Raw genomic sequence first — 114650 nt, 5'->3', positions numbered from 1 at the left:
AAAACCCCTACCTGCATACGCAGATAGGGGTTTCGGAATTTAATCTTGACGATGACCTACTCTCACATGGGGAAACCCCACACTACCATCGGCGATGCATCGTTTCACTGCTGAGTTCGGGATGGGATCAGGTGGTTCCAATGCTCTATGGTCGTCAAGAAATTCGGTAGCCAGCTCGTTTGCCTTTTCAGGTTCACGCTCCAGCGAATGGGTATGCGATAGATTTGTGTGTTTTTTTGCTGCGAACTTTCGGTTCGTTTCGTCTTCACACACCGCAATCTGGTCTCTCTCGAGTTCACAAATTGCTTGGGTGTTATATGGTCAAGCCTCACGGGCAATTAGTATTGGTTAGCTCAACGCCTCACAGCGCTTACACACCCAACCTATCAACGTCGTAGTCTTCGACGGCCCTTCAGGGGACTCAAGGTCCCAGTGAGATCTCATCTTGAGGCTAGTTTCCCGCTTAGATGCTTTCAGCGGTTATCTATTCCGAACATAGCTACCCGGCAATGCCACTGGCGTGACAACCGGAACACCAGAGGTTCGTCCACTCCGGTCCTCTCGTACTAGGAGCAGCCCCTCTCAAATCTCAAACGTCCACGGCAGATAGGGACCGAACTGTCTCACGACGTTCTAAACCCAGCTCGCGTACCACTTTAAATGGCGAACAGCCATACCCTTGGGACCGGCTTCAGCCCCAGGATGTGATGAGCCGACATCGAGGTGCCAAACACCGCCGTCGATATGAACTCTTGGGCGGTATCAGCCTGTTATCCCCGGAGTACCTTTTATCCGTTGAGCGATGGCCCTTCCATACAGAACCACCGGATCACTAAGACCTACTTTCGTACCTGCTCGACGTGTCTGTCTCGCAGTCAAGCGCGCTTTTGCCTTTATACTCTACGACCGATTTCCGACCGGTCTGAGCGCACCTTCGTACTCCTCCGTTACTCTTTAGGAGGAGACCGCCCCAGTCAAACTACCCACCATACACTGTCCTCGATCCGGATAACGGACCTGAGTTAGAACCTCAAAGTTGCCAGGGTGGTATTTCAAGGTTGGCTCCACGCGAACTGGCGTCCACGCTTCAAAGCCTCCCACCTATCCTACACAAGCAAATTCAAAGTCCAGTGCAAAGCTATAGTAAAGGTTCACGGGGTCTTTCCGTCTAGCCGCGGATACACTGCATCTTCACAGCGATTTCAATTTCACTGAGTCTCGGGTGGAGACAGCGCCGCCATCGTTACGCCATTCGTGCAGGTCGGAACTTACCCGACAAGGAATTTCGCTACCTTAGGACCGTTATAGTTACGGCCGCCGTTTACCGGGGCTTCGATCAAGAGCTTCGCGTTAGCTAACCCCATCAATTAACCTTCCGGCACCGGGCAGGCGTCACACCCTATACGTCCACTTTCGTGTTTGCAGAGTGCTGTGTTTTTAATAAACAGTCGCAGCGGCCTGGTATCTTCGACCGGCATGGGCTTACGCAGTAAATGCTTCACCCTCACCGGCGCACCTTCTCCCGAAGTTACGGTGCCATTTTGCCTAGTTCCTTCACCCGAGTTCTCTCAAGCGCCTTGGTATTCTCTACCCAACCACCTGTGTCGGTTTGGGGTACGGTTCCTGGTTACCTGAAGCTTAGAAGCTTTTCTTGGAAGCATGGCATCAACCACTTCGTGTTCTAAAAGAACACTCGTCATCAGCTCTCGGCCTTAGAATCCCGGATTTACCTAAGATTCCAGCCTACCACCTTAAACTTGGACAACCAACGCCAAGCTGGCCTAGCCTTCTCCGTCCCTCCATCGCAATAACCAGAAGTACAGGAATATTAACCTGTTTTCCATCGACTACGCTTTTCAGCCTCGCCTTAGGGACCGACTAACCCTGCGTCGATTAACGTTGCGCAGGAAACCTTGGTCTTTCGGCGTGGGTGTTTTTCACACCCATTGTCGTTACTCATGTCAGCATTCGCACTTCTGATACCTCCAGCAAGCTTCTCAACTCACCTTCACAGGCTTACAGAACGCTCCTCTACCGCATCACCTAAGTGATACCCGTAGCTTCGGTGTATGGTTTGAGCCCCGTTACATCTTCCGCGCAGGCCGACTCGACTAGTGAGCTATTACGCTTTCTTTAAAGGGTGGCTGCTTCTAAGCCAACCTCCTAGCTGTCTAAGCCTTCCCACATCGTTTCCCACTTAACCATAACTTTGGGACCTTAGCTGACGGTCTGGGTTGTTTCCCTTTTCACGACGGACGTTAGCACCCGCCGTGTGTCTCCCATGCTCGGCACTTGTAGGTATTCGGAGTTTGCATCGGTTTGGTAAGTCGGGATGACCCCTAGCCGAAACAGTGCTCTACCCCCTACAGTGATACATGAGGCGCTACCTAAATAGCTTTCGAGGAGAACCAGCTATCTCCGAGCTTGATTAGCCTTTCACTCCGATCCACAGGTCATCCGCTAACTTTTCAACGGTAGTCGGTTCGGTCCTCCAGTTAGTGTTACCCAACCTTCAACCTGCCCATGGATAGATCGCCCGGTTTCGGGTCTATTCCCAGCGACTAGACGCCCTATTAAGACTCGCTTTCGCTACGCCTCCCCTATTCGGTTAAGCTCGCCACTGAAAATAAGTCGCTGACCCATTATACAAAAGGTACGCAGTCACCCAACAAAGTGGGCTCCCACTGCTTGTACGCATACGGTTTCAGGATCTATTTCACTCCCTCTCCGGGGTTCTTTTCGCCTTTCCCTCACGGTACTAGTTCACTATCGGTCAGTCAGTAGTATTTAGCCTTGGAGGATGGTCCCCCCATATTCAGACAAAGTTTCTCGTGCTCCGTCCTACTCGATTTCATGACTAAGAGATTTTCGCGTACAGGGCTATCACCCACTATGGCCGCACTTTCCAGAGCGTTCCGCTAATCTCAAAGCCACTTAAGGGCTAGTCCCCGTTCGCTCGCCACTACTAAGGGAATCTCGGTTGATTTCTTTTCCTCAGGGTACTTAGATGTTTCAGTTCCCCTGGTTCGCTTCTTAAGCCTATGTATTCAGCTTAAGATACCTAACTTATGTTAGGTGGGTTCCCCCATTCAGACATCTCCGGATCAAAGTCTGTTTGCCGACTCCCCGAAGCTTTTCGCAGGCTACCACGTCTTTCATCGCCTCTGACTGCCAAGGCATCCACCGTATGCGCTTCTTCACTTGACCATATAACCCCAAGCAATCTGGTTATACTGTGAAGACGACATTCGCCGAAAATTCGCAATTACTCACAAATTTTACCTTAGCCTGATCCGTTACCAGTGAAAGTAACGTTCAGTCTATCTTTCTATCACATACCCAAATTTTTAAAGAACGATCTAATCAAAGACTAGAAATCAACATTCATCACCGTCTTGGTGGAATGCTCATTTCTAAGCTTTCAACAAACAGAAGCAGTAGTGGTGGAGCCAAACGGGATCGAACCGTTGACCTCCTGCGTGCAAGGCAGGCGCTCTCCCAGCTGAGCTATGGCCCCGTATTTCTACAGGCGTTTCCCACACAAGCAAAATTGGTGGGTCTGGGCAGATTCGAACTGCCGACCTCACCCTTATCAGGGGTGCGCTCTAACCAACTGAGCTACAGACCCAATTTCGAGCTATTCAGGCCGACCTCACCCTGCTCTTTACCACAAAGCACGGGGTGCGCTCTAACCAACCAAGCTACAACCTGATACAGGCTGCTTCTTTATCGTCTTCTTCAATGAATCAAGCAATTCGTGTGGGAACTTATGGAGCAGCTGATGTCGTCGATTAAGGAGGTGATCCAGCCGCAGGTTCCCCTACGGCTACCTTGTTACGACTTCACCCCAGTCATGAATCACACCGTGGTAACCGTCCTCCCGAAGGTTAGACTAGCTACTTCTGGTGCAACCCACTCCCATGGTGTGACGGGCGGTGTGTACAAGGCCCGGGAACGTATTCACCGCGACATTCTGATTCGCGATTACTAGCGATTCCGACTTCACGCAGTCGAGTTGCAGACTGCGATCCGGACTACGATCGGTTTTCTGGGATTAGCTCCACCTCGCGGCTTGGCAACCCTCTGTACCGACCATTGTAGCACGTGTGTAGCCCAGGCCGTAAGGGCCATGATGACTTGACGTCATCCCCACCTTCCTCCGGTTTGTCACCGGCAGTCTCCTTAGAGTGCCCACCATAACGTGCTGGTAACTAAGGACAAGGGTTGCGCTCGTTACGGGACTTAACCCAACATCTCACGACACGAGCTGACGACAGCCATGCAGCACCTGTCTCAATGTTCCCGAAGGCACCAATCCATCTCTGGAAAGTTCATTGGATGTCAAGGCCTGGTAAGGTTCTTCGCGTTGCTTCGAATTAAACCACATGCTCCACCGCTTGTGCGGGCCCCCGTCAATTCATTTGAGTTTTAACCTTGCGGCCGTACTCCCCAGGCGGTCAACTTAATGCGTTAGCTGCGCCACTAAGAGCTCAAGGCTCCCAACGGCTAGTTGACATCGTTTACGGCGTGGACTACCAGGGTATCTAATCCTGTTTGCTCCCCACGCTTTCGCACCTCAGTGTCAGTATCAGTCCAGGTGGTCGCCTTCGCCACTGGTGTTCCTTCCTATATCTACGCATTTCACCGCTACACAGGAAATTCCACCACCCTCTACCATACTCTAGCTCGACAGTTTTGAATGCAGTTCCCAGGTTGAGCCCGGGGATTTCACATCCAACTTAACGAACCACCTACGCGCGCTTTACGCCCAGTAATTCCGATTAACGCTTGCACCCTCTGTATTACCGCGGCTGCTGGCACAGAGTTAGCCGGTGCTTATTCTGTCGGTAACGTCAAAACACTTACGTATTAGGTAAATGCCCTTCCTCCCAACTTAAAGTGCTTTACAATCCGAAGACCTTCTTCACACACGCGGCATGGCTGGATCAGGCTTTCGCCCATTGTCCAATATTCCCCACTGCTGCCTCCCGTAGGAGTCTGGACCGTGTCTCAGTTCCAGTGTGACTGATCATCCTCTCAGACCAGTTACGGATCGTCGCCTTGGTGAGCCATTACCTCACCAACTAGCTAATCCGACCTAGGCTCATCTGATAGCGCAAGGCCCGAAGGTCCCCTGCTTTCTCCCGTAGGACGTATGCGGTATTAGCGTCCGTTTCCGAGCGTTATCCCCCACTACCAGGCAGATTCCTAGGCATTACTCACCCGTCCGCCGCTCGCCACCAGGTACAAGTACCCGTGCTGCCGCTCGACTTGCATGTGTTAGGCCTGCCGCCAGCGTTCAATCTGAGCCATGATCAAACTCTTCAGTTCAAACATCTTTGGGTTTTTAAGAAACCCTAAACTTGGCTCAGCAATCGTTGGTTACATCTTTGATTTCTCGCGGAGTAACTTGTGATGCTGATAATCTTGTTGACTATCAGTCTGACTCCACAAGCACCCACACGAATTGCTTGATTCAGTTGTTAAAGAGCGGTGGGTTAAGATCTTTCGTCTCAACCGAGGCGCGCATTCTACAGCAGCGCCAGTTACTGTCAAGCGGTTATTTTCAGAAGTTTTCAAAGTTTCCTTTGCAACTTCAACCACTTGCGCTTCCGATCTCTCGTTAGCGGGAGGCGAATTCTACAGCGTTACTCGCTGCTGTCAACACCTCTTTTGTTCCGCTTTCGACCGAGAAGATCGAACCGTCAATCGAGCCAAACAACGCCGCTCGACCAACTCCTTCCGGGCTTCGATAACCTGAAGCAACTCGCTGTCGAAAACTGCGTAACTCTTTGTTTACCAAGGAGTTTTCCGTTTCGACTGCGCCGGAAGTGGGGCGAATTATAGACTTCCAGAATCTGCCGTCAACCTTTAATTACGCCTTTCTTGCAGAAGGTGCCTTTTTAGCGGTTAAACGTGGAATTCGACGCGCTACAGGCGGCAGGCGCAGTGCTATCAGCAACGCACCTATAGAAGCATAGATAGCCCACTCTTTTAGATCGGCGCGAACAATCCACAACATATGCAGCAACCCAAGCCCGAGAATCACATAGACCAGTCGATGCAGTTTCTTCCAACGCGAACCCAAACGCCGCTGACTATAACGATTGGACGTCACGGCCAGCGCCAATAAACAGAGAAACCCCAACGTCCCGACAATAATGTAAGGCCGCTTGCGCAATTCAACGCCCAGTTGCGACCAGTCAAACCCGAGAATGAACGCCGTATACCCACTCAAATGCAGCACTACATAGGCAAAGCACCACAAACCCAGCTGTCGGCGGACAGCAATCCACCCCGCCCAACCGCTCAGCTTCTGCAAAGGCGTCATGCTTAACGTAATTAGCAGCAGGACAAGCGTGCCCAGACCCAAGCGATCTACCAGGACTTTGCCCGGATCAGGCCCGAGCACATCCGCCCAGGCTTGATACAACCAAAGAAGTGGCCAGATCGCGATAGCGATAAAGACAAAAACCCGCCAAACCGCAAAACGCATCAGTAGTTCTTCCGCAAATCGAGCCCGGTATATAAAGAAGCGACTTCATCCGAGTAACCATTGAACATCTGCGTGTCCCGCACATTGGGCTTGAACAGGCCGCTCGGTAAACGCCGTTCCCGTGCCTGAGTCCAGCGCGGATGATCGACCGTGGGATTCACGTTCGCATAGAAACCATACTCATCGGACGCAATGCTCTGCCAAGTCGTCTTCGGCTGCTCACTCACCAGGCTGATCCGCACAATGGATTTGACGCTCTTGAAGCCATACTTCCACGGCACCACCAACCGCAGCGGCGCGCCATTCTGATTCGGCAACTCCCGCCCATACATGCCCACCGCAAGAATCGCCAACGGGTTCATCGCCTCGTCCAGACGCAGCCCTTCGACATAAGGCCATTCAATCAAGGCGAAACCGGAGCGCTGTCCGGGCATGCTCTTGGGATCCTGCAGGGTTTCGAAGCGAATGTATTTGGCGTTGGCGGTGGGCTCGACTTGGTTGAGCAACGCAGAGAGGGGAAAGCCAATCCAGGGAATCACCATCGACCACGCCTCTACGCAGCGAAGACGATAGATCCGCTCCTCTAACTGATAAGGCTTCATGAAGTCTTCCAGGGCATAGCGCCCCGGCTTACCCACCTCCCCGTCCACCACCACGCTCCACGGCTCGGTCTTCAGCGCACCAGCATTTGCCGCCGGATCACCTTTATCAGTGCCGAACTCATAGAAGTTGTTGTAATGGGTCGCATCCTTGAACGGCGTGATCGCCTCATCCTTGACGTTGACCGCCCCCCATTTAGTAGAAGGCAGCTTTTCGGCAAACCAGGAAGGCGCCTTGCCAGGCTCGACATCGGCATAACGCGCCGCCTCGTCGGCATTGGCCCAACGAGGCAGACTGCTCACTGCCAAACCGGCCACGGCAGCACCCAGCACATTGCGACGAGATAGATAGAAGGATTCAGGCGTAACGTCCGACTCATGACAGTCAGACGCTTTGGGGACTTTGATCAGCATGGCTACTCCGCAGCATTGGAGAACAGATGCACCAATAGACTGCGGAGTATGAGGGAAATTACATCATTCGGCGTTTTTGTGCCGACGAAGACGCAACAGGTATTGAACCGGACCAGAGGCCGCATACCCGAGGAACACCAACAGCAGAATGCGCGGTGGATCACTGAACACAACGGCAAACACCAGCACCACTGCCAGGATCGCCACGAAAGGCACGCGCCCTTTCAAGTCCAGCTCCTTGAAGCTGTTGTACTTGATGTTGCTGACCATCAGCATGCCAGCCGCCGCCACCATCAATGCCACCAGGAACGACATCTTGGAACCCTGGATGCCGTAATCACTGAATGCCCAGACAATCCCCGCCACCACACCGGCAGCAGCCGGGCTGGCCAAACCAATGAAGTAACGCTTGTCTGCCGTGCCGACCTGGGTATTGAACCGCGCCAGCCGCAACGCCGCACCCGCCACATAGATGAAGGCAACCATCCAGCCGACCTTGCCCATGTCGCCCAAGGCCCAGCCGAATGCCAGCAACGCCGGCGCCACGCCAAAGGCGACCATGTCCGACAGCGAGTCGTACTCGGCACCGAAGGCACTCTGGGTATTGGTCATGCGCGCAACGCGGCCATCAAGGCCGTCAAGCACCATGGCGACGAAAATCGCGATGGCGGCAAACGCAAAATACTTGCTCGCTCCAACCGAGTCACCAGCGCTCAAGGCGGCCTGGGCACTCATCGAGTTGATGATGGAGTAGAACCCTGCGAACAGGTTCGCAGTGGTGAACAGATTCGGCAGAAGATAGATACCACGATGCCGGACTTTACGACCTTCAGCGTCATGCCCTTCTTCGATGTGTTCATCGATGGGCAGCAGACTTTCGGCGTCAGGAGCCTGGTTTGGCTCTTCGGGACGTTCGCTCATGGACATTACCTTGCAACAGGGTGGAAAGTTTCGACAGGTGTCTGGGACGACGGTTCGGCCACAAACGATGCAGCTTTATACCAGAACCGGCGATCCAAACGAAAAAACGCGGCCTAGGCCGCGTTTTCCGTACAAGACAGCGACTTAGTTTTTGGCTTTGTCGACGATCTTGTTGGCACCGATCCACGGCATCATGGAGCGCAGTTGCTCGCCGATGATTTCGATACCGTGAGCGGCGTTGTTACGACGCTTGGCGGTCATCGAAGGATAGCCGGTCGCGCCTTCGCTGATGAACATCTTGGCGTATTCGCCGTCCTGAATACGTTTCAGGGCGTTGCGCATGGCCTGACGGGATTCGGCGTTGATCACTTCCGGGCCGGTCACGTACTCGCCGTACTCGGCGTTGTTGGAGATCGAGTAGTTCATGTTGGCGATACCGCCTTCGTACATGAGGTCAACGATCAGCTTCAGTTCGTGCAGGCATTCGAAGTAGGCCATTTCCGGCGCATAGCCAGCTTCAACCAGGGTTTCGAAACCGGCTTTGACCAGCTCAACGGTACCGCCACACAGAACGGCTTGCTCGCCGAACAGGTCGGTTTCGGTCTCGTCCTTGAAGGTGGTTTCGATGATGCCGGTACGGCCGCCACCAACGCCAGCAGCGTAGGACAGTGCAACGTTCTTGGCGTTGCCGGAAGCATCCTGGTAGATAGCGATCAGGTCAGGGATACCGCCGCCTTTGACGAACTCGGAACGCACGGTGTGGCCCGGTGCTTTCGGCGCGATCATGATCACGTCGAGGTCAGCGCGCGGAACAACCTGGTTGTAGTGGATCGCGAAGCCGTGGGAGAAGGCCAGGGTGGCGCCTTTCTTGATGTTCGGCTCGATTTCGTTCTTGTACAAAGCAGACTGGAACTCGTCCGGGGTCAGGATCATGACCAGGTCGGCAGCAGCAACAGCGGAAGCAACGTCAGTCACTTTCAGGCCGTGAGCTTCGGCCTTGGCAACAGTGGCCGAACCTTTACGCAGGCCAACAGTAACGTCAACGCCGGAGTCTTTCAGGTTGCACGCTTGAGCGTGGCCCTGGGAACCGTAACCGATGATGGCAACTTTCTTGCCCTGGATGATCGACAGGTCGCAGTCTTTTTCGTAATAAACTTTCATGAAATTCCCCTATATATCCAGGCCGTTCAGGCCATTCGCTAATTTGGTTTAGATGCTGAGTACTTTGTCGCCGCGGGCGATACCGGTTACGCCGCTACGGACGGTTTCCAGAATCGATGCGGTGCCGATGGACTGAATGAAGCTGTCGAGCTTGTCGCTGGTACCGGTCAATTGAACGGTATACACGCTGGCGCTGACATCAACGATCTGCCCACGGTAAATATCGGTAGTGCGCTTGATCTCGGCGCGCTGGGCGCCGGTAGCCTTGACCTTGACCAGCATCAGTTCGCGCTCGATGTGAGCACTCTCCGACAGGTCGACCAATTTGACCACTTCGATCAGCTTGTTCAGGTTCTTGGTGATCTGCTCAATCACTTCGTCATGACCAACCGTGGTCAACGTCAGACGCGACAAGGTCGGGTCTTCGGTCGGTGCCACGGTCAGGCTTTCGATGTTGTAGTTGCGCTGCGAGAACAGGCCGACTACACGAGACAGAGCGCCTGGTTCGTTTTCCAGAAGCAAGGAAATAATATGTCGCATGATTAAGTACGCTCCGTCTTGCTCAGCCACATATCGCGCATGGAGCCGTCTTTGATCTGCATCGGGTAGACGTGCTCGCTGGTGTCGACCGAAACATCGATGATCACCAGGCGATCCTTCATGGCGAACGCCTCTTCCATCTTCGTCTTCAAATCTTTCGATTCGGTGATGCGCACGCCGACGTGACCATAGGCCTCCGCCAACTTGACGAAATCAGGCAACGATTCCATGTAGGAATGCGAGTGACGGCTGCCGTAGCTCATGTCTTGCCACTGGCGAACCATACCCAGAACACCGTTGTTCAGGATGACGATTTTCACCGGCAAGCCATATTGCAGACAGGTGGACAGTTCCTGGATGTTCATCTGGATGCTGCCCTCGCCCGTCACGCAAACGACGTCGGCATCCGGGAAGCTCAACTTGATACCCATGGCCGCCGGGAAACCGAAGCCCATGGTGCCCAGGCCACCGGAGTTGATCCAGCGGTTGGGCTTGTTGAACCGATAGTACTGCGCGGCGAACATCTGGTGCTGGCCCACGTCCGAAGCAACATAGGCATCGCCCTTGGTCACTTCGCACAGGGTTTCGATCACGGTCTGCGGCTTGATGACGCTGCCGTCGCCCTTGTCGTAAGGGAACAGGCCGCGATCACCGCGCCACTCATCCACCTGCTTCCACCAACTGGCCACGGACTCCTTGTTCGGGGTCTCGCCGATTTCCTTGAGGATCGCGACCATTTCGGTCAGGACACTTTCCACCGGACCAACGATAGGCACGTCGGCCTTGATGGTCTTGGAGATCGAAGCCGGGTCGATGTCGATGTGAATGATCTTGGCGTTCGGGCAGAACTTCGCCGGGCCGTTGATCACGCGGTCATCGAAACGCGCACCGACGGCGAGGATCACATCCGCATGGTGCATCGCCAGGTTGGCGGTGTAGCTGCCGTGCATGCCGAGCATGCCGATGAACTGACGGTCGGTGCCAGGGTAGGCACCCAGCCCCATCAGGGTATTGGTCACTGGCAGGTTGAGCATCTTCGCCAATTCGGTCAGCGGCGCGGAGCCACCACCGAGAATCACGCCGCCGCCGGCGTACATCACCGGACGCTTGGCCGCCAGGAGCATTTCTGCAGCCTTGCGGATTTGCCCGGAGTGACCGCGAACGGCCGGGCTGTAGGAACGCAGCTTGGCTTTTTTCGGGAAGATGTATTCGAACTTCTCGGCCGGGTTGGTCATGTCTTTCGGGATATCGACCACGACCGGGCCCGGACGACCGGATTGCGCCAGGTAGAACGCCTTCTTCATGACTTCCGGGATTTCCGAAGCGTGCTTGATCATGAAGCTGTGCTTCACGATCGGCCGGGAGATACCGATCATGTCGGTTTCCTGGAACGCGTCGGTGCCTACCATGGTGCTAGGCACCTGGCCGGAAATGACCACCATTGGAATGGAGTCCATATAAGCAGTGGCGATCCCGGTGATGGCGTTTGTTGCGCCAGGACCGGAAGTCACCAGTACCACGCCGGCTTTACCGGTGGCACGGGCATAGCCGTCAGCCATATGGGTAGCCGCTTGTTCGTGACGAACCAGGATGTGAGTCACTTCCGGTTCTTTGAACAGGGCATCGTAGACATGAAGAAGAGCACCACCGGGGTACCCGTAGATATATTTGACGCCTTCGTCACGCAAAAAGCGGACGAGCATCTCACCGCCAGATAAAAGCTCCACGTTGTTCACCTCTAAAACGCCAGAATACCGTCCACTCACAAGAGGACGGGTCTTAATAGGTTTACTTCTCGGCAGAGCATGAGCGACGGTGGTCGCCGACTACGTCAGCACTGACTGAGCAAGTATTGGGATCGTCCCAAGTGTTGCGGGCCTTTCCCACCCAGCGCGAGGTAACGCGTTGCGGGTGTAACAGGTCGGCGCGGGTATGCGCCTCATGATCTACCGAGTGGGTCTGCTTCTGGCAGTCCCTCTACAGCGGACTTTGGATTCTTCTGTTTCGTCCTCTGCAAGTCAAGCCGTCTATGTGCTTTATTGTGAGTAAGCACATGAGAACGCAAGAAAAAACCCGTAAACGGCATGTGTGTTAGCTTCAATTGCGCAACTTATGACAAGGAAACGGCATGCGTACCTTCTTCCTCACCGCCAGTCTGCTGATCACCCTGAGCCCCATGTGCATGGCCGGTCAGATTTACAAATGGGTCGATGCCCAAGGCGTGACTCACTTTGATGCCCAGCCACCCCAGGGTCAGCAAGCCACCACCGTGGTCACGCCCTCCCCGCCCGCCGGCAAACCACCCGCGCCTGAACGCAGCAATGTGCTGGGCGACCAACAGGCCATCGATAAGACGGTGAAAAAGCAGGTTGCCGAGCAGCAGGCCCAGCTCAAGGCGTTCTGTGAACAGGCGCGGACCAACCTTGCTCAACTGCAGAACAATCCACGACTACGGGAAGAGGTTGATGGCGAGATGCGCCGCCTGACTGACCAGACACGTCAGGAGCGCATGACCGAAGCACAGAAACAGATCGCGGATAATTGCCAATAAACTCCCTTGTAGGAGCGAAGCTTGCTCGCGAAGGCGGCATAACGTTCAACAAATGTGCTGAATGTTATGCCGCCTTCGCGAGCAAGCTTCGCTCCTACAGGGGATAGGTGTCAGCGGGAGGCGGTGATCAGCAGGTCGAACTCTTTGAGCAGGAGCTGAAGCTGTCGATCCTTGCCCTGGACATTGCGCGCAGCGAAGACCATCTCGGCCATTTCCTGAATACCCGACGCATTGGGCAAAGGCAGATCCTGTTCGAGGATCGCCTTCATGCGCGGCAGGAAAATCCATTGCAGCCATTGCTCGAAGTCCAAGGTGTCGACCGAGAACGGCTCGACACTGGACAGCGCTTCAACGCTTGGTGAAACCTCGTCCCACCAGCCCTGAATCCGCAGCTCACGCTCGATCAGCAGCAGTTGCTCGGCAATCTTTGGGAAACGAGCATCCATCACAGCGAAACCTTGGCCTTCTGACGGGCCAGTGCGGCGCCGGCGGAATCGCCCTGTTTCTCGCGAGCCTGAGCGATCAGCTCCCACAGGCTGGCCTGTAGATCCGGACGGCCATTGGCGAACGTCAGGCCACGACGGGCAAACTGTTCGGCCTGCGGTGCATCACCCTGAGCCATGCGCACCTGCGCCAAGCGATAAAGCACTTGCGGTTCACGCGGGGCAACGCGCTGGGCACGCTCCAGGCTGGAAGACGCACCGTTGAGGTCGCCACCGGCCTGTTGCTGTTGCGCAGTAGTCAGCAATGCCAACACTGGACCGTCCAGTTGTTCGTCGGCAGACAGGCCACCACCGGTGCTCGCTGAAGGAATCCCGGTCGGCGCCGACGGCATGCTGTAGCTGCCTTGATTGATCGGTGCGGACTGAACCGGCGACGTATCAATCGGACCCGGCGTAATCGGCCCAGGCGTGATCGGCGAAGTGCTGATCGGCGCCGAGCTCACGGCACCACCACCCGGCACCATCACCACCACACCGGTATCACCTTGCGGGATCGCCTGAGGCTGGCCTTGTACTGGACGTTTCACGGTCGTCTGGCGGAAACCGCCATTCGCCTGAATCCGTTCACTGTTCGATACCGCGCTGCCGGAATCCACGACCGGGATCGAACCGCGCTGTACGGAGGAACAACCGCTGAGCAAAGCCACGGCGGTAACCGCTGGAATCAACCACTTGTTCACTTGAAACCCTCTTTGCTTAATTCATCCAGCCCTTGACCCAATCCATCACCGTTTCGCCAGAAGCAGGGGTTTCCCCACCGCAAGCGGCGCCGGGAGGCGGTTCGCTGCCGCGAATATACGGCATCTGCACCGCGCCTGGGCAGTTGGCATCAGAGCCTTGCCCTGTGCGCGAATCGACCCAGGCCTGGACAATATTGTCCGGCTGCGGCATGTCCAGTGGAAGTGGATCGGCCTTGCGCATGAAACTGGTCCAGACCTGCAACGCGCCGGTCGCACCGGTGAACGGGGTCTTGCCGTTATCGTCGCGGCCCAGCCACACCACTGCCAGCAGATCCTGACTGAAACCGGCGAACCAGCTGTCACGAGAATCGTTACTGGTACCGGTCTTGCCCGCCAGCGTCAGGGTTTTCGGCAGCACGTTGTAGACCGAGCTGCCGGTGCCTTCACGCATGACCCGCTGCATGGCGCTCTGGATCAGGAAAATCGACGCCGGATCGAAACGCTGCTGAATCTGGAATGGATAACGCTTGAGCGGCTCGCCTTCGGCAGTCAGCACGCTGCGAATCCCGCGCATCGGCGTATTGAAACCGCCGTTGGCCAAGGTCTGGTACATGGTCGCCACTTCCATCGGCGTCAGGCCACCCGCACCCAACAGCATCGACGGGAATGCCGGGAACTCACGAGTCACACCCAACCGCGCCAGGGTCTTGAGGACATTCGGCACGCCCAGTTCCAACCCGAGACGCGCAGTCGACAGGTTGTACGAATGCGCCAGCCCCTGATACAGGAACACCGTGCCGTGGGAGCGGCGATCATAGTTCTGCGGCTTCCAGACCTGGCCGTCCGCGCCCTTCACCGAGAAGGCATCGTCCGACAGCCAACTGGTCAAGCTGTACTGGCTTGGTTTCTCAAGCGCCGTCAGATAAACCGCCGGCTTGATCAACGAGCCGATCGGTCGCACCGCATCCAGCGCGCGGTTGAAACCGGCAAAACTCGCCTGGCGACTGCCGATCATGGCCTGGACTTCGCCGGTTTCCGGGTTGGTCACGACCATCGCCGCTTCGACGTCATCCGAACCCTTGCGCCCGGCCAGGCGCTTAAAGGTGTCGTTGACCGAGGCTTCGGCTTTCATCTGCAGGATCGGGTCGAAACTGGTGAAGATCCGCAGGCCTTCCTCGGTCAAGTCTTCGTCACGATAGTCTTCGCGAAGTTGACGTTTAACCAGATCGATAAAGCCCGGGAACGAGCTGTCGGCCAGCTTGCCGCGAGTGGTCACACCCAATGGCATGGCTTTCGCCGCAGCGACTTGTTCGGCAGTAGCAACACCCTGCTGCTCAAGCACATCAAGCACCAGGTTGCGTCGCTCCAGCGCCCGCTCAGGATTGCGACGCGGGTTGTAATAGGACGGGCCCTTGACCATGCCCACCAACAAAGCGACTTGATGCAGTTTCAGTTCGGACAACGGCTGGCCGAAGAAGAACTGGCTGGCCAACCCGAAACCGTGCACTGCACGCTGACCGTCCTGACCGACAAACACTTCATTGAGGTAAGCCTCAAGAATTTCCTGTTTGTCGTAATGCAGTTCCAGCAGCATCGCCATCATCGCTTCGGTGAGCTTGCGGGTCAGGCTGCGTTCGCTGGTCAGGTAGAAGTTCTTGACCAATTGTTGCGTCAGCGTACTGCCGCCCTGGGTCATCTTGCCGCCAGAGGTGTTGACGTAGACGGCCCGCGCAATCGATTTCGGCGACACGCCCCAGTGGTGATAGAAGTCCCGGTCTTCCACGGCGACCAGGGTCTCCAGCAGATACGGCGGCACCTGATCGATCTTGATCAGGATGCGGTCTTCGAGGTTCTTCGGGTAAATCCCGCCAATCATCAGCGGCTCAAGGCGCACCACCGACAGCTTCGAACCGTTGGTCGCCGAGAGTTCGGCCACGTAGTCGCCGGAGAACCGCACGCGCACGGGCTGGGCTTTCTCCATGCCTTCATAGAACTGGAAGCCGCGAGTATTCAAGTCGACGGTATTGCCGTTGACCGCCGCCGCACCGGGGCCGTTGCTCACGGCTTCGCGTCGATAGCCCAGGGCATCGAGTTCGGTGAGGAAGTCTTCCTTGCTCAGCTTCTGGCCGGTGAACAGCTCAAGCGGGCGGGCATACACCTTGGCCGGAATGGTCCAGCGCTTGCCGGAGAACTTCTCCTGGACGATCGCGTCGAGGTAAACCGCGAACCCGGCGAGCACGACGAGGCCGACCAGGCTGAGTTTAATGGCCCAGCTCAGCCAGGGGCTCATGCCCTTGGAAGGTGGTTTTTTTTTGCTGCGAGGGGATCGAGTACGAGTCATGGCGGCGGATTATACGCACTTTATTCATACTCAACAGGAGCCTGCCGAGGTTTGCGTCAGCCGGACTTGCGGCCATAATGACGGCCGTGAATTTTCCCCAGACTCTGAAGGATCGCCTGTGAGCCAGTCCCTGATCGCCGCCCTGCAAAACCCGGCCCTCTACCCGCATCCCGTCGAAGGGTTCCAGGTTATCGAGACCCATATCTCCTGGGTCATCCTCACGGGTCCCTTTGCTTATAAAGTGAAGAAACCGGTGAATTTCGGCTTCCTCGACTTCACCAACCTCGATGCCCGTGAACATTTCTGCGGCGAAGAGCTGCGCCTGAACCAGCGCCTGACCAACGATTTGTATCTGGAAGTGTTGCCGATTACCGGCAGCGTCGAAGCACCACAACTGGGCGGCGATGGTCCGGTCGTCGATTTCGCCCTGAAAATGCGCCAGTTCCCGCAAAGCCAATTGCTCAGCACCCTGCAAGCCAATGGCGAACTGACCACCGCACACATCGACGAGATGGCCGCACAAATCGCGCAATTCCACCTCACCGCGCCGAAAGTACCGGCCGAACACGACGCCGGGACCCCGGATAGCGTGATGGCACCGGTGCGCCAGAACTTCGAGCAGATTCGTCCGTTCCTCAGTGACAAGGCCGATCTGCTGCAACTCGACGCCCTGCAAGCCTGGGCCGAAAGCAGCTTCGAACGCCTCAAGCCACTGTTTGCCCAACGCAAGGCTGACGGTTTCACCCGCGAATGCCACGGTGACATTCACTTGGGCAACGCTACCGTGATCGACGGCAAGGTCGTGATCTTCGACTGCATCGAATTCAACGAGCCGTTCCGCTTCACCGACGTCTATGCCGACACTGGCTTCCTGGCGATGGACCTGGAAGACCGTGGCCTCAAGAGCATGGCGCGCCGTTTCATCAGCCAGTATCTGGAACTGACCGGCGACTACCAGGGCCTTGAGGTGCTGAACTTCTATAAAGCCTATCGTGCACTGGTTCGCGCCAAGGTCAGCCTGTTCAGCATGCCAGCCGAAGCCGATCCGGTGCAGCGCGCCACCACCCTGCGCCAGTACCGCAACTACGCCAACCTGGCCGAAAGCTACAGCACAATTCCTTCGCGTTTCCTGGCGATTACCCACGGCGTTTCCGCTGTTGGCAAAAGCCGTGTGGCGATGCGTCTGGTCGAGGCACTGGGCGCCGTTCGCCTGCGCTCGGATGTGGAGCGCAAGCGCCTGTTCGGTGAGCAGACCGTGCCGAACGATCCACAGGCCGGCATCTATAGTGCCGACGCCAGTGCGGCGACCTACACCCGCCTGCATGACATCGCCGCGGTGATCCTGCGCGCCGGTTTCCCGGTGGTGATCGATGCCACCTACCTCAAGCGCGACCAACGTGACGGCGCGGCCAAAATTGCCGAAGCCACCGGCGCACCGTTCCTGATTCTGGACTGCAATGCGCCGCAAGCTGTGATCGAGAGCTGGCTGGCCCTGCGTCAGGCAGACAAAACCGATCCGTCCGACGCCAACCTGGCCGTTATCGCCGACCAGCAAGCCAGCCGCGAAGCGCTGACGCCAGCCGAGATTCTGTGCAGCAAACGCGTTCAAACCAATGAAAGCGGGACCCTCGACACGGTTGTGGCGCAGATTCGCCAACGCATGCCAGGCCTGTAAGAAACTATTTCAGCCGTGGAGCCTTCGCCGGCTTCACGGCAGTCAAATAGTGGCACTATACTGGCGTCATAAAACCAACAGGTGATGTGACATGAGCCAGCCGAAACTTCTCGACACCCCGCTTTATGCCTTGCTGCACAAAGACGACATCGCAGGTTTCAACAAGGAACGCCCGACGGACGGCCCCATCGACATGGTCGGTGGCGATTTCCGGGGTCTTGACCTGCGTGAGCTGAACGCCGATGGCGTCGACTTTACCGATGCGTACTTCCGCTCCGCCGACCTGCGCGGCATCGACTTTCGCAATGCGTCCCTGGAAGGCGCGAGCCTGGCCCATGCGCAAATCTCCGGCGCCTACTTCCCGCCAGAGCTGAGTGCCGACGAGATCCTGATGTCGATGAACTTCGGTACACGCTTGCGTTATCGCACCCGCTGAAACGACCATTACCTGACAAGTCCAGCGCCCCCGCCTTGCGCTGGACGCCGCGCGTTATCTGCCGCAACCACTGATCTCCTGCACCTTCTCCTACTGCGTCTGCAGCCAATTCTTTCGCGCCAAGCGCTTGCCTCTTAGAAGCATTTGCCTCGAATCCGACCAAACAATCACGCTTTTCCTACTGATGGCTACACTCCTCAAAGGCTCGCCCACGCACCGTTCGGCTGTCGCAAGGAGGCTTGATGAATGATGAACTGCAACACCTGAAGAATCTTGGCAAGACGTCGGCACAATGGCTGCATGCCGTGGGCATCCACAGTGCCTCGGACTTGCGTCGCCTGGGGGCGGTGGATGCTTATCGGGCCGTGCGTACGCGCGGGTTCCGGGCGTCGAAGGTGTTGCTGTATGCGATCGAGGGCGCCCTGATGGATGTGCACTGGAACGACATCCCCGCTGAACGCAAGGAAGCCTTGAACAAACAACTGGAAGCCATCTCCTCACGCCACAAGAATTGAACAGGCGCCATCGCCATGTACCTGCTCGGGGAACAACCGGCTTACGCCGACACACTGATCAATCGCCTGCAAAACCTGCCCGCGCGGTTACTGGAGGGTTTATCGCCCTGCGGCCCGGCCCTGGAGTTTTCCGCCGTCGACGACCTCGCGACGGTATTGCCCGGCAATCAATTGTTCTTGCTCGACAACGGCCTGCTGCACGGCTGCGTCGACCATCGTCCCTTGTTCTATTTGCATGAAGGCGATCTGGTCGGCCTGCGCCAAGGCGTTGAGCTGCCGCATTGTCGCTTGCGCAGCGACGGCCCGCTGTCCTTGATCCCTTACCTGCGTGCCGAGGTTTTCCAGCATATTTATGCCGAGCCGCAGCGTTCGGAGTTGTTCCTGCAATACCTGGTCGGCCAGACGGCCCTGTTGTCCGACGCGGTCGCCCGCCTGAAACAACCCGAATACCGCAGCACCCACGGCTTTCAGCGCGTGGCCAGCGGCGAAGTGCTGATCCAGCAAGGCGATGAGGCCGATCATGTGTTCGTCATCATCGAAGGCCATGCCGAAGCGTTTGTCGACGGGCATAAAGTCGGCGATGTGCCCAAGGATGAGATTTTCGGCGCCATGGCGGTATTCACCGGCGAAAAACGCAACGCCAGTGTGATCGCCCGCGAACCGAGCACGGTGATGCTGATTCCCAAGGACCAGTTTCTGAGCCTGACGCAAAGCAATCCGAAGATCGCCCATAGCCTGATCGAGAGCATGGCGCGGCGCATCGACCTGCTTAACAAGCAGATCACCCAGCTGAGCGCGGCTAAAATTTCAGGCTGAAGCCCGGTGATTTCAAGGCCTGCAGGCTAATTTGAAATAAATGAGAAATCAGCGGTTGACTTGGTAATGAGAATCGCTATGATTATCACAACTGGTCGCGAGACTGGTCGATATTCTGAAAAGCCCTTGGTTCGGACTCTCAGATTATCTCCTCATCAGGCTAATCACGGTTATTTGACCCGGCTCTTGCCGGGTCTTTTTTTGCCTGTGAAAAAGTGCTTACTGGCTCATCTGCTTGCGCATCTCAGCGCAGTAATCCGGCGCTGGCCTGGCAGGCGTGTACCAGACGTAATCGGCCATGGCCGACGTGACCTCACTGCCCTGCTGCGCCAGCATCAATACGGTGGGGGCTTCGGACTCTCCCAAGTCCAGCACATGCAGCGGCACGCCGACATCCTTGCGCGCATGGTAGGCACCGGCGATCAACATTGACGGCTTGGGTGCTGCGATCAGCCGTTCGGCGATGCGCCGGTCACGTTGTTGCTGCACCGCCAGCATCGCCGGCATTTGTGATTGAGGCAGCAGGCCGCAATGGGAGCCGCTGATTTGCTCCAGCAGCTCTTTCTTCACCGACGGGGCATTGCTGCGCGAACCGCTCACGGTCGTTGGCTGGGTGTAGAAAGCCCGAACTTCAGTGTTGTCGAGATTGGCCGCCAGCAGTGGATAAGGCTGACCCAAGGCGAAGCGCACAATCGGCCCGTACAAATCCCAGTCCCAACCCGATTGCCAGGCTAATGCGCCAGGCAGATCAGTTGGAAGTGTCGAGGCATGGCGCACGTCATCGACGCGCGGTTGTTGATCGGGCGTGAGCATTTCCAGCAGCAGGCTGCCTTGAGGTCGCTGCTGCCCCAGTTCCTGGAGCAACCACAATTGCAGTTGATGGTGATCGCGGTTGTCGTGCTGTTCACCCACAATCAGCCGTGATGGCTTGGCCAACCGTACGACCAGTTCTTGCGCCGTCAGCGACTGACCGTTGCGCAAGTCGCGAATCTCGCCGGTGATCGGTGGCGGCGCCGCAACGTGCTGGCAGGCACTCAGTAGTAATGCAGCCAGCAGCAGAATCCCTCGCATGTTCTCACCTCGATGAATGACTCAGCGGGCGATGATCAGCGGATGCCCACGCTCCGGGTGCGGTTGCACCAGCACTTCCAGTCCGAACACCGCTTTGAGTGGTTCCGGCCGCAGCACCTGCTCCGGTGTATCCAACGCCACCGGTCGCCCGCCTTCAAGCAGCAAGATGCGATCACAATAACGCGCCGCCAGGTTCAGATCATGCAGGATCACCATGACCGCCGCACCGCGATCAGCGAATTCGCGCACCGCTTGCAAGGTGGTGTGCTGATGCAGCGGATCGAGCATCGAGGTCGGCTCATCCAGCAGTAAAGTCTGCCCCGCCTCCCCCGGCCAGAGTTGCGCCAGCACCCGCGCCAGATGCACCCGCTGACGCTCACCGCCGGACAGGGCCAGGTAACTGCGACCGCTCAGGTGCCCGGCATCAGCGGCGGTCAATGCTGCGGCGACGATTTCATCGTCGCGCACCCGGCCGCTTTGATAAGGCAAGCGGCCCATGCCGACCACTTCCTCGACGCGAAAGCCGAAGTCCAGGGTCGACACTTGCGGTAGAACCGCCAGTCGCTGAGCGCGCTGGACGCCGGTGCATTGCCGCAACTCCAATTGATCGAGCCAGACGCGCCCCTCATCGGGATGCAGCTCACCGCACAACGCCCCGAGCAACGTACTCTTGCCGGCGCCGTTCGGTCCCAGCACACCGAGGACTTCGCCCGGCTTGAGTTCGAGGGTGATACCCGTCAGCACGGTTTTGCTGCCGCGACGGATCGACAGGTTTTCCGTACGCAGCATCAGGCAGGTCTCCTGAGCAGCAGGAACAGGAAGAACGGCGCGCCAATGAAGGCAGTGACGATACCAATCGGCAATTCGGCGGGCGCCAGGGCCAGGCGCGCCACCAGATCGGCGAACAACAGCAGACTCGCACCGGCCAACACCGAGGCCGGCAGCAACACTCGATGATCAGGCCCGGCCAGCAGCCGCACCAGATGCGGCACCACCAACCCGACAAACCCGATCATCCCCGCCGCCGCCACCGCTGCACCGACACCCAGCGCGGTGCAGAACACCAATTCACGCTTGAGCCCTTCGACATCGATGCCCAGATGACCCGCTTCCGATTCCCCCAGCAGCAACGCATTTAAAGCTTTGGCCCGGCGCGGCAACCACAGCGCCACACCGGCAGTGACCAGCAGCAACGGCCAGAGCCGCGAATAACTGGCGCCGTTGAGGCTGCCCAGGTTCCAGAAGGTCAGCGTGCGCAACGTCGCGTCATCCGCCAGATAAGTGAACAACCCCACAGCTGAACCCGCCAGCGCCGTCAGCGCTATACCCGCCAACAGCATGGTTGCGACATTGGTTTGCCCGTTACGTCGGCCCAGTCGATAGACCAATGCGGTCACGCCGAGCCCACCGAGAAACGCACATAACGACAAAAGATAAGGCCCGAACGCTTCAGGCAAACCACCGAACGCCGAGCCACCGACAATCGCAATCGCCGCACCCAACGCCGCGCCACTGGAAACCCCGACCAGCCCCGGATCAGCCAATGGGTTGCGAAACAGCCCCTGCATCGCCACCCCGGACAGCGCCAGCACACCGCCCACCGCCAAGCCCAACAGCGTTCGTGGAAGCCGAATCTGCCCAAGAATCAGTTCAGCCTGCTCCAACCCATCCGGGGCAATCGGCACTCCGATCAGCCGCAGCGCCGCCCGCAACGTATCGAGCAGCGGCAAGCTCACCGGGCCCAGGGCCAGCGACAACCAGATCGCCAGCAAACACAGCAGGCTCAAGCCAATAAAGAGTGCGCGAGGTTTGACCAGCGTGGTCATTGGCCGGTCGCGCCGGGATAGAAACCGTCGGAGAGCTTTTTCAGCGCCTCAGGCAAGCGTGGTCCCAGCCCGCCGACCAGCAAGGTCGGATCAAGCTCCATGACGCGCCCGTCCTTGGCCGCGCGGGTCGAGGACAGGATCGGGTTTTCCTTGAACAACGCCGCACGGGCCGCGTCGCCGGTCAACGCGCGATCGGCGAACACCAGCACTTCGGGATTCAGACTGGCCAGGGACTCGTTGGAAAAAGGTTTGTAGCCGGTATGGGTAGCCAGGTTGTGGCCACCGGCCCGTTGCAGCAACCAATCGGCGGCAGTGTCCTTGCCGGCAATCAACGGCTTGCCGCCCGCGTTGCCGATCAGCAGCAGTACACCCGGCGCTTTGTGTTTGAGCTGGGTCTCGGAGACCCGGGCTTTTTGCTGATCCAGTTGCTGTTGGTACACCTGCCACGCTTGCGAAGCCTGATCTTCAGTGCCGAGCAGCTTGCCCAGGTGCCCCAGATTATTTTTCAAGGCAGGCATATCCGGCTGGGCGGAAAACAATTCAACCTGTACGCCAGCGCTGCGAATCTGCGAAAGCACCGGTGGCGGCCCCATCTCTTCGGTGCCGACCAAAATCTGCGGGCGCAGGCTCAAGATGCCTTCCGCCGACAATTGCCGCTGATAGCCGATGCTCGGCAACGCCTTCAGGGATTCGGGATGCTGGCTGGTGGTATCGACGCCGACCAGTTTCGACTCGCCGCCCAACGCGCTCACCCACTCCGACAAGGCGCCGCCGGCACTGACCCAACGTTGCGGCAACTCGGCCGCGCTGGCCTCGTGACTGACCAGCAGTCCGACACACAGCGCGACAACGCGGGTACTCAGGCGCATAAACAGCTTCCTTAAAGGGTTTTCCCGGGCATCCGGCGGACAGGCCAAGTATCCTCGGCAGATCGCACGCGCCCCATGGGCGGGCGGCCATTTGATAATTGTTTGCATTTGCACGTCAAGCCCGGACATATCTCGTCACGAGCCGCGCCCCTTGAGGATAGACATGAAGTTTCTTTGCCCAGGCCCAGAGTTGGCCGATGCCAGCAGTCGCGGTTTCGACATCGACGGCCAGAAGCTCTTCGCCGTGCGCCGGGCGGGTCAGGTTTACGTCTATATCAACCGCTGCCCGCACCGGGGCGTCGGCCTGGAATGGAAGCCCGACCAGTTCCTGGACCCGAGCAACAGCCTGATCCAATGCGCCACTCACGGCGCACTGTTTCTGATCGAGGACGGCGAATGCGTCGCCGGCCCCTGCGCCGGGCAATTCCTGACCGCTGTCGACTGCCGCGAAGACGCGCAAGGGATCTGGATCAGCCTTTAACCGTTGAGCAACACGTCAAGACGTCGATCCACCACCATTCCTTCGTGGCTAAGCTGCACGCCATAAGCCAGCACCTCGACCCCACACGCCACCGCCTCACGCAACGCGGCGGCGTAGGCCGAGTCGATTTCTTCGGCCGGTCGCACCGCCTCAATACCGCTGAGATTGACGCAATACAGCTGCACCGCGCGAATCCCGTCCCGAGCCAAATGGGCCAGTTCGCGCAAATGCTTGGCCCCGCGCTGGGTCACCGCATCGGGAAACGCCGCCACCGCTGTACCGTCGTAACCCAGGGTGACGCTTTTGACTTCCACGTACGCCGGCCCGCTCGGGTAATCGAGGCGGAAATCGATACGGCTGCTTTCCTGACCGTAGGCCACTTCTCGTTTCAGCTCAGTAAAACCGTTCAACTCGGTGATCACGCCAGCGCGCAGCGCCTCTTCGATCAAGCCATTGGCGCGCCCGGTGTTCACGCAAAACAGCCGCCCTTGCGGGGTTTCGCCGATTTCCCAGGTGCCGGGCAACTTGCGTTTTGGGTCGTTGGAGCGACTAAACCAGACCTGCCCGCCCTCGACCTGGCAATTGAGCATCGAGCCAGTGTTAGGGCAGTGAATAGTCAGCAACTCGCCGTTAACGGTTTCGATATCGGCGAGAAAACGCTTGTAACGACGAATCAACCGACCTTCTTCGAGGGGAGGATGAAAACGCATCAGCCTTGCCAGCTCTTCAAGCCGCGAGCGATACGCTCCACCGCTTCCTGCAAACGCGGCAGGCTTTGGGTGTAGGCAAACCGCACGTGATGCCCGGCCTGGTAACGGCCGAAGTCCAAGCCGGGAGTAATCGCCACATGCTCGGTTTCGAGGAAATGTCGGCAGAACGCGAAGGCATCGCCGCCGAACTGGCTGATATCAGCGTACAAGTAGAACGCACCTTCCGGCTCCACGGCGATACCAAAACCGAGTTCACGCAGGGCTGGCAGCAGGAAATCGCGACGACGCCCGAATTCGGCGCGGCGCTCTTCCAGGATGGCGATGGTGGCGGGCTCGAAACAGGCCAGCGCGGCATGCTGGGCCATGCTCGGGGCGCTGATGTAGAGGTTCTGCGCGAGTTTTTCCAGTTCGCCGACCGCCGCTTCCGGCGCCACCAGCCAGCCGAGGCGCCAACCGGTCATGCCGAAATACTTGGAAAAACTATTCAGGACGAAAGCGCTGTCATCGACTTCCAGCACACTGGCGGCGTCGGTGCCGTACGTCAGGCCGTGGTAAATCTCGTCTACCACCAAATGACCGTGACGTTGCTTGATCGCCGCCGACAGACCGGCCAGCTCATCACGCGTGAGGATGGTCCCGGTCGGATTGGCCGGCGAGGCCACCAGGGCGCCGACGCTGTCGTGATCCCAATGCCGCGCTACCAGGTCCGGGGTCAGTTGATAGCGCACGTCGGGACCGACTGGCACCAGCTGCGCAGCGCCCTCCACCAGGCGCAGGAAATGCCGGTTGCACGGGTAGCCCGGGTCCGCCAGCAGCCAGTGTTTGCCGGGGTCGACCAGCAAGGCGCTAGCCAGCAGCAACGCACCCGAGCCGCCCGGCGTCACCAGAATTCGCTGTGGATCGATGTTCAGTCCGTAACGCTGCTGATAAAAGCCGGAAATGGCCTCACGCAGTTCAGGAATGCCCCGGGCGGCGGTGTAACGGGTCTTGCCCGCGGTCAGCGCGGCCTGGCCGGCCTGGATGATCGGCTCGGCAGTGGTGAAGTCCGGTTCGCCGATTTCCAGGTGAATCACGTCGTGGCCGGCGGCTTGCAGTTCATTGGCCCGCGCCAGCAGCGCCATGACATGGAACGGTTCGATCGCACGACTGCGCGCACTGTAGGGCTGAGCCATTAGCCTTCCTTCAACGGGGAAAAGAATCGATTCTACCTATCCACTGGAACGAGCGAGAACCTAAAGCGGTCAGAGCCGTATAACCGGGGCTGCAAACGACTCAAGCGAGTGTCTCAGCTTTGACTAAAATCAATATTTGATCAGGTCTCCACCACCACCAGACAAGGCTTTGCAATCATTTGCAAGCCCTGCGGGCCACTACCTCGACATCCGGGAGTAGCGCGCCCCGTTTTGATCTGGTAAGTTCGCCCGCTTGCAGCCGCAGGGCCGGCAGGTGTCGGTGATGGAGCAATCCTGCGCAATGGATTACAAGAGTAGAGGCGGTCCATTTCATGCCCACCCAAGCAAAGCAGCAAAACCAGTCGATCAGCGGCTTCGAACCCTACAAAGAAGTTAAGGGCGAGGAGTACATGGGCAAGCCCATGCGCGCTCACTTCACCAAGATCCTGAACAAGTGGAAACAGGACTTGATGCAGGAAGTCGACCGTACGGTTGATCACATGAAAGACGAAGCGGCCAACTTCCCTGACCCGGCAGATCGTGCCAGCCAGGAAGAAGAATTCAGCCTTGAATTGCGCGCCCGTGACCGTGAGCGCAAGTTGATCAAGAAGATCGACAAGACGCTGCAATTGATCGAAGACGAAGAATATGGCTGGTGCGAGTCCTGCGGCGTCGAGATCGGCGTCAAGCGACTGGAAGCCCGCCCTACCGCCGACATGTGCGTTGACTGCAAGACCCTGGCGGAAATCAAGGAAAAGCAAGTCGGCAAGTAATCTCGACTTGAACGAAAAACGGAGCGTGCGAACGCTCCGTTTTTGTTTCTGATGTTTTTTGGCTTTAAATACTGCCCATGACTGCCATCGCCTCCTCCCCCTACATCGGCCGCTTTGCCCCCACGCCCAGCGGCCATTTGCACTTCGGCTCGCTGGTCGCCGCGTTGGCCTCGTACCTTGACGCCCGTTCAGTGGGCGGCCGCTGGTTGATGCGCATGGAAGACCTCGACCCGCCACGGGAAGAACCCGGCGCCCAGGCTGCCATCCTCAAGGCCCTGGAAAGCTACGGTTTCGAGTGGGACGGCGAACTGGTGCGCCAGAGTGATCGCCACGACGCCTATGCCGAAGTGCTCAATCGCCTGTTCAACCATGGCCTGGCCTACGCCTGCACCTGTTCGCGCAAGCAATTGGAGCCGTACCACGGCATTTATCCGGGCCTGTGCCGCAACGCCGGGCACGGCACCGAAGACGCGGCCATTCGCCTGCGGGTGCCGGAGCTGGAATACCACTTCATCGACCGGGTGCAAGGCGAGTTCCGCCAGCACCTGGGCCGGGAAGTCGGCGACTTCGTGATTCGCCGCCGCGACGGGCTCTACGCCTATCAACTGGCCGTGGTACTCGATGACGCTTGGCAAGGCATCACCGATATCGTGCGTGGCGCCGACCTGCTCGATTCCACGCCACGCCAGCTCTACCTGCAAGAACTGCTCGGCCTGCGCCAACCCCGGTACTTGCACGTGCCGCTGATCATCCAGCCGGATGGCAACAAACTCGGCAAATCCTACCGCTCACCGCCATTGGCTGAAGATCAGGCCACGCCATTGTTACTGCGGGCACTGCGGGCGCTGGGACAGAATCCGGGCAGCGAACTGGTTTACGCCACGCCACGGGAAGTACTGGATTGGGGCATCGCCCACTGGGATGCATCGAAGATCCCGCGCACACTGACCCTGCCCGAAGCGCAACTGCAGTGATGGCACTTGCAGTCGCGCCGCCATCCGTTACCATCGCCGCACGTTTTCGGGCACGCGCATAAAAAAGAGAGGCCGGGATGTACATCTATCGCTTGGTCCTGCTTCTGGTCGTGGGGATCTACCTGTTCTCCCCAGCCATCATGGATTGGTGGATCGACGCCACTGGCGCCTGGTATCGCCCGTACCTGCTCTGGCTGATTCTGATCGTCGTGACCTTCATCCTGCAGAGCCAAAAAGATGCCGATGAGCTTTAGCCTCACCCAGATGCTGCTGATCAGCGCCGCCTACCTGGCTGCGTTGTTCGGCGTCGCCTGGATCAGTGAGCGCGGAATGATTCCGCGGGCGATCATTCGCCATCCATTGACCTACACCCTGTCGCTGGGGGTTTACGCCAGTGCGTGGGCGTTTTATGGCACGGTCGGCCTGGCCTATCAGTACGGCTACGGTTTTCTTTCCAGTTATCTTGGGGTCTCCGGCGCATTTTTGCTGGCACCGGTGTTGCTGTACCCGATCCTGAAGATCACCCGCACCTATCAACTGTCGTCGCTGGCGGACTTGTTCGCTTTTCGCTTCCGCAGCACCTGGGCCGGCGCGCTGACCACGATTTTCATGCTGATCGGCGTGCTGCCGCTGTTGGCATTGCAGATTCAGGCCGTGGCCGACTCCATCGGCATCCTCACCCGCGAGCCGGTGCAGCATCGCGTGGCCCTGAGTTTCTGCGCGCTGATTACCCTGTTCACGATCTTCTTTGGTTCGCGGCACATTGCGACGCGGGAGAAACATGAAGGCCTGGTGTTCGCGATTGCCTTTGAATCGGTGATCAAGCTGATCGCCATCGGCGGCGTTGGCTTGTACGCGTTGTACGGGGTGTTTGACGGCCCGCAACAGCTCGAACTGTGGCTGCTGCAAAACCAGACCGCCCTCGCCGCCCTGCACACGCCGCTGCAAGAAGGCCCGTGGCGCACGCTGTTGCTGGTGTTCTTCGCCTCGGCGATCGTGATGCCGCACATGTACCACATGACCTTTACCGAAAACCTCAACCCACGCTCGCTGGTCAGCGCGAGTTGGGGCTTGCCGCTGTTCTTGCTGCTGATGAGCCTGGCAGTGCCGCTGATTCTCTGGGCCGGACTGAAACTCGGCGCCACCACCAACCCGGAATACTTCACCCTCGGCATCGGCATCGCCGCCAACAGCAAGGCCCTGGCGCTATTGGCGTATGTCGGCGGACTGTCGGCAGCCAGCGGTTTGATCATCGTCACCACCCTGGCGCTGTCCGGGATGGCGCTCAACCATTTGGTGTTGCCGCTGTATCAGCCGCCGGCCGAAGGCAATATCTACCGTTGGCTGAAGTGGACCCGCCGGGCGCTGATCGTTGCGATCATCATGGCCGGCTATGGTTTCTACTTGCTGCTGGGCGCGGAGCAGGACCTGGCCAACCTCGGTATCGTCGCCTTCGTCGCCACGTTGCAATTCCTGCCGGGCGTGTTGTCGGTGCTGTACTGGCCGACCGCCAACCGCCGCGGTTTCATCGCCGGTTTGCTGGCGGGGATTCTGGTGTGGCTGGTGACCATGTTGATGCCGCTGGTGGGCAATCTGCAGGGTTTCTACATTCCGCTGCTGAACATGATCTACGTGCTGGACGACACCAGTTGGCACATGGCGGCGATTGCTTCGCTGGCTGCCAACGTTTTGATGTTCACCCTGATTTCGCTGTTCACCAACGCTAGCCCGGAAGAAGCCAGCGCCGCCGAAGCCTGCGCCGTGGACAACGTTCGTCGCCCGCAACGCCGGGAGTTGCACGCCGCCTCGCCTCAGGAATTCGCCACGCAACTGGCCAAACCCTTGGGTGCCAAGGCTGCGCAGAAAGAAGTTGAGCAAGCCCTGCGCGATCTCTATTTGCCATTCGACGAGCGCCGGCCTTACGCCTTGCGCCGTTTGCGTGACCGCATCGAAGCCAACCTCTCCGGCCTGATGGGGCCGAGCGTCGCCCAGGACATGGTCGAAACCTTCCTGCCTTATAAGGCCGGTGGCGAAAACTATGTGACGGAAGACATCCACTTCATCGAAAGCCGTCTCGAGGATTACCACTCGCGCCTCACCGGCCTGGCGGCTGAACTCGATGCCCTGCGCCGTTACCACCGCCAGACCTTGCAGGAACTGCCGATGGGCGTCTGCTCCCTGGCCAAGGATCAAGAGATCCTGATGTGGAACAAAGCCATGGAAGAGCTGACCGGGATTGCTGCGCAGCGTGTGGTCGGTTCGCGCTTGAGCACTATTGGCGATCCGTGGAAAGAATTGCTCCAAGGCTTTATCAACCTGCCCGACGAGCACTTGCACAAACAGCACCTGGCCCTCGATGGCCAGACCCGCTGGCTGAACCTGCACAAAGCGGCGATTGATGAACCGCTGGCGCCGGGCAACAGTGGTTTGGTATTGCTGGTGGAAGACCTGACCGAAACCCAGATGCTCGAAGACAAACTGGTGCACTCCGAGCGGCTGGCGAGCATCGGTCGACTGGCGGCGGGCGTGGCCCATGAAATCGGCAATCCGATCACCGGCATCGCCTGCCTCGCACAGAACCTGCGCGAAGAGCGCGAGGAAGATGCCGAGCTGACGGAAATCAGCGGGCAGATTCTGGAGCAGACCAAACGCGTGTCGCGGATCGTCCAGTCATTGATGAGCTTCGCCCACGCTGGCAGCCATCAACACAGCGATGAGCCCGTCTGTCTGGCCGAAGTGGCCCAGGATGCCATCGGCTTGCTGGCCCTGAACCGACGCAATTTCGAAGTACAGTTCTACAACCTGTGCGACCCCGATCACTGGGTCGAAGGCGATCCCCAGCGGCTGGCCCAGGTGTTGATCAACCTGCTCTCCAACGCCCGCGACGCCTCGCCGCCGCACAGTGCGGTACGGGTCAAAAGCGAAGCCGGCGAACACACGGTCGATCTGATCGTGGAAGACGAAGGCAGCGGTATTCCGAAGAACATCATGGACAGATTGTTCGAACCTTTCTTCACCACCAAGGATCCTGGCGAAGGCACCGGTCTGGGCCTTGCACTGGTCTATTCCATCGTTGAAGAGCATTATGGACAAATCACCATCGACAGCCCGGCTGATGTTCAAAGCCAACGCGGTACCCGTATCCGGGTGACATTACCGCGTCATGTCGAAGCGACGTCCGCTGTGAACTGAGACCGTCGAGAGTATCGAATCAATGCCGCACATTTTGATCGTCGAAGACGAAACAATTATCCGCTCCGCCTTGCGCCGCCTGCTGGAACGTAATCAGTATCAGGTCAGCGAAGCCGGATCCGTGCAGGAAGCACAAGAGCGTTTCAGCATTCCCACGTTTGACCTGATCGTCAGTGACCTGCGCCTGCCTGGCGCCCCGGGCACTGAACTGATCAAACTCGGTCAGGGCACTCCGGTGCTGATCATGACCAGCTACGCCAGCCTGCGTTCGGCCGTCGATTCCATGAAGATGGGCGCGGTGGATTACATCGCCAAGCCTTTCGATCACGATGAGATGCTCCAGGCTGTCGCACGCATCCTGCGTGATCGCCAGTCGGCGCCTGCCGCCGGTGAACCGGTGGTCGGCAAAGCCGCCAATGGCGCCGCAAAGCCGGGCGTCGATAACAGCAATGGCGAGATCGGCATCATCGGTTCCTGTCCGCCGATGCAGGACCTGTACAGCAAGATCCGCAAAGTCGCGCCCACCGATTCCAATGTCCTGATCCAGGGCGAGTCCGGTACCGGTAAAGAACTGGTGGCCCGCGCCCTGCACAATCTCTCCAAACGCGCCAAGGCACCGATGATTTCGGTGAACTGCGCGGCCATTCCGGAAAGCCTGATCGAGTCCGAACTGTTCGGCCACGAAAAAGGCGCGTTCACTGGCGCCAGCGCCGGGCGAGCCGGTTTGGTAGAAGCAGCCGACGGCGGCACCCTGTTCCTCGATGAAATCGGCGAACTGCCACTCGAAGCGCAGGCTCGCCTGCTGCGTGTGTTGCAGGAAGGCGAAATTCGTCGTGTCGGTTCGGTGCAATCGCAGAAAGTCGATGTACGCCTGATCGCCGCGACCCACCGGGACCTCAAGAGCCTGGCGAAAATCGGCCAGTTCCGTGAAGACCTTTATTACCGTCTCCACGTGATTGCCCTAAAACTGCCCGCTCTGCGCGAGCGCGGTGCCGACGTCAACGAAATCGCCGAGGCCTTCCTGAAGCGGCAGAGCGCGCGGGTCAACCGCACCGATCTGAAGTTTGCCCCGGACGCCGAGCAGGCGATTCGTCACTACACCTGGCCGGGCAACGTGCGCGAGCTGGAAAACGCGGTCGAACGCGCGGTGATCCTGTGCGAGAGCCCGGAAATTTCCGCCGAGCTGCTGGGGATCGACATCGAACTGAGCGATCTGGACGATGACGATTTCATCGGCCTGCCGCCACAACAGGGCAGCGCCGCCGGTAACAACAGCCATGAGCCGACCGAAGACCTGTCGCTGGAAGACTACTTCCAGCACTTCGTCCTCGAGCATCAGGACCACATGACCGAAACCGAACTGGCCCGCAAACTCGGGGTCAGCCGCAAATGCCTGTGGGAACGCCGCCAACGCCTGGGCATTCCACGGCGCAAGACCGGGGTGGCCAGCGAGAGCTGAACGTCACCTGTCCGGTGTGCGGGTAACACGTGATTTTGTGAAAAAACTGTTACCTCAGTCTTTTCACGTAACAGAAGCCGGGGCTTACGGTAACGAAGCCCCGGTTTTTTTGTGCCTTGAAAAACCTCGTTACGCGGCTTAACCCCTTGTTTTGCTGGGCTTCGCAAAAGTTGGCACGCACCCTGCTATATGTTTAGTACAAGAACAATAACAAGCAATGCACAAGACAATAAAAATAAGACGAATCGACTCACGCACAATAAAAACAAGACGGCGAGAGGCGCAGCTAACTGATTCTTTTGGAGAGGCGTTGTATTTGGGGCTTGCCCCACGACCAGGCCGAGAACAACAAAAACTGTCCTAAGACAGAGCCTGAACTGGTTGGATCGCAAGATCACTGCAACACAGCGACCAAAGCAATCCGTTTGCTCTTGGCTCCCGATTGGGAGGGTCATGAAGGAAAAACTTCATGGCGAGGGCACTTAACAAAAACAAAAAGCCCGAAACCAATAATAAAAATAGAGCATGCAACTACTTCTTGGGGAGCTTCGGCTCCCCTTGTAGTTTCTGCGATTTGATAAAAATACCCCGATTGCCCTTCGTTTCCCTTGTAGCTTGCGGCTTGCAGCTCATATCTGCTATGTCCTACACCATCCCCCGACTAAATGCTAGAATCCCGGCCCATCATGCGGTCATTCTTCGTTATGGCCGAACATTCCTTCAAACAGTGCATCCCATGCTGAAGAAGTTGTTCCAGTCATTCCGTTCGCCCAAGCGTCATACGCAACACATCCGCAGCACGCCTGAAGTGCTCAACAGCGGCCAACATTCGCTGCAGAAGGGGCAATTCAGCCGCTACGCGGTGAATATCGTCGAACGCCTGCAGAACGCCGGTTACCAGGCTTATCTGGTTGGCGGTTGCGTGCGTGACATGATGCTCGGCATCACGCCAAAAGATTTCGACGTCGCCACCAGTGCCACCCCAGAACAGGTACGGGCCGAATTCCGCAACGCGCGGATCATCGGTCGTCGCTTCAAACTGGTGCACATCCACTTCGGTCGCGAAATCATTGAAGTCGCGACCTTCCGCGCCAATCACCCGCAAAACGATGAAGAGGAAGACAGCAACCAGTCTTCCCGCAACGAGAGCGGGCGCATTCTGCGCGACAACGTCTACGGCACGTTGGAAGAAGACGCGCAACGCCGCGACTTCACCATCAACGCCTTGTATTACGATCCGGTCAGCGAGCGCATTCTCGACTACGCCAACGGCGTACACGACATCCGCAATCACCTGATCCGCCTGATCGGCGACCCGAAGCAACGCTACCAGGAAGACCCGGTACGGATGCTGCGGGCCGTGCGTTTCGCCGCCAAGCTGAATTTCGGTATCGAAAAACACAGCGCCGCGCCGATCCGTGACCTGGCGCCGATGCTGCGCGAGATTCCGTCTGCCCGCCTGTTCGAAGAAGTGCTCAAGCTGTTCCTTTCCGGCCATGCCGCGGACACCTTCGAGATGCTGGTCGACTTGCAGCTGTTTGATCCGCTGTTCCCGGCCAGTGCCGAGGCGTTGGAATACAACCCGACCTACACGCACACGCTGATCAGTGAAGCGCTGATCAACACCGACCTGCGGATCAAGCAGAACAAACCGGTGACCCCGGCGTTCCTGTTCGCCGCATTGCTGTGGCCTGCCCTGCCGGCACGCGTGTTGCGTCTGCAGGAACGCGGCATGCCGCCGATTCCGGCGATGCAGGAAGCGGCTCACGAGCTGATCGCCGAACAGTGCCAGCGCATTGCGATTCCGAAACGCTTCACCATGCCGATCCGCGAGATCTGGGACATGCAGGAACGCCTGCCACGCCGTAGCGGCAAGCGCGCCGACCTGTTGCTCGACAACCCGCGGTTCCGCGCCGGTTACGACTTCCTGCTGTTGCGCGAAAGCGCCGGCGAGCAGACCGATGGCCTGGGCGAATGGTGGACGGATTATCAGGACGCCAACGACAGCGAACGTCGCGACATGATCCGCGACCTCAGCGGCAAGGATGACGGCACCGGCGCCCCGCGCAAGCGTCGTCGCAGCGGTGGCGCCAAGCGCAAGCGCGCCGCCGGCGCCCCGAGCACTACGGGCGAGTAAGTCATGGAACGCATCTACATCGGCATGGGCAGCAATCTGGCTGACCCCGCCGAACAGTTGCGCAGCGCCGTCACGGCGCTGGCGCGGTTGCCTCAAACCGAGCTGATCGGGGTTTCCGGGTTTTATCAAAGCGACTCGTTGCTGCCCGGCCAGCCGCGCTACACCAACGCCATCGCCGCCCTCGACAGTGCCCTCGCGCCGCTGGAACTGCTCGATGCGCTGCAAGCCATCGAGAACGGCCAGGGCCGCGAGCGCCTTGAGCGTTGGGGGCCGCGCACGCTGGATCTCGACATCGTGCTGTTTGGTGATCGCCTGATCGAAGAACCTCGCCTCAAAGTCCCCCATTACCATCTGCAGGAACGCGCCTTCGTGCTGTATCCACTGGCCGAACTGGCGCCTGGGGATTTGCGCCTGGCGGATGGCCGATCACTCAGCGAATTGCTCGAAGCGTGCCCGTTTGTCGGGTTGGAACGCCTTCCCCAAACTGCACGCTAGTCCTCTGTAGGAGCAAAGCTTGCTCGCGATAACGGTCTGATATTCAGCCTCATGCTGACTGACCGAACGCAATCGCGAGCTAGCTTTGCTCCTACAGGCGTCTATTTCCCCCGGTAACACCCCCACCGTAACAACGCGGTAACACACACAATTGACTTCCCGAGTCCTCCTCACGACTATAGGCGTCCCGCTGCCGCCAACGCGGCGCTAAAGGGCGCAATCCAGGCCTTATAAGCACGACAAAAGACCGTGCGCCTGAGTAAATGAAGAATCACGCGCGTTACTCGCAGTAGTTTCCATAGCGCCTGAACGAGGATTTTTTACATGCCAGCCATCACCCTGACCACGCTCCAGAGCCTCAAGCAGAAAGGTGAAAAAATCACCATGCTGACCTGCTATGACGCGACCTTCGCCCACGCCTGCAATGAGGCCGGTGTCGAAGTGCTGCTGGTGGGCGACTCCCTCGGCATGGTCTTGCAAGGTCACGACAGCACCTTGCCAGTCACCACCGCGGAAATGGCCTACCACGTAGCGGCCGTCAAACGCGGCAACACCGACGCCCTGATCCTCGCCGACCTGCCGTTCATGGCCTACGCCACCACCGAACAAGCCATGACCAACAGCGCCCTGCTGATGCAGGCCGGTGCGCACATGATCAAGGTCGAAGGGGCATTGTGGCTGGCGGACTCGATCCGCCTGCTGGCCGAACGCGGTGTGCCTGTGTGTGCGCACATGGGCCTGACCCCGCAATCGGTGAACATCCTCGGTGGCTACAAAGTCCAGGGTCGCAGCGAGAACCAGGCGCGGCAGATGCGTGCTGACGCCATCGCTCTGGAACAGGCTGGCGCCGCCATGCTGCTGCTGGAATGCGTACCGAGCGAGCTGGCGCTGGAAATCACTCAAGCCGTCGGCATTCCGGTGATCGGCATTGGCGCTGGCAGCGGCACCGACGGCCAGGTCCTGGTGCTGCACGACATGCTCGGCCTGTCCATCACCGGCCGCGTGCCGAAGTTCGTGAAGAACTTCATGAATGGCCAGGCCAGCATTCACGCCGCCTTGAGCGCTTATGTCGCGGAAGTCAAAGCCGCCACTTTCCCAGGCATCGAACACGGATTCTCTGCATGAACACCGTCAAAACCGTCCGCGAACTGCGGGCTGCCGTGGCCCGTGCCCGCGGTGAAGGCAAGCGTATCGCCTTCGTACCGACCATGGGCAACCTGCACAGCGGCCACGTCGCGCTGATTACCAAAGCCTCCCAACGGGCGGACTTCGTGGTCGCGAGCATCTTCGTCAACCCGCTGCAGTTCGGCGCCGGCGAAGACCTCGACAAATACCCGCGCACCCTGGCGGCCGACCAGGAGAAACTGCTCCAGGCCGGTTGCCACTTGCTGTTCGCCCCGACCGTCGAAGAAATGTACCCCGACGGCATGGCCGGTCAGACCCGCGTCAGTGTTCCGCAATTGTCCGAAGGCCTGTGCGGCGCCAGCCGTCCGGGGCATTTCGAAGGTGTGGCGACGGTGGTCAGCAAGCTGTTCAACATGGTCCAGCCTGACCTGGCGGTCTTCGGCCAGAAAGACTTCCAGCAACTGGCGGTGATTCGCGCGCTGGTGCATGACCTGAACATGCCGATCCAGATCATCGGCGAACCGACCGTACGCGCCGCCGATGGCCTGGCGTTGTCGTCGCGCAACGGTTTTCTCAGCGAAGAACAGCGAGCAACTGCACCGGTGGTGTATCGCACGCTGGCGACGATTGCCGACGCCATTAAACAGGGTGAGCGCGATTATCCGGCGTTGATCGACGGGCAGGTTAAACAGCTCGAAGCGGCGGGATTGCGTAGCGATTACCTGGAAATCCGCCATGCCGTGACCTTGCGTCCGGCGACAGCGCAAGATCGAGACCTGGTGATTCTGGTGGCTGCGTTCCTCGGCACCACGCGGTTGATCGACAACTTGCACTTGAATCTCGACGCATCCTGACATCGCAGAAACCTGTAGGAGCGAAGCTTGCTCGCGAAGACGTCATATCTGTCGATGGAGATGTCGAACGTGACGGCCTCTTCGCGGGCAAGCCTCGCTCCTACCCGTTACTGCGCGGCTTAGCGTTGTATTGCTGCCCCTCAAGCCTTCGGGCAATATGCCCGCCGTTCGATTCCGACCTGGGAAACACTCATGCACGCCATCATGCTCAAGGCCAAGCTGCACCGCGCCGAAGTCACCCACGCAGTTCTCGATTACGAAGGTTCTTGCGCCATCGACGGCGAATGGCTGGACCTGTCCGGCATCCGTGAATACGAACAGATCCAGATCTATAACGTCGACAACGGCGAACGCTTCACCACCTACGCGATTCGTGGCGAAGAAGGTTCGCGAATGATCTCGGTCAACGGTGCCGCAGCGCACAAAGCCAAGGTCGGCGACCGGGTGATCATTTGCGCCTATGCCCACTACAGCGAAGCCGAACTGCTCAATTTCAAGCCGCGCATGCTCTACATGGCGCCGGGCAATGAGCTGAGCCACACCAGCAATGCCATTCCGGTCCAGGTCGCCTGATCTGGCCATTCTGCCCGGCAGCCATCCGTCTGTCGGGGCGTTTGCTGTTTCAATGTTAAAAAAGTACAGAAAACGAGTCATACAAAGCGAAGACAGAACCACACGCGAGGTTTACTGTTACCGCCCTGCGCTATTTAATCGTGTCCACGCAGATTGACCGGATGTAGCCCACCCAGTGGTCGAGACATTCCGGGATCTTCAGTGTCTTAAAGGCAGTTCAAGCAAAAGGAAAATCGCAGCGATGGCGTACTACCGCACTCCTCATGACGTTACCGCTCTGCCCGCCTGGCAAGCGTTGAAAGAACACCGCCAAGCCATGCAGGATTTCAGCATGCGCGAAGCATTCAATGCCGACCCGCAGCGCTTTACTCAATTCACCCTTAGCAGTTGCGGTCTGTTTCTCGATTATTCGAAGAACCTGATCAACGCCGAGACCCGCAATCTGCTGGTGGGCCTGGCCAACGAAGTCGACCTCAAGGGCGCGATCAAGGCGCTGTTCGACGGCGAAATCGTCAACTCCTCCGAAGGCCGCCCGGCGCTGCACACTGCCTTGCGTCGTCCGGTGGGCGACAAGTTGTCGGTCAACGGCGTCAACGTGATGCCGGAAGTTCACAAAGTGCTGAACCAGATCACCGACCTCGTGGGCCGCATTCACGACGGTCTGTGGCGCGGTTACACCGAGAAGCCGATCACTGACGTGGTGAACATCGGCATCGGCGGCTCGTTCCTCGGCCCTGAGCTGGTCTCCGAAGCGTTACTGTCCTACGCCCAGAAAGGCGTGCGTTGCCATTACCTGGCGAACATCGACGGCAGTGAGTTCCACGAACTGACCATGAAGCTGCGCGCCGAGACCACGCTGTTTATCGTCTCGTCGAAATCCTTCAACACCCTCGAAACCCTGAAGAATGCCCAGGCCGCACGCGCCTGGTACCTGGCCCAGGGTGGTTCGGAAGCCGAGCTGTATCGTCACTTCATCGCCGTATCCAGCAACAATGCTGCGGCCGTGGCGTTCGGTATCCGTGAAGAGAACATCTTCCCGATGTGGGACTGGGTCGGCGGGCGTTACTCGCTGTGGTCGGCCATTGGTTTGCCGATTGCCCTGGCCATCGGCATGTCGAACTTCAAGGAGCTGCTGTCCGGTGCCTACACCATGGACCAGCATTTCCAGAGCGCACCGTTCGAACAGAACATGCCGGTGCTGCTGGCGTTGCTCGGCGTCTGGTACGGCAACTTCTGGGGCGCGCAAAGCCACGCGATCCTGCCGTACGACCACTACCTGCGCAACATCACCAAGCACTTGCAACAGCTGGACATGGAATCCAACGGCAAGAGCGTGCGCCAGGACGGCACGCCAGTGTCCACCGATACCGGTCCGGTGATCTGGGGCGGCGTCGGCTGCAACGGTCAGCACGCCTACCACCAGTTGCTGCACCAAGGCACCCAGCTGATCCCGGCCGACTTCATCGTGCCAATCGTCAGCTTCAACCCGGTGTCCGACCACCACCAGTGGCTGTACGCCAACTGCCTGTCCCAAAGCCAGGCCCTGATGCTCGGCAAGACCCTTGCCGAAGCTGAAACCGAGCTGCGCGACAAGGGCTTGAGCGAGGAAGAAGTGCACAAGATCGCCCCGCACAAGGTGATCCCGGGCAACCGTCCGAGCAACACCCTGGTGGTCGAGCGCATCAGCCCGCGTCGTCTCGGCGCGCTGGTGGCGTTGTATGAGCACAAAGTCTTCGTGCAAAGCGTGGTCTGGGGCATCAACGCCTTCGACCAGTGGGGCGTGGAGCTGGGTAAAGAGCTGGGCAAAGGCGTTTACAACCGCCTGGTCGGCAGCGAAGAAACCCCGGCTGACGATGCTTCGACACAAGGCCTGATCAACTACTTCCGCGGTCGTCACCGCGGCTAACGGCCTGAATCCTGTAGGAGCGAAGCCTGCTTCGCGAGCAAGCTTCGCTCCTACAGGGTGGTGTTTATGTTCGGGCCTTGAACCCATTCGTCACTCGGCGCATCTTAATCTTGTCGCAAAACAAGAATAAGGAACCGTCATGTTCGATATCAGCACGTTCCCCAAAGCCGATGCCGTGCGCCGGGCTGCCAATTTGAGTCAGGACGACTACCATCGCCTGTACCGACAATCCATCGAACACCCCAGCACCTTCTGGGCCGAACAGGCCACGCGCTTTCTCGACTGGAGCGAACCGTGGCAAACCGTCCAGCGCTATAACCTGAAAACCGGAGAGGCCAGCTGGTTTGCCGGGGGCAAGCTGAACGTCAGTTACAACTGCATCGACCGTCACCTGGAAAAACGGGGCGATCAGATCGCAATCATCTGGGAAGGCGATGACCCCGCCGAATCCGCCCAGATCACTTACAAAAAACTCCATCACAACGTCTGCCGCCTGGCCAACGTGCTGAAAAGTCGTGGCGTGAAGAAAGGCGATCGGGTGTGCATCTACATGCCGATGATCCCCGAAGCGGCCTACGCCATGCTTGCCTGCACGCGGATCGGCGCGGTGCATTCGGTGGTGTTTGGCGGTTTTTCTCCGGACTCCGTACGCGACCGCATTCTCGACGCCGACTGTCGCACGGTGATCACCGCCGATGAAGGCGTGCGCGGTGGCAAGTTCGTGCCGCTGAAAGAGAAGGTCGACAAAGCACTGGAGAGCTGCCCGAACGTCAGCACCGTGATTGTGGTCGAGCGCACCCAGGGCGAAGTGAACTGGGTCGAAGGCCGCGACATCTGGTATCACCAGGCCCTGCGCGATGTCAGCGACGATTGCCCGCCGGAGCCGATGGACGCCGAAGACCCGCTATTCATCCTCTACACCTCCGGCAGCACCGGCAAACCCAAAGGCGTGCTGCACACCACCGGCGGTTACCTGCTGCAAGCGGCGATGACCTTCAAGTACGTGCTCGACTACCGTGACGGCGAAGTGTTCTGGTGCACCGCCGACGTTGGCTGGGTGACCGGCCACAGTTACATCGTCTACGGCCCGCTGGCCAACGGCGCGACCACGCTGATCTTCGAAGGCGTGCCGAGCTACCCCACCAGTTCGCGTTTCTGGCAGGTCATCGACAAACACCACGTCAACATCTTCTACACCGCGCCGACCGCCCTGCGCTCGCTGATGCGCGAAGGCGCCGAGCCGTTGAAGGAAACGTCCCGCGCGAGCCTCAGATTACTCGGCAGCGTCGGTGAGCCGATCAACCCCGAAGCGTGGGATTGGTATTTCAACGCGGTCGGCGAGCAGCGTTGCCCGATTGTCGACACCTGGTGGCAGACCGAAACCGGCGGCATCATGCTCAGCCCGCTGGTCAGCGCTCAGCGGATCAAACCGGGCTGCGCGACGCAGCCGATGTTCGGCGTGCAACCGGTATTGCTTGATGAGGTGGGCAAGGAAATCAAAGGCGCCGGCAGCGGTGTGCTGGCGATCAAATCGAGTTGGCCGGCGCAGATCCGCAGCGTTTATGGCGACCCGCAGCGCATGGTCGAAACCTACTTCAAGCCCTACCCCGGCTACTACTTCACCGGCGACGGCGCACGGCGCGACGAGGATGGCGACTACTGGATCACCGGGCGCATCGACGACGTGATCAACGTCTCCGGGCACCGCATCGGCACCGCCGAAGTGGAAAGCGCCCTGGTGCTGCACGACAGCATCGCCGAGGCGGCGGTGGTCGGTTATCCCCACGACGTCAAGGGCCAGGGCATCTACGCCTTCGTCACGCCCATGAACGGCACTGAACCCAACGACGAACTGAAGAAGGAACTGCTGGCCCACGTCAGCAAGGAAATCGGCAGCTTCGCCAAACCGGATCTGATTCAATGGGCGCCGGCCTTGCCGAAAACCCGTTCGGGCAAGATCATGCGGCGGATTCTGCGCAAGATCGCCTGCAACGAACTGGACAGCCTGGGCGACACTTCGACCCTGGCCGATCCGAGTGTGGTCCAGGACCTGGTCGATAAACGCCTGAACCAATAATCGCTTGTTTCAAAAGCCTGCGCGGTCGTTAATGGCCGCGCTTTCTTTTTCGCCACAGAGTCGCCATGGAATTTATCCGCAGCCGCATCGAAACCCAGCTCATGAGTCTGACCGGCCTGTCCTTGGGCAAGCTCGACCTGGAGAACCCCAAGGGCGATCCCGGCCTGTTCGGGCCCGATTCGGTGAGTTGGCAGGTGCATGGCGATTTCAGCAGCATGCTGATCGGCGGCATCAGTGCGCTGATGCTGCAAGCCTTGCACCCACTGGCCCTGGCCGGGGTCTGGGATCACTCGAATTTTCGCGAAGACATGATCGGCCGCTTGCGCCGCACCAGTCAGTTTATTTCCGGGACCACGTTCGGCTCGCGCAAGGACGCCGACTGGTTGATCGAGAAAGTCCGCACCATCCACCTGCAAGTGGTCGGCACCGCGCCAGATGGCCGGCCTTACGCCGCCAGCGATCCGGATTTGCTGACCTGGGTGCATGTCGCCGAGGTCAGCAACTTCCTTGCCGCGCATCTGCGTTATCGCAATCCGCACTTGTCGCTGGCGGATCAGGACCGTTACTACGCTGAAATCGCGGTAATCGCCGAACGCCTGGGCGCCCGTGATGTGCCGCGTAGCCGCAAAGAAATGGCCGAATACCTTGAGCGAATCCGTCCGCAACTGCTATGCGATGAGCGCAGTCGCGAGGTGTTGCGACTGCTGTTGAACGCACCCGCCCCCAGCCGCATGGCCAAGCCGTTTGGCGGCTTGATGATGCAGGCCGGGATCGATCTGCTGCCGGATTGGGCCAGTGACATGCTCGGCGTCAGCCAGAATCCGCTGCAACGCCAACTGATCCGCGCCAGTGTCAAACGCAGCGCACCGATGCTGCGCTGGGCGATGCGCAATGGATCGGTGCAGCGGGCGAAGCGGCGGATGGGGTTGTTGAACTGAACTCCGGCCGATAACGCGGTCGATCAGACAGACCGCGTGGCATTCTTCGCGGGCAAGCCTCGCTCCTATAGGTTGATCGCTGCGCATTGATCGTTCCCACGCTCTGCGTGGGAATGCAGCCCGGGACGCTCCGCGTCCCAGAAGCGGACGCAGAGTGTCCATCGAGGCATTACCACGCAGAGCGTGGGAACGATCGGCTCAGTAACTGTTAAACTCCCGCGCCAAATTCCCTCCTCCTGCAAGGCGCCCAGCATGTCTTCCTTGAATCAGGCGCTGCGCGCCGCCCTCGATCATCGCCAGGACCTGCTTGCCGAACTGCATGAGCAGGGCACCAACTGCTATCGCCTGTTCCATGGCAGCCAGGAAGGTGCCGGCGGCCTGACCATCGACCGCTACGGCCCGCAACTGCTGGTGCAAAGTTTTCACCAATCGCTGGAACGCGATGACCTGCTGCAACTGCACGAGACGATCAATCAACACCTGGGCCTCGAGCTGCTGCTGGTCTACAACGACCGCTCCCGGGGCAATTCGCGCATCGATCGCGAAGATACGGTCTACCGTGCCGACGAAGCCGCCCTGCAAGACCTGATCGGCCACGAATGGGGCCTCAACTACCGGGTTCGCGGTCGTCACGCCGGGCAAGACCCGCTGCTGTTCCTCGACCTGCGCAACACCCGCGGCTGGGTCAAGGATCACAGCAAGAATAAAAGCGTGCTGAACCTGTTCGCCTACACCTGCGGCGTCGGCCTGAGTGCGGCGGCCGGTGGTGCCAGTGAAGTCTGCAACCTCGACTTCGCTGAAGGCAACCTCGCCGTCGGCCGCGAAAACGGTCTGCTCAATCCGCAGCTGCCAACCATGGAATTCATCCAGTCCGATTATTTCCCGGCGATCCGCCAACTGGCCGGGCTGCCGATCAGCCAACGTCGCGGGCAGAAACTGCCGAGCTATCAGCGCCTGGAACAACGCCAGTACGATCTGGTATTGCTCGATCCGCCGGCCTGGGCCAAGAGCGCATTCGGCACCGTCGACCTGCTGCGCGACTATCAGAGCCTGCTGAAACCGGCGCTGCTGACCACCGCCGACAACGGCGTGCTGATCTGCTGCAACAACCTGGCGAAAGTCAGCATGGACGACTGGCGCGAGCAGGTATTGCGCTGTGCCGAGAAGGCCGGGCGGCCGGTACGGGAGTGGTCGGTGATGACACCGGGCGGCGATTTTCCGTCGATGGATCAGCAGCCACCGCTGAAAACCCTGATCCTGCAGCTCTAACGCTGGGAAATTTCCTACACTTCTTTCTGAACAAACCTGAAGAGGGCGTGTACTTCGGAACCGAAAACGCATGCCATACTCCAAGGCACTCCGATCAGACAAATGAAGCCGCACATGCCCAAAGGATTGATTCGCGCTATCGGCGCCCTGTTGACTGCTCTGGCCCTCTACAGCCTGCTGGGGTTCCTGATTTTGCCAGGCATCGCCTTGCGGATCGCCAACCAGCAGTTAGCCAACTACGCCACGACGCCCGCCCATATCCAGCGGATCGAACTCAATCCGTTCAGCCTTGAAGTAACCCTGTGGGGCCTGATCATCGGTGAACCGGGCAAGGAACAGGTCGGCTTCGAGCGGCTCTACGCCAACTTGCAGATCGACAGCCTGTGGACCAAGGCACTGCACCTGTCCGATATCGAACTGGACAAACCCAAGACCGAAATCCTCTTCGGCAAGGACGGCAAACTCAACCTGCTTGGCCTGTTCAAGATTCCCGCCAGCGAACCGACCCCGGCCGACCCGGACGCCAAACCGTTCCCGCTGCGGGTCGAGCGGATCAAACTGGCCGGCGGCTATGTGCACTTCCAGGATGCGCGCCCCAGCGAGCCCATCGAATTCCTTTACGACAAACTCGATTTCGAGCTGAAGAACCTCAGCACCCTGCCCGACGACAACGCCGACATGACTTTGGTCGCGGCCGGCCCGTCGGGCGGGCAGATCGACTGGACCGGCAATTTCAGCCTGATCCCGATCGCCTCCGAAGGTAAATTGAAAGTCACCGACGGCCAGATGAAAGTCTGGTGGCCGTACGTCCGTGACGCGCTGCCGCTGGCTCTGGAAAACGGTGTGCTGAACCTGAGCACCGACTATAAGCTCAACCTGGCCAAGGAAACCGAACTGCTGCTGAGTAACGTCGCGGTCAGCGTCGCGCCGTTTGCCATCAATGCGCCGGACGGTCGGCCGCTGGTGAAACTCCAACGCCTGGACGTCAGTGACACCACCGTCGACCTGGCCAAGCAGCAAGTGGTAGTCGGCAAGATCCGCAGTAACAAACTGGAAACCTGGGCCGCCCTGGAAGCGGATGGGCAGCTGGATTGGCAGAAACTGTTCGCCAGCCAACCGTCCAAGGCAGCGGTGAAGGCCAAGGCAGAACCCGCCACTGCACCGGCCGCAGCCGATTCACCGCCCCCGGCACCCGCCGCGCCGAGCAAACCCTGGCAGGTGCTGCTCAAAGACGTGCAACTGCGCGATTATCAGGTGCATCTGGCCGACCGCAAGGCACAACCGCCCGTGGCGCTGGAAGTCGGCCCGCTGAACCTGGACCTGCAGAACTTCGACAGCCTCAATGGCTCGCCTTTCAATCTCAAGCTCGACACCGGCCTGGGCAAGCAGGGCAAGATCACCGCAGACGGCCAGGTCAATCTGGCACCGGTCAGCGCCAAGCTGAAAGTGCAGACCAAGGACATCGACCTGCGGGTCGCCCAGTCTTACATCACCCCGTTCATTCGCCTTGAACTGCGCAGCGGCATGCTCGGCAGCGACCTGGCGGTTGACCTGAAAAGCACCGACCCGCTGGCGTTCAGCGTGACCGGCCGCGCCCAGGTCGATCAGTTGCACACCCTCGACACCCTGAAAACCCGCGACTTCCTCAAGTGGCAGCAATTGGTGCTCGAAGGCCTGAACTATCAGCACGGCGACAGCCTGTCGATCGACAAGGTCAACCTGTTCCAGCCGTATGCGCGCTTCATGATCAACGATGACCGCACCACCAACATCGATGACCTGCTGGTCCCACAGCCGCCCGACGCCGGCGCCAAGACTGCCGCAGCCAAACCGGCGGCCAGCAAGGACAAACCGCTGGGCATCCATATCGGCGGCATTGCCATCAATGACGGCTCGGCAAACTTCGCCGACTTCAGCCTGACCCCGAACTTCGCCACCGCCGTGCAACAACTCAACGGTGCGATCGGCACCATCGACAGCCGCCAGGCAAAACCGGCCAGTGTCGACATCAAGGGCAAGGTCGACCGCTATGCACCAGTGACCATCAAGGGCGCGGTCAACCCGTTCGACCCGATGGCCAGCCTCGACATCGCCACCAGTTTCAAACGCGTAGAGCTGACCACCCTCACGCCCTACTCCGGCAAATTTGCCGGCTACCGCATCCGCAAGGGCCGGCTCAATCTCGACCTGCATTATCTGATCACCAAGGGCCAGCTCAAGGCTGAAAACAAAGTGGTGGTCGAGCAACTGCAACTCGGTGAAAAGGTCGACAGCCCGGATGCCACGAGCCTGCCGCTGAAACTGGCGATCGCCCTGCTCAAGGACGTCGACGGCAAGATTTCCATCGAGCTGCCAGTGTCCGGCGACTTGAACAACCCGCAGTTCAGCGTCATGCCGATTGTCTGGCAGACCCTGCGCAACCTGATCGTCAAAGCCGCCGCAGCACCGTTCAAAATGATTGGCGGGCTGATCAGCGGTGGCGGCTCGGAAGACCTGGGCACCGTATCGTTTGCAGCAGGCTCCAGCGACCTGAGCAAGGAGGCCGAGGCCTCGCTGATCAAACTCTCCGGTGCACTCAAGGAACGCCCGGCCCTGCGCCTGGAAATCGAAGGCACCGCGGCGCAAAGCAGCGATGGCCCGTTGATCGCCGAGCAACGCCTGGAGCGCGAATACCAGTACAACTACTACAAGATGCTCCAGCGCCGCGGCGACAAAGTCCCAGCCCAGGCATCCCTGCTGCAAGTGCCGGAGGGCGAGAAAGGTCCGCTGCTGGAAGGGATCTACCGCACGCGCCTCAAGACCCAGCCGCCGGCTGAATGGAAAGATCTGGGCAAGGAAGAACGTACCGCGAAAATGCGTGCTGACGTGATTAAGTTCTGGGCTTCCAGCGACGTGCTGTTGCGTCAACTGGGCCAGGATCGCGCCAGCAGCATCAAGGACTTCCTGGTGGACAAGGCGCAGATGGCCGATGACCGCGTGTACTTTATCGACGCCAACCTTGGCGAAGCGCAAAGCGACGGTCGGGTCATTACGCCGATGCATCTGGACGCCGAGTGATGGGCGCGCGCTGGCTGCTGAGCCTGGCCCTGGCACTTGCGGCGGGCCAGGCCTCGGCAGCCGATACCCTGCGCTGTGGCAGCCAGTTGATCAGCGTCGGCGACAGGTCCAGCGAAGTGCTGCAGAAATGCGGACAGCCCGTGGCCCGGGATGTGCTGGGCTATAAGCGCAGCGCCAACCGGCGGGAAGAGTTCCAGGTCGAGGAATGGACCTACGGCCCCAACAGCGGGATGTATCAGTACCTGCGGTTTGAAGGTAATCGATTGGTGCAGATCACCAGCAAGCGCGGTCATTAAAGATTAAAAGCTTTTACGGCCCTGAATAGAACAGGCCCCCGACTCGAATGTCGGAGGCCTGTAATGGCCACATCCTTATGGCCGTCGCATGAACTCTCCAGAGGCGGCAGACGTATGACTCGGCTCGTCTGCCACGCCTTCTCCCGGTTCAGGCGGAGAAGTCTTGCCTTACTCGGCTTTCAGGCCGTCAGCGGAGACCGCTTGGACGCCTTTGATTTTCTTGGCGATAGCCACGGCCGTGGTTTTCTGAGCGTCAGTCACCGCAACAGTGGACGACAGGGACACAACGCCTTTGTTGGTTTCGACTTTGATGTCGGTGCCAGGAATGCCTTTCTCGGTAACCAGATCAGCTTTCACTTTAGTAGTGATCCAGGTATCCGAAGTAGCTTCTTTAGCCTCGGTCACTTCACCCGCCGCCAGAGTCATCGGAGCCTGGGTGACAGGGGTGGTCTGTGCAAAAGCTGCACCGGCCATGGTCAGGGTCAGCGCGGTAGCAGTAGCGATAGCGAACTTCTTCATACGAGTAACTCCTGTTTTTCTTCAAAGTCTGCTGCGTGTCTTGTCAGCAGGGTTACTGGGTATATTGCGAACGCTGTGCCAAGTTTGAGACGGCTAAATAACCGTTATAAATCAACGACTTAACAAAACAGACAATTTTCGAAATCATGCAAATTGCATGAGTTACGCGTTATCGACATGCAAGTTGCAGGTTTTGACGTGGGCCTAAGGCCATGAATTTGCGAAGGTTTTATTTTTACGTCCCCCCCGCATCGAATCCTCAAACCATCAGCAAAAAAAACCCCGCCTCTTGAGAGGCGGGGCTGGGTCGTCTACCAATAATTAGCTGCCATTAGCCATGAGGGCAACCCGCTGGGGCGAAATCGGCGGCGGCGCTGGTTTTGCAAGACCAGCCCGACGTGACATCACGAGTCAGGGTAATCGTCGCAGCGGACACCTGCGCTGGCGCACCTACGAGCGTGCAGATGATGCCAGCAGGGCTTGCCGAGACGGTAATGGTGCAATTTTGCGTGGTGGCAGCCGAAGTGATGTCAGCAACGGCTGGGGCAGCCGTACCCGAGTTGACCTTGTCTTCATAATTCACTTTAAGCGCCGAAAGCTCCGCCACCCCCGCCGTCACTTTCGCCCGCGCCTGATACTTCGAGTACGCCGGAATGGCGAACGTCGCCAGAATCCCGATGATCGCCACCACGATCAACAGCTCGATCAACGTAAAACCTTTCTGAGTGTTCATAGACAAGCTCCATGCATGAGTCGGAATCTCATGATCTGAATAAGCCCCAGCATGCTCCGTGCCAAGCCTTCCGGGCCCTGCACACGGGGCGCGAAGAGTCGCAAACGACCTTTCCTACTCCCTGGAACCGCACTATCTGACACTTTTTGTCACCTCAACACCGCTGGTTTCGCTGCATCCCTTGACTAGGCTATAAGTCATGAACTGTCTGCGTCCGGTATCCCCATGAATGACATCGCCCTTAGCGGTCTGGCCAAGCAATTGGTGCTGGCCGAACTGCTCACTGACAAAAGCGCGCAACAGGCGTATCAGCAAGCCCAACGCAATCACATTTCCCTGGTCAGCTACCTGGTGCAGAACAAACTGGTGAAAAGCCGGCAGGTGGCGGAGATTGCCTCGGAACATTTCGGCATGGCCTTGCTGGATCTCCACTGCCTGGACAAGGAAACCCAGCCCAAGGGCCTGGTCAGCGAGAAGCTGGTCCGCCAGCACCACGCCCTGCCCCTTTGGCGGCGCGGCAATAAATTGTTCGTGGGGATTTCCGACCCGACCAACCATCAGGCGATCAACGATATCCAGTTCAGCACCGGGCTGAGCACCGAAGCCATCCTGGTCGAAGACGACAAGCTCAGCGACGCCATCGAGAAATTCTTCGACAGCCACACCACCGGCCTGGAAGACATGGCCGACGTTGACCTCGATGGCCTGGACATTGAATCGATCGACGACAAGCATCAGGACTCCATCCCCGGCCAGGACGCCGATGATGCGCCGGTGGTGCGCTTCGTCCACAAGATGCTGCTGGATGCGATCAAGAGCGGCTCTTCCGACTTGCACTTCGAGCCCTACGAAAAAACCTACCGGGTGCGGATGCGCACCGACGGCATTCTGCGCGAAGTGGCCAAGCCACCGATTCAACTGGCCGGCCGCATTGCCGCCCGGCTCAAGGTCATGGCCAGCCTCGACATCTCCGAACGACGGCGACCGCAGGACGGACGGATCAAGATGCGCCTGTCCAAGAGCAAGTCCATCGACTTCCGGGTCAACACCCTGCCAACCCTGTGGGGCGAAAAAGTGGTGATCCGGATCCTCGACCCGTCCAGCGCGCAGATGGGCGTCGACGCCCTCGGCTACGAGCCGGACCAGAAAGCCCTGTTCATGGCCGCGCTCAAGCAGCCCCAAGGGATGATCCTGGTCACCGGCCCCACCGGTTCGGGTAAAACCGTGTCGCTGTATACCGGGCTGAATATTCTTAATACCGTGGACATCAACATCTCTACCGCCGAAGACCCGGTGGAGATCAACATGGAAGGCATCAATCAGGTCAACGTCAATCCCAAGCAAGGCCTGGATTTCGCCCAGGCCCTGCGCTCGTTCCTGCGTCAGGACCCGGACGTGATCATGGTCGGCGAGATCCGTGACCTCGAAACCGCCGAAATAGCGATCAAGGCCGCCCAGACCGGGCACCTGGTGCTGTCGACCCTGCACACCAACAGCGCCGCCGAAACCCTCACCCGCCTGCACAACATGGGCATCCCCGGCTTCAACATCGCTACGTCGGTGAGCCTGATCATCGCCCAGCGCCTGGCACGTAAACTGTGCAGTCATTGCAAGACGCCGATCGAGATTCCCCGGGAGGCGCTGATCAAGGAGGGCTTCCCCGAGGAACGCATCGGCTCTTTCACGATCTATGAGCCCGTCGGTTGCGATCACTGCAACAACGGTTACAAAGGGCGAATCGGGATTTATGAAGTGGTGAAGAACACCCCGGACCTGCAACGGCTGATCATGGCCGAGGGCAACTCCCTGGAAATCGAGATCCAGATGCGCAAGGACGGCTTCAACGATCTGCGTACTTCGGGGCTGATCAAGGCCATGCAAGGCATCACCAGCCTTGAAGAAATCAACCGGGTCACCAAGGACTGAACATGGCGGTCAAGGCAGCAAAAATCAGCGTCTACGCCTGGGAAGGCATGGACAAGAAAGGCACGAAAATGAGCGGCGAGCTGAGCGGCCTGAACCCGGCGCTGATCAAGGCACAGCTACGCAAGCAAGGGATTAACCCGGGCAAGGTGCGCAAGAAGTCCGCGTCGATTTTCAGCCTGGGCAAACGCATCAAGGCCCAGGACATTTCTTTGTTCACCCGGCAGATGGCGACCATGATGAAGGCCGGCGTGCCGTTGCTGCAGTCGTTCGACATCATTGGCGAAGGCTTCGACAACCCGGCCATGCGCAAGCTGGTGGATGAGGTGAAACAGGAAGTTGCAGCCGGAAACAGCTTCGCCGCCTCTTTGCGCAAGAAACCGCAATATTTCGACGAGTTGTACTGCAACCTGGTGGACGCCGGTGAACAGGCCGGGGCCCTGGATACGCTGCTGGATCGGGTGGCGACCTATAAGGAAAAGAGCGAAAGCCTCAAGGCCAAGATCAAGAAAGCCATGACCTATCCGCTGGCCGTGGTGTTCGTCGCGATCATCGTCACCGGGATTCTGCTGGTCAAGGTGGTGCCGCAGTTCAAGACCGTGTTCGCCGGGTTTGGCGCCGAGCTGCCGGGTTTCACGGTGATGGTCATCAGCCTGTCGGAGTTCATGCAGGAATGGTGGTGGGTCATGCTCGGCGCGCTGGCCGCAGCGATCTTCGGTGTGCGTCGCGCCTTCAAAAAATCCCAGACCTTTCGCGATCGGGTGGACACCTGGCTGTTGAAAGTGCCCTTGGTCGGCACGCTGATGTACAAGTCCGCCGTCGCCCGCTATGCCCGCACGCTATCGACCACATTCGCCGCCGGGGTGCCGCTGGTGGATGCCCTGGAATCGGTAGCCGGCGCTACCGGCAATATTGTGTTCAAGCGCGCGGTGCTGCGCATCAGGCAGGACGTGTCGACCGGCATGCAGCTGAATTTCGCCATGCGCACCTCCGGCGTGTTCCCGAACATGGCGATCCAGATGGCGGCCATTGGCGAAGAGTCCGGCGCCCTGGACGATATGCTCGACAAGGTCGCCAGCTTCTACGAGGACGAAGTCGACAACATGGTCGACAACCTCACCAGCCTGATGGAACCGTTCATCATGGTGGTACTGGGTGTTGTCGTCGGCGGCCTGGTGGTTGCGATGTACCTGCCCATTTTCCAACTCGGCTCAGCGATCTGACATGCCCTTGATCGACTACTTGACCCTCTATCCGCTGGCCTTCGTGATCTTTGCGCTGGTGCTCGGCCTGGTGATCGGCAGCTTCCTCAACGTGGTGGTCTGGCGCCTGCCGAAAATGCTCGAACGGGAATGGCGAGTGCAGGCCCACGATGTTCTGGGCTTGCCCAGTGAAACGCCACTGCCGACCTATAACCTGATGCTGCCCCATTCCCAGTGCCCGCACTGCGCCCACCGGATCCGTGCCTGGGAAAACATTCCAGTGCTCAGCTATCTGTTGCTGCGCGGTCGCTGTTCGAACTGCGCCGCATCGATCAGCAAGCGCTACCCACTGACCGAACTGGCCTGCGGCCTGCTCTCGGCATTCGTCGCCTGGCATTTCGGTTTCGGCTGGCCTGGCGGCCTGATGCTGGTACTGACTTGGGGCCTGTTGGCCATGAGCCTGATCGATGCCGAGCATCAACTGTTACCCGACGTGCTGGTGCTGCCGTTGTTGTGGCTGGGGCTGATCGTCAACAGCTTCGAGCTGTTCGTGCCCTTGCACGATGCCTTGTGGGGTGCGGTGATCGGCTACATGGCGCTGTGGTCGGTGTTCTGGCTGTTCAAGCTGATCACCGGCAAGGACGGCATCGGCCATGGCGACTTCAAGCTGTTGGCGATGCTGGGGGCCTGGGGCGGTTGGCAGATCCTGCCGCTGACCATCCTCCTGTCATCGCTGGTGGGGGCGATGCTCGGGGTGATTTTGCTGCGCTTGCGGAACGCGAAAACCTCCACGCCGATTCCCTTCGGTCCCTATCTGGCAATTGCCGGCTGGATTGCATTGCTCTGGGGTGGTCAAATAACCGGCTTCTATTGGCAGTTTGTCGGTTTGAAATGAATACCCCTGTGGAAAAACCCTGGATTCTCGGCCTGACCGGCGGCATCGGCAGCGGCAAAAGCGCGGCGGCCCAGCACTTCATCGACCTTGGTGTGCATGTGGTGGACGCCGATCACGCGTCACGCTGGGTGGTGGAACCGGGGCGTCCGGCGCTGGCGAAAATCGCCGAACACTTCGGCCCCGGCGTGCTGCAAGCCGATGGCCAACTGGATCGCGCGGTGCTGCGCAAACTGATCTTCGAAGTCCCGGAGGAACGCCGCTGGCTCGAAGCGTTGCTGCATCCGCTGATCGCCGAGGAAATCGTTACCCACCTGGCCAAGGCACAATCGCCTTACGCGATTCTGGTGTCGCCGCTGTTGATCGAGTCCGGGCAGTACGCCATGACCCAACGGGTGCTGGTGATCGACGCGCCGGAACAACTACAGATCGAACGCACCCTGCAGCGTGACCAGACCAGCGAGCAACAGGTCCAGGCGATCCTCAAGGCCCAATCCAGCCGCCAGGATCGCGTGAGCCATGCCGACGACGTGGTGGTCAATGACCGCGACCTCGCCTGGCTGCACAGCGAGGTCGAACGCCTGCATCACTTTTACCTTACTTTGCGTGGAGGCCAGTCATGAGCCCAATCTCGACCGTCGAATGCCCGACTTGCGGTGCACCCGTTGAATGGAAACCGGAAAACGTGTTCCGGCCATTCTGTTCGGACCGTTGCAAACTGATCGACCTCGGCGCCTGGGCGTCGGAAGAACACAAGATCCCGGTGAGCCCGGATGCCGAGGACGACCTGTTCAGCGAAGACTTCGAGCCGCGTCACTGATCACTACGATTAGGGCCGCATAAAGCCGTAGTCCTGACCGTCATCGAGGTTCTCGGCGAGAAACTGCAACTCATCCGCCAGGTCCTCGACACTGCGCACCGCCTTGCTCTGTTGCACCACCGCACTGAGCAAGGCGCGCAGGCTCAACCCCGGATCAAACCCAACTTCCTGTGCCGCATCCAGACTGTGACGCAACTCCTGCCTTGCCCATTCGTAAACGCTCATATTGGTGCTCCTGAAGGTTTTGCCGAGCATGAGTTCGCGGGCGTCAAACCGGTTTGATGTGGATCAAGACTTGGGATCGTCGTCTTTCCAGGGCGCCGAAAGGTAACGGGTGCGGTTGAAGGTCTCCAGCCACTCGGGACTGAACACCACCAGCGCGCTGATGATCATGCCGTTGATAAACGCCTCGGGAAAGATCAGCAGCCACAGGTAACCGACAAAATCTTCCAGCCAGTACGGCATCTCGAAACGCTCGTCGAACCACAGCAGCCATAAGGCCAGCAACAGGCACAACAAGGCCGACAGCGCGGCGGCAAAGAAGCCGGAAACGAAGATATACACAAAGGGATTACGCGGTTGCGCCCGCTCGACGAGGATCGCGCAGCATTCCGTCACCAGCACCGGCAGCAGAATAATCAACGCGCCATTCACCCCGACAGCCGCCAGATCCTGCCGCCCAAGCAGCACCAGCCCCAGTTGCGCCACCAGCGCGCCGACAATCGCCAGCGGCCAGTCCAGCAACAACGTCACCGCGGTCATGCCGATAAAGTGATAGGACACGCCCGTATCGAAATCCCGTCGCACCAGCCACAACATGAACAGCGCGAACACCGTGCCGAACAGCAAATGCTGGCGACGACTGTCGGTGAACAGCTCGACCCATGGCACACGGCAGATCGCCCAGATCAGCACGGGTACATAAATCAGCCAGCCTACGGTCAGGCTCCCTGACGACAGCAGCTCGGCGCCGATCATGACGACTTCTCCCTGGATGGCACGACACACTCCTTGTTGGGTTACGGCTCCCTGCCAGCATACACCGGCGCAAAAGTGGCTCCAGTGAATGCAAAGCTTTCTGCTTGTCGCATTTGAACGCTAAGCTTGGGCCTATGGATGACTCAGATTATTTACGCCTGCTGACCATCGCGGCCGAGCAAGCCAACGCGTTCCTGTCCAATGCCCGCAAATGGGAGCGTGAGCGTTGGGTCTGCCAGCGCCTGCTGCAAGGCCTGAACATTCCCTATCGCGCCGACGAATTTGCCCCAGCCGGGGAGCCGCCGGACGTGTTGTTTCGCGATGCCAGTTTCGAGGTGTTCTTCGTCCTCGACGAAGGCCGGCGCCTCAACGATGAATGGCGCGACGAGCTGCAACGACGACGCAGCGCGTTTTCCCTGAGTTCGCTGGTGCGTCGCGAGGCCAAGCCCCGACGCATTCCAGCCAATGAATTCTTGCTGAGACTGGCGCCGACCTTGCGCAAAAAAGCCCACAACTACAAAGAGCGCGGCATGGATTTGGGCGAGCTGGACATCATCGCCTTCGCCAGTCTCAAGCGCGAAGTGCTGGACCTCAACAGCCATTTCCCGCCGCCCACCGAATACCTGCGCCAGGGCTGGCGCTCGTTGTCTCTGGTCGGGCCGACATTCGCCCGGGTGCTGTTCGCCCATCCCGATGCCCCGGACTTTTTGCGCAGTAACCTCGGCCGCAGCATCGTCTTCGACGTCGGGATCAGCCTGTGAGCCCGTTGCAGGAATTGATTGCCGAAGTCCCGCAAATTGGCCGTGTGCGCTGGATCGGCGTGCGCCCGGCGTCCCATGTGCCGATGATTGAACTCGAGGTCGTGGAAGCGCGGCTTGAGGCCGGTTTGACCGGTGACAAGGCCCGCCCCGGCGTACGCAATGCGCGGCAGGTGACGCTGATTCAGTGGGAGCACCTGGCGGTGATCAGTTCGCTGATGGGACGCCCGGAGGATCAACCGGTGCTGCCGGGTGAATTGCGGCGCAACCTGGTGATCAGCGGCATCAACCTGTTCAGCCTAAAGGGTCGGCGCTTCAAGATCGGCCAGGCGATTTTCGAAACCACCGGCTGGTGCCAACCCTGCGCCCGCCTGCAAAACAACCTCGGCCCCGGGACCTTTCAGGCCGTGCGCGGACATGGCGGAATCACTGCCCGAGTGTTACAAAGTGGGATCATTCGACTGGACGATACGGTGAGCGTCGAGCCCATTCCCGACACCGGCTATGCTCCGTTCAACGTTCGTTAAATCAGCCTGTAGCTTCTACACATTCAGCAACGTCTACCCCTGACGAGGCCCAATATGACCAGCCGCCTGAACCCCGACGACCAAAAGCATGTCGAAGAGTACCTGCACTTGTCCCAGCACCGAGTCGAGCGCCGGCCTTTCCGGCCTTGGATGCTCCTGGTGCTGGTGCTGGCAGTGACCATTGGTTTGGGCCTGCTGAGCCGACTTATCGGTTACCTGACGCTATGAGCTGCCTTGCGCTCGCGGGGGTGACCGCACCGATTTCTTTTAGCCTTGCGAGATATCCCCATGACTCACCGTATTGTTATCGTTGGCGGCGGCGCCGGCGGTCTGGAGTTGGCTACCCGTCTGGGTAAGACTCTGGGCAAGCGCGGCACGGCCAGTGTGATGCTGGTCGACGCGAACCTGACCCACATCTGGAAACCGCTGTTGCATGAAGTGGCGGCCGGGTCGCTGAACTCTTCCGAAGACGAACTCAACTATGTTGCCCAGGCCAAATGGAACCACTTCGAGTTCCAGCTCGGGCGCATGAGCGGGCTCGACCGCGCGTCGAAAAAAATTCAGTTAGCGGCGACCTACGACGAAGCCGGCATTGAATTGGTCCCGGCGCGCGAGGTGGGTTACGACTCGCTGGTGATTGCCGTCGGCAGCACCACCAACGATTTCGGCACCCAGGGCGCGGCGCAGCATTGCCTGTTCCTCGACACCCGCAAACAGGCCGAGCGCTTCCACCAGCAATTGCTCAACCACTACCTGCGTGCCCATGCCGGGCAAACCGATGTCGTGGAGCAGATCAGCGTGGCCATCGTCGGTGCCGGTGCGACTGGCGTCGAATTGGCAGCAGAACTGCACAACGCCGCCCATGAACTGGCGGCCTACGGTCTGGACCGGATCAAACCGGAAAACATGCACATTACCCTGATCGAAGCCGGGCCCCGGGTGTTGCCTGCCCTGCCGGAACGTATCGGCGGTCCTGTGCATAAAACCCTGGAGAAACTCGGGGTCAATGTGATGACCAACGCGGCGGTCAGCGAAGTCACGGCCGAAAGCCTGATCACCGCCGACGGCAAAGTGATCAATGCGAGCCTGAAAGTCTGGGCCGCCGGGATTCGTGCGCCGGGTTTCCTCAAGGACATCGACGGCCTGGAAACCAACCGCATCAATCAGCTGCAAGTGCTGCCGACCCTGCAAACCACCCGCGACGAAAACATCTTCGCCTTCGGTGACTGCGCCGCCTGCCCGCAACCGGGCACCGACCGCAACGTACCGCCGCGCGCCCAGGCTGCGCATCAGCAAGCGTCGTTGCTGGCCAAATCGCTAAAGCTGCGGATCGAAGGCAAGACCTTGCCGGAGTACAAGTACACCGACTACGGCTCGCTGATCTCGCTGTCGCGTTTTTCGGCTGTGGGTAACTTGATGGGCAACCTCACTGGCAGCGTGATGCTGGAAGGCTGGCTGGCGCGGATGTTTTACGTGTCGTTGTACCGAATGCACCAGATGGCGCTGTATGGCGCGTTTCGTACGGCGATGTTGATGCTCGGGAGCAAGATTGGACGTGGGACTGAGCCGCGACTGAAGCTGCATTAAGATATTCAGCGTCAGATAGGGCCTCTTCGCGGGCAAGCCTCGCTTCTACAGGATGATGACCGTAGGAGCGAGGCTTGCTCGCGAATGGGGCGCCGCGATTCAACTTCCTGACACTTGTGTGTCTCACTGTATCCCGCCCCGCCTTTCCCCCCCTTCGCTTACAAACTCCCCCTTGCACGACACAGAAGCGATACACCCGCACCGTTAAATGGCCACACCCGAGCAAGGCACCGCCTGCTTCGGTTAACGCCGCAATAACGCGGCACCCTTTATCGAGCGGTTGTGTCGTGCAACCCAGGAGATTTCAAATGTCCCGTACCACTAAAAACACTATCGGTCTGCTCGGCGCTGTTTTGGCTGGCGGCATGATGTTGACCGGCTCCGTGTTCGCTTCCCAGCCGCTGACCCAAGGCTACCTGCTGGCCTCCGCCGAACAGGTCGTGAAGACGCCTGAAGGCAAGTGTGGTGAAGGCAAATGTGGCGATGCGTCGATGGCCAAGACCGACACTGATGGCGATGGCAAAGTCTCCCGTGCCGAATTCCAGGCCGTCGCGCCGAAGTCCAACTTCGACAAAATCGACAAAAACCACGATGGCTTCATCGACGAGCAAGAGGCTTTCGACAACGTGAAAGCCAACTTCGAAGCCAACGGCAAGAAAATGCCAAAAGGTCTGTTCGAACACCTGAAAGACCAAGACGGCGCCTAAGCCTCAGAACAAACAAGCCGCGCATTCCTCGACGGGAAGCGCGGCTTTTTTGCGTCTGGCGGATTTATACCCGAAAGCGCTGGACCAGTTCTGACAGCTTATGGCTCGTATTGGCAAGTTGACGAGATTTGAAGGAGCTTGCTTTCCAGCAGACAAAAAAAATCCCCGTATCTTTCGATACGAGGATTTTTAATATGGTCGGGGTAAGGGGATTCGAACTCCTGACATCCTGCTCCCAAAGCAGGCGCGCTACCGGACTGCGCTATACCCCGGTAAAAAAAAGGCGACCTTTCAGTCGCCTTCTTCTTCGATCAGCGCTTTTGGCCTCTGATCTTAAGATCTGATCCCAGCGTTAACTGGTTTCAAAAATGGTGGGTCGTGTGGGATTCGAACCTACGACCAATTGGTTAAAAGCCAACTGCTCTACCAACTGAGCTAACGACCCAAAAATGGTCGGGGTAAGGGGATTCGAACTCCTGACATCCTGCTCCCAAAGCAGGCGCGCTACCGGACTGCGCTATACCCCGGTTTGAAATTGGCTCCGTGACCAGGACTCGAACCTGGGACCCAATGATTAACAGTCATTTGCTCTACCGACTGAGCTATCACGGAACTACATATTTCAATTTACAACGGTGAAGCTTGCTGCATCTCTCGACCCGTTCGCATCGCTGCGTTCGTGTGTCTGAGGCGCGCTATTCTACAATCTTAAGCACCTCTGTCAACCCCCTAATTTGCATTCAAGTTAATGATTTGCAACTTATTTCAGATTTCTACTTGGGGAGTAGAAACCCTTGCGGGTGACTTACTGCGGGGCGCACTTTACAAGCCTTTTCCTTTCAGTTCAACAGCCTGGCGAAAAAAAGGCCTCGCAATGCGAGGCCTTGTTTATTTCACTGGCGTTACGCCTCAGTCGAAAACGATTTCGTCGTTTTCCACCTTGCCGACAGCGGTCTCGCCCGGCAGGAAACGACCGGACAGAATCAGCTGCGCCAACGGGTTCTCGATCCAGCGCTGAATTGCTCGTTTGAGCGGCCGTGCGCCATAGACCGGGTCGTAACCCACTGCGATCAACTTATCCATCGCTTCCGGACTGAGCTCCAGTTTCAGCTCGCGCTCGGTCAGGCGACTGCGCAGGCGACCCAACTGGATCTCGGTGATGCCCGCGATCTGATCCCGCGCCAGCGGCTCGAAGATCACCACCTCGTCGACCCGGTTGATGAACTCCGGCCGGAAGTGCGTGGAAATCGCATCCATCACCGCCGCCCGTTGTGCTTCACGATCACCAACCAGCTCCTGGATCTGTACCGAACCGAGGTTGGAGGTCATGACGATCACGGTGTTCTTGAAATCCACCGTGCGGCCATGGCTGTCGGTTAGGCGGCCATCTTCCAGCACTTGCAGCAAGATGTTGAAGACGTCCGGATGGGCCTTCTCGACCTCGTCCAGCAGGATCACCGAGTAAGGCTTGCGACGCACCGCCTCGGTCAGGTAACCGCCCTCTTCATAGCCCACGTAGCCTGGTGGCGCGCCGATCAAGCGAGCCACGGAATGTTTCTCCATGAACTCGGACATGTCGATCCGCACCATCGCCTCTTCCGTATCAAAGAGGAACTCGGCCAGCGCCTTGCACAGCTCGGTTTTACCGACACCGGTCGGGCCGAGGAACATGAACGAACCGCTCGGGCGATTCGGATCGGACAACCCGGCACGGGAACGCCGTACTGCGTTGGAAACCGCGATCACCGCTTCGTCCTGGCCGATCACACGTTGGTGCAGCAGGCTTTCCATCTTCATCAACTTGTCGCGCTCGCCTTCGAGCATCTTCGACACGGGAATGCCGGTCCACTTCGACACGACTTCCGCGATTTCTTCCTCGGTCACCTTGCTGCGCAGCAACTGGTTCTCGCTTTTACCGTGCTGGTCGACCATTTGCAGGCTGCGCTCCAGGTCCGGGATGATCCCGTATTGCAGCTCGGCCATGCGGTTCAGGTCACCTTTACGGCGTGCGGCTTCCAGTTCCTGACGGGACTGTTCGATTTTCTGCTGGATCTGCGCCGACCCCTGGACTTCGGCTTTTTCCGAATTCCAGATTTCTTCGAGGTCCGAATACTCACGCTCCAGACGGACGATTTCTTCCTGGAGTTTTTCCAGGCGCTTCATCGCTGCTTCGTCGCTTTCTTTCTTCAGCGCCTGGGATTCCACCTTCAGCTGAATCAGGCGCCGCTCCAGACGGTCCAGCACTTCCGGCTTGGAGTCGATCTCCATGCGGATACGGCTGGCGGCTTCGTCGATCAGGTCGATGGCCTTGTCCGGCAACTGCCGATCAGTGATGTAGCGATGGCTCAGCTTGGCCGCGGCGATGATCGCGCCGTCGGTGATCGCCACTTTGTGGTGAACCTCGTAACGCTCCTTGAGGCCACGCAGGATGGCAATGGTGTCTTCTTCGCTCGGCTCTTCCACCAGTACTTTCTGGAAACGCCGCTCGAGGGCCGCGTCCTTCTCTATATATTGGCGGTACTCGTTGAGCGTGGTCGCGCCGACGCAGTGCAACTCGCCACGGGCCAAGGCTGGCTTGAGCATGTTGCCCGCGTCCATCGAGCCTTCGCCTTTACCGGCGCCGACCATGGTGTGCAGTTCGTCGATGAACAGAATGATCTGCCCTTCCTGCTTCGACAGTTCGTTAAGCAGGGATTTCAGGCGTTCTTCGAACTCACCGCGATACTTGGCACCGGCAATCAACGCGCCCATGTCCAGGGACAGCAAGCGTTTGCCTTTGAGGCCGTCCGGCACTTCGCCGTTGATGATGCGCTGGGCCAAGCCCTCGGCGATGGCGGTTTTACCCACGCCAGGCTCGCCGATCAGCACCGGGTTGTTCTTGGTGCGGCGTTGCAGGACCTGAATGGTCCGGCGAATTTCGTCGTCACGGCCAATTACCGGGTCAAGCTTGCCTTCTTCGGCGCGCTTGGTCAGGTCGACGGTGTACTTGTCCAGCGCCTGACGCGACTCTTCGTGGTTCGCATCATTGACGGCTTCGCCGCCACGCAGGTTGTTGATCGCGTTTTCCAGGGCTTTCTTGCTCACACCCTGGCCGAGCAGCAACTTGCCGAGCTTGCTGTTCTCGTCCATGGCGGCGAGCAACACCAGCTCGCTGGAAATGAACTGATCACCCTTCTGCTGCGCCAGGCGATCGGCCTGGTTGAGCAGGCGCGCCAAGTCCTGCGACATGTTGACGTCGCCGGTCGGGTTCTGGATTTTCGGCAGTTGATCGAGCTCTTTGGTCAGCTCTTTGCGCAGGCTGTTGACGTCAAAGCCGACTTGCATCAACAGAGGTTTGATCGAACCACCCTGTTGCTCAAGCATGGCTTGCATCAAGTGCGCCGGTTCAATGCCCGGATGATCGAGGCCGACAGCCAGGGATTGGGCGTCGGATAGAGCTAACTGCAATTTGCTGGTTAAACGGTCTATACGCATGGGTCACCTTCCTTTTGAGCAGGCCGGACCTAGAAAACCATCCTGAATGAAGAAACCTGCCAGATACCGCTATAGATGCGGTCGATTCTGGGAGTTTCAAGCGTCGTACAGTTGATGTAGATCAGGGAAGCTTAGTCTTCGAGCCAGACCAGGGAGGCAAACCGACCGGTGCGCGGACTGCGACGGTAAGAAAAGAAGCGCGGATCGGTCACGGTACAGAAACCGCCACCATAAACAGCGGTGACACCACGCGCAGCCAGACGCAAACGCGCCAGCTCATAGATGTCGGCCATGAACTTGCCGGCGTTGTGGCTCGGGACAAAGGCTTTTGCGGCTTCAGGCAATTGCTGGATGAAGACTTCCCGTACTTCCGGGCCGACTTCAAAGGCTTGCGGGCCAATCGCCGGGCCGAGCCAGACCATGACTTCTTCTGACGCCACGCCCAGACTGTCGAGGGTCGCTTCCAGCACACCGGCCGCCAACCCGCGCCAACCGGCATGGGCCGCCGCGACGCGTGTGCCGGCTCGGTCGCAGAACAGCGCCGGCAGGCAATCCGCCGTCATCGCCGCGCAGGCAACTCCGGGGGTTGCGGTCCAGCTGGCATCAGCGGTCACCACCCGGCCCGGATCGGCATCAGCCACGACAATGCCGTGGACCTGTTGCAACCAGGCCGGTTGGATCGAGAAATGATCGGTGAGACGACGGCGATTTTCAGCCACGGCTTCGGGACTGTCGTCGACGTGATCGCCGAGGTTGAGGCTGTCGAACGGCGCCAGACTGACGCCGCCCGCACGGGTGGTAACGCAGGCTTTCACCCCGGCAGGCGCAGGCCAGTCGGGAATCAGCCAGTCACTCATCCGATGAACGCCTCGCGGTCTTGCTTGAGCAGAGTCAGCAGCCAGACGAAATCGTCCGGCAGTGGCGATTCCCAGCTCATGCGTTTACCGGTGGTCGGATGATCCAGCTCCAGGAACCGCGCATGCAGCGCCTGACGCGGAAAAGCCTTCAACGATTCGACCATGGTCACACTGGCTGCCGGCGGGATACGGAAGCGACCGCCGTAGGCAGGGTCTCCGACCAACGGGTAGTTGATGTGGGCCATGTGTACGCGAATCTGGTGCGTACGACCGGTTTCCAGCTTCACCCGCACGTGGGTGTGGGAGCGGAAACGCTCGAGCACACGGTAGTGGCTGACGGCTTGCTTGCCACCTTCCATCACCGCCATGCGCTGGCGTTGCTGGCCGTGGCGACCGATCGGCGCGTTGATCTTGCCACCGGCAGTGACCACACCGATCACGATGCACTCGTAGATCCGGCTGACGCTGCGGCTCTGCAACTGTGTAACCAGTTGCGTCTGCGCTTGAATGGTCTTGGCCACCACCATCAGACCAGTGGTGTCCTTGTCCAGGCGATGCACGATACCGGCGCGGGGCACATTGATGATGTCCGGCACGTGGTGCAGCAAGGCGTTGAGCAAGGTGCCATCAGCGTGACCGGCAGCCGGATGCACCACCAGACCCGCAGGTTTGTTGATCACCAGGATGTCGTCGTCTTCGTAGACGATGTCCAGCTCGATGTCCTGAGCGATCCATTCGCCCTGAGCTTCCTGCTCGGCAGTGAGTTCAAGAATGGCACCACCATGAACAATGTCTCGCGGGCGGATAACCGCCCCATCCACAGTCAGGCGGCCGTCTTTGATCCAGGCGGAAAGGCGCGAGCGCGAGTGCTCAGCGAATAATTGTGCGGCGACTTGATCGAGGCGTTGGCCGCCCAATTCGGACGGCACCTCTGCGCGAAGTTCAATTTTATCGGACATGCTCAGACTAGGCGTCGGCACAGCCTTTGGTTTCGGCTGCGCGCTTGTGGTTAAATACGGCGTCTTTTGCCCCGAGGCTATTCAACGGGGCGCTCATCATAACAGGACGGCCCCGCCCAAGACAGCGGCCGTCATAGGGACGCAAGCCGCCATGCAAGTGAAACACCTGCTGCTGATCGCCATCCTCGCATTGACCGCTGCTTGCTCATCGAAGGAAGTCGTAGACGAAAACCTTAGCGAAGTCGAGCTGTACCAGCAGGCTCAGACCGACCTGGATAACAACAGCTACACCAGCGCCACAGCCAAGCTGAAGGCCCTGGAGTCGCGTTATCCGTTCGGGCGCTACGCTGATCAGGCTCAACTCGAGCTTATCTACGCCAACTACAAGAACGCCGAGCCTGAGGCTGCCAAGTCTGCCGCCGAGCGTTTCATTCGTTTGCACCCACAGCATCCGAACGTGGATTACGCGTATTACCTCAAGGGTCTGACCTCCTTCGACCAGGACGTCGGCCTGCTGGCGCGCTTCCTGCCGCTGGACATGACCAAGCGTGACCCCGGCGCTGCCCGCGACTCGTACAACGAGTTCGCCCAGTTGACCAGCCGCTACCCGAACAGCCGCTACTCGCCGGATGCCAAGCAGCGCATGATTTACCTGCGCAACCTGCTGGCTTCCTACGAAATTCACGTTGCCGACTACTACCTGACTCGTCAGGCCTATGTCGCCGCCGCGAACCGTGGTCGTTACGTAGTGGAAAACTTCCAGGAAACCCCTTCGGTCGGAGACGGCCTGGCGGTAATGGTCGAGGCCTACCAGCGTCTGCACCTGGACGAACTGGCCACCACCAGCCTCGAAACCCTGAAGCTCAACTACCCGAACCACCCAAGCCTGGTGGACGGTCAGTTCAAGCCATCGGTCGACGAAGCGGACAACCGTTCGTGGCTGAGCAAGGCTACCCTGGGCCTGATCGAATCCCGTCCGCCGCTGCCGCCGGGCGAAACCCGCGCCAACCAGGACGTGCAGAAGCAGTTCCAGGACGCGAAAGACTCGATTCCGAACGATCTCAAGCCTAAAGATGAAAACGGCGATGTGATCGAGGAAGAGCAACACGAAGCGGAAGGCAACAACAGCGACCGTTCGTGGTTCAGCTACATGACCTTCGGTGTGTTCGACTGACACCTCGGGTTGTACGAAAAGGGAGACTCTTGAGTCTCCCTTTTTTATGGCGGCGATTTATTACGCTGTGCGCCCGTCATGTCCTTGGCTAAACTGCCTGATCATCATTCTTAAAGCAGCCCACCATGCTTCGTTTACTGTTCTGGATCGCCCTGATTGCCGCTGCGGTATGGTTCTGGCGCAAGTTCAAGGGCCAGGTTTCAGCGCCAAAATCCTCCGCCGAGCTGGAAGCGGCCCCCATGGTGCGCTGCGCCCACTGTGGCGTTCACCTGCCCCGCGACCGTGCGCTGAACCTTCAACAACAGTGGTATTGCAGCCAGGCTCACCTTGAGCAAGGCCCGGGTTCCAGTGACCGCTGAGGCCTCCAGCCCCGGCAACAAACAGGCCCAGCGACTGCTGCGCCTCTATCATCTGTACCGTTTAAGCGTCGGCATCACCCTGGTGTTGTTGATTTCCAGCAACATGGACAACCAGTTGCTGGCGCTCGCCGATAACGACTTGCTGCGCAGTGGCAGCTGGTTGTACCTGGTGCTTAACATTCTGCTGGTGGTGTTCCTGGAGAACACCCGGCGCCGGACGCAGCTGTTCAGCCTGACCCTGGTCGATGTATTGCTGTTGTGCGGCCTGTTCTACGCCGCCGGTGGTGTGGCCAGTGCCATCGGCAATCTGCTGATCGTGTCAGTGGCCATCGGCAATACGCTATTGCGCGGACGTATTGGTTTGGTGATCGCGGCAGTCGCGGCCATCGGCATTGTCGGTTTGAGTTTCCTGCTGAGCTTCAGCCACCCCGCCAGCCCCAGTGACTATCTGCAAGCCGGCACCCTCGGCGCGCTGTGCTTTGCCGCGGCGTTGCTGGTGCAAGGCTTGATCCGGCGCCTGGAAGTCAGTGAGCACCTCGCCGAGCAGCGTGCCAGCGAGGTGGTTGGCCTTGAAGCCCTCAATGTGCTGATTCTGCAACGCATGCGTACCGGCATCCTGGTGCTGGACGACCAGCGCCGCGTGCAACTGGCCAACCACAGTGCCCTGTCCCTGCTGGGCCAGGAACGGCTGGACGGCCAACTGATCGATGATTACTCGCCAACCCTGGTCGAGCGCCTGCAACTGTGGCTCAACAACCCGACCTTGCGTCCCCAGAGCTTGAAAGTCGCCCGTTCCGGCCTGGAGCTGCAACCGAGCTTCATTGCCCTCGACCAAAGCCCGCACCATCAAACGCTGGTCTTTCTCGAAGACCTCGCCCAGATCGCCCAGCAGGCCCAGCAATTGAAGCTCGCCGCCCTCGGTCGCCTGACCGCCGGTATCGCCCACGAGATCCGCAACCCGCTGGGCGCCGTTAGTCACGCCGCGCAGTTGCTGCAGGAATCCGAGGAACTGAACGACGCGGATCGACGTCTGACCCAGATTATCCAAGACCACTCTCAACGAATGAATCGGGTTATCGAAAACGTCCTGCAACTGTCCCGCCGCCAGCAAACCGCACCGCAGCGGCTCGATCTGAAGCCGTGGCTGGCGCAGTTCGTCGAAGAAGCCCGTGAGGCCGCGACCGAACGCCAGCACATTCACCTGCGCATCGGCCTGGGCCACTTCACAACGTTGATGGACCCGAACCAACTGACCCAGATTCTCGACAACTTGTTGCGCAATGCCTGGCGGCACAGCGCCTTGACCCATGACAGGGCCGAGGTCTGGCTTGAGCTGTTTATCGACACCGACAGCCAGTTGCCGGTTCTCGAAGTGCTGGACAACGGCCCCGGCGTGGCGCCGGATCAGCAAGTGCACCTGTTCGAACCGTTCTTCACCACCAGCACCCAAGGCACAGGCCTCGGGCTCTATCTGTCCCGTGAGCTGTGCGAAAGCAACCAGGCCCGCCTAGACTTCAAACCACGCCAAGGCGGCGGCTGCTTTCGCATCACCTTTGCACACGGACGGAAACAAAGTTGAACATGAGCCCACAGCAGAAAGTCCTGATCGTCGACGACGAACCGGATATCCGCGAACTCCTGGAAATCACCCTGGGACGGATGAAACTCGACACGTTCAGTGCCCGCAACCTCGGCGAAGCCCAGGCCCTGCTGGGCCGGGAGACATTCGACCTGTGCCTGACCGACATGCGCCTGCCCGATGGCACCGGCCTGGAGCTGGTACAACACATCCAGCAACGTTATCCGCAAGTGCCGGTGGCGATGATCACCGCCTATGGCAGCCTGGAAACGGCGATCAACGCCCTCAAGGCCGGCGCTTTCGACTTCCTGACCAAACCGGTGGACCTCACCCGGCTGCGAGAATTGGTCACCAGTGCCTTGCGCCTACCGGCTCCGGGTGGCGCCAGCACCGCGATTGATCGCCGCTTGCTCGGCGATTCACTGCCGATGCGCAGCCTGCGCAAGCAAATCGACAAACTGGCCCGCAGTCAGGCACCGGTGTACATCAGCGGCGAATCCGGCAGCGGCAAGGAGCTGGTCGCCCGCCTGATCCACGAACAAGGCCCGCGTTCGAACGGCCCCTTCGTGCCGGTCAATTGCGGAGCGATACCGTCGGAATTGATGGAAAGTGAATTCTTCGGCCATCGCAAGGGCAGCTTCAGCGGCGCCATCGAAGACAAGCCCGGGCTGTTCCAGGCGGCCCATGGCGGCACCCTGTTCCTCGATGAAGTGGCTGATTTACCACTGGCCATGCAGGTCAAGTTGCTGCGGGCGATTCAGGAGAAAGCGGTGCGCAGCGTCGGCGGGCAGCAGGAAACCGTGGTCGATGTGCGTATCCTCTGCGCCACCCACAAGGACCTCGACGCTGAAGTCAGCGCCGAACGTTTTCGCCAGGATTTGTACTATCGGCTCAATGTGATCGAACTGCGGGTCCCGCCCTTGCGCGAGCGTCGGGACGATATCGAGACCCTGGCCAGCCATGTGCTCAAGCGTCTGGCGGCCGGCACTGGCCAACCCGCGGCAAAACTGCACCCGCAAGCCGTTGAAGCGCTGAAAAGCTACCGTTTCCCGGGCAATGTGCGGGAGCTGGAGAACATGCTCGAACGCGCCCACACCTTGTGTGAGAACAAACAGATCGAAGCCAGCGACCTGCGCCTGGCCGAAGGCAACTGCACCGCTGAGGCCGGCGTGCCGGACCTGACGCGGATCGACAATCTGGAAGATTATCTGGAAAACGTCGAACGCAAACTCATCCTCCAGGCACTGGAGGAAACCCGCTGGAATCGCACGGCGGCGGCGCAACGGTTGAATCTGTCGTTTCGGTCGATGCGCTATCGGCTCAAGAAATTAGGTTTGGATTGAAAAGATCGCAGCCCCCGTAGGAGCTGCCGAAGACTGCGATCTTTTGCTCTTCGCCTTAAATTCGCCCCGCCGGCGCATACGGCGCCGGATCAATGATCGGCGCCCTGCCCAGCATCACATCCGCAAACAACTGGCACGACGCCGGCGCCAGCACCAATCCATTGCGGTAATGCCCGCAGTTGAGCCACAGCCCGGCAAAACCCGGCACCCGGCCAATATAGGGAATGCCTTCCGGCGAGCCCGGCCGCAGCCCGGCCCAATGCCCCACCACCTCGGCTTCCGCCAGCGCCGGGATCAACTCCACGGCCGAGGCCTTCAGGCTTTCCAGCGCCGATCCGGTTGGGGTCTTGTCGAACCCTTCGTGCTCCAGCGTACTGCCGATCAGGATATGTCCGTCGCGACGCGGAATCGCGTACCGGCCCTTGGCCAAGACCATGCTCGGCAAAAAATCCGCCGCACACTTGTACAGAATCATTTGACCCTTGACTGGCTCGACCGGCAGTTCCAGGCCGAGGCTTTTCAGCAAGTCGCCGCTCCAGGCGCCCGCCGTCAACACAACCTGATCGCCAAGAATCGCGCCCGTGGACGTCTGCACCCCGACCACCGCGTCGCCGTCACGGATAAACCCGCTGACTTCGCATTGCTCATGGATCGTCACGTTCGGCAGCGCCAACAGCGCCGCCTTCAGAGACTTGACCAGCCGCGGGTTGCGCACGTTGGCCACATCGGCCATGTAGATGGCCCGTGAGAAACCACCGCCCAGGACCGGCACCGCGTCATGGGCTGCCGAGATATCCACAGCCCGCAGCGGACGGTTTTCCCGTTCGGCCCAGGCCAGTGCTTCGGCTTCATCGTCCAGATCCAGCCAGTAAAGCCCGGTGGTGTGCACTTCGGGGTCGACGCCGGTGGCGGCAAACAGACGCTCACCCAGCTGTGGATAAAAATCCTGGGACCAGTGAGCCAGCGCCGTGACCGCCGGGCTGTAGCGCCACGGATAAAGCGGTGAAACAATGCCGCCGCCGGCCCAGGACGATTCCTGGCCGACGTTCGAGCGATCCAGCAGCACAACGCTCTGCACTTCGGACGCGAGATTGAACGCGGTCAGCAGGCCGATCACCCCGCCGCCGACAATCACCACTTGCTGTTGCCTGCTCATGTTCTGATCCAACCGTTCAATAGACAGGGGCGCAAAAGGCGCCCAAAAAGGAAACTCAGCGGCCCCAGCAATCCTTGGTGGCCAGCCCGAACGTGGCGTTGACCATGCTTCTGACGCCAGTGTTGGTGATGGTGAAATCCCCACACTTGTCGGTCGCCATGTTCGTACCTGACTTGCGCACCGCCGTCAGCAGGAAGGTCTGGTCGGTGATGGTCGGAGTGATGGTGTAAAAGTCGTTACCTGTGCTCAGGCCGGTGGCGCCGGTGTAGAGGTTATTTTTGGAATAGAACCGCTCAAGAATCTGCGCCTGCTCGGAAAGCAGCCCGGCCACCTCGGTGCGACGGCCCTTTTTCGTGTACTCGGTAAGGCTCGGATAGCCAATGGTGATAACGATCCCGATGATCGCAATCACGATCATGATTTCGATCAGGGTAAAACCTCGGTTGGATCTGCGCATTGCCTCAACTCTCACTTACTGTATTTGTCGCCACATGATGCGACGGCCGCCGCCACCGCCGGGTTTTTCCACCAGGGAGCTGATGCCACCGCTGGAATCGTTCACAATTTTGCGGGACGCATTGTTGACGATCGCGTTCAGCGTCGGAATACCACCGGTGAAAATCACCCCGCTGGAAATCGAATCCGTGCTGTCGACCAGCCCGTCGCCATTGGTGTCGAGCACCGCGTAGTTGAGCATCTTACCGCTGAATGCATCCAGCTCGACCAGCTTCCCGGTACCGAAACTGGCGCAAGGGTCGGTGGTGTCGACGCTGGCCGTGGTGAACACGATGCGGCCGGCAACCAGGCTGGCCTGATTGATCACCCGCTCACCGGTCAACACGCTGTTGTATACCAGCGGCAGGTACCACCCCTTCTCGGCCGGGTAGGTCGTGTCATTCTGGCTTGTGGTAATGAATTGCCCGCCCGCGCTGCCGCCGATCACCCCGGTCACGGCCTGGGCCTGCAAACTCGACACCGTCATCTGTCCAGATCCGCCATCGGCATCCCATACCGAGTAGAACGCTTGAAGATCCTTGTTGGTCTTGTCGGCAGTCTCATTGAATTTCCCGGTACCGAAAAACACCTGCTTGCCGCCCAGGGAATTGTCCGCCAGCAGCGGTTGCGCGGTAATCGGTTGTGTGGCGCCACCCGGGGTCGTGAACAATGGCTTGCCGGAAAAAGCGACGCCCCAGCTGTCAGTTGTGGCGCCACTCAGGTCGAACTTCCACAAACGTCCTTTCAGGTCGCCGCCATAAGCGGCCTGCACCACGTTCTGCGAGTTGACCTTGAGCTCCACCGAAGACAGGCCATTGGTGGTTTCCGTGCTGTCGATGACGATTTTCTTGATCAGCGAACCGTCACGTACGTCCACCACATACAACGCTGCCACCCCCGAATTGCTCCCGTAGCCGTTGGAGATGAAAGCCGCCCAACGCCCATCGGCCAAGCGTGCCACTTCCGGGCGCGCATAGGCATAACCCAGGTCATTGAAAGCGTTCGCCGTGTTCGCCGTGGTCGGTGCGCTGATTTCCCACAATGCCTTGAAGGCGTTACCCGCTGACGCATCAAACAGCTGCACGGCGTAGAACGTCTTGCCGCCCGCCCCTACACCGCCCAGGGCCAGGGTTTTCCAGGCGCCGCTGAGTTGGGCGTCGAACACCCCGACCTGACCGTCCACCAGAAACTTGTGGCTCACGCCGTTGATATAGGTGGGATCGGCAATATAGCGCAACGACGGCAGCACGCTGGACGGCATGTAGGCATAACGTCGGGCACCGTTGGCGGCGTTGATGACATTGAGAAAGCCGTCGTTGGCGTTGACCACCAGGCTGGGGCTCATGTTGGCGGCTTTGGTCGCCAGATAGGTGGTGTAGGTGGAATCGCCCACCAGATCCGACGCGGTCTGATCCGTGGGAGAAGCCAGCGCAAGGGGCGAGTTGATGATGTCACCGAGCAATACCGAGCGCACTTTCAGCCCGGTCTTGTTGGTGCCCTTGCTCCACTCCACCAGGTCATTGCCGACAATCCCGGTCGGCAGACTCTGGCTGAGCGAGGTTTGCTGGGCCGGGGAAAAGTTGCCGTAGGCCAAGGTAATCGCGGCGTTGGTCAGGGTGTTCCAGGACTGGTAGGTCGGCGCCGTGGCTCCCGGCACGATGGCCGTGTCGGTGGTCCATAACACCGAGGATGTATTGACCGAGCCGCTGGCCGTGAAGCCGTAGGACTTGATCGTCCCGCGCCAGTCCTTGGGGTCGTAGCTGGTCTGGAAGTAACTCGAACCGCTGGCCACCGTGGTGCCGCTGGTGACACCGCTACCGCCCGATCCGGCCTTGGAGGTGATGTTGCTCAAGGCCGAGGACAAGGCCGCGTTAAGACCGGCAGCGTCGTTAGCCTGGTAATACAGGCCCTGGCCGTAAGCGGCCGCATCCGACAGCATCGGGTTGGCTGCGGTGAAACCCACGGTGTAGGTGTTCATGTACTGCTTGGGAAAATCCGCCGCGGTCCAGCTTTTGCCGGCCAGGTCCGTACCGGTCGAACGCATGTCGATGTCGAAAGCGAACTTGGCGATGTCGTCCAGATACAGGGTGTCGCCCTCGTCATCGCCACTGAGGTTATTGCCATCGTTGTTGATCCCGTCCCAGTTGGGCAAGCGGGTGGTGCCCAGCGGATCGTTGGTCGGAAACGTCCGATCATAGGTCGGCAAGCCGTCAGTGACGACCACGCCGTAGTTCTTCTGGCAGCGATACTGGATCGGGCTGGTGTAGGTCGTCGGCGTCGAGTTGTAGTACGGCGTCATACCGCGAAAATAACGGGTGATTTCGTAGTAGGTTTCGGCCAGCGGCGTGTTGGCCACAGCCGCCAGGTTATTGATGGAGGAGATCAGGTTGTTGTAATTGGTGTCAGCCTGGGACTGGGTAACGCTGCCGGTGACGACTGCCAGATCGCTGATGGGCCGAGCGATATAACCGCCATTGGCGGAGTTGTTGCTGCTGGGCGGATTGAACGTAGCCAGGCCGATACGCAAGCCGCGGTTACCGGCTACCAATGCAGCGGAGACATTACGCGCCACGTTGACTCGATAGTCGTTGGGGATCGAGCCGTTAGTGAAATCACGATTGCTACCGTTGGCCAAACCCACCAGGTACGAGAGGTAGTCGTCGGTGTAGCGGGTATTTTCATTGCCCACCGGGTCTGGGAGCTTGATGCATTGCGGGGTCAGACTGTTGTTGTAGAACGCGTACGCACCACCTGAACACCCGGAGCTCGGCAGACTGGAGAGGAAGATCGAGCTGCCGACGATGTCAGAAGCACTCAGACACAAGCCGATAAAGGCGTTGCACTGCCTGGCCGGCGTGCGGTTGACCGCGGGGTCGAAGCCCGCCGCGAAGATGATGGTGTTCATGCTCCCCGAGTCGTCGATCAACAACATGACGTTCGGTGGCACCGCCGCCGCGCTCAACAGCGGGGAGTCCGATGGCGTGAAGGCGTAGGCCGGCGCCGCCAGGTACAGGCTCAGCAACGCACCGAAAAGCACCTGCGCCCACCCTCGGCGCCAGCCACCGCGAGCATCAATACTTGGCATAGATGCTCTCCACCACACTGCGAACGTTATTGCCGACGATGCCGACTGCGGTGACCCGGTACAGCGTCGCCGAGGAGTTGCTTGGGATGTTGACGGCGCCCGTCGTCGTGCCGATGTTCTGCACCCCATACAAGCCGCCGCCGGCGGCAATCCAGGTGACCCCCGACGTGGAATTGAGCCCGGCACCGGTCACGCTCGAGGATTCCGCCGGCGGCGCGCATTGCGCCGTGGTGCCGCACACCGCCAGCGTATAGGTCGCCAGTTGTACCGCGCTTTCGCCGATGCGCAAGGTGGCTTCGGCCAGTTGGAAGGATTTATTGCGCAGGGTCACGCTGGCGGCCATTTTTTCCTGGAGGGTCGCGTTCTGCATCGATGAAATGCCGATCACCGTCAGCAGCAACAGAAATACCAGGCTGACCAGCAAGGCCATTCCCCGTTGGTTTGTTTGCTTGTTTGTCGGGGCTCTCATCCGGCACTCACCTACTGCAGCCGGTTGCGCAGAGCCGCAACCACGTTGAAGGTTTGATTGCGCACGCGATTGTTCGGATCGGTCAGCGTCAGGGTCAGGCGCACGCTGCGTATCAACGCGGTATTGGCTGGATTGGCGCTGTAACTGGAGGCCGCCACATCGCTGGTACTGGTGGCGACGCCAAAGGACACGTTGAAGGCACTGACGTTGTTGATCAGCACCGCCTGGGTTGGCGTACCGCTGCCAACGCCCATCAACAGCTGGTTATTGCTGAAGCTGTAGATCAACCGTCGAATCGGGAAAGCCATTTGCCCGGATGACGCGACTCTAGCCCCCGTGTAGGCCGTGGCGCTGGTTTTACAGTCGGAGAGCACGGTCCAGGTCGGCGTACCGCCACTGCCACCCACATCCGCTGTCACCATGGTCAGCTTGAGATTGGCGTTATCCCAACTGATCGGCGCCAACTGGCTGGCATTGAAGTCACCCGTCGAACTGGCGTCCGTGACGGCCCCCAGGCAGCCAAACATCCCGACCATGCGAATTTCCTGAATCATCTTGCTCAACACGAACCGCGCATCTTCCTGCATCGCGGCGGCGGTGTTCTGGCTGACGTAGGTGTTCTTGGCCGCGATGAACACCTGCGCCACGCCCAGTACCACGATCAGGCTCAACGCCAGGGCGATCAACACCTCGATCAAGCCAAAGCCTCGGTTGGACTGTTTCATGGCGTGGTCACCGGGTCGACGGCGGCACGACTGGTCAGGACAAAACTGCGCCGCGAGTTGGCGACGTTGGTGGCCCGCGAGTCATCCCAGGTGATGGTGATGGTGTACACCCGCTGATTCAGCGCCACGCTGCCGGTGGCGCTCGCCCCGCCAAAGGCGACGATATTGGTGGTGAAATCGTAGAGATCCTGGTCCCGGGCGACGCTCAGGTTGGCCGACGTCGGAGGCGTGACGGTGTAATCGGCACCGGTGTTGGCGCGGATGCGATCCAGCATGTCGTAGGCGATAAAACTCGCCTGGCTGGTCATCCGCGCACTGTCGGTGTACTTGAGCGCATTGAGCTGAATCGCCGCCGCCCCCAACAGCCCCACGGTCAGAATCAACAACGCGACCAGTACCTCGATCAGCGTCATGCCCTCCTGTGCTCGCCTGCTCCGCTCCCTCATCCGCAACTTCCACCCAATAGAATCCGTCCGTTCAAACACACATTCAGCGTCTTGCTCTGCGCCCCCAATACATAAGTGATCACCACCGCCGTGGACGGTGCCGACAAACCGCCCAGATTGTTGAAATCGATGGCAGTCACTCCAGAGGTTAGCGTCAGAGTCGCACCACTGCTCATCGCTGGAACAACCCGTAATATATTGGCCAGAGTGCCAGTACCCTCGTAGACCGTCAGCTCCCCGGTCCAGACGCTGCCACCGGCAGTCGGCCGCAGTCGCGTGGTAACACCACGGTCGATGGCCTCTAGCCGTGCGTAATTGAGCGCGCGTTGCAGGTCGCCCACCTCGGTATCAGCCCGGGTGCCCTGTATCGAACGGGTAAACATCGGCACCGCCATCGTGATCAGGATCAGAAAAATCGCGAGCGTGATCAGCACCTCGACCAGCGTGAAACCTTTTGTACGATGATCCATCGGTGCCCTCCGTTGCCGTCGGCTATACCTGCTTCTACACGCTAGAACATTCGACCGGCAGATGTACGGTTGTTTTGCCATTACTCGCGCATGGATTGCGCGAATCGCACCGTTCCAGGGAGGGAAATACATGCATCAGCAAGGCTTAAGCCTGATCGAACTGCTCATGGGACTGGCAATTGCCGGGATTGTTCTGCTGTTGGTCAGTCCGGCGTTTGCGGCGCTGGCCGAAGCGAATCATCGCGAAGAAGCCGCGCAATCGCTGATCAGTGGCCTGCGCAGCGCCAGGAGCGAAGCGATCACACGCAATCAGACTGTAATCATCCACGCCATTGATGACGACTGGAGCCAGGGTTGGCGGATTATTGCGGATGTCAGTGGCGAGGGGCATGAGGACACCCGCAATCCATTGCTCTTCGAGCAGCGCAGTAGCGCTCGAGTGCCGATTGTCGGCAACTGGCGGGTCGTGAGTTTCGTCCGCTTCAGTGGTCTCGGGGAACCGTTGATGCCAGACAAGGCCTTCCAAGCGGGGACATTGCACCTCTGCGCGGCCCGCGAGCCGGTCAGTCACCTTCAGGTGGTGCTGGCCGCGACGGGGCGCGTGCGCCTGAACAACCAGAAAGTTGAGCAGGCGCTGTGTGCCGAGGAGAAAAGGCTTAAAGCAAAGAGCGCACGCGCAGCTCTTTAGGCATGGAGAAGGTGATGTTCTCCTCACGACCAGACAGCTCATCGGCGCCGGTAGCGCCCCAGGCCTGCAACTGCTGGATCACGCCACGCACCAGCACTTCCGGTGCGGAGGCGCCAGCGGTGATGCCGATACGCTCGACACCCTCGAACCAGCTTTTTTGCAGGTCTTCGGCACCGTCGATCAGGTAGGCCGGGGTGGCCATGCGCTCGGCCAATTCCCGCAGGCGATTGGAGTTGGAACTGTTCGGGCTGCCAACCACCAGCACCACGTCGCATTCGTCCGCCAGTTGCTTGACCGCGTCCTGACGGTTTTGCGTGGCGTAGCAGATGTCGTCCTTGCGCGGACCACCGATGGCCGGGAAACGCGCACGCAGGGCGTCGATCACACGGCTGGTGTCGTCCATGGACAAGGTGGTCTGGGTCACGAACGCCAATTTGTCGGGGTTGTGCACTTGCAGGGTGGCGACGTCTTTTTCGTCTTCAACCAGATAGATCGCGCCACCATTACTGCCATCGTACTGGCCCATGGTGCCTTCGACTTCCGGATGACCGGCGTGGCCGATCAGGATGCATTCACGACCGTCACGGCTGTAGCGCGCGACTTCGATGTGCACCTTGGTCACCAGCGGGCAGGTCGCGTCGAACACTTTCAGGCCACGACCGGCCGCTTCGGTACGCACGGCTTGGGAAACGCCGTGGGCACTGAAGATCACGATGACGTCATCCGGCACCTGATCCAGTTCCTCGACGAAGATCGCCCCGCGGGAACGCAGGTCTTCGACGACGAATTTGTTGTGTACCACTTCGTGGCGCACATAGATCGGCGGCCCGAAGACTTCCAGGGCGCGGTTGACGATTTCGATCGCCCGGTCCACGCCGGCGCAGAAGCCACGGGGGTTGGCGAGTTTGATTTGCATGCTGTGCCTCGTGTCTTGCGCGCAAGAAATTAGATCATTACAACTTGTAGGAGCGAAGCTTGCTCGCGAAAGCGGTGGGTCAGTCGACATCAATGCTGAATGTGATGACGCCTTCGCGAGCAAGCTTCGCTCCTACATTGGACCGTGTTCGGTCAGTTACAGCGATTTGACGTCGATGATCTCAACGTCAAAGGTCAATGTCTTGCCAGCCAGCGGGTGATTGAAGTCGATAGTGACCTGGTCATCATCGAATTCTTTCACGATCCCGGGCAACTCAGTATTGGCCGCATCGTTGAAGATCACCAGCAACCCCGGCGACAGGTCCATGTCCTTGAACTGCGAACGCGGGATGATCTGTACGTTTTGCGGGTTGGGCTGGCCAAAAGCGTTTTCCGGCGCAATGGTCAGGGTGCGCTTGTCGCCAGCCTTGAAGCCGAACAGTGCTGCTTCGAAACCTGGTAACAGGTTGCCATCGCCGACCTTGAAGGTCGCCGGGGCTTTGTCGAAGGTGCTGTCGACGGTGTCGCCGTTCTCCAGGCGCAGTGCAAAGTGCAAGGTGACTTCCGTGTTCTGGCGGATGCGTTGCTCAGCCAATACCTGTTCAGTCATGAACGGTTTCTCCGGTTTTCTTGCTTTTGAACATATCCAGCGCAAGCATTACCGCACCGACGCTGATGGCGCTGTCGGCAAAGTTGAACGCCGGGAAATACCAGCGGTTCTGCCAGTGCACCAGGATGAAATCGATCACATGGCCCAGGGCAATGCGGTCATACAGATTGCCCAGCGCGCCGCCCAGCACCAGCGCCAAAGCGACGGCCAGCCAGGTTTCGTTGCGCCCGAGGCGTTTGAGCCAGACCACCAGCACCGCACTGACCACCACGGCGATCAGCGCAAACAACCAGCGCTGCCAGCCAGAGCTGTCGGCCAGGAAGCTGAACGCCGCGCCGGTATTGTAGGCCAGGGTCCAGCTGAACAAATCGGGGATCACCACGATTTGCTGGTACATCTCGAGCTTGCCTTCGAAGTAGAACTTGCTGGCCTGGTCAATGACCAGGACCAGCATGCTCAACCAAAGCCAGCTCAGCCGTCCGAAACGGCCAGCCGCATTAGGCATAGTGACGAACCTCGCCCGCGCCGCTGATGTTGTCGACGCAACGACCGCAGATTTCCGGATGCTCCGGGTTCACGCCGACGTCTTCACGGCAGTGCCAGCAACGGGCGCACTTGGCGAAGGCCGACTTGACGATCTTCAGCTTCAGGCCGCTGACTTCGGTGACCACCGCGTCGGCCGGCGCTTGCACGAACGGTGCGACGCTGGCGGTCGAAGTGATCAGGACAAAGCGCAGTTCGTTGCTCAGCTTGGCCAGGTCGGCGCTCAGCGCCTCTTCGGCGAACAGCGTCACTTCGGCTTGCAGGTTGCCACCGACCGCCTTGGCCGCGCGCTGGATTTCCATTTCCTTGTTGACCGCGACTTTTACCGCCATGATTCGCTCCCAGTAGGCGCGGCCCAGTTCGACGTTGTCCGGCAGCTCGGTCAGGCCTTCGTACCAGGTGTTGAGCATCACCGATTCGTTGCGCTCGCCCGGCAGGTATTCCCACAGTTCGTCGGCGGTAAAGGCGAGGATCGGCGCGATCCAGCGCACCAGCGCTTCACTGATGTGGTACAGCGCGGTTTGCGCCGAACGGCGAGCCTTGCTGTTGGCGCCAGTGGTGTACTGACGGTCCTTGATGATGTCGAGGTAGAAACCGCCCAGCTCCTGCACGCAGAAGTTGTGGATCTTGGAATAGACGTTCCAGAAGCGGTATTCGCCGTAGTGCTCTTGCAGCTCGCGTTGCAGCAGCAGGGTGCGGTCCACGGCCCAACGGTCCAGGGCCAGCATTTCTTCGGCCGGCAGGATGTCGGTGGCCGGGTTGAAACCGGTCAGGTTCGAGAGCAGGAAGCGCGCGGTGTTACGGATCCGCCGGTAGGCGTCCGCACTGCGTTGCAAGATCTGATCGGAAACCGCCATTTCGCCCGAGTAATCGGTGGAAGCTACCCACAGACGCATGATGTCGGCGCCCAGGGTGTCGTTGACCTTTTGCGGCGCGATCACGTTGCCCAGGGACTTGGACATCTTGCGACCGGACTCGTCGACGGTAAAACCGTGGGTCAGCAGCTCGCGGTACGGCGCGTGGTTGTCGATGGCGCAACCGGTCAGCAATGACGAGTGGAACCAGCCACGGTGTTGGTCCGAGCCTTCCAGGTACAGGTCGGCACGCGGGCCGGTCTCGTGGCCCATCGGGTGCGAACCGCGCAGAACGTGCCAGTGCGTGGTGCCCGAGTCGAACCAGACGTCGAGGGTGTCGCTGATCTTGTCGTACAGCGGCGCTTCGTCACCGAGCAGCTCGGCCGCGTCCATCTTGAACCAGGCTTCGATGCCTTCGACTTCGACGCGCTTGGCGACTTCTTCCATCAGCTCGGCGGTACGCGGGTGCAGTTCACCGCTTTCCTTGTTCAGGAAGAACGGGATCGGCACGCCCCAGTTGCGCTGGCGGGAGATGCACCAGTCCGGACGGTTGGCGATCATCGAGTGCAGGCGCGCCTGGCCCCAGGCCGGGACGAATTTGGTCTCTTCGATGGCCTTGATCGCCCGCTTGCGCAGGGTTTCGCCAGACGTCGGCTCTTTGTCCATGCCGATGAACCACTGCGCGGTGGCGCGGTAGATCAGCGGAGTCTTGTGACGCCAGCAGTGCATGTAGCTGTGTTCGATGACGGTGGTGTGCAGCAGCGCACCGACTTCAGTCAGCTTGTCGACGATGGCCGGGTTGGCTTTCCAGATGAACTGGCCGCCGAAGAACTCCAGCGACGGCACGTAAACGCCGTTGCTTTGCACTGGATTGAGGATGTCATCGTTGACCATGCCATAGGCTTTGCAGGTCACGAAGTCATCCACGCCGTAGGCCGGGGCGGAGTGAACCACGCCGGTGCCAGCGCCCAGTTCGACGTAGTCAGCCAGGTAAACCGGCGACAGGCGATCGTAGAACGGGTGACGGAAGTTGATCAGCTCCAGCGCTTTACCGGTGGTGGTCGCGATGACCGAACCTTCCAGGCTGTAGCGGGCCAGGCACGACTCCACCAGCTCTTCGGCCAGTACCAGCAGTTTGTCGCCGACATCAACCAGGGCGTAGTTGAATTCCGGGTGAACGTTCAGCGCCTGGTTGGCCGGGATGGTCCACGGGGTGGTGGTCCAGATCACGATCGAAGCCGGTTTGGCCAGGGACGCGAGACCGAATGCGGCCGCCAGTTTGGCCTCGTCGGCAATCGGGAAGGCGACGTCGATGGTCGAGGACTTTTTGTTTTCGTACTCGACTTCTGCTTCAGCCAGGGCCGAACCGCAGTCAAAGCACCAGTTCACCGGCTTCAAGCCCTTGAACACGAAACCGCCCTTGACGATTTCGGCGAGCGCGCGGATTTCACCGGCCTCGTTCTTGAAGTCCATGGTCTTGTACGGGTTGGCGAAGTCGCCCAACACGCCCAGACGGATGAACTCGGATTTCTGGCCTTCGATCTGCTCGGTGGCGTAGGCACGGCACAGTTCGCGGGTTTTATCCGCGCCCAGGTTCTTGCCGTGGGTCACTTCGACTTTGTGCTCGATCGGCAGACCATGGCAGTCCCAGCCCGGAACATAAGGCGCGTCGAAACCCGACAGGGTTTTCGAGCGGATGATCATGTCCTTGAGAATCTTGTTCAGTGCGTGACCGATGTGAATCGTGCCGTTGGCATACGGAGGACCGTCATGCAGAACGAACTTCGGACGATCCTTGCCAATCTCGCGCAACTTACCGTACAGGCCAATGCTGTCCCAGCGCTGCAAAATCTGCGGTTCGCGCTGAGGCAGGCCGGCCTTCATTGGGAAGGCGGTGTCCGGAAGGTTTAGCGTGGCTTTATAGTCGGTCATTTAAGGCTCTTCATTAGCGATTGGCGCTAGGTGCGACAGGGCACGGGCGGCGGCGACATCCGCATTGATCGCCGTCTTAAGCGCCTCCAGAGAGGCGAAACGCTGCTCTTCACGCAGCTTGTGGTGGAAAACCACCGTCAAACGCCGGTCATACAGATCGCCGGCAAAATCTAAAAGATGGACTTCCAGGTGAGCTTTGCCATCACCTTGGACCGTGGGCCGTACGCCGATATTGGCGACGCCTGGCCAGGTCTTGCCGTCGATGTCGACGTTGACCAGGTAAACCCCGGACAACGGCACGCGACGTCGCTTGAGCTGGATATTGGCGGTCGGCGTGCCGAGCTGGCGCGCCAGCTTCTGGCCATGCAGCACCCGCCCGGTAATCTGGAACGGCCGACCGAGCAAGCGTTCGGCCAGGACAAAGTCGGCCGCGGCCAGGGCATTCCGCACCTGGGTGCTGCTGACGCGAATACCGTCCAGTTCGACGGTTTGCGCCGCTTCGACGGTAAAACCCTGAAGGACGCCGGCTTGCTGCAGGAAATCGAAATCCCCTACCCGATCACAACCGAAACGGAAGTCGTCACCGACCTCCAGGTGCTGCACGCCCAGGCCATCCACCAGAATCGTATCGACGAATTCCGCGGCGCTGAGCTTGCTCAGGCGCTGGTTGAAGGCCAGGCACAAAACCCGGTCGACGCCTTCGTCGGCCAACAGCTGCAGTTTGTCCCGCAGCCGGGCCAGACGCGCTGGCGCGGTGTCAGGCGCAAAGAATTCCCGCGGCTGTGGCTCGAAAATCACCACGCAGCTGGGCACGCCCAACTCGAGCGCACGCTCACGCAGCCTGACCAGGATTGCCTGGTGACCACGGTGAACACCGTCAAAGTTGCCAATAGTGGCGACACAGCCCCGATGCTGGGGGCGCAGATTGTGGAGGCCTCGAACCAGCTGCATAACGCGCTTCTTGCTCATAAAGTGGTCGATTATAACCACACCCGGCGGCCGACGACAGGCAACACCGTAACCCAAAGTAATCGAACCGACAAAACCGCCGGCCCGCCCGTGTTTATCGAGGCAAACGCCTCAGCTCAACGCCTTGCGATTGAAGTCGCGCAAACGGAAGCCCATCAGCAGCAACATGCCGAAATAAGCGACCACGCCAGCCACTACCAAGGCACCCAGGCGCAGGAAACGCTCAAGCATGTGCCCCTGATCCCAGGCCGGCATGAAATGCATCCCGGCGAGCAGCACTGCCGACATCACCAACACCGCAACGACAAGCTTGAACCCGAACTTCCCCCAACCCGGTTGCGGCTGGTACATCTGCTGTTTGCGCAACTGATAGAACAACAGCCCGGCATTGATGCAAGCGCCGATACTGATGGCCAAGGCCAGGCCGGCGTGGGCCAGCGGGCCGATCAGGACCAGGTTGAACAACTGCGTGACGATCAGCGTGAAAATCGCGATTTTCACTGGTGTGCGGATGTTTTGTTGCGCATAGAAGCCCGGCGCCAGCACTTTGATCACGATAATCCCGAGTAAACCGACCGAATAAGCGATCAGCGCCCGCTGGGTCATGGAGGCGTCAAGTGCGCTGAATGCGCCGTACTGGAACAACGAAACTGTCAGCGGTTCGGCCAGAATCCCCAACGCGAGCGAACACGGCAGCACCAGCACGAAGCACAAGCGCAGGCCCCAATCGAGGATGCGCGAGTATTCCTGGCGATCCTGGCTGGCGTAGGTCTTGGCCAGTGTCGGGAGCAAGATCGTGCCCAAAGCCACGCCGAGCACGCCGGACGGCAATTCCATCAGGCGATCAGCGTAATACATCCAGGACACGGAGCCGGCCACAAGGTAGGAAGCGAAAATGGTGTTGATGATCAGGGAAATCTGGCTGACGGAAACGCCAAGAATGGCCGGCAACATCTGCTTCATCACCCGCCAGACGCCCGTGTCGCGCAGGCTCAGGCGTGGCAGCACCAGCATGCCGATCTTTTTCAGGTGCGGCAGTTGATAGAGCAATTGCGCCAGGCCACCGACCAGCACGGCCCAGCCAAGCGCCATCACCGGCGGATTGAAGTACGGCGTCAGGAACAGCGAAAAGATAATCATGCTGACGTTAAGCAGCGTCGGCACGAAGGCCGGCACCGAGAAACGGTTATAGGTATTGAGGATCGCCCCGGCCAATGAAGACAGGGAAATCAGCAATATATAAGGGAACGTTACCCGCAACAGGCTGGACGTCAGCTCGAATTTCTCAGGCGTATCGGTGAAACCCGGCGCCGTGGCCCAGATCACCCAGGGCGCGGCGATCATCCCCAACGCCGTGACCAGCGCCAGCACCAGGGTCAGCAGGCCAGAGACGTAGGCAATGAAGGTTCGCGTCGCCTCCTCGCCTTTCTGGCTCTTGTATTCGGCAAGAATCGGCACGAATGCCTGGGAAAAGGCCCCCTCGGCGAAGATCCGCCGCAGCAGATTGGGCAACTTGAAGGCGATAAAGAAGGCGTCGGTCGCCATCCCCGCACCAAATGTACGCGCGATAAGAGTGTCACGAACGAACCCCAGAACCCGGGAAAGCATCGTGATAGAGCTGACGGCGGCCAACGATTTGAGCAGATTCATTGAAAGAGTTTGTGCCTGTCGATAAACAGCAGGCGAACAAAGCGCCTACTTATGCGATACTCCGCGCCGCAGCAGCACAGAGCCAAAGCTCGCGAGTTTACAGGTCAAGCGCCGGAAATAAATATCCCGCCTCTTTATACCTACCACTTAGCGGAACGTCTCAACCGCCCTTGACAAGACATCAACTCATCGGCATGATTCGCGGCCTATTTTGTTTGCTATTTCCTAAAAAGTCTTTCGAGGAGCTCGACGGTGGCCAACACACCTTCCGCCAAAAAACGTGCAAAACAGGCTGAGAAGCGTCGCAGCCACAACGCCAGCCTGCGTTCCATGGTTCGTACCTACATCAAGAATGTAGTTAAGGCCATCGACGCAAAAGACGCTGAAAAAGCTCAAGCTGCTTACGTTCTGGCCGTGCCAGTTATCGACCGTATGGCCGATAAAGGCATCATCCACAAGAACAAGGCTGCTCGCCATAAGAGCCGCCTGAACGGTCACGTCAAGGCTCTGAACCTTGCTGTAGCCGCTTAAGCAATAAGCTTGTTGAAAAACCGACCCTAGGGTCGGTTTTTTATTGCCTGCGATTTAGTGAATGCAGCACAAAAAAATGGGAAGAGCCGAAGCCCTTCCCATTTTTTTTACAACCCTTGCGATTATTGAGCGTGCGGCCACGGCAGAATCGGAATCGCCGTCACCGCATTCTGCGGACTGCCCTCGATCAAGCGATCGCTGTAGACCAGATACACCAGCGTATTGCGCTTCTTGTCGAGGAAACGCACTACCTGCATGGTCTTGAATACCAGCGATGTGCGCTCCTTGAACACCTCATCACCATCCTTCAATTCACCCTTGAAGTTGATCGGCCCGACCTGACGGCAAGCCAGGGATGCTTCAGCACGGTCCTCAGCCAGCCCCAAGCCACCCTTCACGCCGCCCGTCTTGGCCCGGGACAGGTAGCACGTCACGCCCTCAACCTTCGGATCGTCAAACGCCTCGACCACAATTCGGTCATTCGGGCCGACAAATTTGAACACAGTCGACACCTGACCAATTTCTTCTGCCGACGCCAGCAACGGCATCGCCAGCAACAAGCCCAATAATCCCTTTGCAACGCGCATTCAGTTTTCCTTCAGACCAGGATCAGGTTATCGCGGTGAACCAGTTCCGGTTCCGCCATGTAACCCAACAGACCGACAATCGCCTCAGACGACTGACCGATGATTTTTTGTGCTTCCAGGGCGCTGTAATTGGCCAGTCCCCGGGCGATTTCTCTACCGTCCGGCGCCACGCACACCACCATTTCGCCACGGCGGAAGCTGCCCTGAACCAATTTGACGCCGACCGGCAGCAAACTTTTATTACCTTTGGACAACGCCGTCACAGCCCCCGCATCCAGCACCAGGGTGCCACGGGTTTGCAGATGCCCGGCCAGCCATTGCTTGCGCGCCGCGAGCATGCCGCGCTCAGGCGACAGTAAGGTGCCAATGCGCTCGCCAGCCTTGAGGCGATCAAGTACGCGATCAATGCGCCCACCGACGATGATGGTGTGCGCCCCGGAACGTGCCGCCAGACGCGCCGCACGCAATTTGGTCTGCATGCCGCCACGACCCAGCGCACCACCGGTGCCACCGGCCACGGCATCCAGCGCCGGATCGTCAGCGCGGGCTTCGTAAATCAGGTTGGCATCAGGGTTATTACGCGGATCAGCGTCGAACATGCCGTCGCGATCGGTCAGGATCACCAGCAAGTCAGCCTCGACCAGGTTGGCCACCAGCGCCGCCAGCGTATCGTTGTCGCCGAAACGGATTTCGTCGGTGACCACGGTGTCGTTCTCGTTGATCACCGGAATGACCTTGAGCTCGACCAGCGCACGCAAGGTGCTGCGGGCATTCAGGTAGCGCTTGCGGTCGGACAGGTCGTCGTGGGTCAAGAGAATTTGCGCGGTATGCCGGCCATGCTCGGCAAAACTCGATTCCCAGGCCTGCACCAGGCCCATCTGACCGATGGCGGCAGCCGCCTGCAACTCGTGCATTGCACTGGGTCGTACGGTCCAGCCCAGACGGCTCATGCCCGCAGCCACCGCCCCGGAGGACACCAGCACCAGCTCGACGCCCGCCTCGTGCAAGGCCACCATCTGTTCAACCCAGACACCCATTGCCGCGCGATCCAGGCCCTTGCCGTCCGCCGTCAGCAAAGCGCTGCCGATCTTCACGACCCAACGCTGCGCACCTGTCACCTTGCTCCGCATCATCTTCAACCTTAGTTTGAGGGCAGTGCGACCTGGCACTGCCCGTAACGTTATTCGTGGTTATTCGTGACCAACTATCGATTTCCAGATACTAAAACGCCGCTCGATTGAGCGGCGCTTAAGTTTATCGCAACGGATCAGTCACGCACGTAAATGATTTCCGGACCATCTTCATCATCCACATCTTCTTCGTCCCAATCATCGTCGCCGATGTCATGGACCGACTTAACGCCGCTACGACGCAGGGCACGCTGGTCATCCAGGGCCTGCAGCTGGGCACGGGCTTCGTCTTCGATGCGCTGATCGAGCTCGGCCAGCTCTTCCTTGTAGGCCGGGTCGGCAGCCAGGCGATCGGCACGATCTTCCATGTAACGCATGATGTCGTGGCACAGACGCTCGGTACCGAGCTTGGAGATGGCCGAGATCACGTAGACCGGACCAGTCCATTCCAGGCGATCAACGATCTCCTTGACGCGCTCATCGTGCTCTTCTTCAAGGATCTGGTCGCACTTGTTCAGCACCAACCAACGATCACGCTCAGCCAGGGACGGGCTGAACTTGGTCAATTCGCTGACGATCACTTCCGCAGCATCCGGGGCGCTGGCGTCATCGAGCGGTGCCATGTCCACGAGGTGCAGCAGCAAACGGGTACGCGACAAGTGCTTGAGGAAGCGAATCCCCAGGCCCGCGCCGTCGGAAGCGCCTTCGATCAGGCCCGGGATGTCCGCGACCACGAAGCTTTTCCAGCGATCGACGCTGACCACACCCAGGTTCGGCACCAGCGTGGTGAACGGGTAGTCGGCGACTTTCGGCTTGGCGGCCGACACCGAACGGATAAAGGTACTTTTACCGGCGTTCGGCAAACCCAGCAGGCCAACATCGGCCAGCACTTTCATTTCCAGCTTGAGATCACGCGCTTCACCCGGTTTGCCCGGAGTGGTCTGGCGCGGAGCACGGTTGGTACTGGATTTGAAACGGGTGTTGCCCAGACCATGCCAGCCGCCATGGGCGACCAGCAGACGCTGACCCGCCTTGGTCAGGTCGCCGATGACTTCCTGGGTCGCGGAGTCGATCACGGTCGTGCCGACCGGAACCCGCAGGACCAGCTCTTCACCTTTCTTGCCGGTGCAGTCGGTGCTGCCGCCGTTGGAACCGCGCTCGGCATCGAAGTGCCGGGTGTAACGGTAGTCCACCAGGGTGTTGAGGTTTTCGTCGGCGATCATGTAGACCGAGCCGCCATCACCACCATCACCGCCGTTCGGGCCACCGTTTTCAATGAATTTTTCGCGACGGAAGCTCATGCAACCGTTGCCGCCGTCGCCGGCCTTTACTCGAATCGATACTTCATCAACAAACTTCATAACAAAACGCCTCTCGTCATACGGACGAGCCGAAAAAAACTAGACATAAGACTCTTGCAAAAATGAGCGCAGCGACCTCAATCAACGACCGCAAAATCCAGCGCTGGAGCCCATCACAAACAGCTTTGCAAGAGACTCACCCCACAAACGAAAAAGCCCCGTCGCGAGACAGGGCTTTTCCAGCAACTACGTAATTATGCCGCGACGACTGCAGTCTTCGGGACAATGCTCACGTAACGGCGATTGAAAGCGCCTTTTACTTCAAACTTGATCACGCCGTCGATTTTAGCGAACAGAGTGTGATCTTTACCCATGCCTACACCGTAACCGGCGTGGAATTGGGTGCCGCGCTGACGCACGATGATGTTGCCCGGAATGATAACCTGGCCGCCATACATCTTCACGCCAAGGCGTTTGGCTTCTGAGTCGCGACCGTTACGGGTACTACCACCAGCTTTTTTGTGTGCCATGAGTCAATTCTCCTAGTGAGGAATTAGGCTGAAATTAAGCCTGAATACCGGTGATTTTGATCTCGGTGTACCACTGGCGGTGGCCCATACGCTTCATGTGGTGCTTACGACGACGGAACTTGATGATGCGGACTTTATCGTGACGACCTTGGGAGATCACTTCAGCCACAACGGTAGCGCCAGCAACAACTGGAGCGCCGATGTTCACGTCATCGCCATTGGCGACCAACAGAACGCGATCAAAAGTAACGGATTCGCCGGTAGCGATTTCCAGTTTTTCGATCTTCAGGTATTCACCTGGGGCGACCTTGTATTGCTTGCCACCAGTAACAATTACTGCGTACGACATGGTATTTCTCCGATAATCCTGCTCACCCAGCTCTTTATAAGAAGAGGTATTGGCTGGCATGGCTGCATTGGGCTGGAAGGCCTGTTTGCAATTGCGTAAGGCAGGTGCTGCCCAGGAAGTTCAGGGTGCGCGATTGTACGCAAGCTGCCGGAGTGATGCAAGAGGCCGTCCATCGCGCCTTGACAGGTCCGGACGTGGGTCCTAGCATGCCGCGCAACCCTTCTGGAGCAACTGTCGCTGATGCAACCCCAAGCTTTCTACCGCGCGGTGGCGGACGATTTTAGCGCCGTCGACGGCATCATCAAGAAGCAGCTGACTTCCCGAGTGCCGCTGGTATCGAAAATCGGCGACTACATTACCTCGGCCGGCGGTAAACGCCTGCGTCCTCTATTAGTGTTGCTGTGTGGCAAGGCCCTGGGTCGCGAAGGCGATGACCTGCGCCTGCTGGCCGCCACCATCGAGTTCCTGCACACCGCCACCCTGCTGCATGACGACGTGGTCGACATGTCCGGCATGCGCCGTGGCCGCTCGACCGCCAATGCGATGTGGGGCAACGCGCCAAGCGTGCTGGTCGGCGACTTCCTGTATTCGCGCTCTTTCGAAATGATGGTCGAACTGGGCTCGATGCCGGTGATGAAGATCCTTTCGCAAGCCACGCGAATCATTGCCGAAGGCGAAGTGTTGCAGTTGTCGAAGGTCCGGGACGCCAGCACCACCGAAGAAACCTACATGGAAGTCATCCGCGGCAAAACCGCGATGCTCTTCGAGGCCTCGACCCACAGCGCCGCCGCCCTGTGCGAAGCCACGCCGGATCAGCGCGAAGCGTTGCGCACGTTTGGCGATCACCTGGGCGTAGCCTTCCAACTGGTCGACGACCTGCTGGATTACAAAGGCGATGCGGAAACCCTGGGCAAGAACGTCGGTGACGATCTGGCCGAAGGCAAGCCGACCCTGCCGCTGATCTACACCATGCGTGAAGGTACTCCTGAGCAAGCCGCACTGGTACGCCAGGCGATCCAGAAGGGTGGCATCGAAGACCTGGAAAGCATCCGCGAGGCCGTTGAAGCTTCCGGTTCGCTGGAATACACCGCGCAATTGGCCCGTGATTACGTGGCCCGCGCCATCAAGTGCCTCGACGCCCTGCCAGCCAGCGAATATCGCGATGCGCTCGTTGAATTGAGCGAGTTTGCGGTAGCCCGTACGCACTGATCCGCCCTGTGTAGGAGCGAGGCTTGCCCGCGAAAGCATTCTGCCAGTCAATACTCATGTGACTGACACACCGCTATCGCGAGCAAGCTTTGCTCCTACAAATCATGTGTCGCCCCTTCCCCCGAATAAACCCTATATAATGTGCGACTTTTAGCGATCCTCAATCCAAGGAGCTTTAGTGAGCACGTTGCCACCCTGCCCGAAATGCAATTCCGAATACACCTACGAAGACGGCGCGCAGCTGATCTGCCCCGAGTGCGCCCACGAGTGGTCCGCCAGCGGCGAAGCTGAAGTGGCGTCCGATGACACCGTGAAGAAGGATTCGGTGGGCAACGTCCTGCAGGACGGCGACACCATCACTGTGATCAAGGACCTCAAGGTCAAGGGCACGTCCCTGGTGGTCAAGGTCGGCACCAAGGTCAAGAACATCCGCCTGTGCGATGGCGATCACGACATCGATTGCAAGATCGACGGCATCGGCCCGATGAAGCTCAAATCCGAGTTCGTCAGAAAAGTCTGAACCTGCTGTCTTCCATCCCGCGCCCGGCGTGGGATGGTGCTACACCCTCCCCCGCTTCGCCCCGCAATCCCTCGCAGTAGCCAAACGCCAGCCATTTTGACCTTACGCAACCTTTACCCTGAAAAAAACACAAACAGCCAATAGGTCCTTGCTATTTGATGAATAAGAATTATTCTCATTGAAACCCATCAATGGAGATGAGACCCATGACTTATTTGATCGATGCCTGGCTGGACCGCCCACACCCTTACCTCAGGATCCTGCATCGGGAAACCGGGGAAGTCTGTGCGGTGCTTGAAGAAGAAGCCTTGAACGAGCTGCAGGATCAGGGTGATCTGGACGTCAGCGGCTTGAGTTCCAGCGAGCCGGTGGTGCTCAAGGAACTGGTGCGCAATCTGTTTCTGTTCTGCTATGCCCGGGCGTTGCGCCCGTCGCATGAACTGCACCATAAGCTCGAAATATGAGTAACGCGCAAACCCCTGTAGGAGCGAGGCTTGCCCGCGAACGCGATCTATCAGTCGACATCAATATGACTGACACACCGCCTTCGCGAGCAAGCCTCGCGCCTACAGGATCACGTGGATCACGCGCTCACAATCTTACAGAACGTCGAGCAGCTCGACGTCGAACACCAGTACGCTGTGCGGCGGAATGCTGCCAACGCCTTGAGCGCCGTAAGCCAGTTCGCTCGGCACGTACAGACGCCATTTGCTGCCGGCATTCATCAGTTGCAGGGCTTCGGTCCAGCCAGCGATCACGCCGCCAACCGGAAATTCTGCAGGCTCGCCACGCTCGTAGGAGCTGTCGAACACAGTGCCGTCGATCAGGGTGCCGTGGTAGTGCGTGCGCACTTGATCTTCACGTGACGGCTTGGCGCCTTCACCTTGAGTCAGTACTTCGAATTGCAGGCCGGAAGCCAGGGTGGTGATGCCGTCACGCTTGGCGTTTTCAGCCAGGAAGGCCAGGCCTTCGCCTGCAGCGGCTTCAGCTTTGGCAGCGGCTTCGGCTTGCATGATCTCGCGGATCACTTTGAAGCTGGCGGACATTTCTTCCTGACCCACACGGCTCGGCTTACCGGCGAATGCGTCGGTCAGGCCAGCCAGGATCGAATCCAGGTTAACGCCCGGTGGCGGGTTGTCGCGCAGTTGGTCGCCCAACTGACGGCCGATACCGTAGCTGACGCGGGTTTCGTCGGTGGACAGATTTACTTCGGACATGACACTGCTCCGCTGTGCGGACGGCCCTGGAACTTGCCGTGCGGACACAGCGCATCCCGGAGCGCCCGGAACCAAAAGGGCGAGCAGACTAGCACAGAAGCCATGGCATTGATCAGGGGGTGTCAGCGCTGCCAGGCTGAACGGAAGGCGATCGGCACCTTCAGGGTTTCCTCGTCGATGGCGCCGAGTCCGCACATTTCGTCATGCACCGAGGTATGCACCAGGTTGAATTGCAGCTTGGGGAACGCGTGCAGGACTTCACGGGCATGCTCGACCGAGCGCAGATGAAACGACTGGCCATGGGCATCGTTCAGTGGATAAGCCGCCCCATGCATCCGCGCTTCCAGCAGATAGATCCCGCCTTCAAGCGAAATCAGGTTCAACTCATCGATCTTCCCGGCGATGGCGTAGGCATTGAGCTCTTGCAGGTTCATGAGCGCACCTCAAGCAGTGGCGGACCAAGACCCTTACAGGCATATGCCTCGACGCCGTAAAGCACAAGTCGTGCGCAGCAACCGCTCGACAGGCGGTCGCTGTGCGCGGGCACATATTGCGTGGTGCAGCCTTGGGAGAAAGCAGGATCAAGCCCAATCATTTCTGGTAGTGTCGCCGGCTGATTTCGAATCACTCTTCGCTTCAACGGATATTTTTAAATGGACTTTCATTTCCGCATCGATTCTATCTGCGCGTTTGTGCGCAAGTTCCGGCGTGTCGGCCTGTGGCTGCTCGCGCTGTTGATTTGCGCAGCACTGGGCACCGCGTACTGGATGGCGCCCACAGAGAAAGAGCGGGTCGCCGCCTATTACGAGGCGCTCGAAAAGCAACTGGTCTGGATCAATGACGCCAGACTGAGAGATGCCATCCGGGCCAAATCGGCCGCCATGATGGAGAAGAGAAAATCCGAATTGTGGATCGCCCAATTTCCAGAGGACCCTGCCTACACCCTGGACCACGCGGTCCTGCTTAAAGAAAGTGCCGACCCCAAGGCCCTGACCAATCGCTGGCTCGAGAGTCTGCTCTATGAACGCGGAGTCTTTGGCGACAATCCCATCGTCGAGCTGCGACCCAAATCATCGACCGATCCAGATGAGTATGCCGGCCTGCCGTTTCCTCTTCAGCTGTCCTGGACATCGGCCACCCTGGACGATGGTCAAGTCGTCGAGGCCCGCTTCGAGCCACCCGCGCAAGATAAACCGCTGGCACTGTCGAAGGACAAGTACTCCGACGAGCTTCAGTTGGTCTACCCGCAGAAAAACGGTCAGATGATCAACAAGCGGATTCGGCCTCTGCCCATCACGCTGAATGGCGAGGTCTCGGTGCTGGTTCCTGGCAACGTCGCGCAATTCAACTTTTCCAGAAAGGATGCTGGCGTCAGTCGTAGCATCGGCAATCTGACCGTCACGCTGTTGAGCGTGGGCGAGCACTCTGCCGAAGTCGAACTGCGTAATCGGGCACCGTTGACCCACGAAATAGCCGACAGGAATGTATCTGCGCTCCTGATTCAGGCCCAGGACACCACCGGAAAATTCCTCAAGCCTCGTGGCGAAGTGTTTCTGGGGGATGATGAAGCCCGGTTGTACAAAGAGCAGCTCGATACCCTGCTCAAGCAGAAGACATTCAGTGAACAACTGGCCCAGCAGCAGCAAGAACAACTGACCGCATTCAAAAGAACCTCGCAGGTGCAGTACCGCACGCAATACTTCTTCGGTGACGTGAAAAACATCAGCGTTACCGCCATGGATTTTTCCGACGCCCTGACAGTGCAAAAGACCCTGACGGTGCCGATCTACGACTTTTCATCGTTTGTGGTCGGCAGCGCCGTGCAAGCGATGCCCAACCCTGTGGTCATCCATGACCTCAAGGCAGAAGCAAAACTGAGCGGCTACAACATGACCGCAGAGCAACTGCTGAAAACGGTGGTCGTGGATCAGGAAATCGTCAGCAATCGGCTCGCAAGGATCTTGTTCCGTGCACAGGCCGCGCTCAATTGGACCTACGGCAACCCGAAAATGGACGTCCCCGTCACGTTCTACACGCAGGGTACTGATGGCCAGCGCGGGGAGGTCATTGACGTCAGCCCCTATGCCTACAAAGCCGAATTGGACAAGGCGAGAATCAGCTACGACCTCCCGGACTTCTATCTCCACGAAGCACCGGCCTACGCCAGCGGAACCATGAAGCTCGCGCACCCGATCGTGGAAAAAAACCAGTACCCGGTCAGCGCGTTACCCAAGGGCATGAGTGTGCAGGGTAATGCGGTGATTCTGGATGAGCAGGCGTTCAACCAATATGAATGGCACGTAGCCGCCAAAGACGAGAGCGGGCGTTACCTCAAGGTGATGCACGAGCAAGCGCACCGAAAGTCCGCTCATGGGGACAACCTGTTTCGAGTGACGTACTTCTACGGCAAGCCAGCGGTGATCGAGGGGTACTTCCGCGCGGACGTCGAGGCCATTTCATACCCGTTCGCCGTGAAACTGATAAAGCCCAAAACCCCCTGCTACTCCACCGGCACGATCATGATGTCCGGCTGCATGTAACCAGACAAAAAAACGCCGCACTCTCCGGGGGAAGGTGCGGCGGTCTGGACAGGTTCGATTCGACGTCAGTGCTTGGTCAGCTTATCCAGATAGCCCATCGCAAACGCCGAGATCACAAAGGTCATGTGGATGATCACGTACCACTTCAAGTGCTCGGGATCGACGTTCTTGGCGTCCATGAAGATGCGCAGCAAGTGGATCGACGAAATCGCCACGATCGAGGCCGCGACTTTCATCTTCAGCGAAGACGAATCCATGGTCCCCAGCCAATGCAGCTTCTCTTTGTCCTCATCGATGTCCAGTTCGGAGACGAAGTTCTCGTACCCGGAGATCATCACCATCACCAGCAGGCCGCCCACCAGTGCCATGTCGATCAGCGACAGCAGCACCAGGATAAGGTCCGATTCCGCCATCGAGAAGACGTTGGGAATGACATGAAAGACCTCCTGGAAAAACTTCAACGCCAGTGCCAGCAAGCCCAGGGACAGACCGAAGTAGATCGGCGCCAGCAACCAGCGGGAGGCGTACATTGCATTTTCGATAAAGCGTTCCATTGAATCTCACACGAGGGCTGGTAAATGGCCGCGAGTATATCAGCCGCCTGTAACACTCAGAAACTGTTCGAAAATCCGCAACCTGCGCGTGTGAGGCGAAGGTTTTCTGCTAGTGTCCAAACCATTGACAGGTTAGCGACACCGGACAGGAAGACAGGAAATGGATGTGCGATTGCCTTTAACGAGTGCCGGACTTTGCCTCGCGTTGTTGCTCGGCGGTTGTTCACCCAGCGATGAGAAGCGTCAGGTCAGCCTCGAAGAAAAAACCGCGCAGTTCGAAAAGTCCCTGGATGCCATTCAGGACCCGAAACTCAAGGACGCCGTCGCCGAGTTGGGCGGCTCGCTGCTGTTGCTCGAACGGGCGCAGCTCAAGCTCGACAGCAAACCGCTGCAAACCGAGTACAGCGAAGACGCCCTGGCGGTGCTCAAGCACTACCCCACGCCTCAGGCACTGGTGGATACCTACATCAACGGCCTGTTTGTGCTGCACAAGGATTCCAGCTCCGACTACCTGACCGACCTGCAACCGGTGTTCCCCTTTAACTTCAGCATCCCGGCGGCCTTCCTCTTCCCCCATGGCCTGGAATGGCAATCGGTCACCCTGAGCAACAAGCGCGTCATCCCGTTCCAGCCGGAATGGTCGGAAACCGATCCCGGCATTCAACTAAGTCCTTCCAGCTCGAACCTGACCAACCCCGATGACCTGACGGTGACCTACCCGTTCATCGATGGCCTGGACGTGGAAAACAAAAACCAGCCGCAACCGGTCAGCCTGCAAGGCAAGGTCGAGGTCATTGCGCCGCGGCGGCTGTACAGCTTTGACCTGACCCGGAAGGACGTCGGCCAGACGCGCACCAACGACAACCTCAGCGTCACCCTGCTGAGCCTGACGAACAACCATGCCGAAGTGGAATTCACCAACAGCCTGCCCATGGCCTCCGAAGTCAGCGAGACACCGCTCAACCCGCTGATCGTGCAGGCCAAAGACAACACCGGACAATTTCTCTCTCGCTCGGGTTCGATCAACGAAACCGCGGCGCAAATCGCCTTCTATCAAAAACAACTGGCGCAGATGCAACAGCAGAAAGCCTGGAGCGAGACGCTAGAAAAGCAATTGGATGAAGACCAGCGAGCGTTTGAGAAGCAGCAGACTCGGCATTACACCAAGGTGTATTTCAACGGCCCGATCGAGACGCTCGAAGTCAGCGTGCTCGATTTTTCCAGCGCCACCGTGACCCGCAAGGATCTGGACCTGCCCGTCCGCCGCTTTGATCACAACACCACCGAGAAGACCATCCAGCCGCTGAGTTTGCCGGTGGTGGTGTACGACGACCAGGCGCCGATCTGGCTCAAAGGCGCGACGCTCGGCGAAGAACAACTGAAAAAGAGCGTCAACATCACGCAATCGGTGGATGACCCCAGCGCAGCCCGGATCGAATTCGATCATCCGCGCAGCTTCAACGACGAACTGCTCGGCACCTCCTTCAGCCCCGGCGATGGCCCGGTAACGTTCTTCACCGCAGGCGATAACGGCCAGCGTGATGAACCGATCGAACTGCCGCCCGAGGCTTATCAAGTCGATCCGTTGCGCGGCGTCATCACTTACGATTTGAACCTGTTTCCGGAGACCCCTGCCTTCGCCGTGGGCTCCATGCCGCTGTTTCTGGCCACGGTCGAGCAGAAGAGCCTGGACGCGCACCAATTGCCCAAGGGCCTGGAGCTCAAGGGCAACGCGCTGGTGGTCGATCTGAAGCTGTTTCCCGCCCAGGACTGGCGCTTTTTCGCCAAGGACGACAGCGGCAATTATCTGAAAGAGATTCTTTCGGTCAGTCATGACGCGAGCGCAGAAGGCCCCGCGCTATTAGGCGTGCATTACTTCTATGGCCAGCCGACGCGGCTGGAAACCTACCAGCGAACCGACCTCGCCACCGTGCAATATGGTTTCGAGGTCAAACTCGATAAAACCGAGTTGCCCGACCTGACTCAGTGATCGGGACGAAATTCGAAGCCACCCAGGCTGCGAACACGACCACCGTTGATTTCCCGCAGTTGGGCTTGCAGGTGCAGGCTCCAGATTTGCGGGTCGTCGGCCAGCTCGTAGCCATGCAGGGTCAGACTTTCAACAATCGTGTCGAGGATCGATTCAGCCACGAAGGGGCCATGGAACGGGCCTTGAGCCTTGATGGCCGAAGGTTGCTCGCCGGCCATTCCGGCGGCGAAGAGTAAGGTCCACATGCCCGTATCTCCCGCCAATGGGCGGATAGCGCACTCGATACGGGTCACAAGGCCCAGGCATTGACGGGTGAGGCAGAGGTTGCGCGACATGGCGGCGACCCTCGATAGATCCGGTATTCAGCCCTCATGGGAAGGCTGTTTCGATCCAGTGATTGCTGTCCCTATCCTTGAGCTGAGAATAGAAGAAAAGTTCGCTTCGCAAGCAAAGCGAGACCAGAAGGCGCCGAGCGGTCATTGTGTGAATATTGACGTCAGACTGATGGCACTGATCGTTCCCACACTCTGCGTGGGAATGCAGCCCCAGGACGCTCCGCGGCCCTTAAAAGCGTGACGCGGAGCGTCACAGGAGGCATTCCCACGCGGAGCGTGGGAACGATCAAAAATAACCCAAAACCTGTTGGAGCGAGGCTTGCCCGCGAAGGCGGTGTATCAGCCGACATCAATGTCGGCTGACAGATTGCCTTCGCGGGCAAGCCTCGCTCCTACGAGGGATTAGATCGTTCCCACGCTCTGCGTGGGAACGATCATGGCGGGTCAAGCCGGTTTGGCTTCGACCAACGCTTCCAGTGCGATTTCCTTCTCGGCTTCCTTGAGATCTTCTTCGCTGATCATTTCCGCGATCACCCGCAGGCGCTCCACCACCCGCGCGTTGACGCTGCCTTCCGGGAACTGGCCATCGGCATCCGGTGAGCCGGCCGGCTCGCCCACCAACAGGCTCAGGGCCTCGTCAGCCTGGCGCACGGCGTAGACATGGAACTGCCCCGCCCGCACCGCCGACAGCACTTTCTCGTCGAGCATCAGCGTCGCGACGTTGGCCTGGGGAATGATCGCCCCTTGCTCGCCGGTCAGCCCACGGGCTTCGCAGAGGCGGAAGAAGCCTTCGATCTTCTCGTTGACCCCGCCCACCGCCTGCACTTCACCGAACTGGTTGATCGAACCGGTAATCGCAAAACACTGCTTGAGCGGGGTTTTCGACAAGGCCGAGATCAGCGTGCACGCCTCGCCCAGCGACGCACTGTCGCCATCGACGTAACCGTAGGATTGCTCCAGGGCGATGCTCGCTGAAATCGCCAGCGGGAATTCCTGGGCGTAACGGCTGCCCAGATACCCGGTGAGAATCATCACGCCTTTGGAGTGAATCGGCTGGCCGAGGTTGACCTCACGCTCGATGTCGACAATGCCGCTGCCGCCCGGATACACCGTGGCGGAAATCCGCGCCGGCACGCCGAACGCCGAGTCGCCGACCTCCAGCACTGTCAGCCCGTTGCACTTGCCGACCGCCGCGCCATCGGTGTCGATCAGGATGATCCCTGCCAGCATGTCATCAAGAATCCGCGCCGAAACGCGCCCGGTGCGGGTGGCCTTGGCTTTGAGCGCACGTTCGATATGGCCGGCGTCGGTCATTTCATCGCCGGCCAGGTGGCGAATGAAATCCGCCTCGCTCACCAGTTGGAACAGATCGCCGATCCGCGCCGACAAACGCCCCTGGTGTTCCGCCAGACGCGCGCTGTAGGTCGCCAGACGCGCCACCGCATCGGCGGTCAGCGGCGCCATGCCTTCTTCCGAGGTACGGGTTTTGAGCAACTGGGCGAACTGCTCCAGGCTCTCGTCGACCATCGGGATGTCTTCGTCGAAATCCACCAGGACGCGGAACATCTCCTGGAAGTCCGGATCGAGGTCTTGCAGCGTGTAGTAGAGCTGCCGGGCGCCGATGATGATGACTTTGACCTGCAACGGAATGTGTTGCGGGGTCAGGGTCACGGTGGCCAGTCGGCCGAGTTCACCGAGCGGCGATTCCATTTTCAGCTTGCGCGATTGCAGGGCGCGCTTGAGCGCATCCCACACGAACGGCTCGCTGAGCATTTTTTCCGCTTCAAGGATCAGGAACCCGCCGTTGGCCCGGTGCAATGCACCCGGACGCAGCTGCCGGTAAGTGGTGTAGAGCGCGCCCTGGTCGGTGCTGTATTCGATACGACCGAACAGGTTTTCGTAAGTCGGGTGCGGCTCGAACACCACCGGCGCACCGCCGCTGGCCGAATGACCGACCACCAGGCTCGGGGCGTATTGTTCTTCCAGCATCTTGCGCGCAACGGCATCGACCTTGCTGTCGTCGACCAATTGCTCGACCACGGTTTTCAGCAGGTACACCTGCATCGCTTGCAGGTAACCGCACACCGCCGCGTTCTCGGCGTACTTCTCCGACAACGGCGACAGCAACGGCTGCAAGGCCAGGGTGATGGTTTCTTCGTTGAGCTGGCGCAGTTGATTGCTCGACTCGCGCTTCCATTGCGGCAGGCTGGCAAGTTCTTCGTTCAGGCGCTCTTCGAGGCCAGAGATGTCTTCATGAAAACGCTCGCGATCGGCTTCCGGCAATTGCGCGAACTCAGCCTCGTCCAGCGCCTTGCCTTCGCTCATCGGGGTGAAGGCGATGTTGCTGGCGTCGCGGTACAGCGCGACTTCCTTCTCCAGGGCCAGGCGTTCGATGATGTCCAGCGCCTTGTCGTAGCGCTGGTTGAAGGCGCGGTCGATGGCACTTTTCTTCTGCTGGTAGGACGGGTGTTCGAACACCGCCGGAAAAGTTGCCAGCAAGTTGTCGATCAAACCGTTGATGTCACCGATGAACGCACCGGCGGTGCCCGATGGCAATTCCAGGGCTCGCGGCTCGCGGGGCTCATCGAAATTATTGACGTAGACCCAGTCCGCCGGGGTCTGCAGGCGTTTGCCTTCGGCTTTCAGGTAGCGTTTGACGAACGAGAACCGGCCAGTGCCGGGCTCGCCCATGACAAAGACGTTGTAACCGGGACGTGGCATGGCCACACCGAACTGCAGGGCTTCAACAGCACGTTCCTGGCCAAGCACACCGCGGAAGGGCTCCAGATCATTGGTGGTAGAGAAGCTGAACTGTTCAGCGGAAAACGGACGGGTCAGCGCTTCAGGCGCTAGACGCAAGCTGGCAGCAACAGGATCAGGCATCGGGCTTCCTTACATCAGGCGGGGCAGATAGCGGCATTCTGGCGCTGCCCATACCCGACTGGCAAGGCGCGCCTCAAGCCAAAGCATAGACAAACCGCCATCGCCACGCGGGGCGGGGCCAAATCAATGTTTTGCAGCGAATGTTTTGCAAAAAATCACGGAACCCTTGGAACGTGCCTAAACTCCAAACTGCGCGGCTGGAACTAATAACCGGCCCACTGGCGTCGAGTTGGCGCCAAACCCCTTGTCCATTGGTATGCACACAAAGAGAACAAAGCTATGAAACGGATTCTTCTCGGTACTCTCTTCACCGTTGTATCCCTCAATGCCATGGCTCAGGCGCCAGGCGGCCCGGATTGTGGTTGGGGCAACATGCTGTTCGAAGGGCAGCGTGGCACCCCGGCTCACTTCCTGGCATCCACCACTAACGGCACCTCCGGCAACGCAACATTTGGTATGACTTCCGGCACCAACGGTTGCTCGACCAATGCTGCGCTGACTTATGGCGGTAAATCCTGGATTGCCATGAATGGCATGATGAACGAGCTGTCTGAAGACATGGCCAAAGGTAACGGCGAAGCGCTGACTACCTACGCCGTGGTACTGGGCGTGGCGCCGGAAGACCGTGCGCACTTCGCCGCTGTGACTCACGAGCACTTCCAGCAGATCTTCAGCAAGGCTGACGTGACCGCTGACGACGTGCATACCAACACCCTGGCCGTCCTGAAGAGCGATCCTCGTCTGGCCAAGTACGCGACTCAAGCTTAAGCTCGACCCAACCGCTCCTTTCGGGGAGCGGCTTTTGTTTTTTGGACCTGCCCCTCTTTGGGTCTTTGTTTCTTCCGACTTAAGTTGCCCACTATGCTCAAACGCCTTGCCTGGCTGGCGCTCTGTGTCTGCGCCCCGCTGTCCGCCGCGCCACACATCGACGATCAACGTTTGCAGCAACTGGCCAACGACCCTTTCTGGATTTCCCTGGGCCATTACGAAACCGCCAAGCTCGGTGGCTGGCGCAGCTATGTCAGCGACAAGAAATTCTTTCTCGCGTCCGACGGCAATGAACATCCGGATCGTGAATTGGCCGCGACCGTTCAGGCGCTGTACGCCCCGGCCAGCGCTGGCGAGAAACACGCCCAATGCGTCTACCCGGCCCGTACTCGTTGGCTGAAAGCGCAACTGAACCTGAGCGATTTGCCGAAGCTCGATTGCGCCGAGTTCACCCAATGGTTCAAGGATGTCGCGCCCCACAGTGCGGTAATGATCTTCCCGGCCGCGTACCTGAACAGCCCGTCATCGATGTTTGGCCACACCCTGCTGCGCATCGACCAGGCCAATGTGCAAAGCGATCAAACGGCCCTGCTCAGCTACGCAATCAACTTCGGCGCCTACATCGAAGGTTCGGACAACAGCATCCTCTACGCCTGGAAAGGCTTGATGGGCGGCTATCCGGGGTTGTTTGCGCTTGTGCCCTACCAGGAAAAACTCTCGGAATACCGCAGTCTCGAGAACCGCGACCTGTGGGAATACCGGCTGAACCTGACCCAGCAAGAAACCGAACGCATGGTCGAACACGTCTGGGAACTCAAGCAGATACAGTTCGACTATTTCTTCTTTGACGAAAACTGCTCGTATCGCCTGCTGGAACTGCTGCAAGTGGCGCGGCCGAGTCTGCGCTTGACCGAGCAATTTCCGCTGACGGCGATTCCCACCGATACCGTCAAAGCCGTGAAAGAAGCCGGGCTGGTGGAATCGATCCAGTATCGCCCGTCCCGCGAACGTGAATTGCTGAGCCGCGCCGAGCCGTTGAATCCTGAAGAACAGCAATGGGTGCTGAAAGTCAGCGCCGATCAGAAGCAATTGCAGGCACCTGAATTCAAAGCGCAGCCGCGCGACCGGCAAGCACTGATCGTCGACGCCGCTTACCGTTTGGAACGCTACCGCGCCAACGGCCAGGAGCGTGATCCGGCTCGGGCCCAGCGCAGTTTCGAACTGTTGCGGGCGATCAATCAGAATCCGCCGCCGGAACTGGATATCCCGCGTCCGGGCTTGCCCGAGGACGGTCACGAATCCCGCACCTGGCAGGCCGGCCTCGGCACCCGTGGCGACAAGGCCTTCGGCGAATACGGCTTGCGCATGGCCTATCACGACCTCAACGACAACGCCGAGAGCTTCCCGCTGGGCGCGCAGATCGAAATCCTGCAGATGAAACTGCGCCAGTACGAAGGCAATCACTGGCAACTGCAGCAACTGGATTTGGCGACTATTCGCTCACTGACGCCGCGCAATGAGCTGTTGCAGCCGTTGTCGTGGCAAGTCACCGGTGGCCTGGAACGGGTGCCGGGCAAGCATGACGATGAAACCCTGGTCAGCCACGTCAACGGCGGTGCCGGCGGGACCTGGGCGTTGGGCGATGATGTGCTTGGGTTTGCCCTGGGCACCGTGCGCATCGAACACAACAACGACTTTGCCGGGTTCGTCGCGCCCGCGGCCGGTTTCAACAGCGGTGTGTTGTGGAAAAATCCGCTGGGCAACTTCAGCCTGGAGACCAAGGGTGATTTCTTCACCAACGGCGAAGTGCGTCGTAGCATAAGCCTGAACCAGCAGTGGGAATTGTCGCGCAACCTGGGGCTGCGTCTCAGTGCCCAGCGTGAATTCAGCCACCTCGCCTCGCCCGAGAATGAAGTGATGCTTGAGGTGAAGTGGTATCACTACTGACCCACCGCGATCTTTTGATCTTTCTTTCACACCCCGCTGACGAATCGACTTCTAGACTTCTCTGTATAGGCCGTCAAACGGCCGGGAGTCTGAGATGTGGCGTTGCGTGGGTGCGTTGGGTTTGCTGCTGTTGTGCGCGGGTTGCCAGTCGACCCACGAAGATCTGATCGCCAAGGGTTACCCTCCGGCGTTCGCTGACGGTTTCGACGACGGTTGCGTCAGTGGTCGTCAGGCCGCAGGGGCGATGACCGGCGAATTTCGCAAGAACGTGCCGCGCTACCTCAAGGACAAGCAATACGCCGAGGGTTGGGGCGATGGCTTCCGCCAATGCCAGGCGATGCTGGAAAACCGCGACCGCGAGGACTATCGCAGCCACCATTGGGACGACCGCGAACGCGCCTGGCAGCAACAGAAAGACCAGGACGCCGCCCGGGCTTTTCGCTCGCCCTAGGTCGCTGCCAGACATCCATCGAAACTATTCCCCTGCGACCATGGCCCAAACCCTATAACGGGAGAAAACCATGAGTCGTGCCTTCGTCAATGAAGATAACGCCGCCGCGCAAGCCGATCAGCCAGTCGAACGGCAGGTCAGCGCGCAGCCCAACTACGTCACCCCCGCCGGGCTTGCCCAATTGCAGGCAAAACTGGCCGAGGTCCAAAAACTGCTCAATGAACAGAGCGCCAAAGGTGAACTGGCCGACAAACAGCGCCAGGCTGACCTTGAGCGTGACTGGCGGTATTTCAATCAGCGATTGCAAAGCGCTCAGCTGGTGGTACCGGCCTCCTCGACCGACAAAGTGCAGATTGGCGCCTGGGTGACGTTTGCCGATGAACAGGGCAACGAACAGCGGGTGCAGTTGGTCGGTGAGGATCAGGCGGAGGCGGCCAGTGGGTTGATCAATTGGGGTTCGCCGTTGGGTCGGGCGTTGCTGGGCGCGCAGGTCGGGGATGAGGTGCTGTGGAAGCGGCCGGCGGGGGATTTGGTGATTGAGGTGTTGAGTATAGATATTCAGTGACCATACGGACGCTTTCGCGGGCAAGCCTCGCTCCTACGGGGGCGCGGTCGTACACAATATTTCGGCACACCGCAAAACTGTAGGAGCGAGGCTTGCCCGCGAAGGCCACACCGCGGTCTACCTGAATAACGTCCATAAAAAAACGGAGCCCCCAAAAGGCTCCGTTTTTTATGCAACCAACCCGATATCAGGCCAGTTTCTTGTGCCGTACACGGTGTGGCTGGGCAGCCGCTTCGCCGAGACGCTTTTTACGATCAGCTTCGTACTCGGTGTAGTTACCTTCGAAGAAGATCGCTTGCGAGTCGTCTTCATACGCCAGGATGTGCGTCGCCACACGGTCAAGGAACCACCGATCGTGAGAGATCACAATGGCGGCGCCCGGGAAGTCCAGCAGGGCTTCTTCCAGGGAACGCAGGGTTTCAACGTCGAGGTCGTTGGACGGTTCGTCGAGCAGCAGGACGTTGCCACCCTCCTTCAGGGTCAGGGCCAGGTGCAAGCGACCGCGCTCACCACCGGACAGGTCCTTGACGAACTTCTGCTGATCGCCGCCCTTGAAGTTGAAGCGACCGACGTAGGTACGCGACGGAATCTCGTAGTTGCCGATGCGGATCTGATCCGAACCGTCGGAGATTTGCTGGAATACCGTCTTGCTGCCGTCCAGGTCTTCGCGGCTCTGGTCAACGCACGCCAGTTGCACGGTTTCGCCGACTTCGATGCTGCCCGAATCCGGTGTTTCCTTGCCCATCAGCATGCGGAACAGCGTGGATTTACCCGCACCGTTACCGCCGATCACGCCAACGATGGCGCCCTTCGGCATGGAGAACGACAGGTTGTCGATCAACACGCGATCGCCGTAGCCCTTGGAAACGTTCTTGAACTCGATGACCTTGTCACCCAGGCGCGGACCGGCCGGGATGTAGATCTCGTTGGTTTCGCTGCGCTTCTGGAATTCCTGCGATTGCATTTCTTCGAAGCGTTGCAGACGAGCCTTGGATTTGGACTGGCGGGCCTTGGCGCCTTTGCGCACCCATTCCAGTTCTTCCTTCATGGCTTTTTCGTGGGCCGACTGCTGCTTGGATTCGGCAGCCAGACGATCGGACTTGGCTTCCAGCCAACCCGAATAGTTGCCCTCGTACGGGATACCGGCGCCGCGGTCGAGTTCGAGAATCCAGCCGGCAACGTTGTCCAGGAAGTAACGGTCGTGCGTGATCGCAACCACGGTACCCGGGAAATCGTGCAGGAAGTGCTCCAGCCAGGCGACGGAATCGGCGTCCAAGTGGTTGGTCGGCTCGTCGAGCAGCAGCATGTCAGGGGCGGACAGCAGCAGGCGGCACAGGGCCACACGACGCTTTTCACCACCGGACAGGAATTCGACTTTGGCATCCCACGCCGGCAGACGCAGCGCATCGGCGGCAACTTCCAGTTGGCGATCCAGGTTGTGACCGTCGCTGGCTTGCAGGATGGCTTCGAGCTTGGCCTGTTCTGCCGCCAGTTTGTCGAAGTCGGCGTCTTCTTCAGCGTAGGCCGCGTAGACCTCGTCCAGGCGCGCCTGGGCGTTTTTGATCACGCTGACCGCTTCCTCGACCACTTCACGCACGGTCTTGGTCGGGTCCAGGATCGGTTCCTGTGGCAAGTAACCGATGTTCAGGTCCGGCATCGGACGGGCTTCGCCCTCGAACTCGGTGTCGACGCCCGCCATGATTTTCAACAGCGTGGACTTACCCGAACCGTTGAGGCCGAGCACGCCGATCTTGGCGCCGGGGAAGAACGACAGCGAAATGTTTTTCAGGATTTCCCGCTTCGGCGGAACAACTTTGCCCAGCCGATGCATGGTGAAGACGTATTGAGCCATGGAGAACCTTGGGTCAGTGACAGATGAATGATTGGAGCGCAGGCGAAGCCCGGCCAGACCGTGCGCGTCGTCCGCTTGATATAGACCAATGCGTGCGCGCTGAAAAAGTCTGAGTCTAGGAGCTGGAACGCTCCCGCGTAACCGGCAAAGCTACCTGAATGACAAGTGGCAGTCCAGCCGGGAGGGGCTGGCACTTCGCCACAACTCAAGGCATGCTAGCCGCCCTCCGGGCGTCCGGCTTATAGTGCACGTCGCGCCAGTCCAGCCAAACCGCAGGATTTCAGTTTGTCTAATGTCACGCCGCCTCTTTCTACCCGTGCACCGGCTGCCGCGCTCGGCTCCCCCCTGCGTGGAACCCTGAAGGGCGCGCTGGCGACACTCGTGCTGTTGCTGCTCGCGCTGCTGTTCTGGCAACTGCTGGATCAACTGAGCGAAACCCAGAAAAACCAGCGCCAGTACACCATCGACTACACCGCCGACCTCGCTTCGCAAGTCAGCCTGAACATGGCGCTTAACGCGCAGATCGCCCTGAACCTGCTACCGATCGTCGAGCAACCGCAATCCGCCGACGAACAGCAGATGCTGCTGCGCAAATTGCAGCAATCGCTGCCCGACCTGCGCAGCCTGGCGTTACTCAGCCCTTCCGGAAAAATCCTCAGCGACAGCGCCGCCGACAGCCAGGATGCCGACTACCTGAGCGATCTGGTGCGGCGCAGCCGTTCGCAAGCGCACTATTTCAGCAACGCCGATGATGGCTCGGTGGTGCACTTGCTGCTGCATCAGGCCAGCGGCAGCAGTCGCGGTTATTGGGCGTTGCGCCTGACCCCGACGTTTTTCTCCTCGCTGACCAAACAGGGCGAAGCCGGCATCCGCCCACTGTGGCTGGTGGAAAACCGTGTCAATCATCAGATCATCAGCCGCGATGAAAACCTGCCCGCCGTCAAGCCGGGCACGCTGAGCGAGGATGACCTGGCCAACAGCGTGTTGACCGTGCCCCTGAGCAGCAGCGACTGGCAACTGCGCGGGCTGTTCGACCGCCAACAGGTGCTCGAACAACTGCTGCCAGCGTTCATCGGCAAATGTCTGCTGGGCCTGGCCTTCTCCCTGCTGCCGTTTATCGCACTGTTGAGCATGCGCCGCCGTCAGCGCCAGTTGCACGAAGGGCGTCGGCGCTATCAGGACATTTTCGAAGGCACCGGCGTCGCGCTATGCGTGCTCGACCTATCCGGGCTTAAAAGTTTCTTCGACAAGACTCAGATCAATAGCAGCGAACAACTGAAAACCTGGCTCGAAGTCCCTGAGCAACGTCAGCAGTTGCTACAAGAACTACGCATCACCGAAGTCAATCAGGTCGCCCTGCAACTGCTCAACGTCAATTCCTGCGAACAGGCCTGGAAGCTGCTGATCGACGGCAGTCCACAGGACAATACCGCCATCGGCAACCAGATGCTGGAGGCCGTGCTCAACCAGCAGAAACAACTCGAACTGGAAATCAAACTCCAGGACAACAACGGCCGCGACCAGCACCTGTGGCTGGTGCTGCGCCTGCCGGAAGAGCAGCACGACTACAAAGCCGTGATCCTGAGCATCAACGACATCACCAGCCGCAAGCTCATCGAACTGTCACTGCTGGAGCGTGAAGGCTTCTGGTCCGACGTGGTGCGCACCGTGCCGGATCACCTGTACGTGCAGGACGTGATCAGCCAGCGAATGATTTTCAGCAACCATCACCTGGGGCAGACGCTGGGCTACAACCGCACCGAGCTGCATCAGATGGGCGAGTACTTCTGGGAAATCCTCCTGCACCCCGAAGACGCCGACTATTACCACCGCTCGCGCCAGACCCAGCGCCAGGCCGGTTACTCGCAATTGCTGCAATGCCAACTGCGTTTCCGTCATCGCGACGGCAACTGGCGGCGTTTCGACATTCGCGAACAGGCCCTGGCCCGGGACAAGCACGATCAGGTCACGCGGATCATCGGCGTGGCCAAGGACATCACCGAACAGATTGAGGCCAGCGAATCCCTGCGCGACAGCGAGCAGCGCTACCGCATGCTCGCCGAAAGCATCAGCGACGTGATTTTCTCCACTGACAACAAGCTGTCGCTCAATTACGTCAGCCCGTCGGTGCAGGCCGTGTTGGGTTATGACGTGGACTGGATTTTCCAGAACGGCTGGCAATCGACCATCGCCAACCCGCAGCAACTGAGCGGCATCTACGGCTTGATGGACCGGGTCAGCAAAGCCCTGGATAAACCCGATCAACTGGCGTTGTTGCGCAGCCAGGTGCAGACCCAGTTGTTCCTGTTCGATTGCCTGCGGGCCGATGGACGCAAAATCCCCATCGAGCTGCGGCTGGTGCTGGTGTGGGACGAACACGGCGCCTTCGAAGGCGTGCTCGGGGTCGGTCGCGACATCAGCCAGCAGCGCCGCGCCGAGAAAGACCTGCGCATGGCGGCCACGGTATTCGAACACTCGACATCGGCGATCCTGATCACCGACCCGGCCGGCTACATTGTTCAGGCCAACGAGGCGTTCAGCCGCGTCAGCGGTTATGCGGTGTCGCAAGTCCTCGATCAGTTGCCGAACATGCTCACTGTCGATGAGCAGCAGGAAGCGCATCTGCGTTATGTGCTCAAGCAACTGCATCAGCACAGCACCTGGGAAGGCGAAGTCTGGCTCAAACGGCGTAATGGCGAGCATTACCCGGCGTGGGTCGGCATCACTGCGGTGCTCGACGACGAAGGCGACCTCGCCAGTTATGTGTGCTTCTTCAGCGACATCAGCGAGCGCAAGGCCAGTGAACAGCGGATTCACCGCCTGGCCTATTACGACGCCCTGACCCACCTGCCCAACCGCACGCTGTTCCAGGACCGCCTGCACACCGCGCTGCAATCGGCGGAACGACAGAAGTCGTGGGTGGTGCTGATGTTCCTCGACCTCGACCGCTTCAAGCCGATCAACGACTCCCTGGGCCACGCCGCTGGCGACCGCATGCTCAAGGAAATGGCCACGCGCCTGCTCGGATGCGTCGACGATGACGACACCGTGGCGCGGATGGGCGGCGATGAGTTCACCTTGCTCCTGCAACCGCGGATCAACCGCGAAGTGGCGCTGAACCGGGCGATTCATGTGGCGGAACAGATTCTCGCCAGCCTGGTGAAGCCGTTTGTGCTGGAAGGTCGCGAGTTCTTTGTTACGGCCAGTATCGGGATTGCCCTGAGCCCGCAGGACGGCAACGAACTCAGCCAGTTGATGAAGAACGCCGACACCGCGATGTACCACGCCAAGGAACGTGGCAAGAACAACTTCCAGTTCTATCAGGCCGACATGAACGCCAGCGCCCTCGAGCGTCTGGAGCTGGAAAGCGACTTGCGCCATGCCTTGGAGCAGAACGAATTCGTGCTGTATTACCAACCGCAGTTCAGCGGCGACGGCAAACGCCTGACCGGCGCTGAAGCCCTGCTGCGTTGGCGCCATCCCCGTCGCGGACTGGTGCCGCCGGGGGATTTCATTCCGGTGCTCGAAGAGCTCGGGCTGGTGGTGGATGTCGGCGACTGGGTGATCAGCGAGGCCTGCCGTCAGCTCAAGACCTGGCATCAGGCCAAAGTGCGGGTGCCGAAGGTCTCGGTGAACATTTCGGCGCGGCAATTCTCCGATGGCCAGCTTGGCACGCGGATCGCCAACATCCTCAAGGACACCGGCCTGCCGCCGGCCTGCCTGGAGCTGGAACTGACCGAAAGTATCCTGATGCGCGAAGTCAGTGAGGCGATGCAGATCCTCGCCGGGTTGAAAAACCTCGGCCTGAGCATCGCCGTCGACGACTTCGGCACCGGTTATTCATCGCTCAACTACCTCAAGCAGTTCCCGATCGACGTGCTGAAAATCGACCGCACCTTTGTCGATGGTTTGCCGTCCGGCGAGCAGGATGCGCAGATTGCCCGGGCCATTATCGCCATGGCCCACAGCCTGAACCTGGCGGTGATCGCCGAGGGTGTGGAAACCCACGAGCAACTCGACTTCCTGCGTGAGCATGGGTGTGATGAGGTTCAGGGGTACCTGTTCGGCCGGCCGATGCCGGCGAGCCGGTTTGAGGCGCAGTTCAGCAATGATGCGCTGTTCATGTTCGACTGAAGCGCAATCATTGTGGCGAGGGAGCTTGCTCCCGCTTGAGTGCGCAGCGCTCACAAGATTTTGGGGCCGCTTCGCAGCCCAGCGGGAGCAAGCTCCCTCGCCACAGGCCCGCCCAGACACCGCTGATCCCGTCATGAAGCCCACTTGTCTGCGACATGATGTCCTTTCATATGCCATCTAAAACCCATTGGGTTAGAATGCCCCCCTTTTCTGCCCCGATCCTTGAGGACCGCCATGTTCAGCCGTGATTTGACTATTGCCAAGTACGACGCCGATCTCTTTGCCGCCATGGAGCAAGAAGCTCAGCGCCAGGAAGAACACATTGAGCTGATCGCTTCGGAGAACTACACCAGCCCTGCGGTGATGGAAGCTCAAGGCTCGGTACTGACCAACAAGTACGCCGAAGGCTACCCGGGCAAGCGCTACTACGGTGGTTGCGAGTTCGTCGACGTGGTTGAGCAGCTTGCAATTGATCGAGCAAAAGAACTGTTCGGCGCCGATTACGCCAACGTTCAGCCGCACGCCGGTTCCCAAGCCAACAGCGCCGTTTACCTGGCCCTGCTGCAAGCCGGTGACACCATCCTGGGCATGAGCCTGGCCCACGGCGGTCACCTGACCCACGGCGCCAGCGTTTCCTCCTCCGGCAAGCTGTACAACGCCGTTCAGTACGGTATCGATGCCAACGGCCTGATCGACTACGACGAAGTCGAGCGCCTGGCCGTCGAGCACCAGCCAAAAATGATCGTGGCCGGTTTCTCCGCCTACTCGCAGATTCTGGACTTCCCGCGCTTCCGTGAAATCGCTGACAAGGTTGGCGCCTACCTGTTCGTCGACATGGCCCACGTGGCCGGTCTGGTCGCCGCTGGCGTCTACCCGAACCCGGTGCCATTCGCTGACGTCGTGACCACCACCACCCACAAGACCCTGCGCGGTCCACGTGGCGGCCTGATCCTGGCTCGCGCCAACGCCGACATCGAGAAGAAGCTGAACTCCGCCGTATTCCCGGGCGCCCAGGGTGGCCCGCTGGAGCACGTGATCGCCGCCAAAGCGATCTGCTTCAAGGAAGCGTTGCAGCCTGAGTTCAAGACTTACCAGCAACAAGTGGTGAAAAACGCCAAGGCCATGGCCGGCGTGTTCATCGAGCGCGGCTTCGACGTGGTGTCGGGCGGTACTGAAAACCACCTGTTCCTGCTGTCGCTGATCAAGCAGGATATCTCCGGTAAAGACGCCGACGCCGCTCTGGGCAAGGCGTTCATCACCGTGAACAAGAACTCCGTGCCAAACGATCCACGCTCGCCGTTCGTGACCTCCGGTCTGCGCTTCGGTACCCCGGCTGTGACCACTCGTGGCTTCAAAGAAGCAGAGTGCAAAGAGCTGGCCGGCTGGATCTGCGACATCCTGGCCGACCTGAACAACGAAGCGGTGATCGACGCCGTTCGTGAGAAGGTCAAGACCATCTGCAAGAAACTGCCGGTATACGGCGCTTAATTGCCCCGCTAAACCGCAGCACTAAAAAAACCGGTCAGTGATGGCCGGTTTTTTTTCGCCTGCATTTTTTAAAACCGGGAAAAGGCTCAAGGTCGGGGCATTGCGCGCAACTGGTAAGACCGGTCATGCCAATCGATGAATTTTCACTTGCGATCCGGCAAAAACAGCGCCTAGACTGCGCCTGCACTGGACATACCGGTAAGACCACAATAATTAAGTCCTGAATCTGATGCGCTCAGCGCACGGCAGCCAGGACACTGACCAGGATTCCTCCCATGCTCAGATGGTGCTCGCGTTCAATCTTCCTCCAAGTGGTTCTCGGACTGGTGCTCGGCATCGTCTGCGGGCTGACCCTTCCCGAATACTCCGCACAGCTCAAACCCCTGGGCGACGGTTTCATCAAACTGATCAAGATGCTCATCGGCCTCATCGTGTTCTGCGTGGTGGTCAGCGGCATCAGCGGCGCGGGCGATCTGAAGAAGGTCGGGCGCATCGGCCTCAAGTCGGTCATCTACTTCGAAGTGCTGACCACCATCGCTCTGGTAATTGGCCTGGTGTTCGCTTTCAGCACCGGGATTGGCAGCGGCGCGAACATTCATCTGGATCAACTGGCCAAAGCCGACATGGGCGATCTGGCCCAGCGCGGCCAGCAGATGCACACCACCACCCAGTTCTTGATGGACCTGATCCCGACCTCGGTGATCGGTGCTTTCGCCGATAACAACATCCTGCAAGTGCTGCTGTTTTCGGTGCTGTTCGGCAGTGCATTGAACCTGGTCGGTGAAGCGGCCTCGGGCATCTCGCGGCTGATCAACGAACTCAGCCACGTGATCTTTCGCATCATGGGCATGATCGTGCGCCTGGCGCCGATCGGCGTGTTCGGCGCCATCGCCTTCACCACCAGCAAATATGGCCTGGATTCGCTGCAACACTTGGGCAGCCTGGTCGGCCTGTTCTACCTGACCTGCGCCGCGTTCGTGTCGCTGATCCTCGGCCTGGTGATGCGCCTGTCCGGCCTGCGGATGTGGCCGTTGCTCAAGTACCTGCGTGAAGAACTGTTGATCGTCATGGGCACCGCTTCGTCCGACGCCGTGTTGCCGCAAATCATGCGCAAACTGGAACACCTGGGCATCGGCAGTTCCACAGTCGGGCTGGTGATTCCAACCGGTTACTCGTTCAACCTCGACGGTTTCTCGATTTACCTGACCCTGGCCATCGTCTTCATTGCCAACGCCACCGGCACGCCGCTGGCCATGACCGACTTGCTGACGATTCTGCTGGTGTCGCTGATCACCTCCAAAGGTGCCCACGGCATTCCGGGCTCGGCGCTGGTGATTCTGGCGGCGACCCTGACCGCGATCCCGGCGATTCCGGTGGTCGGCCTGGTGCTGGTGCTAGCGGTGGACTGGTTCATGGGCATCGGCCGGGCGCTGACCAACCTGATCGGCAACTGCGTCGCCACCGTGGCCATCGCCCGCTGGGAAAAAGACATCGATGTGCAACGGGCGAACAAGGTGCTTTCCGGCCAGGTGGGGTATACCTTCCAGCCGAGAAAACCGGTGGCGCCGGCGCATCAACAGGAATTCTGAATCATGCGGGAGCCTGCCACGGGGCAGACTCCCAAGCCTTATCCATGGAGCGAACAGTGATTACCACTTCAACGGTCGTCAATTCAGTCGTAGAAAAACTTCGGGCCGCGCTGGCCCGGGGTCAGTGGCGCTCCGGCGAAATGCTGCCGGGCCAGCGTGAACTGGCCGAACAACTGGGCATCAGCCGCCCGAGCCTGCGCGAAGCCGTCATCGTCCTCGAAACCCTCGGCCTGGTGCGCTCAATGCCGGGCAAAGGCGTGGTGGTGCTGGAAGCCAACCTCAGCGACAGCCAACGCCACGACAGTGCGGTGGCCGGCGCCAGCCTGGAGGACGTGCTGCAACTGCGCTACACCCTCGAGCCGTTCATCGTCGGACTGGTGGCGCAATCGATCAGCAGCAAGGAAGTCGGGCAACTGCGCCTGACCCTGATGGACATGCGCGAAGCCCTGGAGGCCAACGACAGTGAAGCCGGGGTCAACGCCTACATCGCGTTCCACGAAGAACTGTTCACCCTGACCTCGAACCCGATCTTCCAGAGCGTGGTGCAGCAGACCAGCAACGCCCTCAAGCAAAGCGCCGAAGTGCTGCGCAATTCGCCGGAGCATTTGGCCGAACGCCTGGAAGAAAACGAAGCGGTGGTGCGGGCGATCCGCAGCAAGAACAGCGCCCAGGCCAGCGCCGAGATGCGGCGGCACATCCTCCGTGAAGGCCAACGGATGGGCATCGAACTGAATATTCCGGACGACCACCTCGGCAGTTGAACTGCTTCGAACTGGAGACAGGCCATGAACAGCTTCGCCCCAGCGCCAACCCTCAGCGCCCTGCCCTTTCCCCAGCGGGCGGATGATCTCTATGCGCGGATCTTCGACGCGATTCTCGAACAGCGTATTGATACGGCCAGCCGCTTCACCGAAGAAAGCCTGGCGCAGATGTTCAGCGCCCGGCGCAGTGATATTCGCGGTGTGCTGACGCAATTGTCCCATCAGCAGGTCATCGTCCTGCGGGCCAACCATCGGCCCCGTGTCGCCGCGCTCGACAGCGAGCAGACCCGGCAGATGCTGCATGCCCGGCGCCTGACCGAAACTACTTTGGTGCGACTGGCCTGCCAGCAAACCGGCCCGCAAGACTTGCAACCGCTGCGAGACTTGATCGAAAGCGAGCGCAACTGTACCGAGAGTGGAGCAGCAATCCGCTTATCGGGGGAGTTTCATTTGCAGTTGGCGAAAATGGCGGGGAATGCACCGTTGGCGCATTTTCTTGGCAGTCTGGTGCGGCTGACTTCGCTGGCGATTGCGCAGTTTGAGGCTGAGCGGGAGGGATATTGCGTGTGGCAAGTGCATCAGGCCATTCTGGAGGCGGTGGAGCGAAAAGACGCGGTTATGGCGGTGACCGTGCTGAGCCGACATCTGGATTATCTGGAGGAGGCTTTGCTAAACGCTGGATCTTCAATCAATCGGAATCGTGTCGCCGGTTAGATCGCTTTCGCGGGCAAGCCTCGCTCCTACGGGATTTGAGTCATGTGAATCATCGCGATCCACCGAAACTCTGTAGGAGCGAGCCTTGCCCGCGAAGGCGTCATAACAGTCGCCGAAAATGCTTCAAACAGCCGCCACCCGCGCAAACCCTTCGCGAATCTTCTCTTCCGGCAAATCATCGGCAATAAACACAATCACACTTTCCCGCGCCTCGCCCTCCGCCCACTCGGTGTCCCAGTCGAAACCGTACAACTTCAGCACGCCCTGAAACACCATGCGCCGTGGCTCGCCGACGATGTTCAACACCCCCTTGTAGCGCAGCAGTTGCTTGCCGTGGTCTTCAAGCAGTTCGTTCATGAACTCGCTGAGCTTGTCGAGATCCAGCGGCTGATCGGTACGCAGCACGAGGCTGGAAATCCGGTCGATGGACGGCGCCTTGCTCACCGGCCGCAAACTCACGCCGCCGCCGAGGTCGGCATTCAGATTGAAACCGCGTACATCGAGCAATTGCGCCAGGTCGATCTTGCCGTGCTCGACCACGCGGATCGGGGCGCGACGGTTGATGCGGGTCAGGCGCTCACTCAACGCGGTGAAGGTCGGCTCATCCACCAGATCACGCTTGCTCACCAGCAAACGGTCGGCGAAACCGATTTGCGCCTGGGCGATGGTCTGGGTCAGGTGGGTCTCGGCATGCGCCGCGTCCACTAACGTGATGATGCCGTCGAGAATGTAGCGTTCGCGCAGTTCTTCATCGATGAAGAAGGTTTGCGCCACCGGGGCCGGGTCGGCCAGGCCGGTGCATTCGATCACCAGGCGATCGAAGGCGATTTCACCGCTGTCCAGGCGTTCGAGCAGCAGATAGAGGGCCTTGGTCAGGTCGGTGTGAATGGTGCAGCAGACGCAGCCGTTGGACAGCGTCATCACTTGCACCGGCTCGTCGCCCAACAGTTGGGTGTCGATGCCGGCGTCGCTGAATTCGTTTTCGATCACGGCGATTTTCAGGCCGTGCTCGGCTTTGAGCAGGTGGCGCAGCAGTGTGGTTTTACCCGCGCCGAGGAAGCCGCTGAGGATCGTGACAGGGATAGGGGCTAACAAAATAAGGTCTCCCGGACGCAAAAAAAAACCGTAGGAGCAAGGCTTGCCCGCGATGGCGTCCGAAAGATCGCCATCGCGGGCAGGCCATGCTCCTACAGCGCGGTGTTGCCTAGACCGCGTGCCTCAACAGCACTTCGGCCCACCCTTGCCACCGTAACGCGCTTCCTGACGTTCCCGGAAGAACATCTCGTAGCTCATCATCGGTTTGTCCGGGTGCTTGGTTTGCATATGCTCGACGTAGTTGTCGTAGTCGGGCATGCCGACCATCAGGCGCGCGGCCTGACCGAGGTATTTACCGAGGCGACTCAGGTCATTGAACATGTTTGCAATCCTCGTTTACGCGTCCGGCACAGCCTGGAAGGGCGCTTCTTTATCCGTACGTTCTTTGGTACCCCAGGCGGAAATCCCGACCTTGAGCGCATAGAACAGGATGCTGAACACCACAAACAGGAACAGCGCCGTCAGTGTTGCGTTGGTGTAGGCGTTGAAGATCACGTGTTGCATCTGCGTAATGTCCTTGGCCGGGGCGAGGATCTGGCCGTTAGCCAAGGCATCGCTGTATTTTTTCGCCAGGGACAGGAAGCCGATCGCCGGGTTGGCGTCGAACAGCTTGATGAAACCGGCAGTGGTGGTGCAGATCAGCAACCACGCGGCGGGCAGCAAGGTCACCCAGATGTAGCGTTGGCGTTTCATTTTGATCAGCACAACCGTGGCAAGCATCAGCGCGATGCCGGCGAGCATCTGGTTGGAGATGCCGAACAGCGGCCACAAGGTGTTGATCCCGCCGAGTGGATCGATCACGCCCTGGTACAGCAACCAGCCCCACATCGCCACACAACCGGCGGTGGCGATCAGGTTGGCGGTCCAGGATTCCGTGCGTTTGAGCGACGGCACAAAGGAACCGAGCAAATCCTGAAGCATGAAGCGTCCGGCACGGGTACCGGCGTCCACGGCGGTCAGGATGAACAGCGCTTCAAACAGGATCGCGAAGTGGTACCAGAACGCCATGGTGTTTTCACCCGGCAACACGCTGTGCAGGATCTGCGCGATGCCGACCGCCAGGGTCGGGGCGCCGCCAGCGCGGGCGAGGATGGTGGTTTCACCAATGTCATGGGCCACCGCTTGCAGCGCTTCCGGGGTAATGGCAAAGCCCCAGCTGCTGACGGTTTGCGCCACGGCCACCACGTCACCGCCGACGACTGCCGCCGGGCTGTTCATGGCGAAGTACACGCCCGGCTCGATCACCGAGGCGGCAACCATGGCCATGATCGCGACGAAGGATTCCATCAACATCGCGCCGTAGCCGATGT

Annotated in this window: 101 protein-coding genes, 6 tRNA genes and 3 rRNA genes (1 of these 110 cut by a window edge); 52 read left to right on the top strand and 58 right to left on the bottom strand. The window is 59.3% G+C overall.

The genetic code is table 11. The features are described 5' to 3' along the window. Positions 1-43 precede the first annotated feature (43 nt). The 11 genes from rrf to HKK53_RS25470 form a co-directional block, all read right to left on the bottom strand. Positions 44-159, bottom strand: a 5S ribosomal RNA gene (gene rrf, locus HKK53_RS25520). A gap of 158 nt (positions 160-317) precedes the next feature. Beyond that, a 23S ribosomal RNA gene (locus HKK53_RS25515) occupies positions 318-3207 on the bottom strand. Positions 3208-3441: 234 nt separating this feature from the next. Then, positions 3442-3517: transfer RNA gene (locus HKK53_RS25510), tRNA-Ala, on the bottom strand. A 34-nt stretch (positions 3518-3551) separates the two neighbouring features. After that, positions 3552-3628: transfer RNA gene (locus HKK53_RS25505), tRNA-Ile, on the bottom strand. A gap of 164 nt (positions 3629-3792) precedes the next feature. Further along, a 16S ribosomal RNA gene (locus HKK53_RS25500) occupies positions 3793-5331 on the bottom strand. Together the 16S, 23S and 5S rRNA genes with 2 tRNA genes alongside form the textbook arrangement of a ribosomal RNA operon. A 544-nt stretch (positions 5332-5875) precedes the next feature. Beyond that, positions 5876-6496 (bottom strand): protein-methionine-sulfoxide reductase heme-binding subunit MsrQ, encoded by a 621-nt coding sequence (gene msrQ / locus HKK53_RS25495; RefSeq protein ID WP_169373059.1) that lies wholly within the window; start codon positions 6494-6496, stop codon positions 5876-5878. Beyond that, positions 6496-7509, bottom strand: a complete 1014-nt coding sequence (gene msrP, locus HKK53_RS25490) for a protein-methionine-sulfoxide reductase catalytic subunit MsrP (RefSeq protein ID WP_169373058.1) — start codon at positions 7507-7509, stop codon at positions 6496-6498. Before msrP ends, msrQ begins: the two co-directional genes overlap by 1 nt. A gap of 63 nt (positions 7510-7572) precedes the next feature. Continuing rightward, complete coding sequence (gene pssA / locus HKK53_RS25485) at positions 7573-8430, bottom strand: CDP-diacylglycerol--serine O-phosphatidyltransferase (RefSeq protein ID WP_133837741.1); 858 nt, start codon at positions 8428-8430, stop codon at positions 7573-7575. Positions 8431-8574: 144 nt separating this feature from the next. Next, entirely contained in the window at positions 8575-9591 is a 1017-nt protein-coding gene (gene ilvC, locus HKK53_RS25480; protein WP_007948647.1) for a ketol-acid reductoisomerase, read from the bottom strand. Between the two features lie 48 nt (positions 9592-9639). After that, complete coding sequence (gene ilvN / locus HKK53_RS25475) at positions 9640-10131, bottom strand: acetolactate synthase small subunit (protein ID WP_003176102.1); 492 nt, start codon at positions 10129-10131, stop codon at positions 9640-9642. Between the two features lie 2 nt (positions 10132-10133). Further along, complete coding sequence (locus tag HKK53_RS25470) at positions 10134-11858, bottom strand: acetolactate synthase 3 large subunit (RefSeq protein ID WP_123596819.1); 1725 nt, start codon at positions 11856-11858, stop codon at positions 10134-10136. A 401-nt stretch (positions 11859-12259) separates the two neighbouring features. Here HKK53_RS25470 and HKK53_RS25465 point away from each other — a divergent pair, with 401 nt between their 5' ends. Beyond that, a complete protein-coding gene (locus tag HKK53_RS25465; RefSeq protein WP_169373057.1) occupies positions 12260-12682 on the top strand; it encodes a DUF4124 domain-containing protein in 423 nt (140 codons plus the stop codon). Between the two features lie 110 nt (positions 12683-12792). Here HKK53_RS25465 and HKK53_RS25460 read toward each other — a convergent pair whose 3' ends face one another. From HKK53_RS25460 to mrcB, 3 genes are read right to left on the bottom strand one after another with little or no spacing between them, the layout of a single operon-like run. Continuing rightward, positions 12793-13128 (bottom strand): YqcC family protein, encoded by a 336-nt coding sequence (locus tag HKK53_RS25460; RefSeq protein WP_169373056.1) that lies wholly within the window; start codon positions 13126-13128, stop codon positions 12793-12795. After that, positions 13128-13865, bottom strand: coding sequence for a hypothetical protein (locus tag HKK53_RS25455; protein WP_133837737.1), 738 nt, complete (start codon positions 13863-13865; stop codon positions 13128-13130). Before HKK53_RS25455 ends, HKK53_RS25460 begins: the two co-directional genes overlap by 1 nt. Positions 13866-13881: 16 nt before the next feature. Beyond that, positions 13882-16206, bottom strand: coding sequence for a penicillin-binding protein 1B (mrcB, locus tag HKK53_RS25450; RefSeq protein ID WP_169373055.1), 2325 nt, complete (start codon positions 16204-16206; stop codon positions 13882-13884). 118 nt (positions 16207-16324) lie between these two features. Between mrcB and HKK53_RS25445 the strand changes: the two genes are divergently transcribed. From HKK53_RS25445 to HKK53_RS25430, 4 genes are all read left to right on the top strand, one after another. Then, positions 16325-17881: a bifunctional aminoglycoside phosphotransferase/ATP-binding protein gene (locus HKK53_RS25445; RefSeq protein WP_169373054.1), complete on the top strand. Its 1557-nt coding sequence runs from the start codon at positions 16325-16327 to the stop codon at positions 17879-17881. Positions 17882-17972: 91 nt separating this feature from the next. Continuing rightward, positions 17973-18317 carry a pentapeptide repeat-containing protein gene (locus HKK53_RS25440; protein ID WP_169373053.1) on the top strand — a complete coding sequence of 115 codons (345 nt, stop codon included), beginning with the start codon at positions 17973-17975 and terminating at the stop codon, positions 18315-18317. Between the two features lie 242 nt (positions 18318-18559). After that, the gene (locus HKK53_RS25435; protein WP_007971093.1) at positions 18560-18832 is read left to right on the top strand and encodes a TfoX/Sxy family protein; all 273 of its coding nucleotides are present in this window, start codon (positions 18560-18562) and stop codon (positions 18830-18832) included. A 15-nt stretch (positions 18833-18847) separates the two neighbouring features. Beyond that, positions 18848-19648: a Crp/Fnr family transcriptional regulator gene (locus tag HKK53_RS25430; RefSeq protein ID WP_169373052.1), complete on the top strand. Its 801-nt coding sequence runs from the start codon at positions 18848-18850 to the stop codon at positions 19646-19648. Positions 19649-19867: 219 nt separating this feature from the next. Here HKK53_RS25430 and HKK53_RS25425 read toward each other — a convergent pair whose 3' ends face one another. Genes HKK53_RS25425 through HKK53_RS25410 form a run of 4 tightly spaced genes read right to left on the bottom strand, consistent with a single transcriptional unit; the run spans position 19868 to position 23414 of the window. Then, the gene (locus HKK53_RS25425; RefSeq protein WP_169373051.1) at positions 19868-20719 is read right to left on the bottom strand and encodes a ChaN family lipoprotein; all 852 of its coding nucleotides are present in this window, start codon (positions 20717-20719) and stop codon (positions 19868-19870) included. Positions 20720-20740: 21 nt separating this feature from the next. After that, the gene (locus HKK53_RS25420; protein ID WP_169373050.1) at positions 20741-21508 is read right to left on the bottom strand and encodes a heme ABC transporter ATP-binding protein; all 768 of its coding nucleotides are present in this window, start codon (positions 21506-21508) and stop codon (positions 20741-20743) included. Beyond that, on the bottom strand, positions 21508-22491 hold the full coding sequence (locus HKK53_RS25415; protein WP_178117500.1) for a FecCD family ABC transporter permease: 984 nt from the start codon (positions 22489-22491) through the stop codon (positions 21508-21510). The genes HKK53_RS25420 and HKK53_RS25415 overlap by 1 nt, the downstream gene beginning before the upstream one ends. 50 nt (positions 22492-22541) lie before the next feature. Next, positions 22542-23414 carry a heme/hemin ABC transporter substrate-binding protein gene (locus tag HKK53_RS25410; RefSeq protein WP_169373048.1) on the bottom strand — a complete coding sequence of 291 codons (873 nt, stop codon included), beginning with the start codon at positions 23412-23414 and terminating at the stop codon, positions 22542-22544. Between the two features lie 163 nt (positions 23415-23577). Between HKK53_RS25410 and HKK53_RS25405 the strand changes: the two genes are divergently transcribed. Continuing rightward, positions 23578-23895: a Rieske (2Fe-2S) protein gene (locus HKK53_RS25405; RefSeq protein WP_169373047.1), complete on the top strand. Its 318-nt coding sequence runs from the start codon at positions 23578-23580 to the stop codon at positions 23893-23895. Here the strand turns inward: HKK53_RS25405 and sfsA are convergent. Both sfsA and HKK53_RS25395 read right to left on the bottom strand, forming a co-directional pair. After that, entirely contained in the window at positions 23892-24605 is a 714-nt protein-coding gene (gene sfsA / locus HKK53_RS25400; protein WP_169373046.1) for a DNA/RNA nuclease SfsA, read from the bottom strand. The two genes, HKK53_RS25405 and sfsA, sit on opposite strands and share 4 nt — an antisense overlap. Next, a complete protein-coding gene (locus HKK53_RS25395; protein ID WP_169373045.1) occupies positions 24605-25777 on the bottom strand; it encodes a pyridoxal phosphate-dependent aminotransferase in 1173 nt (390 codons plus the stop codon). The genes sfsA and HKK53_RS25395 overlap by 1 nt, the downstream gene beginning before the upstream one ends. 332 nt (positions 25778-26109) lie before the next feature. On the opposite strand from HKK53_RS25395, the gene dksA reads away from it, so the two are divergent. The 16 genes from dksA to HKK53_RS25315 all read left to right on the top strand — a co-directional run bounded on the left by dksA (position 26110) and on the right by HKK53_RS25315 (position 46902). Then, the gene (dksA, locus tag HKK53_RS25390) at positions 26110-26550 is read left to right on the top strand and encodes an RNA polymerase-binding protein DksA (RefSeq protein ID WP_007902025.1); all 441 of its coding nucleotides are present in this window, start codon (positions 26110-26112) and stop codon (positions 26548-26550) included. 77 nt (positions 26551-26627) lie between these two features. Further along, complete coding sequence (gene gluQRS / locus HKK53_RS25385; protein ID WP_169373044.1) at positions 26628-27524, top strand: tRNA glutamyl-Q(34) synthetase GluQRS; 897 nt, start codon at positions 26628-26630, stop codon at positions 27522-27524. Between the two features lie 77 nt (positions 27525-27601). Further along, positions 27602-27778, top strand: coding sequence for a hypothetical protein (locus HKK53_RS25380; protein WP_003176118.1), 177 nt, complete (start codon positions 27602-27604; stop codon positions 27776-27778). Beyond that, complete coding sequence (locus tag HKK53_RS25375) at positions 27762-30716, top strand: sensor histidine kinase (RefSeq protein WP_169373043.1); 2955 nt, start codon at positions 27762-27764, stop codon at positions 30714-30716. Before HKK53_RS25380 ends, HKK53_RS25375 begins: the two co-directional genes overlap by 17 nt. A gap of 22 nt (positions 30717-30738) precedes the next feature. Further along, positions 30739-32175 (top strand): sigma-54-dependent transcriptional regulator, encoded by a 1437-nt coding sequence (locus tag HKK53_RS25370; RefSeq protein ID WP_169373042.1) that lies wholly within the window; start codon positions 30739-30741, stop codon positions 32173-32175. 736 nt (positions 32176-32911) lie between these two features. After that, the gene (locus tag HKK53_RS25365; protein ID WP_054616641.1) at positions 32912-34312 is read left to right on the top strand and encodes a polynucleotide adenylyltransferase PcnB; all 1401 of its coding nucleotides are present in this window, start codon (positions 32912-32914) and stop codon (positions 34310-34312) included. A gap of 3 nt (positions 34313-34315) precedes the next feature. Next, positions 34316-34807 carry a 2-amino-4-hydroxy-6-hydroxymethyldihydropteridine diphosphokinase gene (folK, locus tag HKK53_RS25360; RefSeq protein WP_169373041.1) on the top strand — a complete coding sequence of 164 codons (492 nt, stop codon included), beginning with the start codon at positions 34316-34318 and terminating at the stop codon, positions 34805-34807. A gap of 324 nt (positions 34808-35131) precedes the next feature. After that, positions 35132-35932: a 3-methyl-2-oxobutanoate hydroxymethyltransferase gene (gene panB / locus HKK53_RS25355; protein ID WP_169373040.1), complete on the top strand. Its 801-nt coding sequence runs from the start codon at positions 35132-35134 to the stop codon at positions 35930-35932. Further along, entirely contained in the window at positions 35929-36786 is an 858-nt protein-coding gene (gene panC, locus HKK53_RS25350) for a pantoate--beta-alanine ligase (protein ID WP_169373039.1), read from the top strand. Before panB ends, panC begins: the two co-directional genes overlap by 4 nt. Positions 36787-36978: 192 nt before the next feature. After that, positions 36979-37359, top strand: a complete 381-nt coding sequence (panD, locus tag HKK53_RS25345) for an aspartate 1-decarboxylase (protein ID WP_003228271.1) — start codon at positions 36979-36981, stop codon at positions 37357-37359. Between the two features lie 241 nt (positions 37360-37600). Continuing rightward, positions 37601-39265 carry a glucose-6-phosphate isomerase gene (gene pgi / locus HKK53_RS25340; protein WP_169373038.1) on the top strand — a complete coding sequence of 555 codons (1665 nt, stop codon included), beginning with the start codon at positions 37601-37603 and terminating at the stop codon, positions 39263-39265. Positions 39266-39404: 139 nt separating this feature from the next. Then, entirely contained in the window at positions 39405-41342 is a 1938-nt protein-coding gene (gene acs / locus HKK53_RS25335) for an acetate--CoA ligase (protein WP_169373037.1), read from the top strand. Between the two features lie 65 nt (positions 41343-41407). Continuing rightward, entirely contained in the window at positions 41408-42280 is an 873-nt protein-coding gene (locus tag HKK53_RS25330) for an oxygenase MpaB family protein (protein WP_169373036.1), read from the top strand. Positions 42281-42532: 252 nt separating this feature from the next. Further along, on the top strand, positions 42533-43549 hold the full coding sequence (locus HKK53_RS25325) for a class I SAM-dependent rRNA methyltransferase (RefSeq protein ID WP_169373035.1): 1017 nt from the start codon (positions 42533-42535) through the stop codon (positions 43547-43549). Between the two features lie 114 nt (positions 43550-43663). After that, positions 43664-46606 carry a DUF748 domain-containing protein gene (locus HKK53_RS25320; RefSeq protein ID WP_169373034.1) on the top strand — a complete coding sequence of 981 codons (2943 nt, stop codon included), beginning with the start codon at positions 43664-43666 and terminating at the stop codon, positions 46604-46606. Further along, positions 46606-46902: a DUF2845 domain-containing protein gene (locus HKK53_RS25315; RefSeq protein ID WP_169373033.1), complete on the top strand. Its 297-nt coding sequence runs from the start codon at positions 46606-46608 to the stop codon at positions 46900-46902. Before HKK53_RS25320 ends, HKK53_RS25315 begins: the two co-directional genes overlap by 1 nt. 168 nt (positions 46903-47070) lie before the next feature. Here the strand turns inward: HKK53_RS25315 and HKK53_RS25310 are convergent, their stop codons facing one another. Then, on the bottom strand, positions 47071-47421 hold the full coding sequence (locus HKK53_RS25310; RefSeq protein ID WP_169373032.1) for a BON domain-containing protein: 351 nt from the start codon (positions 47419-47421) through the stop codon (positions 47071-47073). 331 nt (positions 47422-47752) lie between these two features. Next, a complete protein-coding gene (locus HKK53_RS25305) occupies positions 47753-48154 on the bottom strand; it encodes a pilin (RefSeq protein ID WP_169373031.1) in 402 nt (133 codons plus the stop codon). 225 nt (positions 48155-48379) lie between these two features. On the opposite strand from HKK53_RS25305, the gene pilB reads away from it, so the two are divergent. From pilB to yacG, 5 genes are read left to right on the top strand one after another with little or no spacing between them, the layout of a single operon-like run. After that, on the top strand, positions 48380-50080 hold the full coding sequence (gene pilB / locus HKK53_RS25300) for a type IV-A pilus assembly ATPase PilB (RefSeq protein WP_169373030.1): 1701 nt from the start codon (positions 48380-48382) through the stop codon (positions 50078-50080). Between the two features lie 2 nt (positions 50081-50082). Further along, positions 50083-51300 carry a type II secretion system F family protein gene (locus HKK53_RS25295; RefSeq protein ID WP_169373029.1) on the top strand — a complete coding sequence of 406 codons (1218 nt, stop codon included), beginning with the start codon at positions 50083-50085 and terminating at the stop codon, positions 51298-51300. 1 nt (position 51301) lies between these two features. Next, positions 51302-52174, top strand: coding sequence for a prepilin peptidase (locus HKK53_RS25290; RefSeq protein ID WP_169373028.1), 873 nt, complete (start codon positions 51302-51304; stop codon positions 52172-52174). Beyond that, complete coding sequence (gene coaE / locus HKK53_RS25285; protein WP_169373027.1) at positions 52171-52794, top strand: dephospho-CoA kinase; 624 nt, start codon at positions 52171-52173, stop codon at positions 52792-52794. Before HKK53_RS25290 ends, coaE begins: the two co-directional genes overlap by 4 nt. After that, a complete protein-coding gene (yacG, locus tag HKK53_RS25280; protein WP_149661048.1) occupies positions 52791-52991 on the top strand; it encodes a DNA gyrase inhibitor YacG in 201 nt (66 codons plus the stop codon). Before coaE ends, yacG begins: the two co-directional genes overlap by 4 nt. A gap of 9 nt (positions 52992-53000) precedes the next feature. On the opposite strand, the gene HKK53_RS25275 is transcribed toward yacG, so the two are convergent. Together HKK53_RS25275 and HKK53_RS25270 are read right to left on the bottom strand one after the other, a co-directional pair. Continuing rightward, the gene (locus HKK53_RS25275; protein WP_008033212.1) at positions 53001-53216 is read right to left on the bottom strand and encodes a hypothetical protein; all 216 of its coding nucleotides are present in this window, start codon (positions 53214-53216) and stop codon (positions 53001-53003) included. A gap of 63 nt (positions 53217-53279) precedes the next feature. Then, positions 53280-53969 carry an energy-coupling factor ABC transporter permease gene (locus HKK53_RS25270; RefSeq protein WP_169373026.1) on the bottom strand — a complete coding sequence of 230 codons (690 nt, stop codon included), beginning with the start codon at positions 53967-53969 and terminating at the stop codon, positions 53280-53282. A gap of 134 nt (positions 53970-54103) precedes the next feature. On the opposite strand from HKK53_RS25270, the gene HKK53_RS25265 reads away from it, so the two are divergent. The 5 genes from HKK53_RS25265 to HKK53_RS25245 all read left to right on the top strand — a co-directional run bounded on the left by HKK53_RS25265 (position 54104) and on the right by HKK53_RS25245 (position 57548). Continuing rightward, on the top strand, positions 54104-54730 hold the full coding sequence (locus HKK53_RS25265; protein ID WP_008154887.1) for a DUF1780 domain-containing protein: 627 nt from the start codon (positions 54104-54106) through the stop codon (positions 54728-54730). Continuing rightward, positions 54727-55254 carry an MOSC domain-containing protein gene (locus HKK53_RS25260; protein WP_169373025.1) on the top strand — a complete coding sequence of 176 codons (528 nt, stop codon included), beginning with the start codon at positions 54727-54729 and terminating at the stop codon, positions 55252-55254. Before HKK53_RS25265 ends, HKK53_RS25260 begins: the two co-directional genes overlap by 4 nt. A 54-nt stretch (positions 55255-55308) precedes the next feature. Then, on the top strand, positions 55309-55482 hold the full coding sequence (locus tag HKK53_RS25255; RefSeq protein ID WP_054051322.1) for a DUF3094 family protein: 174 nt from the start codon (positions 55309-55311) through the stop codon (positions 55480-55482). 60 nt (positions 55483-55542) lie between these two features. After that, entirely contained in the window at positions 55543-56841 is a 1299-nt protein-coding gene (locus HKK53_RS25250; RefSeq protein ID WP_169373024.1) for an NAD(P)/FAD-dependent oxidoreductase, read from the top strand. A gap of 308 nt (positions 56842-57149) precedes the next feature. Further along, positions 57150-57548, top strand: a complete 399-nt coding sequence (locus tag HKK53_RS25245; protein WP_169373023.1) for an HvfA family oxazolone/thioamide-modified RiPP metallophore — start codon at positions 57150-57152, stop codon at positions 57546-57548. A 195-nt stretch (positions 57549-57743) separates the two neighbouring features. On the opposite strand, the gene HKK53_RS25240 is transcribed toward HKK53_RS25245, so the two are convergent. The 7 genes from HKK53_RS25240 to rluD form a co-directional block, all read right to left on the bottom strand. Continuing rightward, positions 57744-57820 (bottom strand) — tRNA-Pro (locus tag HKK53_RS25240). Between the two features lie 97 nt (positions 57821-57917). Next, positions 57918-57993, bottom strand: a tRNA-Lys gene (locus HKK53_RS25235). Between the two features lie 5 nt (positions 57994-57998). Further along, positions 57999-58075, bottom strand: a tRNA-Pro gene (locus HKK53_RS25230). A 9-nt stretch (positions 58076-58084) separates the two neighbouring features. Beyond that, positions 58085-58160: transfer RNA gene (locus HKK53_RS25225), tRNA-Asn, on the bottom strand. A gap of 297 nt (positions 58161-58457) precedes the next feature. Next, positions 58458-61022 (bottom strand): ATP-dependent chaperone ClpB, encoded by a 2565-nt coding sequence (gene clpB / locus HKK53_RS25220; RefSeq protein WP_169373022.1) that lies wholly within the window; start codon positions 61020-61022, stop codon positions 58458-58460. Positions 61023-61153: 131 nt separating this feature from the next. Further along, positions 61154-61879 carry a peptidoglycan editing factor PgeF gene (pgeF, locus tag HKK53_RS25215; protein ID WP_169373021.1) on the bottom strand — a complete coding sequence of 242 codons (726 nt, stop codon included), beginning with the start codon at positions 61877-61879 and terminating at the stop codon, positions 61154-61156. Next, positions 61876-62838, bottom strand: a complete 963-nt coding sequence (gene rluD, locus HKK53_RS25210) for a 23S rRNA pseudouridine(1911/1915/1917) synthase RluD (protein WP_007942311.1) — start codon at positions 62836-62838, stop codon at positions 61876-61878. Before rluD ends, pgeF begins: the two co-directional genes overlap by 4 nt. 151 nt (positions 62839-62989) lie before the next feature. Here rluD and HKK53_RS25205 point away from each other — a divergent pair, with 151 nt between their 5' ends. From HKK53_RS25205 to HKK53_RS25190, 4 genes are all read left to right on the top strand, one after another. Continuing rightward, complete coding sequence (locus tag HKK53_RS25205; protein WP_169373020.1) at positions 62990-64012, top strand: outer membrane protein assembly factor BamD; 1023 nt, start codon at positions 62990-62992, stop codon at positions 64010-64012. A gap of 125 nt (positions 64013-64137) precedes the next feature. Beyond that, positions 64138-64371 carry a PP0621 family protein gene (locus HKK53_RS25200; RefSeq protein ID WP_169373019.1) on the top strand — a complete coding sequence of 78 codons (234 nt, stop codon included), beginning with the start codon at positions 64138-64140 and terminating at the stop codon, positions 64369-64371. Beyond that, the gene (locus HKK53_RS25195) at positions 64361-65950 is read left to right on the top strand and encodes a sensor histidine kinase (protein WP_169373018.1); all 1590 of its coding nucleotides are present in this window, start codon (positions 64361-64363) and stop codon (positions 65948-65950) included. Before HKK53_RS25200 ends, HKK53_RS25195 begins: the two co-directional genes overlap by 11 nt. Positions 65951-65952: 2 nt before the next feature. Beyond that, positions 65953-67293, top strand: a complete 1341-nt coding sequence (locus HKK53_RS25190) for a sigma-54-dependent transcriptional regulator (protein ID WP_169373017.1) — start codon at positions 65953-65955, stop codon at positions 67291-67293. Between the two features lie 55 nt (positions 67294-67348). Here the strand turns inward: HKK53_RS25190 and thiO are convergent, their stop codons facing one another. From thiO to HKK53_RS25155, 7 genes are read right to left on the bottom strand one after another with little or no spacing between them, the layout of a single operon-like run. Beyond that, positions 67349-68449, bottom strand: coding sequence for a glycine oxidase ThiO (gene thiO, locus HKK53_RS25185; protein ID WP_169373016.1), 1101 nt, complete (start codon positions 68447-68449; stop codon positions 67349-67351). Between the two features lie 55 nt (positions 68450-68504). Further along, positions 68505-68906: a type IV pilin protein gene (locus HKK53_RS25180; RefSeq protein ID WP_169405738.1), complete on the bottom strand. Its 402-nt coding sequence runs from the start codon at positions 68904-68906 to the stop codon at positions 68505-68507. Positions 68907-68921: 15 nt separating this feature from the next. Then, complete coding sequence (locus HKK53_RS25175; protein WP_169373014.1) at positions 68922-72029, bottom strand: pilus assembly protein; 3108 nt, start codon at positions 72027-72029, stop codon at positions 68922-68924. Beyond that, on the bottom strand, positions 72016-72498 hold the full coding sequence (locus HKK53_RS25170) for a pilus assembly PilX family protein (RefSeq protein ID WP_169373013.1): 483 nt from the start codon (positions 72496-72498) through the stop codon (positions 72016-72018). Before HKK53_RS25170 ends, HKK53_RS25175 begins: the two co-directional genes overlap by 14 nt. An 11-nt stretch (positions 72499-72509) precedes the next feature. Further along, positions 72510-73223, bottom strand: a complete 714-nt coding sequence (locus tag HKK53_RS25165) for a PilW family protein (RefSeq protein WP_169373012.1) — start codon at positions 73221-73223, stop codon at positions 72510-72512. Continuing rightward, on the bottom strand, positions 73220-73669 hold the full coding sequence (gene pilV / locus HKK53_RS25160; RefSeq protein WP_169373011.1) for a type IV pilus modification protein PilV: 450 nt from the start codon (positions 73667-73669) through the stop codon (positions 73220-73222). The genes HKK53_RS25165 and pilV overlap by 4 nt, the downstream gene beginning before the upstream one ends. Next, entirely contained in the window at positions 73666-74139 is a 474-nt protein-coding gene (locus HKK53_RS25155; protein WP_169373010.1) for a GspH/FimT family pseudopilin, read from the bottom strand. The genes pilV and HKK53_RS25155 overlap by 4 nt, the downstream gene beginning before the upstream one ends. 130 nt (positions 74140-74269) lie before the next feature. Here HKK53_RS25155 and HKK53_RS25150 point away from each other — a divergent pair, with 130 nt between their 5' ends. After that, on the top strand, positions 74270-74827 hold the full coding sequence (locus HKK53_RS25150) for a GspH/FimT family pseudopilin (protein WP_169373009.1): 558 nt from the start codon (positions 74270-74272) through the stop codon (positions 74825-74827). On the opposite strand, the gene ispH is transcribed toward HKK53_RS25150, so the two are convergent. The 6 genes from ispH to murJ all read right to left on the bottom strand — a co-directional run bounded on the left by ispH (position 74796) and on the right by murJ (position 82300). Next, a complete protein-coding gene (gene ispH, locus HKK53_RS25145; RefSeq protein ID WP_169373008.1) occupies positions 74796-75743 on the bottom strand; it encodes a 4-hydroxy-3-methylbut-2-enyl diphosphate reductase in 948 nt (315 codons plus the stop codon). The two genes, HKK53_RS25150 and ispH, sit on opposite strands and share 32 nt — an antisense overlap. A gap of 156 nt (positions 75744-75899) precedes the next feature. Beyond that, a complete protein-coding gene (fkpB, locus tag HKK53_RS25140) occupies positions 75900-76337 on the bottom strand; it encodes an FKBP-type peptidyl-prolyl cis-trans isomerase (RefSeq protein ID WP_178117499.1) in 438 nt (145 codons plus the stop codon). 7 nt (positions 76338-76344) lie between these two features. Next, a complete protein-coding gene (gene lspA, locus HKK53_RS25135) occupies positions 76345-76857 on the bottom strand; it encodes a signal peptidase II (protein ID WP_169373006.1) in 513 nt (170 codons plus the stop codon). Further along, positions 76850-79681, bottom strand: a complete 2832-nt coding sequence (gene ileS, locus HKK53_RS25130; RefSeq protein ID WP_169373005.1) for an isoleucine--tRNA ligase — start codon at positions 79679-79681, stop codon at positions 76850-76852. The genes lspA and ileS overlap by 8 nt, the downstream gene beginning before the upstream one ends. Then, on the bottom strand, positions 79682-80632 hold the full coding sequence (ribF, locus tag HKK53_RS25125; protein WP_169373004.1) for a bifunctional riboflavin kinase/FAD synthetase: 951 nt from the start codon (positions 80630-80632) through the stop codon (positions 79682-79684). 129 nt (positions 80633-80761) lie between these two features. Further along, the gene (murJ, locus tag HKK53_RS25120) at positions 80762-82300 is read right to left on the bottom strand and encodes a murein biosynthesis integral membrane protein MurJ (protein ID WP_169373003.1); all 1539 of its coding nucleotides are present in this window, start codon (positions 82298-82300) and stop codon (positions 80762-80764) included. 252 nt (positions 82301-82552) lie between these two features. On the opposite strand from murJ, the gene rpsT reads away from it, so the two are divergent. Next, positions 82553-82831 carry a 30S ribosomal protein S20 gene (rpsT, locus tag HKK53_RS25115; protein WP_008154937.1) on the top strand — a complete coding sequence of 93 codons (279 nt, stop codon included), beginning with the start codon at positions 82553-82555 and terminating at the stop codon, positions 82829-82831. 122 nt (positions 82832-82953) lie between these two features. Here the strand turns inward: rpsT and HKK53_RS25110 are convergent, their stop codons facing one another. The 5 genes from HKK53_RS25110 to rplU form a co-directional block, all read right to left on the bottom strand. Then, on the bottom strand, positions 82954-83418 hold the full coding sequence (locus tag HKK53_RS25110) for a CreA family protein (RefSeq protein WP_054616667.1): 465 nt from the start codon (positions 83416-83418) through the stop codon (positions 82954-82956). Between the two features lie 11 nt (positions 83419-83429). Next, entirely contained in the window at positions 83430-84548 is a 1119-nt protein-coding gene (gene proB, locus HKK53_RS25105; RefSeq protein WP_169374291.1) for a glutamate 5-kinase, read from the bottom strand. Positions 84549-84685: 137 nt separating this feature from the next. Beyond that, positions 84686-85909 (bottom strand): Obg family GTPase CgtA, encoded by a 1224-nt coding sequence (cgtA, locus tag HKK53_RS25100; protein WP_169373002.1) that lies wholly within the window; start codon positions 85907-85909, stop codon positions 84686-84688. Positions 85910-86103: 194 nt separating this feature from the next. Then, on the bottom strand, positions 86104-86379 hold the full coding sequence (rpmA, locus tag HKK53_RS25095) for a 50S ribosomal protein L27 (protein WP_046048788.1): 276 nt from the start codon (positions 86377-86379) through the stop codon (positions 86104-86106). Positions 86380-86413: 34 nt separating this feature from the next. Then, positions 86414-86728, bottom strand: coding sequence for a 50S ribosomal protein L21 (rplU, locus tag HKK53_RS25090; protein WP_003176051.1), 315 nt, complete (start codon positions 86726-86728; stop codon positions 86414-86416). 240 nt (positions 86729-86968) lie between these two features. On the opposite strand from rplU, the gene HKK53_RS25085 reads away from it, so the two are divergent. From HKK53_RS25085 to HKK53_RS25075, 3 genes are all read left to right on the top strand, one after another. Continuing rightward, a complete protein-coding gene (locus HKK53_RS25085; RefSeq protein WP_169373001.1) occupies positions 86969-87937 on the top strand; it encodes a polyprenyl synthetase family protein in 969 nt (322 codons plus the stop codon). A gap of 178 nt (positions 87938-88115) precedes the next feature. After that, positions 88116-88457 (top strand): zinc ribbon domain-containing protein YjdM, encoded by a 342-nt coding sequence (locus tag HKK53_RS25080; protein ID WP_007901863.1) that lies wholly within the window; start codon positions 88116-88118, stop codon positions 88455-88457. A gap of 206 nt (positions 88458-88663) precedes the next feature. After that, positions 88664-88921, top strand: a complete 258-nt coding sequence (locus HKK53_RS25075) for a PA4570 family protein (protein ID WP_054051383.1) — start codon at positions 88664-88666, stop codon at positions 88919-88921. A 135-nt stretch (positions 88922-89056) separates the two neighbouring features. Here the strand turns inward: HKK53_RS25075 and HKK53_RS25070 are convergent, their stop codons facing one another. Further along, complete coding sequence (locus HKK53_RS25070; RefSeq protein ID WP_169373000.1) at positions 89057-89674, bottom strand: FKBP-type peptidyl-prolyl cis-trans isomerase; 618 nt, start codon at positions 89672-89674, stop codon at positions 89057-89059. A 122-nt stretch (positions 89675-89796) separates the two neighbouring features. Then, complete coding sequence (locus HKK53_RS25065; protein WP_169372999.1) at positions 89797-90108, bottom strand: DUF6482 family protein; 312 nt, start codon at positions 90106-90108, stop codon at positions 89797-89799. A gap of 219 nt (positions 90109-90327) precedes the next feature. Between HKK53_RS25065 and HKK53_RS25060 the strand changes: the two genes are divergently transcribed. Then, positions 90328-92214, top strand: coding sequence for a hypothetical protein (locus tag HKK53_RS25060; RefSeq protein WP_169372998.1), 1887 nt, complete (start codon positions 90328-90330; stop codon positions 92212-92214). A 65-nt stretch (positions 92215-92279) separates the two neighbouring features. Here HKK53_RS25060 and HKK53_RS25055 read toward each other — a convergent pair whose 3' ends face one another. Continuing rightward, positions 92280-92768, bottom strand: a complete 489-nt coding sequence (locus HKK53_RS25055; RefSeq protein WP_169372997.1) for a TIGR00645 family protein — start codon at positions 92766-92768, stop codon at positions 92280-92282. Positions 92769-92928: 160 nt separating this feature from the next. Between HKK53_RS25055 and HKK53_RS25050 the strand changes: the two genes are divergently transcribed. Further along, positions 92929-94758 carry a hypothetical protein gene (locus HKK53_RS25050; RefSeq protein ID WP_169372996.1) on the top strand — a complete coding sequence of 610 codons (1830 nt, stop codon included), beginning with the start codon at positions 92929-92931 and terminating at the stop codon, positions 94756-94758. Here HKK53_RS25050 and HKK53_RS25045 read toward each other — a convergent pair. Next, positions 94752-95093 carry a PA4575 family protein gene (locus tag HKK53_RS25045; RefSeq protein ID WP_133837671.1) on the bottom strand — a complete coding sequence of 114 codons (342 nt, stop codon included), beginning with the start codon at positions 95091-95093 and terminating at the stop codon, positions 94752-94754. The genes HKK53_RS25050 and HKK53_RS25045 overlap by 7 nt on opposite strands. Before the next feature lie 444 nt (positions 95094-95537). Continuing rightward, the gene (locus HKK53_RS25040) at positions 95538-97976 is read right to left on the bottom strand and encodes a Lon protease family protein (RefSeq protein WP_169372995.1); all 2439 of its coding nucleotides are present in this window, start codon (positions 97974-97976) and stop codon (positions 95538-95540) included. A gap of 279 nt (positions 97977-98255) precedes the next feature. Here HKK53_RS25040 and HKK53_RS25035 point away from each other — a divergent pair, with 279 nt between their 5' ends. From HKK53_RS25035 to HKK53_RS25020, 4 genes are all read left to right on the top strand, one after another. Beyond that, a complete protein-coding gene (locus HKK53_RS25035; protein ID WP_054051400.1) occupies positions 98256-98744 on the top strand; it encodes a DUF3015 domain-containing protein in 489 nt (162 codons plus the stop codon). 93 nt (positions 98745-98837) lie between these two features. Continuing rightward, positions 98838-100691, top strand: a complete 1854-nt coding sequence (locus tag HKK53_RS25030) for an Lnb N-terminal periplasmic domain-containing protein (RefSeq protein ID WP_169372994.1) — start codon at positions 98838-98840, stop codon at positions 100689-100691. 94 nt (positions 100692-100785) lie between these two features. Beyond that, positions 100786-101142 (top strand): hypothetical protein, encoded by a 357-nt coding sequence (locus HKK53_RS25025; protein WP_169372993.1) that lies wholly within the window; start codon positions 100786-100788, stop codon positions 101140-101142. 70 nt (positions 101143-101212) lie between these two features. Then, positions 101213-101707, top strand: a complete 495-nt coding sequence (locus HKK53_RS25020) for a GreA/GreB family elongation factor (RefSeq protein WP_169372992.1) — start codon at positions 101213-101215, stop codon at positions 101705-101707. 187 nt (positions 101708-101894) lie between these two features. Here the strand turns inward: HKK53_RS25020 and ettA are convergent, their stop codons facing one another. Beyond that, entirely contained in the window at positions 101895-103559 is a 1665-nt protein-coding gene (ettA, locus tag HKK53_RS25015) for an energy-dependent translational throttle protein EttA (RefSeq protein ID WP_169372991.1), read from the bottom strand. Between the two features lie 285 nt (positions 103560-103844). Here ettA and HKK53_RS25010 point away from each other — a divergent pair, with 285 nt between their 5' ends. The 5 genes from HKK53_RS25010 (at position 103845) to HKK53_RS24990 (ending at position 112245) form a co-directional block, all read left to right on the top strand. Next, a complete protein-coding gene (locus HKK53_RS25010; RefSeq protein WP_169372990.1) occupies positions 103845-107693 on the top strand; it encodes a sensor domain-containing protein in 3849 nt (1282 codons plus the stop codon). 234 nt (positions 107694-107927) lie between these two features. Further along, a complete protein-coding gene (glyA, locus tag HKK53_RS25005) occupies positions 107928-109181 on the top strand; it encodes a serine hydroxymethyltransferase (protein WP_169372989.1) in 1254 nt (417 codons plus the stop codon). A 275-nt stretch (positions 109182-109456) separates the two neighbouring features. Further along, positions 109457-110770, top strand: coding sequence for a C4-dicarboxylate transporter DctA (locus HKK53_RS25000; RefSeq protein ID WP_123509174.1), 1314 nt, complete (start codon positions 109457-109459; stop codon positions 110768-110770). Between the two features lie 56 nt (positions 110771-110826). Further along, a complete protein-coding gene (locus HKK53_RS24995; RefSeq protein ID WP_169372988.1) occupies positions 110827-111531 on the top strand; it encodes a FadR/GntR family transcriptional regulator in 705 nt (234 codons plus the stop codon). Between the two features lie 24 nt (positions 111532-111555). Beyond that, entirely contained in the window at positions 111556-112245 is a 690-nt protein-coding gene (locus HKK53_RS24990; RefSeq protein WP_169372987.1) for a GntR family transcriptional regulator, read from the top strand. A gap of 123 nt (positions 112246-112368) precedes the next feature. Here the strand turns inward: HKK53_RS24990 and yjiA are convergent, their stop codons facing one another. From yjiA to HKK53_RS24975, 3 genes are all read right to left on the bottom strand, one after another. After that, positions 112369-113361, bottom strand: a complete 993-nt coding sequence (gene yjiA / locus HKK53_RS24985; RefSeq protein WP_442962272.1) for a GTPase — start codon at positions 113359-113361, stop codon at positions 112369-112371. A gap of 102 nt (positions 113362-113463) precedes the next feature. Further along, positions 113464-113661 (bottom strand): YbdD/YjiX family protein, encoded by a 198-nt coding sequence (locus HKK53_RS24980; protein WP_010467494.1) that lies wholly within the window; start codon positions 113659-113661, stop codon positions 113464-113466. 15 nt (positions 113662-113676) lie between these two features. Further along, positions 113677-114650, bottom strand: the 3' end of a protein-coding gene (locus tag HKK53_RS24975; RefSeq protein ID WP_169372985.1) for a carbon starvation CstA family protein. The gene runs 1093 nt beyond the window's last position; only the last 974 of its 2067 coding nucleotides appear in the window; its start codon lies beyond the right edge, outside the window — the gene reads right to left on this strand; it ends in the stop codon at positions 113677-113679.

Source organism: Pseudomonas sp. ADAK7 (assembly GCF_012935675.1).
Taxonomy (GTDB): Bacteria; Pseudomonadota; Gammaproteobacteria; order Pseudomonadales; family Pseudomonadaceae; genus Aquipseudomonas.
This window is presented reverse-complemented; position numbering and strand designations above follow the sequence as displayed.

What these genes read in the sequence shown, in the direction of transcription:
- HKK53_RS25365 (WP_054616641.1), top strand. Translation starts at nt 32,912, where the DNA reads ATGCTGAAGAAGTTGTTCCAGTCATTCCGTTCGCCCAAGCGTCATACG.
- HKK53_RS25025 (WP_169372993.1), top strand. Translation starts at nt 100,786, where the DNA reads ATGTGGCGTTGCGTGGGTGCGTTGGGTTTGCTGCTGTTGTGCGCGGGT.
- HKK53_RS25375 (WP_169373043.1), top strand. Translation starts at nt 27,762, where the DNA reads ATGCCGATGAGCTTTAGCCTCACCCAGATGCTGCTGATCAGCGCCGCC.
- HKK53_RS25265 (WP_008154887.1), top strand. Translation starts at nt 54,104, where the DNA reads ATGGATGACTCAGATTATTTACGCCTGCTGACCATCGCGGCCGAGCAA.
- ribF (WP_169373004.1), bottom strand. Translation starts at nt 80,632, where the DNA reads ATGCAGCTGGTTCGAGGCCTCCACAATCTGCGCCCCCAGCATCGGGGC.
- HKK53_RS25000 (WP_123509174.1), top strand. Translation starts at nt 109,457, where the DNA reads ATGCTCAGATGGTGCTCGCGTTCAATCTTCCTCCAAGTGGTTCTCGGA.
- HKK53_RS25085 (WP_169373001.1), top strand. Translation starts at nt 86,969, where the DNA reads ATGCAACCCCAAGCTTTCTACCGCGCGGTGGCGGACGATTTTAGCGCC.
- mrcB (WP_169373055.1), bottom strand. Translation starts at nt 16,206, where the DNA reads ATGACTCGTACTCGATCCCCTCGCAGCAAAAAAAAACCACCTTCCAAG.
- HKK53_RS25110 (WP_054616667.1), bottom strand. Translation starts at nt 83,418, where the DNA reads ATGCGCGTTGCAAAGGGATTATTGGGCTTGTTGCTGGCGATGCCGTTG.
- HKK53_RS25425 (WP_169373051.1), bottom strand. Translation starts at nt 20,719, where the DNA reads ATGCGAGGGATTCTGCTGCTGGCTGCATTACTACTGAGTGCCTGCCAG.
- rpmA (WP_046048788.1), bottom strand. Translation starts at nt 86,379, where the DNA reads ATGGCACACAAAAAAGCTGGTGGTAGTACCCGTAACGGTCGCGACTCA.
- HKK53_RS25330 (WP_169373036.1), top strand. Translation starts at nt 41,408, where the DNA reads ATGGAATTTATCCGCAGCCGCATCGAAACCCAGCTCATGAGTCTGACC.
- ilvC (WP_007948647.1), bottom strand. Translation starts at nt 9,591, where the DNA reads ATGAAAGTTTATTACGAAAAAGACTGCGACCTGTCGATCATCCAGGGC.
- HKK53_RS25040 (WP_169372995.1), bottom strand. Translation starts at nt 97,976, where the DNA reads ATGCCTGATCCTGTTGCTGCCAGCTTGCGTCTAGCGCCTGAAGCGCTG.
- HKK53_RS25310 (WP_169373032.1), bottom strand. Translation starts at nt 47,421, where the DNA reads ATGAAGAAGTTCGCTATCGCTACTGCTACCGCGCTGACCCTGACCATG.
- dksA (WP_007902025.1), top strand. Translation starts at nt 26,110, where the DNA reads ATGCCCACCCAAGCAAAGCAGCAAAACCAGTCGATCAGCGGCTTCGAA.
- HKK53_RS25255 (WP_054051322.1), top strand. Translation starts at nt 55,309, where the DNA reads ATGACCAGCCGCCTGAACCCCGACGACCAAAAGCATGTCGAAGAGTAC.
- HKK53_RS25245 (WP_169373023.1), top strand. Translation starts at nt 57,150, where the DNA reads ATGTCCCGTACCACTAAAAACACTATCGGTCTGCTCGGCGCTGTTTTG.
- HKK53_RS25320 (WP_169373034.1), top strand. Translation starts at nt 43,664, where the DNA reads ATGCCCAAAGGATTGATTCGCGCTATCGGCGCCCTGTTGACTGCTCTG.
- folK (WP_169373041.1), top strand. Translation starts at nt 34,316, where the DNA reads ATGGAACGCATCTACATCGGCATGGGCAGCAATCTGGCTGACCCCGCC.
- HKK53_RS25325 (WP_169373035.1), top strand. Translation starts at nt 42,533, where the DNA reads ATGTCTTCCTTGAATCAGGCGCTGCGCGCCGCCCTCGATCATCGCCAG.
- proB (WP_169374291.1), bottom strand. Translation starts at nt 84,548, where the DNA reads ATGCGGAGCAAGGTGACAGGTGCGCAGCGTTGGGTCGTGAAGATCGGC.
- msrP (WP_169373058.1), bottom strand. Translation starts at nt 7,509, where the DNA reads ATGCTGATCAAAGTCCCCAAAGCGTCTGACTGTCATGAGTCGGACGTT.
- HKK53_RS25150 (WP_169373009.1), top strand. Translation starts at nt 74,270, where the DNA reads ATGCATCAGCAAGGCTTAAGCCTGATCGAACTGCTCATGGGACTGGCA.
- cgtA (WP_169373002.1), bottom strand. Translation starts at nt 85,909, where the DNA reads ATGAAGTTTGTTGATGAAGTATCGATTCGAGTAAAGGCCGGCGACGGC.
- HKK53_RS25275 (WP_008033212.1), bottom strand. Translation starts at nt 53,216, where the DNA reads ATGAGCGTTTACGAATGGGCAAGGCAGGAGTTGCGTCACAGTCTGGAT.
- rluD (WP_007942311.1), bottom strand. Translation starts at nt 62,838, where the DNA reads ATGTCCGATAAAATTGAACTTCGCGCAGAGGTGCCGTCCGAATTGGGC.
- glyA (WP_169372989.1), top strand. Translation starts at nt 107,928, where the DNA reads ATGTTCAGCCGTGATTTGACTATTGCCAAGTACGACGCCGATCTCTTT.
- HKK53_RS25170 (WP_169373013.1), bottom strand. Translation starts at nt 72,498, where the DNA reads ATGAGAGCCCCGACAAACAAGCAAACAAACCAACGGGGAATGGCCTTG.
- HKK53_RS25075 (WP_054051383.1), top strand. Translation starts at nt 88,664, where the DNA reads ATGACTTATTTGATCGATGCCTGGCTGGACCGCCCACACCCTTACCTC.
- HKK53_RS25420 (WP_169373050.1), bottom strand. Translation starts at nt 21,508, where the DNA reads ATGCTGCGTACGGAAAACCTGTCGATCCGTCGCGGCAGCAAAACCGTG.
- HKK53_RS25020 (WP_169372992.1), top strand. Translation starts at nt 101,213, where the DNA reads ATGAGTCGTGCCTTCGTCAATGAAGATAACGCCGCCGCGCAAGCCGAT.
- HKK53_RS25045 (WP_133837671.1), bottom strand. Translation starts at nt 95,093, where the DNA reads ATGTCGCGCAACCTCTGCCTCACCCGTCAATGCCTGGGCCTTGTGACC.
- HKK53_RS25050 (WP_169372996.1), top strand. Translation starts at nt 92,929, where the DNA reads ATGGATGTGCGATTGCCTTTAACGAGTGCCGGACTTTGCCTCGCGTTG.
- yacG (WP_149661048.1), top strand. Translation starts at nt 52,791, where the DNA reads ATGAGCCCAATCTCGACCGTCGAATGCCCGACTTGCGGTGCACCCGTT.
- pssA (WP_133837741.1), bottom strand. Translation starts at nt 8,430, where the DNA reads ATGAGCGAACGTCCCGAAGAGCCAAACCAGGCTCCTGACGCCGAAAGT.
- HKK53_RS25370 (WP_169373042.1), top strand. Translation starts at nt 30,739, where the DNA reads ATGCCGCACATTTTGATCGTCGAAGACGAAACAATTATCCGCTCCGCC.
- HKK53_RS25060 (WP_169372998.1), top strand. Translation starts at nt 90,328, where the DNA reads ATGGACTTTCATTTCCGCATCGATTCTATCTGCGCGTTTGTGCGCAAG.
- panB (WP_169373040.1), top strand. Translation starts at nt 35,132, where the DNA reads ATGCCAGCCATCACCCTGACCACGCTCCAGAGCCTCAAGCAGAAAGGT.
- ispH (WP_169373008.1), bottom strand. Translation starts at nt 75,743, where the DNA reads ATGCAAATCAAACTCGCCAACCCCCGTGGCTTCTGCGCCGGCGTGGAC.
- HKK53_RS25175 (WP_169373014.1), bottom strand. Translation starts at nt 72,029, where the DNA reads ATGCCAAGTATTGATGCTCGCGGTGGCTGGCGCCGAGGGTGGGCGCAG.
- acs (WP_169373037.1), top strand. Translation starts at nt 39,405, where the DNA reads ATGTTCGATATCAGCACGTTCCCCAAAGCCGATGCCGTGCGCCGGGCT.
- HKK53_RS25065 (WP_169372999.1), bottom strand. Translation starts at nt 90,108, where the DNA reads ATGAACCTGCAAGAGCTCAATGCCTACGCCATCGCCGGGAAGATCGAT.
- coaE (WP_169373027.1), top strand. Translation starts at nt 52,171, where the DNA reads ATGAATACCCCTGTGGAAAAACCCTGGATTCTCGGCCTGACCGGCGGC.
- HKK53_RS25290 (WP_169373028.1), top strand. Translation starts at nt 51,302, where the DNA reads ATGCCCTTGATCGACTACTTGACCCTCTATCCGCTGGCCTTCGTGATC.
- HKK53_RS25315 (WP_169373033.1), top strand. Translation starts at nt 46,606, where the DNA reads ATGGGCGCGCGCTGGCTGCTGAGCCTGGCCCTGGCACTTGCGGCGGGC.
- HKK53_RS25380 (WP_003176118.1), top strand. Translation starts at nt 27,602, where the DNA reads ATGTACATCTATCGCTTGGTCCTGCTTCTGGTCGTGGGGATCTACCTG.
- HKK53_RS25395 (WP_169373045.1), bottom strand. Translation starts at nt 25,777, where the DNA reads ATGGCTCAGCCCTACAGTGCGCGCAGTCGTGCGATCGAACCGTTCCAT.
- HKK53_RS25205 (WP_169373020.1), top strand. Translation starts at nt 62,990, where the DNA reads ATGCAAGTGAAACACCTGCTGCTGATCGCCATCCTCGCATTGACCGCT.
- ettA (WP_169372991.1), bottom strand. Translation starts at nt 103,559, where the DNA reads ATGGCTCAATACGTCTTCACCATGCATCGGCTGGGCAAAGTTGTTCCG.
- HKK53_RS25460 (WP_169373056.1), bottom strand. Translation starts at nt 13,128, where the DNA reads ATGGATGCTCGTTTCCCAAAGATTGCCGAGCAACTGCTGCTGATCGAG.
- ilvN (WP_003176102.1), bottom strand. Translation starts at nt 10,131, where the DNA reads ATGCGACATATTATTTCCTTGCTTCTGGAAAACGAACCAGGCGCTCTG.
- ileS (WP_169373005.1), bottom strand. Translation starts at nt 79,681, where the DNA reads ATGACCGACTATAAAGCCACGCTAAACCTTCCGGACACCGCCTTCCCA.
- clpB (WP_169373022.1), bottom strand. Translation starts at nt 61,022, where the DNA reads ATGCGTATAGACCGTTTAACCAGCAAATTGCAGTTAGCTCTATCCGAC.
- pgi (WP_169373038.1), top strand. Translation starts at nt 37,601, where the DNA reads ATGGCGTACTACCGCACTCCTCATGACGTTACCGCTCTGCCCGCCTGG.
- HKK53_RS25270 (WP_169373026.1), bottom strand. Translation starts at nt 53,969, where the DNA reads ATGATCGGCGCCGAGCTGCTGTCGTCAGGGAGCCTGACCGTAGGCTGG.
- HKK53_RS25305 (WP_169373031.1), bottom strand. Translation starts at nt 48,154, where the DNA reads ATGAACACTCAGAAAGGTTTTACGTTGATCGAGCTGTTGATCGTGGTG.
- HKK53_RS24990 (WP_169372987.1), top strand. Translation starts at nt 111,556, where the DNA reads ATGAACAGCTTCGCCCCAGCGCCAACCCTCAGCGCCCTGCCCTTTCCC.
- pilV (WP_169373011.1), bottom strand. Translation starts at nt 73,669, where the DNA reads ATGAGGGAGCGGAGCAGGCGAGCACAGGAGGGCATGACGCTGATCGAG.
- gluQRS (WP_169373044.1), top strand. Translation starts at nt 26,628, where the DNA reads ATGACTGCCATCGCCTCCTCCCCCTACATCGGCCGCTTTGCCCCCACG.
- HKK53_RS25295 (WP_169373029.1), top strand. Translation starts at nt 50,083, where the DNA reads ATGGCGGTCAAGGCAGCAAAAATCAGCGTCTACGCCTGGGAAGGCATG.
- HKK53_RS25410 (WP_169373048.1), bottom strand. Translation starts at nt 23,414, where the DNA reads ATGCGCCTGAGTACCCGCGTTGTCGCGCTGTGTGTCGGACTGCTGGTC.
- pgeF (WP_169373021.1), bottom strand. Translation starts at nt 61,879, where the DNA reads ATGAGTGACTGGCTGATTCCCGACTGGCCTGCGCCTGCCGGGGTGAAA.
- HKK53_RS25435 (WP_007971093.1), top strand. Translation starts at nt 18,560, where the DNA reads ATGAATGATGAACTGCAACACCTGAAGAATCTTGGCAAGACGTCGGCA.
- pilB (WP_169373030.1), top strand. Translation starts at nt 48,380, where the DNA reads ATGAATGACATCGCCCTTAGCGGTCTGGCCAAGCAATTGGTGCTGGCC.
- HKK53_RS25440 (WP_169373053.1), top strand. Translation starts at nt 17,973, where the DNA reads ATGAGCCAGCCGAAACTTCTCGACACCCCGCTTTATGCCTTGCTGCAC.
- HKK53_RS25180 (WP_169405738.1), bottom strand. Translation starts at nt 68,906, where the DNA reads ATGCGCAGATCCAACCGAGGTTTTACCCTGATCGAAATCATGATCGTG.
- murJ (WP_169373003.1), bottom strand. Translation starts at nt 82,300, where the DNA reads ATGAATCTGCTCAAATCGTTGGCCGCCGTCAGCTCTATCACGATGCTT.
- HKK53_RS25155 (WP_169373010.1), bottom strand. Translation starts at nt 74,139, where the DNA reads ATGGATCATCGTACAAAAGGTTTCACGCTGGTCGAGGTGCTGATCACG.
- HKK53_RS24980 (WP_010467494.1), bottom strand. Translation starts at nt 113,661, where the DNA reads ATGTTCAATGACCTGAGTCGCCTCGGTAAATACCTCGGTCAGGCCGCG.
- HKK53_RS25035 (WP_054051400.1), top strand. Translation starts at nt 98,256, where the DNA reads ATGAAACGGATTCTTCTCGGTACTCTCTTCACCGTTGTATCCCTCAAT.
- HKK53_RS25055 (WP_169372997.1), bottom strand. Translation starts at nt 92,768, where the DNA reads ATGGAACGCTTTATCGAAAATGCAATGTACGCCTCCCGCTGGTTGCTG.
- HKK53_RS25030 (WP_169372994.1), top strand. Translation starts at nt 98,838, where the DNA reads ATGCTCAAACGCCTTGCCTGGCTGGCGCTCTGTGTCTGCGCCCCGCTG.
- panC (WP_169373039.1), top strand. Translation starts at nt 35,929, where the DNA reads ATGAACACCGTCAAAACCGTCCGCGAACTGCGGGCTGCCGTGGCCCGT.
- rplU (WP_003176051.1), bottom strand. Translation starts at nt 86,728, where the DNA reads ATGTCGTACGCAGTAATTGTTACTGGTGGCAAGCAATACAAGGTCGCC.
- HKK53_RS25430 (WP_169373052.1), top strand. Translation starts at nt 18,848, where the DNA reads ATGTACCTGCTCGGGGAACAACCGGCTTACGCCGACACACTGATCAAT.
- thiO (WP_169373016.1), bottom strand. Translation starts at nt 68,449, where the DNA reads ATGAGCAGGCAACAGCAAGTGGTGATTGTCGGCGGCGGGGTGATCGGC.
- panD (WP_003228271.1), top strand. Translation starts at nt 36,979, where the DNA reads ATGCACGCCATCATGCTCAAGGCCAAGCTGCACCGCGCCGAAGTCACC.
- HKK53_RS25070 (WP_169373000.1), bottom strand. Translation starts at nt 89,674, where the DNA reads ATGTCCGAAGTAAATCTGTCCACCGACGAAACCCGCGTCAGCTACGGT.
- HKK53_RS25250 (WP_169373024.1), top strand. Translation starts at nt 55,543, where the DNA reads ATGACTCACCGTATTGTTATCGTTGGCGGCGGCGCCGGCGGTCTGGAG.
- HKK53_RS25200 (WP_169373019.1), top strand. Translation starts at nt 64,138, where the DNA reads ATGCTTCGTTTACTGTTCTGGATCGCCCTGATTGCCGCTGCGGTATGG.
- lspA (WP_169373006.1), bottom strand. Translation starts at nt 76,857, where the DNA reads ATGCCTAATGCGGCTGGCCGTTTCGGACGGCTGAGCTGGCTTTGGTTG.
- HKK53_RS25190 (WP_169373017.1), top strand. Translation starts at nt 65,953, where the DNA reads ATGAGCCCACAGCAGAAAGTCCTGATCGTCGACGACGAACCGGATATC.
- sfsA (WP_169373046.1), bottom strand. Translation starts at nt 24,605, where the DNA reads ATGCGTTTTCATCCTCCCCTCGAAGAAGGTCGGTTGATTCGTCGTTAC.
- HKK53_RS25165 (WP_169373012.1), bottom strand. Translation starts at nt 73,223, where the DNA reads ATGAAACAGTCCAACCGAGGCTTTGGCTTGATCGAGGTGTTGATCGCC.
- msrQ (WP_169373059.1), bottom strand. Translation starts at nt 6,496, where the DNA reads ATGCGTTTTGCGGTTTGGCGGGTTTTTGTCTTTATCGCTATCGCGATC.
- HKK53_RS25405 (WP_169373047.1), top strand. Translation starts at nt 23,578, where the DNA reads ATGAAGTTTCTTTGCCCAGGCCCAGAGTTGGCCGATGCCAGCAGTCGC.
- HKK53_RS25465 (WP_169373057.1), top strand. Translation starts at nt 12,260, where the DNA reads ATGCGTACCTTCTTCCTCACCGCCAGTCTGCTGATCACCCTGAGCCCC.